Raw genomic sequence first — 111525 nt, 5'->3', positions numbered from 1 at the left:
CTGCGATGTTCGTGGCACTGGGTCTATCTACTGCCAATCCGGATATCCAAATTCCACCGCTGGTCTATCAATTCGGTCTGGCTATCTTCGTCTACGCCATTGGCCTTAGCTTCGGGCCGTCCTTTGTCCGCGAGTTCAAAACCCGCGGTTGGAAGCTCACCGTCTTCATGCTGGGCATGCTGGTTATTTTGGTCGCGGTCGGCTATGGCCTTATCCGCGCCTTTGACCTGAGCGCGCCAGAAGCTACCGGTATGTTTGCCGGTTCGCTTTCCTCCACGCCGGGCATGGCCGCCGTGGTGGAAATGGTGGGCGATTCCACCCCGGTCGTCGGTTACTCCTTGGCTTACCCGGGCGCAGTGATCGGCGCGATCCTCGTCGCCGCCATCGGCGCCAAGGTTGTCAAAGCCAACCATGAGGAAGATGCCCGCGAAGAGGGCATGATTCCCGCCGAGCTTGTGGCCAAGGGCGTGCGTTTGACCAAGAACTTTAATGACACCGCTGGCCACATCTACCGCGTTACCGGTCAGACTGTCGTTGCTACCCGTATCATCTCGGACGAGGAGCGCCACCGCCTGGCTGTTCCGGAAATGCCGTTGTGCGAGGGCGAGGCTTATCTGCTCAACGGCTCAGAAGAGGCCGTCGATAAGGCTATTGAGATTTTGGGTGAAGAATACCCGGTGGAGCTGACCGAGGAAGCCGGTTTGAAGTACGCCCGTATTACCGTGTCCAACCCGGATATTGCTGGCAAGTCGGTCCGCGAGATCAAGGCTCTTGATCACGGCTTTATCATCGCTCGTGTCCGCAAGGGCGATAAAGACCTCGTCCCGCACCCGGACACGGTGCTTAACTACTCGGACCGTGTTCGCGTAGTAACCAGCCCGAGCCGCCTGCCGTACGTGCGCAAGTACCTCGGTGACTCTGAGGCCGCTTTGGGCAACGCGGACCTGCGGTCCATGTCTATCGGCCTGTCGCTGGGTATGTTGCTCGGCCTCATTCCGATTCCGATGCCGGGCGGTTCCACCTTGCAGCTGGGCTTTGGTGGCGGCCCCGTGGTTGTCGGTCTGCTGCTGGGCTACCTCAACCGTACCGGCCCGTTGAACTGGCAGATGCCATTTCACACGCGCGAAACCATTTCTAATATGGGCCTTACCTTGTTCCTGGCCGGCGTGGGCACCTCGGCCGGCGCCTCTTTCCGCGATGCCCTGACGGATCCGTCCTCCCTGACCATCATGGGCGTGGGCCTTATTATCACCTTGACCTCCGCCATCCTGATCGGCGTCATCGGCATGCTGGTCCTGAAGCTGAAGTGGGACGAGGCCATGGGCTGTGCGGCCGGCATGACCACCAACCCTGCAGTCTTTGCCTATATTCGTGATCAAACCGGCACCGAGCTGGCCGGCCGCGGATGGGCCACGGTCTATCCCACCACAATTATCGGCAAGATCATTGCCTCGCAGGTGCTGCTCCTGCTGTTGCTATAGCGCAATATCTCGCGTTAATTACTCACCCACAGGGTCGCCCGCCTACACTGGCAGGCACTACCCTGTGGGTTTTGTGTTGCGGTTAACCAGGTAGCATCGATTGCCAGAATCACCGCCGCCCGCCTGAAACTTAAACATCTTTTCAAGGAGCCATACTCACCCCATGACTAAATTCGCTCGCAACCTCACCGCCGCCATCATCGCCATCTTTATCGTTGTCATGATGGTTCTTCTTGCCTCCTCCACGCTGCGCGAGGATGACCACTTGGAGGGAAACCTCTCCTCCACGCTGGACAAGACGCCAAATAACTTGGAGTTTATGACCCTCATGCCCACCGATGTTTATGGTGAGGAATACCCCGCCATCGGTTTCATTTGCCCGGGCATGCGCGAAGACAAGGTTAAAGAGGCACAGATAGATACCGAGAACATCACCTTTGAAGATGGTGCGGTGCCTGAAGGCAAGAGCTACGCGGTAGCTATTTCCCAGAGCGCTAAGCCCTTCATCGAAGAGCTGGATCCGGAAAAGGTCGAGGTGTGCGAGATGATCGACATGCAGGTCAAGGCCATGGAGCAGCAGGGCCAGAGCCTTGATGGCGGCGTGCCCATGATCCAGGGCACCCAGCCGCTGGGCTTCCAGCGCGAGGATGGCACCTGGAAGATGGTCGCCTAATGCGCGTCCTCGCGATCGATACGGCTACCACCGCCCTGGTTACCGGGGTAGTGGATACCGCAACTGGGCAGAGCACCGAGCGCGTGTTGGAGGATACCCGCGCGCATAATGAGCTGCTCATTCCTACCATCACTGAGATCCTCGCAGAGGCGGGCATGGAGTATTCCGACCTCGAAGCGGTGGTCACCGGCGTGGGCCCGGGTCCATTTACCGGGTTGCGCGTGGGTATGGCGACTGCCTCCGCGCTTGCCGACGCCCTTTCTATCCCCCTCCACGGCATCTGCACGCACGATGCCATCGCGGCCGCCGCCGAGCTCCACCTAGATCCTGCCGACGCGGCCGACGAGGCGACCGCCTTGGTGGCCACCGACGCCCGCCGCAAAGAGATCTACTGGGCCACTTACCGCGCCACCGACTCCGGTGTGCAGCGCATTTCTGGCCCCGCGGTGACGAAACCGGCCGAACTCGAGGTGGAACTTGCCTCCACCGCGCAGGTCATTATTCCCGACCGCCTTGCTGAGCAGCTCCCCGAGAAGCTCGTCGCCCTGCCGCACTGCGCGGCCCATCCAACCGCAGTGGCCCTCGTTGCCGCGGCCGACCTAGAGGCAGAACCGGCTCCTGTCGTGCCGCTGTACCTACGCCGCCCAGATGCGGTCCCGCCAAAGCAGCAGCAGCTTTCTGCCGCCATCCCCAAGGTCGAACTGTGAAGCTGCGCGAGCTAACCCCGGCCGATGCACCTCGGTGCGCCGAGCTGGAAGAGGTCCTTTTCCCAGGCGAAACTCCGTGGTCCAGCCGGATTTTCCGGGAAGAAATGGCCCAGCCCTTCAACTTCTATTTCGGGGTGGAAGGTGCGATCGAGGAACCGGAACCCTTGGAACTCCTAGGCTATGCGGGCATCGGCATGATGGGGCCGGCCGCGGACCCGGAGTTTGAAATCCACACCATCGGCGTCGATCCCGCCGCGCAGCGCCGCGGCATCGCGCGGATGATGATGGACAATATCTGCCATATCGCGGATCTCAAGGATGCCCCGGTCTTCCTCGAGGTTCGTGTGGGCAACGATCCTGCTATTGGCCTGTATGAGCGCTACGGCTTTACCAAGCAGGGGATTCGCAAGAACTATTACCAACCCTCCGGGGCGGATGCGCACGTGATGGTGCGCCCGCGTCAGTCCGAGCGCCCAGAAGATAGCCAAGAAGATTAAGGAGCAGTCATGAAGATCATGGGCATCGAGTCCTCCTGCGATGAAACCGGCGTGGGCATCGTCGAGCTTCGCGCGGATGGCCACATGGAAATCATCGCCAATGCCGTTGCTTCCTCCATGGAGCAGCATGCGCGCTTCGGTGGCGTCGTCCCGGAAATCGCCTCCCGCGCCCACCTTGAGGCCATGCCGCAGGTCATGCAGGCGGCGCTTAATGAGGCGGGCATCGCCAAGCCGGATGCCATCGCCGCTACCGTAGGGCCCGGCCTGGCCGGTGCTTTGCTGGTGGGTGCCTCGGCCGCCAAGGCCTATGCCGCGGCTTGGGGCGTGCCCTTCTACGGCGTTAACCACCTAGGCGGCCACGTTGCCGTGGCCAACCTGGAAGGCGAAGAGCTGCCGCACTCGGTGGCCCTCTTGGTCTCGGGCGGGCATACGCAGCTGTTGGAGGTTGAGGCCGTCGGCAAGCCCATGCGAGAGTTGGGCTCTACGCTTGACGACGCCGCCGGTGAAGCCTACGACAAAGTCTCCCGCCTCCTCGGGCTGGGCTACCCGGGCGGCCCGGTGATTGATAAGCTCGCCGCCCGCGGCGAAGCTACCATCGATTTCCCGCGTGGCATGTCCCGCGCCGAGGATCTGCGCGGCCCGCACCGCCACGATTTTTCCTTCTCTGGGCTTAAGACCTCCGTGGCCCGCTACGTGGAGCGCGCCGAAAAGGCAGGGGAGACCATCAGCGTGGAAGATGTCTGCGCCAGCTTCCAGGAAGCCGTGGCCGATGTCCTGACCGCCAAGGCCGTGCGTGCCTGCGCGGATACCGGTGCGCGCGTGTTGCTGCTGGGAGGCGGCGTGGCCGCTAATTCCCGCCTGCGCGAGCTGGCCGCCGAGCGCTGTGCCGCGGCCGGGGTGGAGCTGCGTGTGCCGCGCTTTTGCCTGTGCACCGATAACGGCGTGATGATCGCGGCCATCGGTGCGCAGCTCATCCACGAAGGTGCCCAGCCCTCTGGCCTCGGCGTAGGCACCGATACCCAGATGGACGTGGAAGAGCCGCAGTTAACCTAAAGTTCTTCTCGCTCGCGCTGCAGGTGGGGCGCGGGGCCGGTACTCTAAAGGCGTTCATGCCCTCTTGGCTTTCTGAAGGAGCTTTCTCTCATGACCGTCGGTTTCCTTGTCAACCCTGATCTCACCCGCCGCAAGCTGGAGTTCGAGCTGGAGGATGCCAACCAGTTCCTGGGCGGCACCACCGAGGATCGCGTCTCCGTTGTTTTCCAAGAAGATGGCACCACCTACGCCGCGCTCTACAACCCCGAAGCCAAGGCCGAAGGCGCCGAGCCGAACCCGGTAGCCTCTCTGGCGCGCAACGCGGCTGCCACCGGCAACGCCGCTTTCCTGCAGGACCCCATCCGCTCCATCTGTGGCCCCGTCATTTTTGTCGATGCTGAGGGCGAAGATACCACCATCGATGCCGTTATCGAGTCCGTGGAGCAGGGCATTCGTGCAGTGAAGAATTACCGCGAAGATAACCCGGAGGAATACACCCTCTGGCGCGCGGCCGTTATCAACTCCGATAAGACCCTCTAAATCCCAGCCCCTCACAGGTAGGGTTCAAGCGCTTTTCGCACGCCCGTAATACGGTGTTCACATTCTTATGGTGTTCTAGGGAGCCGTACCGCTTCTTCTAAGACCCAAAAGGTGAAAACTGTATGCTCCGTTCATCGCGCTTCGTCGCCTCCTTCGCCACCGCCCTCGCCGTGGGTGGCGCCACCGCCTTCGTGCCCGCCACCCCAGCGTTGGCCGCTGATTCTCCCATCTACCGCACCATCCTGCAGCCGGGCGAGGATGAATCCCAGGTCATGGTCACCTGGCGCACGAAGTCCAAGGCAGACGAGGTCCTCGAGGTTACCGGCCCAGAAGGCACCAAGACCTTCCGCGCCGACGAGCGCGATTACGGCGCCCTGCTGTATAAGTCCCAGTTTGCCACCGCTAGCGATCTGCAGCCGGATACCGAGTACTCCTACCGCGTTGGCTCCGAGGAAGGTGGTTGGTCCGAGCCAGAGACCTTCAACACCGGCTCCAATGGCGATGACTGGTCCTTCCTTACCGTCGCAGACCCACAGATCGGCGTAGATCTCAAGGTGGATGACCAAGCCGAACAGTGGCGCAAGACCATCGGTCACGCGGCTTCCCATGTACCGAATGCCAGCATGATCTGGTCCCTGGGTGACCAGGTTGAGGGCTGGGGCGCGCAGGTGCCGCAGTACGATGCGTACTTCTCCGCCCCGGAGATTCGCCACATCCCTACCAATACGGTCCCGGGCAACCACGAGACCTATAACCTCACCATGAAGCACCATGATGAGCACTTCTCCAACCCGCACCAGGCGGACGATATCCGCGACCACTACTTCGAGCGCAATAACGTGCTCTTCATCGGTTTGGACTCCAATGCTTCTTCCGACGCCGATATCGCCCGCCACGAGCAGTTCTTGCGCGAGGCTATCGAATCCCGTGGCGCGGATAATGACTGGATCGTCGTCGGCATGCACCACGGCCCATACTCCCAGGGCACCCATTATTTTGATAAGGACGTCACCAACCTGCGCGAGAAGCTCACCCCGGTACTCTCTGAGCTCAACGTCGATGCCGTGCTCTCCGGCCACGACCACATCTACACCCGCAGCCACCTGATGAAGAACAATAAGCCGGTCCTGCCGGAAGAAAAGCCGCAGCGCGGCGATGTTCTCGAGCCCAAAAATGGCGAGGCGCTGTACCTGACCACCACCACCGCAGGTGGCGGCAAGTATTACGACTTCACCGATGTCAATAATAAGAAGCACAAGGGCGCGCGAATGGAGACCATCGATCCGAAGCTTGCCCACGAGTCCACCGCCATGTGGCGCCAGGACTACACCGAGGACTACATGCGCGTGGACGTCTCCGATGACACGCTCACCTTCACCACCTTCAACGAAGCCGATAACACGCTGGTGGATAAGGTTTCGCTCAAGAAGAAGGACCGCGGCGCTGCGCCTGCCGACGACGCCACCGACCCCGCCAATTCCACCGATCCGGATACCCCAGAGGCGCCCAAGGATCCGGAAGGTAGCAGCTCCCTGAGCTCCAGCGATATTTTCGGTGGGCTCAGCTCGAAGAAGTAACTAGCGTCGGCCCGCTGGCTAGCGCTCGGTATGGCGCAGCCACGTCAATACGGCCTTGACCCGCCGGTTGGAGTCCTCGGGCCGAAATCCGAGCTTTATAAACACATTGGAGACATGCTTGCTTACCGCTCCGGCGGTAAGAACGAGCGTGTCTTTAATTTCTTTATTGCTCAATCCTTGGGCCATAAGCCCCAGTACCTCCCGCTCGCGGGCGGTGAGCTGGGCTAAACCAGTACGCCGCGCTGACAGCAGTGCAGTGACCACCTCGGGATCTACCACGGTGCCCCCGCGCGCGACCTCGTCTAGCGTGCGCACGAATTCTTCCACAGCAGAAACACGCTCTTTAAGCAGGTATCCGAATCCGCCGTGCTCCAAGAGTCGGTCGAGGTAGCTTGCCGCTACGTATTGGCTGAGCACCACCACCGGCTGGGTGGGATTGGCCGCTCGCAGGTCGTGCACGGCGCGCAGGCCATCGTCGGTCATGGTCGGTGGCATGCGTACATCGGTGATAATCAGGTCAAAATCTTCCTGCCCGGCAATAGCGCGCAGTTCTCCGGCATTCGTGGCCACCGTAACGCTATGCCCCAGAGCGCCGAGTAGCTGCTCGAGTCCCGCGCGCAGCAGCGCGGAATCTTCTGCCAGTAGTAGTTTCATTCCGCCTCCTTCAGCGGCAATTCGACCTGCAGCCGGCCACCGCGTTCACCCGCAGCCGCGTCATGAGCCGCGTCAAAGTTTACCGTGCCGCCCAGGGCGGCGGCGCGCTCGCGCAGACCGGCGAGACCAGTGCCTGTCTCAGCTGGCTCCTTGGCCGTGGGGCCGAGGTCAGCTCCGGGGCCGGAGCCGGGGCTGGGGTTAGGTCCGGTTCCATTATCAACGATGTCTAGGTGCAGCGTGTCCCCGAAAGTAACTATTACCGTTGCCTCGGTGGCTGCGCCGTGCTTGGACGCATTGGTGAGCGCCTCGGCCACCGCGTGGTAAGCCAGCAGGGCAGTGGTCTCATCCACCGAGCGCTCGGCACCTTCGACGTGTAGTTCGGTCTCCAGTCCGGAGTGGGCGAGGAGTTCGTCGAGGGCGGGGATTAATCCGGCGTCGAAAAGCACCTGTGGGGCAATGCCACGCACCGTCGCCCGCAGGGAGGCCAAGGCCAATGAGGCATTATGTTCCGCATCGGCCAAGGCAGGTTGCGCCTCGGGAGGGGCCTGCAATTTCGCCGCGGCCAAATTGAGCTTGAGCGCGGTGAGGTACTGCTGTGGGCCATCGTGCAGCTCGCGCTCGATGCGGCGGCGCTCGCCGGAGAAGGCATCGATAAGCGTGGCGCGCGAGGCCGCCAACTCCTCGGCCGAGGGGCTCAATGCCAGCCGAGTCAGCGAGGTCGATGCCAAGACCAGCAGGCGGTTGAGCCCCACCAATAAAGCCACCAGCAACGCCGCGGTCAGCCAGCAGGTAGAGAAAATGAGCGGCCGGTTGGTGGTAGACCACTCGCCAAAGGAGAATTCGGTCTTTGGCACGAACGGTGCGATGACCAGCACGCCCGCTGTAAAGCCCAAGGCTGTCCACGTGGCAAAGCAGGCAGCCGAAATCAATAGCTGCACAATAAGGTGATAAAACTGCTGCCAATCAAACCAGCGGCCCGCACGCCGGGGTGGGATCTCCACGCCCATCCACTGCGCACCCAGCCGGCCGACAAATTCCGCGGCGCGTCCCACCAGCGGAACCCACGGCAGCATCAGCACCGAAACCACCAACGCCGGGATAAATAGCGCGCCGAGGACCAGGCTCCACGCGCAGGCTTTGAGGGTTCGCATAACCCTTGAGCCTAGCCGCCTTAGCCAGGGTGGGGCAGTAGAGCTAGCTCTACCATTTTCCGGGCGGCCAGCTCCATGTATTTCTTTTGTGCGGCCGAGTGGAATCAAAGGCATGTTAAAAGCAGACAACCTCAGCAAGCGCTACGGCCGCCACACTGTGCTCAATCGCGTCACTGTGTCCATCGCCCCAAGCGAATTCGTCGCCATCATGGGGCCTTCCGGCAGCGGTAAAACCACGCTGCTGAACCTGCTATCCGGGCTAGATAAGCCCACTTCCGGCCGAGTCAATGCGCCGGGGCGCACGCAGCGGGCATTTGTATTCCAAGACTATAACCTCCTGGAATCCCTCAACGCCATGCGCAATGCCACCTTGACCGCGCGCTTTTCCGGCCGGCGCCCTACACGCGGCAAGGTGGCGGAGGTCTTTGATTCGCTTGGCCTTGCTGGATTGGAGCGCCGCCTGCCCGGGCAGCTTTCCGGCGGGCAGCAGCAACGCGTGGCCGTCGCCCGGGCACTGCTGGCCCAGGCGCCCTATATATTCGCTGACGAGCCTACGGGCGCGCTTGACGACGCCACCGCATCCACCGTCCTTTCCCACCTGCGCGCCGCCGCCCGCGATGGCGCCAGCGTGGTCATGGTGACTCACTCGCACCTCGCCGCCGAAGCGGCCGACCGGATCATTTCCTTAGAGGAGGTGGCCCATGCTGGTGTGGCTTAAGGACTTACAATCCAATTGGTTATCGTGGTTGGCCGTGGCGCTGACACTGGTGGTGTCTTCCACCTCGTGCACCCTGGCGCTAGCCATGCTGGTGACTTCCTCCGGAACCGAAGGAGACCCCGCCGGCCCGCTGGGTGGCACGGTGCTGGGCATGGCCCTGTGCGTGGTGGTGCTGGTGACGCTATCGCAGATGCGCCTTATCATTGCCGAGCGCGAGCCGGTCTACCGGTCCTGGCGCATGGTGGGCATGCCCGGGTGGATGATCCTCGCTTTCATCCTGGGCCACGTCGCCGTGGTCAGCGCGGCCGCCGGGCTGCTCGGTGTGCTGCCTGCCCGCCCGCTGCTTGCCCCGTCCGTGCGCGCCCTGCGCAGCGATGGCATCCCCATGCCGGACATTGCCATCACCGGCCAGGTCGTTGTCATTGCGGTAGCCGTCTGCACGTCCGCGGCCCTGGTTGGCGCGCTCCCTCCACTGCGCCGCGTATTCCGGCCGCGCGGCGCCGCGCACCCGGCCTGGCTTCTGGTGAAATTCCTGCTTGCGGCCGCAGCTATCGGCGGCACGGCATACGGGTGCCTACAGATAGATGACTCGGGCGACCTCCTTTCGGCCGAGATGGGCCTTGTCATACTCGTCGCGCTCTTTTTGCCCTGGCTTATGCCTGCCCTGGATCAATGGGCCCGCGCGGCCGGCATCGCTGGGGCCAACGTGCGCGTGCGCCGCAACTTTTCCACCCCGCACATCGTGCCGTGGGTGCTCATCGGCGGCTTTATTGTCGCCGTCGGCTCGGGCCTGCGCTTTGCAAACGACGCAGGCGCCGGCGGCACCTTGTCCTCGTGGCAGGTCTTCGTCGCCCTTTTAGGGCCGGTCTTTGCACCCAGCATCGTGGGCGCTGTGCTTACCTCGCTGCTCATGCGCGGGCGCATCGCCTCCGATATCCGCGGCCTCACCCTGGCCGGCGCCACCCCTTCGGCTTGGGCCCGCGTGCAAGTGGGGGAGGCGGCGTGCCTCACCCTGACTGCGGCCGGCGTGGTCTGGGCGCTGTGCTTGGCGACGCTCCTCCCACTCCACCACCTGCTCACCCCACAGGCTTCCTTCGGCCGAACGCTGGTGGAGGAGCTGTGGTGGTCGGCCTTCGCCGTGATTTTTGGTGCCATGTTTATCGCCCTGGGCGTCGTCAAGCTGGCGCTGGCCGGCTTTGTACGCGCCGGGCAACGAGAGCGCTGAAGGGATCGCTGAGGGCGTAGGAATGTGGGCCGGGTCATTGTTGAGGGTTAGCAGTCACGAGGGTAGAGTGCTAATCAGGTTGTTTGACCCACAGTTGTTCACCCGCGACGACGGCTGTGCTGGACATCCACAACCGGCACGCGCGCGCCATACCGGCGCGCATACGAACACTACGGAGGAAACATCATGGCAAACATTAAGCCTCTCGAGGACCGCGTCCTCGTACAGATCGTAGAAGCTGAAACCACCACCGCTTCCGGCCTGGTTATTCCGGATTCCGCCAAGGAAAAGCCGCAGGAAGCTACCGTCGTTGCCGTAGGCCCAGGCCGCACCAACGACAAGGGTGAGGTCACCCCGGTAGGTGTCAACGAGGGCGATACCGTGGTCTTTTCCAAGTACGGCGGCACCGAGCTGAAGTACAACGGTGAGGAGTACCTGCTGCTGTCCTCCCGTGACCTGCTCGCCGTCATCGAGAAGTAGGCCCACTTATGGCAAAGCTCATTGCATTCGACCAAGAAGCCCGCGAGGGAATCCAGCGCGGCGTCGATACGCTGGCTGATGCCGTCAAGGTCACCCTCGGCCCGCGCGGCCGCAACGTCGTGCTGTCCAAAGCCTTCGGTGGCCCCACCGTCACCAATGACGGCGTGACCATCGCCCGCGATATCGACATCGAGGAGCCCTTCGAAAACCTCGGCGCGCAGCTGGTCAAGTCCGTTGCTGTCAAGACCAATGACACCGCAGGTGACGGCACCACCACCGCTACCTTGCTGGCCCAGGCGCTCATCTTCGAGGGCCTGCGCAACGTCGCGGCCGGAGCCAACCCAGTCGAGCTCAACCGCGGCATCGCAGCGGCGGCCGAAAAGGCCGTCGAGGAGCTCAAGGCCCGCGCCACCGCGGTCAACTCCTCCTCTGAAATCGCCCAGGTAGCCACCGTCTCCTCCCGTGACCCGGAGGTTGGCGAGATGGTTGCCGGCGCCATGGACAAGGTGGGCAAGGACGGTGTGGTCACCGTCGAGGAATCCCAGACCATCGACTCCGCCGTCGACGTCACCGAGGGCATTTCCTTTGATAAGGGCTACCTTTCCCCGTACTTCGCTACGGAGGAAGAGACCTACCACGCCGTGCTGGACGACGCCGCAGTATTGCTCGTCCGCAACAAGATCTCCTCCCTGCCGGACTTCCTGCCGCTGCTGGAGAAGATCGCCGAGACCAATCGCCCGACCCTCATCGTCGCGGAGGACGTCGAGGGCGAGCCGCTGCAGGCGCTCGTCGTCAACTCCATCCGCAAGGTGCTCAAGGTCGCGGCCGTTAAGGCCCCGTACTTTGGCGAGCGCCGCAAGGGATTCATGGATGACCTGGCCGTCGTTACCGGCGCCACCGTCATCGACCCAGAGGTCGGCGTCAACCTCAACGAGGCTGGCCTCGACGTGCTCGGTTCTGCCCGCCGCGTGACCATCACCAAGGATGACACGGTCATCGTCGATGGCGGCGGCACCGCTGAAGCAGTAGAGGAGCGCCGCGAGCACATTCGCCGCGACATCGAGCGCACCGATTCCACCTGGGATAAGGAAAAGCTCGAGGAGCGTCTGGCTAAGCTCTCCGGCGGCGTGGCCGTCATCCGCGTTGGTGCGGCTACCGAGACCGAGGTCAACGAGCGTAAGCTGCGCGTCGAAGACGCCATCAACGCGGCCCGCGCGGCCGTCGAAGAGGGCGTCATCGCCGGCGGCGGCTCCGTGCTGGTCCAGATTTCCAAGGAACTCGAGTCCTTCGCCGAGGGCTTCGAGGGTGAGGCGAAGGTCGGCGTCCTCGCCGTCGCCCGTGCCTTGACTCGCCCGGCCTACTGGATCGCTGAAAACGCTGGCCTCGACGGTGCTGTCGTCGTCTCCCGCGTTGCCGAGATGTCCAACGGTGAAGGCTTCAACGCCAATACCCTCGAGTACGGCAACCTCATCGATAACGGCATTATCGATCCGGTGAAGGTCACCCACTCCGCCGTGGTCAACGCCACCTCCGTGGCCCGCATGGTTCTTACCACCGAGGCCTCCGTGGTGGAAAAGCCACAGGAACAACAGCCTGCTGACGCCGGTCACGGCCACCAGCACTAAACGGCTACCAACATCACCCGCCCCGCTTCCCGCGTGGCGGGTTTTGTTGTACCTAGCTAGGGCCGTGGAATACATCAAGGTCACCGCTGATACCGGCCCCATTCGCAAGGCCTTCGCCAAGGCCAATGGCGTCAAACCCGCACTCTTTTCCGCGCATTCCGGGGGCGCCTGCCCCAAGCGCAGCGGTGCGGGTGTGGTCTACGTGGAGCAGGGCGTGATGAGCGGGTGGACTCCGGTCACACCGTCATCTGCATCGATCACACCTTGGCCGTACTCGCGCATGCGGATCACGCCATCGACTTGGGCCCTGGCCCCGGTTCAGCCGGTGGCCAGCTGGTCTATGGCAGCTCACCAGCTGACTTGGCACAGCAGCGTTATTCGGTGACGGGGCGCTTTCTTGCCGACGCCCTCGTCTCCCCCTAGTTTCCCGTCCTAAGCGTTGACAGGGGCAGTGGCGCGGCGGCGCTGGCGAAGCTCTACGACGCGTTCGGATTCGCTCATTCCGCCCCATACACCATAGGGCTCGGCGGATTGCAAGGCATGCTCGCGGCACAAATCAATGACCGGGCAAGAATTGCAGATGGCTTTGGCGCGATTCTCGCGCTGGGCGCGGGCGCGGCCGCGCTCGCCATCTGGGTGATAAAACACATCTGAGTTTTCTCCGCGGCAGGCGCCTTGTAGCTGCCAATCCCACAAGTCAGCGGTGGGACCGGGAAGCAAATGAGGCTGAGACACGTTACTAAGCTCCTTTGTAAGGGCGAGAATTCTTGTGTGGCTTCCGCAGTGTTGCGGAAAGCAACCTCACGTAGTGTTTCGCGCGTGGGTAAACGGTGGGTTACCGATTTTTGACTTTTAAGTATTGTCCTCGCCATTCCTCCTCCTACACCACGGTTTACCAGCGCAAACGTCGAAGGTTAACGGTTTGTGAATTTTCTGTCTCTCGGCTTGCATAGGTAAAGGGGCTGCGCGTTGCCTTTGCATAAACTTCCTGTGTGCCAATATGGTTAGTTACCGGTCGAAAACATCTCAGAGGGTGCATACGTGAGTGATAAAGAACAGGAGCTAGCGGATCTCGTCCCGCATGCCGTCGACGGCAGCCGTCGAGCGCTGCAAAAAGTCCTGCGGATCATTCACCCGCAGGTGCTGCGCTACTGCCGCGCCCGCATCGGTGGCGGCCGTCAACCCACCGCGGAGGATGTAGCCCAAGAGATCTGTCTTGCAGTGGCTACCTCTATTGGCTCCTACGAGGACAAAGGCCGCCCGTTTATGGCCTACGTCTATGGCATTGCGTTCAACAAGGTCACCGATGCCCACCGCGCCATGGGGCGCGATAAGTCCACCCCTACCGAAGAAATTCCAGAAGACTCCGCGCGTGACGCCACCCCTGAAGAGTGGGCATTGGAGGCCGACAGTAGTAACAGAACGCGCGCCTTGCTCGATACGTTAAGTGACAAGGCGAAAAACATCGTTATTCTGCGCGTGTTTAACGGTTTGTCGGCAGAAGAGACCGCGGAAATTGTGGGTTCTACCCCAGGCGCGGTTCGTGTCGCACAACACCGAGCACTCGCTCAATTGCGAAAGACCCTCCAAGCCGCCCAGGAAACTGCGCGCTAAGGGCCTAGCGGCCGACTCTTACAGCAGATATTTCATAATAGAAAGGAAGGGGGAGAGACACCATCATGGCACCGAAGCACCACGGCGATAACGACGACCTAGCGGAACAGCTCCAGCCCTTGGTCGATGATGATGCATTCCTCACCGAGCTTTCGAAGGGAACTAACCCTTCCGATGGCCAGGATGACCTGGCGGAGCTGCTGCTGGAGTTAAAGGGGGACGTCGATAAGCAGATGCCTCCAGCTCCGCTGGTAGAAGGCGCCGACGCTGAGCCTGAGGTCATCGACTTAGGCCAGGCCCGCAAGCGCCGCCGCGGCGGCCCATTCGTACATGGACTCATCGGCGCTGCCGCCGCAACCCTAGTTATCGCTGGAGCCGGTGGTGCGATGTTGCACGCTGGAACCTTTGATAAGGGCGATAGGACTCGCAACGTAGAGCTGGCCGGGACGCTGGAAGAGATGGAATCTCGCGCGGCCGAAGGCGATATTGAAGGCGCTCGGGAACTGATGAAGGACGCCCGCGCCAAGCTGGACGAGGCCGAAGGCAAAGAAGAAAAGGCCATCGCTGCCAACCGCGAGGCGGAACAAAAGCGCTCTGCGCACCCGAAGCCTACCCCGCACACGGTGACGGAGACCGCCACCGAAACCGTGGCGGAAGAGGCTTCGCAACCGGAACAGCAGCCGGAGCAGGTCACCGTGACCGAAACTCAATACGCTACCGAAACCGTGGTGGTCACGGAACAAGGGCAGCCAAACCCGCAGCCCAACCCCAACGTTGAGGATGGGCCGACGACCACCATCGAGTTGGGCCAGCAGCAGTAGAAGCTAGCGGCCCTCTAGGCCATCCAAGTAACCCAAGGCGTAGTCCCAAGGCACGTAGCGGGAGGGATCTGGCTCGGCGCTTGGCTCATGCACCGGTGCTAGCTCGCCTTCAAGGGTGGCGCGCATATTGGCGGCCATAATGTCCCACTCATAAAAGTGGTTTTCCTGGCAATCCTCGCACAAGAAGAAGATGCCATCGATGCCGCGCGGGCCGAGGATGGACGCAAATTTCTGCACCAGCGCGAGGTCGTGAATGATGGCGATCCGGTCGTCGTCGGTAAGCGGCATGACCTGCTCGTCTTCCTCCAAGAAGGAGGCGGGGTCATTCGGATCATCGGCGAAAGGATCGCGGGGCATATTGGCGAAGAAGTTCACGCCTGCGAGCCTATTGAACTTACCCTCCCGAGGCAATTTACCCCCTGCCCAAATGGTGTCTTCGGCCGGCAACGCACTACAGTTAGGTTAGCCGCTAAACCTGTTAAGGAGAGACCTCGATGAGCGAGAACCGTATTCATACTGGTGGAGATGACCCGAACAAGGTAGCCCTGCGCGGCCTGACCTTTGATGATGTGCTCCTTTTGCCCGCCGAATCCAATATCGTGCCCTCCGAGGTCGATACTGGCGCGCAATTTACCCGCAATATCCGCCTCGGCGTTCCGCTTGCCTCGGCCGCCATGGATACCGTGACCGAGGCCCGCATGGCCATTGCCATGGCCCGCCAGGGTGGTATCGGTGTGCTGCACCGCAACCTGTCCACCGAGGACCAGGCCGAGCAGGTAGAGATTGTGAAGCGCTCCGAGTCCGGCATGGTCACCGACCCCATCACTGCCCGCCCGGATATGACCATCGGGGAAGTAGATGCGTTGTGCGCCCGCTTCCGCATCTCCGGCCTGCCGGTGGTAGACGAGGACGGCACCCTGGTGGGCATTTGCACCAACCGCGATATGCGCTTCGAACCTGACTTTGACCGCAAGGTCAGCGAGGTCATGACGGCCATGCCTCTCGTCGTTGCGCGCGAGGGCGTATCTAAGAAGGAAGCCCTCGAACTGCTCTCGGCCAATAAGGTGGAAAAGCTGCCCATCGTCGATGCGGATAATAAGCTCACCGGTCTGATTACCGTCAAGGACTTTGTCAAGACCGAGCAGTACCCTAACGCGTCCAAGGACTCGGCCGGCCGACTGTTGGTTGCGGCCGGCATCGGTACCGGCGAAGAGTCCTACCAGCGCGCCGCCGCGCTTGTCGACGCCGGCGTGGACGCCCTCGTCGTCGACTCCGCCCACGCACACAACAACCGCGTGCTGGAGATGGTCTCCCGCGTGCAGAAGGATTTCGGTTCCAAGGTTGATGTCATCGGCGGTAACCTCGCCACCCGCGAGGCCGCCCAGGCGATGATCGATGCCGGCGCCGACGCCATCAAGGTTGGTATTGGCCCGGGCTCCATTTGCACCACCCGCGTCGTCGCCGGCGTGGGCGCGCCGCAGATTACGGCCCTGATGGAGGCCGCCGCAGTAGCTGGCCCGGCCGGTGTGCCGGTTATCGGCGATGGTGGCATGCAGTACTCCGGCGACGTCGCCAAGGCCCTGGCGGCCGGCGCCGATACCGTCATGCTGGGCTCCATGTTTGCCGGCACCACCGAAGCCCCCGGTGACATCGTGGTTTACCAGGGCAAGCAGTACAAGCGCTACCGCGGCATGGGCTCCATGGGCGCCATGCAGGGCCGTGGCCTCTCTGGTGAGAAGCGCTCCTATTCCAAGGACCGCTACTTCCAGGCCGATGTCCGCAGCGAAGACAAGCTGGTTCCGGAAGGCGTCGAGGGTCGCGTGCCCTTCCGCGGCGATATCGATGCCATCGTGCACCAGATTATTGGCGGTCTGCGCGCCTCCATGGGCTATACCGGATCCGCCACCCTGGCCGAGCTAAAGACCAAGCGCTTCGTCCAAATCACCGCCGCGGGCCTGAAGGAATCCCACCCGCACCACCTGCAGCAAATCGCAGAAGCACCAAACTACCGCTAGGAATATCATGCGTGAATACGCCGAAATCGGCATCGGCCGCGAGGCCCGCCGCACCTTCGATCTAGAGCAACTATCCATCGTGCCGCAGCGCCGCACCCGTTCCTCCAAGGACGTGGACACCACCTGGCACATCGACGCCTATACCTTCGACATCCCCTTCGTATCCCACCCCACCGATGCGCTCGCTACCCCTGAGTTCATCATCGAGATGGGCAAGCAAGGTGGCCTCGGCGTCATCAATGCCGAGGGCCTGTGGGGCCGCCACAAGGACCTCGAGGGAGCTTTAGCCCGCATTTACTCGCAGCCGGGTGATAACTCCATCATCCAAGAGTTGCACGCTGCACCGCTTGACGACGCCCTCCTTACCGAACGCATCTCCCAAGTCCGCGACTCCGGAGTTACCGTCGCTGTGCGCGTTTCTCCGCAGAATGCGCGAGAGATGGCCCCAAAGGTCATCGCGGCCGGTGCCGAATTGCTATTTATCCAGGGCACCTTGGTGTCGGCCGAGCACGTGGCTACCGGCGGTGAGCCGCTGAACCTCAAGGAGTTCATTGGCTCCCTTGACGTTCCGGTCATCGCCGGCGGAGTCACCGACTACACCACTGCGCTACACCTGATGCGCACCGGTGCGGCCGGCGTCATCGTTGGCGCAGGCGTGACCACTAACGCCGAGACCGTAGGCATCGACTCGGCCATGGGCACCGCGATTGCCGACGCCGCCGCAGCCCGCCGCGACTACCTCGACGAGACCGGCGGCCGCTACGTACACATCATCGCCGATACCGAGTTTGAAAACTCCGGCAATATTGCCAAGGCCTTTGCCTGCGGCGCTGACGGTGTCGCTCTCGGACCACTGCTGGCTCAGGCCCGCGAGGCCGGCGGCAAGGGCTGGTACTGGCCTGCCACGGCCGGCCACCCGCGTTTCCCACGCGGTTTCGTTCAGTTCTCTGGGGCCGATACCGACTTGGACGTCGATTTCCTCACCACCGGTACCCCGGCCGAAGCCACAGAAGAGTCGGCCACCCCGTCGCTGGAAACCGTGCTGCATGGCCCCTCCAGCGAGCCTTTCGGCCGCACCAACTTGGTCGGCGCGCTGCGCCGTTCCATGGCCAAGTGTGGCTACACCGACCTGAAGTCCTTCCAGAAGGTCGAACTCGCCGTTCGCTACTAATCCGTGCGAGAGCCCCCGACGCGGCTGGGCCTTCTTGGCGCAGCCGCGTTTCTTTGCCCTATTACTTCCTTCGCCGCTGAACAGATGCCAGGTGGCGAGGTAGGAGAGTGATTAGGAAACCAATTGCCAGCCGCCTTCGCGCCTCCACGTGGTCTTGCCCGCCGTTGGCCGCCATTGCCCTGCGTTGTGGATTGGGCACACGCGTACTCCCGAGGGATTGAGCTCTACAACCTTCTCTTCGCCGCTCGCGCGTAGAACCACCGAATTTTGCGCTACTTCTGGATGCCCCGCGCGCTCTGCCTGCTGCGTGCCGCACAATGGAACCCACTCATCCCACTCGCTTCCAAAGACTTCCGCGGCCGGAAGTGTCACCTGTTGCGGGCCTTGTTCATCCAGCGTAGACGCCACCTCCGCCGTAGTTGGGGTGGCGTCACAACCGCACAACAACAGGCTCGCGGCGAGCACAATAGCCAAGCGCTTCATAAGCTATCAGTTTAGTGGGTTAGACTATGGGACGTGACTAAGCCAAATACTACCCCGCGCCCCGTCCTCGTTGTGGACTTTGGCGCTCAGTACGCGCAGCTTATTGCCCGCCGCGTGCGCGAGGCCAAGATTTACTCCGAGGTTGTCCCTCACTCCGCGTCTGTGGAGGAAATCAAAGCTAAAGACCCCGCCGCGCTTATTCTGACGGGCGGTCCGTCCTCTGTCTATGCTGACGGCGCCCCGGCTCTGAAGCCGGAGCTGCTTGAGCTCGGAATCCCAGTCTTCGGCATCTGCTATGGCTTCCAGGCCATGAACCATGCGCTTGGTGGCACAGTGTCGTCGACTGGCGAGCGTGAATACGGCCGTACCGATATAAATGTCAAGGGCGGTGTACTTCATGAAGGCCTGGAGGCTACCCACAAGGTGTGGATGTCTCACGGTGATGCCGTATCTGCCGCTCCCGAAGGCTTTGAGGTTACGGCCACGTCGGCCGGTGCTCCGGTTGCAGCAATGGAGTGCCTAGACAAGAAGATGGCCGGCGTGCAGTACCACCCTGAGGTACAGCACTCGCCGCACGGTCAGGAGGTGCTTACCCGCTTCCTTACTGAGGTTGCTGGCCTAGAGCAGAACTGGACGGCCGATAATATCGCCGAGCAGCTCATTGCCGATGTCCGCGCCCAGGTGGGCGAGGAAGGCCGCGCTATTTGCGGCCTGTCCGGCGGTGTGGACTCCGCTGTAGCGGCCGCGCTGGTGCAGCGTGCTATCGGTGATCGTCTCACCTGTGTCTTCGTTGACCATGGCCTGCTGCGTGCCGGCGAGCGCGAGCAGGTAGAAAAGGACTTTGTCGCCTCCACCGGCGCGAAGCTGGTGACTGCCGATGAGCGCGCCGCCTTCCTGGATAAGCTGGCAGGCGTTAGCGACCCAGAAGCCAAGCGTAAGGCTATCGGCGCGGAGTTTATCCGTTCCTTTGAGCGGGCGGTTGCAGGCGTGCTTGACGACGCCCCTGCTGGCTCCACCGTCGACTACCTCGTCCAGGGCACGCTGTACCCGGACGTTGTCGAGTCTGGCGGCGGCGATGGCACGGCGAATATTAAGTCTCACCACAATGTCGGCGGTTTGCCGGATGACGTGGAGTTCGAACTGGTCGAGCCGTTACGCCTGCTGTTTAAGGACGAGGTTCGCGCCGTCGGCCGTGAGCTGGGTCTGCCGGAAGAGATCGTTAGCCGTCAGCCATTCCCCGGCCCGGGCTTAGGTATCCGCATTATCGGTGAGGTGACCGAGGAGCGCTTGGAGACGCTGCGCGAGGCAGACCTCATTGCCCGCACCGAGCTGACCAATGCCGGCCTGGATGACCAGATTTGGCAGTGCCCGGTAGTACTGCTGGCCGATGTCCGCTCCGTTGGCGTGCAGGGCGACGGCCGCACCTATGGCCACCCGATTGTGCTGCGCCCGGTGTCCTCGGAGGACGCCATGACCGCGGACTGGACCCGTTTGCCTTACGAGGTGCTGGAGAAGATTTCTACCCGCATCACCAACGAGGTAAAGGACGTCAACCGTGTGGTCTTGGATTGCACCTCCAAGCCACCGGGAACTATCGAGTGGGAGTAAAACGGCATGCGTAGAAGGCGCTCAGTCTAGTGCTGAGCGCCTTTTCGCTCGTTTTAGCGGCGGCGCTTACTCGCGCGGGGTAAACGGTGGTCGCCACACAATGCGCCCGCCCACCCGCTCGAGGCGGCCGCGCCGAGGTGGGGCGTTGGGGTCATCGTCGTTGACGCCATTATGGTAGGCGCAGCACATGACCAGGTTTTTCATATTCGTCTCCCCGCCGTTGCTCCACGCTTTAAGGTGGTGGACTTGGGAGAGGTCGGCCGGTTGGTTGCAGCCCGGCCAGGCACAGCGTGGATTTTCTGCAGCGGCCATAATGCGCTGCTTGTCATTGGCCACACGTGCGGTCCGGTACAAGTTGACTGGGCCTTCTTCGGGGTGCACGAGCGTGACGTAGCCGGTTTCTTTATCGCCAGAAAAGCCGACGTCGTTGAGCACACGCCGCAAATAATCTGTGCCGGTGATGGTGGCGCCGTTGGTCAGATCGAGCTCGATATCATCGCCGCGGCCATCGCGGATGCGGATGAATTTGTCCAAGGGCACGATGGCATTAGTGACCACTTCTGCCCGCGCGGCTGCAGCTTGGTCAAAGAAGATCTTTTCCACCGCCTCGAGCGATTGCTTTCCGGTCGCGGCCAGCGCGGCGTTGAGATCTGCGATGAAACTAGAGGTTCCGGTGATGGCCAGCGTCCAGTAGTCATTGGGGCGTCGGTAAGTGCGCACGCCTGGGGTTACGGTGTTGTCTTTCATCTCGCGCAGGCGCCGTCGGGCGTGTTTAAGGATATGGCTCATCGAGCCGGTCATCGCGCAACATTCCGCGCGCAGCTGCCAGGCCTGCTTCTTGCTGGGCGCGCGGTTAACTATGCGCTCTAGGGCGGTAAGCGTGGCGATGGAATGGGTGTTGCGGCGGGCGTCGGCAATAGCGCGGCGCTGCAGGCGCGTAAATTTGGTGCGGCCGAAGTAGCTTTTGCACAAAAGAAGCAGATCGGCGGCGATGGCATCGGGCGCGCCGCGGTCCATAAGCTCGGACCCAGGCATGCCCTGGCACCCAGCGATGATGTCCATGCCGGGGCCCAAGGCGGTGAGGTAGGTCTCGAGTGCGTTCATGCCTGCAACGCTACGGCGCGCACCTACACCGGTGCACGGCCGGCGCAACCGCTACAGCGAATTCTGTGGATAACCCGCCCCACCCCCGGCACTAGGGCCGGAAAAGCTGTGGATAACCCCGAAAAGTGTCGTATAGATTAGGCAAACGCGAGCCGGCGCGTGCCATCCACGTGGGGGAAGACGAAAAAGCTCAGCCCAAAGACCGCCAGCCACACCAGACCGGCGCCCCAGGCGGGCAGGGCCACGATGGGCGCGAGCATCACCATAAGCCACAGGATCATAAGCGGCACGAGCTGTGCGACGGTGGGAACCAGAGCGACATTGCGCTTGTCGGCATAAGCGCGCATCGCGCGGCGGTAGGGGTGGGCAAAGACGAGAACGAAGGCCGCCACAAGGCATACGAGTGCCCCAACCAGTGCGGCAAAGATATGCGCGCGGCTAGCCAAGAGTGCCACGGCCGCACCGATGAGGATGGACGAGCCCAAGCGCACCCATGGCGGAGTGGGGATGGGGGTGGTGTGCTCGCGCATGGCGCTGTAGGCAGCGTTGAAGTTCATGCCGTTAAGGCTACCATTCGAACATACACTTGCATGTGTCTGGGTGAGGGTTCATACTATTTGGGTGAGTCAAACGAGCGTTCGCCTAGAAAAAGCGGTGGCCGGGCTAAGCAGGTCAGACCGTGTGGCGATGCTGCGTACCCGCATGCGCGCTATGGAGCGTGGCCCGGAAGAAGAGCTGGTAGATACGCTCCCCGGGCTAGCGCGCTTGCTTCCTGCAGGTGGGCTGGCGCGCCGGCGGGTGGTGCACTGTGCAAATTGCCCAGCGCTTATTGTGGAGCTTATCTGTCACCTCACTGCCCGTGGTGGGCATGTGGGAGTGGTGGGGTGGCCAGATCTCCTCCTCGCACAAGTGGCCGATAAAGGTGATATTGAACGTGTGGTAACCGTGCCGGATCCGGGCCTGGAATCTTGGATGGTGACGGGAGTATTGGCGGAAGGGTTGGACCTTGTTGTCCACCATGGGCCGCCCGGCGAGGTGAGCCCCACCAAAGCTCGGCCGGTGTTGGCGAAGGTGCGCGGCGGGCGCGCGGCGGTACTTACGGTGGGCACCCGGCTGCCGGGCACGGCAGTGGGGATAGGGGCGCGGGTGAGTGCTTACCGGGGCGTCGGCAAGGGCAGTGGGCGCATTCGCGGCGTGGACATGGACGTGGAGGTGACCTCGAAGCAGGGGGCCTCGCGCGGGGTGCTTACGGTGGGTGAGCGCCGCCGGTTGGAGGCCGTATGAGGGTAGCGGCCGTGTGGTTTCCGGATTGGCCCGTCCAGGCCGCCGGCGGGCAGGGCCCTATGGTTATTGCGCGCAACCACGCGGTGGCGGTGTGCGATAGGAAGGCGCGCCGGGCGGGTGTGCGGCGCGGGATGCGTCTGCGCCAGGCCCAAGCTCTGTGCCCCGAAGCTGCGGTGGTGGAGGCCAATCCGGACCGGGATGGCGCGGCGTTTGCAGAGGTTGCGGCCGGCTTGGATGCGGTGGCGTCCTCTGTGGAGGTGCTGCGCCCCGGCCTGGCAATTGTGGACGCGGGCGCGGCGCTGCGCTACCACGGGGAGAAAGCACTAGAGATGCTTGTCGACGCCTCTTCGTACGCCGGCTTCGACTCCACCCTCGGCGTCGCCGACGAGATTGCCACGGCCGTCATCGCAGCCCGGCATCGTGGTGTGGGCACGGTGGTGCCAGAGGGCGGCTCGCGGGAGTTTTTGGCCACCCAGCCCATAGGGGTACTGGCGGCCGATGAGGCCTTGGGCTTTGAGGCTGGGTTTATCGCACAACTGGATAAGCTGGGTGTGCGGCGCTTGGGTGACTTAGCGGCGCTGCCGTGTAAGCAGGTAGCCACCCGGTTTGGCGAGCCGGGCCGGCGGGCCCACGAGTTGGCCCAAGCCCGTGCGGATAGGCGCGTGGCACCAGAGCTGGCGCGCCCAGACCTAGCCGTAGAAATGGAAGAGCGCATCGAGCGCGTGGATGCGGCGGCGTTCGCGGCTCGCCAGCTCGCGGCCCGGTTGCATGCCCGCTTGGAGGAGGCCGGCAAGGTATGCCTGCGGCTGCGCGTGGTGGCGGAGTTTGGCACCGGCGAGGAGCTGGCGCGGGTATGGCGCACGCAGGAAGCGCTGACGGAGCAGGCCACCGCGGACCGGGTGCGCTGGCAGCTCGATGGCTGGCTCACGCGCGCTACTGGTGAGGGCGCGGCCATTCGCCGCCTAGCGCTGGAGCCAGTGGAGGTTGCCGCCCCAGCCGCTGCTGGCCTCTGGGGCGGGGAGGGTTCGCAGGAGCAGGTCAAGCGCGTGATCGCCCGCGTGCAATCGCAGCTGGGGGTGGATCGTGTGCTGCAGCCGCGGGCGGTGGGCGGCCGTGGGGTGGCTGAGCGCATCGAGTATGTGCCCTATGGCGAGCAGCGCGACGCCCCGCCGCAGGGCGAGTGGCCCGGCCGCATTCCCGCACCCTTGCCTGCGCGGCTGGGCGGTGGGCCGAATCACCCGGCCGCGCGCATTCGGCTTATCGACGCCGCCGGGCGCCCCGTCTTCGTTACCGCCGAGGCCCTCTTGTCCGGGGTGCCGGTGGCCTTGGGCTGGGGTGCGCATCGTTTCCGCGTGCTGGGCTGGGCCGGGCCCTGGCCGGTGGATACGCAGTGGTGGACCGATACCCCGCAGCGCGTGGCGCGCCTGCAGGTGGTGGGCCAAGCCGACCACGAAGAGCATCAGCGGGCCTGGCTGTTGGTATGGTCCGGCGGCCGCTGGCGGGTTGAGGCGACCTATTAATCGCGAATATCGACCACGAGGCGGGTGGGGTTATCGAGCACCTGCACGGAATAAGGCTTGCGAGAGGTCATACCGATGACGAACTGGCGGCGGCCTTCAAAGGTACCGCCGTTGACCACTTGGGTGACAATTCCCTCCGTGGGGGCATCCACCACGCCGATGTGAGGATCATCCTTGCCGGCTTCGAACGGGTAGACCACGCCGTCGATATTGACATTGAGCGCGGTATCGCCGGAGTGGGCGATAGTTTTACCAGAGCCCTGCTGCGTAGGCGTGTCAGCGTAGTCCACAAACCAACCGGGTGTGCCGCCGCCGTCGAGCTCGAAGACGACGCGCTCAAAGCCCTCGTGTCGGCCGATGCGCACGTCGGTCACCGTGAGTTCGGAGGGCGCCTGCGGCCGGAGGGTCTTCATCTCCATATTGGCCTGGCCCAGCGGATTGAGCTGGGAGCTATCCACAGACGCGGCCATGGTGGTGCGGTCCGTCTCGTGGGCGGCGCAGCCGCTGAGAGAAGCAGCGACGAGAAGCGTTGCGGCGAGACGGACTTTCAACATGTCCCCTAGGTTATATTTTCGGCCGTGAACTGTATAGCTGAGGGGGTACTTCGTGGCCGAATTGTTGCCAAGGGTGTGAGCTGAAAAGCAGAAAGGTTAGGCTTAGATATATGACCGAGTTCTGTTCAGATATCCAGGTAGAGCCGCTGCCAGGCACGGCGAAGAAGGAATCCGTCTATGTGCTTTTCGAGTGGCCGGGCGGATGGTCGCGAGACGTGCTCGACGGCGATACCTTTGGGCCGGAGCTCACGGCGCAGCTCAAGACCAAGCTGAAGGGCGTGGCGGGGCTGCAGCTTATCCGCCGGCCGGGCCGCGACGGCCGCCAGGTAGGCAAGATGCACCGCTGCTACCTGGTGTGGGCCGAGCAGGGCGTGATGGAACTCGTGCTGCTGACGGGCCCGGAGAAGATCCTCGATCTGGACCTGACCGGGCCTGGCCGCAATGGGGGCGGCGCTTTGGACACGCCGCTGGTGCTGGTGTGCACGCATGCCAAGCGCGATACGTGCTGTGCGGTCAAGGGCCGGCCGCTGGCCGCGGAGCTGGTGGCGGATTACCCAGAGATGGTGTGGGAGACCTCGCACACGAAGGGGCACCGGTTCGCGCCGTCGGTCATGCTCATGCCGTGGGGCTATTCCTTTGGCCGTATGAATAAAGAAGCCGCCGCGCAGATGATTGCGGCGGCGGCGAAGGGGAAATATTTCTACCCGGTAAATCGCGGGCGCGGTATTTTCGGCCCGCGCGGCCAGGTGGCGGAGTTGGCGGTGGCCCGCTCGCTTATCGACGCCGGCGAGGACCTCTCCTATGGCCAGCTCACCGCCACCGACAGCGGCGAGGTCAGCCACGCTGACGGCCGGCGCTGGCGCGTGGCGCTCGAGGAGCGCGAGGTAGAAGGTGTGGTCTCCTCGTGCGGCGATGCACCGAAGAAAGGCCAAGCCATCGTAGCGACCGGCGTGGAGCCGGTCGCGGGGTAGGCTGCGCGAAGGCGGCGTCGGCAAGCGGGGGGGGGGGGCTAGCGGCGCATGACCTTAGAAGAAAGCCAGTTGCCGAAGAACTGGGCGGCCTGCACCAGCACGATGATGATGAGTGTGGCCACGACGGTGACTTCCCACTCGAAGGCGCGGTAGCCGTAGACGATGGCAAAGTCGCCCAAGCCGCCGCCGCCGACGTAACCGGCCATGGCGGACATATCCACAATGGCGATGAACAGGAAGGTGTAGCCCAGAATCAGCGGGCCGAGGGCCTCCGGGACGATAACGGAGGTAATGATCTTCCACGGCGAGGCACCCATGGAGCGGGCGGCCTCGATAACTCCGGGATCGATGGACACGAGGTTTTGTTCCACCACGCGGGCTACGGAGAAGGTCGCGGCGATGACCATGACGAAGGTGGCCGGTCCGCGGCCGATGGAACCGCCCATCACCATGACGGTCAGTGGCTGGGCAAAAGCCAGCAAGATGATGAACGGGATGGGGCGGACGAAGTTTACCAGCAGGTTGACTATGAAATAGACAAACCGGTTTTGCAGGATGCCGCCCGTGCGGGTGGTATAGAGCAGCATGCCCAGGCCAAGGCCGAGGATGCCGGAGATGATGAGGGTGGTCGAGACCATGATGAGGGTATCGACGATGGCCTCGGCTAGTGAAGGGCCGAGGCGGTCCCAGTTGGCTTGGGCGAGGGTGGTGACGGTCATCGTGCAATCTCCTCAATCTGGGTGGTGGTAGAAAGCGTGCGGTAGAACTCTTCGATGGCGTTATTATCGCCGCTGAGTCGCACGGTCAGCTTGCCAAAGGAATGCTGCTGCAGCGTGGTGATACCGCCGTGGACAACGGCGATGGACACGCCGGCTTCCTTGAGCCGGGCGGCGGCGGTGAAGAAGCCGGATTCCTCGGTGAGGTTGATGGTAAACAGGCGGCCTTCGTGCGCAAGCAGATCGTCGGTTTCGACGACGTCGGGTTCGTTGCGCAGCGAGGTGGCCACGAACTTGGCGGCCACGGAGGTCTGCGGGTTGGAGAAGACCTCATAGACACTGCCTTGTTCCACTACGCGGCCGCTTTCCATCACGGCGACCTTATCGGCGATGGAGCGTACGACTTCCATCTCGTGGGTAATAACCACGATGGTGATGCCGAATTCCTTGTTCACCCGCCGCAGTAGGTCGAGGACTTCCTGCGTGGTGGTGGGGTCGAGGGCGGAAGTGGCTTCGTCGGCAAGCAGCAGCGAAGGGTTGGTGGCCAGCGCACGGGCGATGCCGACGCGCTGCTTCTGGCCGCCGGAGAGCTGCTCCGGGTAGCTCTTGCCTTTGTCTCCCAGGCCGACGAAGTCCAGCAGCTCTTGCACGCGCTTGGCGCGCTCCTGCTTGCCGACGCCCTGCAGCTGCAGCGGGTATTCAATATTGCCGGCCGCGGTGCGCGAGTTCATCAGGTTGAACTGCTGGAAAATCATGCCGATATTGCGGCGAATGCCGCGCAGCTTTTTCTCGGACATGCCGACGATATTGGTGTCATCAAGCAGTAGCTCGCCCGCAGACGGGGTGTCCAAACCGTTGATCATGCGCACGAGGGTGGACTTGCCGGCGCCGGAATAGCCAATGATGCCGACGATTTCGCCGGGCTCGATGGTCATGGAGACATTGTCGAGCGCCTTAATTCGCGCCTTTTTCTGTTTAAAGACCTTGGTGATCTCGCGGAACTCGATGCGGGTGCCGCGTTGAGTGGAATCTGCCACGTGTTTGCGTCCTTAGCTAGGAAAGTGCCAAACCCCGCCGGGGGCTCCGGCGGGGTAAAAGCAAGGGTGATTAGTCCAGATCTGCTTCGAGCTTATCCAGGATCTTCTGCAGATCCTCCTGGCTGCGCTCCACCTCGACGGAGGTACCGGCGGAGTCTTCGTCGACGCCCTCCTGGACGGCGTCGCTGTGCCATAGCTCGGCGAGCTTCTTGATGTCCTCGTTATCGGCGTCTTCCTCGCGGACGGCGAAGACATTGATGTACGGCTCTGCCTCTTCAGAGTTCGGGTCGTCCTGGAAGATGGCGGTGGCTGGGTCGATGCCGGCGCGCTCCAGGAAGGAGTTATTGATAATCGCCGGGGTGCCCTCTCCGTGTGCGGACGTGGTCTGTGCCGCATCTACCGGGGTGACCTTGACCTTGGACTTCGCCTCGTCAATATCCAGCGGGGTGGGCTCCAGGTTGTCCTTGTCCTTCAGAGTGAGAAGGTCGGCCTGAACCAGCACGTTGATGGCGCGAGCCTGGTTGGTGGAGTCATTCGGGATGGCGACCTCTTCGCCCTCGATGCCGTCGAGGGAGTCGTGGTCCTTCCAGAACAGTGCCAGCGGCACGATCTCGGTAGCCACGATAGGCACCAGGTTGGTGCCGTTGCCGTGGTTATACTCCGCCAAGAACTTCAGGTGCTGGAAGTTATTGGTATCCAGCTCGCCTTGGTCCAGAGCCTGGTTCGGGGTGTTGTAATCCGCGAAAGGCTGGATATCGATGTCATAGCCTGCGTTCTTTGCTTCCTGCTCGAACGCTACCCACGCCTTCTTGGCGTCATCGGTGGTGCCGACTGTGATGGTCTTGGAGTCATCGGAGTCGGAAGAGCATGCCACCAGGCTGGTGGCAGCGATGGTTACGGCGGCGGTAGCAGCCACTACGCGACGGATCTGCATGGGGAATCCCCTTCTTGTAGGAGTTGAAATAATTTGTCTGTTTAGCAACTTAGCAATCAGCGAACCGCTTTGTCTATTGCGGGCATCACGTCCCACCGGCTTGTCTAGAACAATGATTCGATATTACGCTGTCTGGAGTGGAATTTAATGGCGGAAAGGCACTGTCCTGGTCGCGGGTAGAGCGCATTCTCTCTGGTCGCGAATCTGCTGCGCCCGTGTCGGTTAATCACCTTCATGGGCCAGCGGATTCTGCTCGGCGCGGTCACTCCGCCGTCCCCTTTGCGGAGCTGCACGCGGTAAGTTCATATAGCTTTCTCGACGGCGCCGCCGAGCCGGAGGAGCTGGTAGCCCGAGCCGTAGAGCTGGGCCTTGAGGGGTTGGCCATCGTGGATCGCGATGGTTTTTATGGCCTGATGAAATTTGCTGAAGCCGCAGCTAAAGCAGATTTTCCGGCCGTATATGGTGCGGAGCTATCGCTCACGGAGGCCCCGGTGACCGTGCTGGCACGCACCCCGGAGGGCTATCGCCGCCTGTCGCGCCTCATCGCGCGTGCCCGGATGGAAGCCGGGGAGAAGGATCGCGTGGCTTATCCGCCTTTAGATGAGGTGGCACGCGAACTGGAAGGGGAGTGCTTCTTTCTGGTGGGGCCGGAGGCGCTAGCAGAAATCGATAACCTGCTCGAAAGAATAAAAATAGACAGCATAGTTCTCGAATATTCGTGCAGCATGTCCCCCGAGGATGCGGATCGGCACCGTTTCCTGGATAAATACAATAACCTGCGGGCCATCGCAACCGCACGGCCGGCGGCGGCGACCCGCGACCAAGCACGGCTCGCCGCAGCCAAGCGTGCCCTAGCCCGGCGCGAATCCCTCGCGGCTGCCGCGCCGCACGCCCACCCCATGGGTGCTGGCTGGCTGCGATCCGGCGAGCAGATGGCGCAACTCTTGCCGGATCGGCCGGAGCTCATCGCCGAAACTGTGGCGTTGGCTCGCGAGTGCTCCTTTACCTGGGATGCCCTCGCGCCCAACCTGCCGCATTTTCTGGTGCCGGAGGGGTATACCGAAATGAGCTGGCTGGAGCACGAGGTCTGGCGCCGCGCCAAGGGCCGCTATGCTTCGCGCCCGGCCGAGATCCGGCAGGCAGCAAGGAAACAGATTCGGCATGAACTGGGCGTCATCAAGCAGCTGGGCTTTCCCGGCTACTTCCTGATTGTGTGCGACCTGGTGGATTTTTGCCGCCGCGAGAATATTCTGTGCCAAGGCCGTGGCTCGGCCGCCAACTCCGCGGTGTGCTTTGCGCTGGGTATTACCAACGCCGAGCCCATCTCCGCGCAGCTGCTTTTCGAGCGCTTTCTCTCCCCGGACCGCGATGGTCCGCCCGATATTGATATCGATATCGAGTCTGGTCGCCGCGAGGAAGTCATCCAGTATGTCTACCGCACCCACGGCCGTGATCGCGCCGCGCAGGTGGCCAATGTCATTACCTATCGCCGCAAGGGAGCAACCCGAGATGCCGCCCGCGCGTTGGGCTATCCGCAGGGCTCGGCCGATGCGTGGTCGAAAGGTACCTCCGAGCCGCCTGCCGATGTCTCCTTATTGGCCGAGCAATTCCTCGGCCAGCCCCGCCACCTAGGAATCCACTCCGGCGGCATGGTGCTATGTGACCGGCCCATTGCGGACGTCGTGCCCATGGAATGGGCGCGCATGGAAAATCGCTCCGTATTGCAATGGGATAAGGACGATTGCGCGGCCGCCGGCCTGGTGAAATTCGATCTCTTGGGCCTGGGCATGCTGGAGGCGCTGCATCACATGATCGACGCCGTGTGCGCCACCACCGGCCGCGAGGTGCACCTGTGGGAGCTCGACCTCGCCGAACCGGAAGTCTATGACATGCTCTGCCGCGCTGATGCGGTGGGCGTCTTCCAAGTGGAATCTCGTGCGCAGCTAGCCACGCTGCCGCGCTTGAAGCCGCGCCGCTTCTTTGACCTGGTGGTCGAAGTCGCGCTCATTCGTCCCGGCCCCATCCAGGGCGGGTCCGTGCACCCTTACCTGCGTCGTCGCGATGGCCTAGAGGAGATCACCTATGACCATCCCGTGCTGGAAAAGTCCCTGGGTAAGACCCTGGGCATCCCGCTCTTCCAGGAGCAGTTGATGCAGATCGCGGTCGACGCCGCCGGGTTCTCCGGTGCTGAGGCTGATGATCTGCGCCGCGCCATGGGCTCGAAGCGCTCCCCGGAAAAGATGGCCGCGCTGCGCAGTCGTTTCTATGCCGGTCTGCGCGAAACCAATGGCATCGAGGGCGAGGTGGCCGATAAGCTCTGGACTAAAATCGTGGCCTTCGCCGCCTATGGCTTCCCGGAGTCGCACTCGCAGTCCTTTGCCTCGCTGGTGTATTTTTCCGCGTGGTTTAAATATCACTACCCGGCGGAATTTTGTGTGGGCCTGCTGCGCGCACAGCCGATGGGTTTCTATTCCCCGCAGTCACTCATCCAGGATGCCCGGCGCCACGGCGTGCGGGTGCTGCCGGTAAGTATTAATGACTCCGGCGCCCAGGCCCGCGCGACGGGACCTGCCGAGATTCGCTTGGGCCTTAACCTCATCAAAGGGCTGGGGGAGTCCGCCGCCGAGCGTGTGGAGGCGGCCGCGCCTTTTGCTAGCGTGTCCGATCTTTCGCGCCGGGCGGACCTCAGCGTGGAGCAGGTGGAGGCGCTGGCCACGGCCGGGGCGTTGGAGTGCCTTGGGCTGGACCGTCGCCAAGCGTTGTGGCAGGCCGGAGTTGCCGCCACCGAGCGCGAGGGCATGCTGCCCGGCACCTCCGCCCTGGCCTCGCCGCACCTGCCCGGCATGTCTGCTTTTGAGCTTATGGCTACCGACGTCGCCGCCACCGGCGTGACCCATAACCAGCAGCCGATGGAGCTGGTGCGTGCCTCGCTTGCCGACGTCCTCCCTGCCTCCCAGCTCCCCCATATCCCCGATGGCACCCGCGTGCGCATCGCCGGCATTATCACTCACCGCCAGCGCCCGCGCACCGCGTCTGGCCTGACCTTTTTGGGTGTGGAGGATGAAACCGGCCTGATGAACGTGATGGTTTCACCCGGATTGTGGTCGCGGCATAAGGTGCTGGCCCGCACCGCCCGTGCGATGATCATCCGCGGCATCGTGCAGAATGCCACCGGCGCGGTCAGCGTGGTCGCGGATAAGCTCGAGCCGCTGGACTTTGGTGAATTCCTCTCCCGCGGCTCCCGCGACTTCCGCTAGTTGCCGCCGCTGCGCAGCTCGTCCGCGTTAAGTTTATTGGCCAATTCCTTGGCTACCGCAAATGGGATCCACAGTAGCTGGATGTAGATGAGCTTGGCAAAGAAGATGGCGATATTAGCCCCGGAGGTTGCCTGCTCCACCGCAACCTGCTCCGCGCCTAAGAAGCGCAGCCCAAATGCGGTGGCGCCGGCGACGAGGAAGAGCACTATGGCCGTGGCCAAGGCAGTTTTAAGGCCTTGGTCGCGGGCGTCGGTATGCAGGCGCAGCTCGTACTCGTCCATCTCCGTGGTGGGAACGTCGAGGTGCCGAATGGACTGGCGCAGCCACGTGGTGCAGATAGTCGCCGCAATGCCAGCTATCGGCCACAGCAGATTAGACAAGCCAAGCGCGAAGAAGTGCAGGGCCGCCGCCATGATGGCCAGGCCGAGAAAAATGTCGCCGGCCAAGACAAGGCGCTTGCGGCGAGAAACGGAGGCGGGAATCGTGTTAGCCATTAGGAATTCTTCCTGTAGATTTCAGTGGACATGGGGGAAAATTCCTGGCGGGAAAAAATAGCCTCCACGGGGAGGTCAAAGACCTCACAGACGCGGAAGGCTAAGTCCAGGCTGGGGGAGTGGTCGCCGCGCTCAAGTGCACCGACGGTCTGGGGGTTGACGTCGATGGCCTCGGCCAACTGTGCGCGCGACATGTCCCGCTCGGCGCGCAGCACACGAACCCGGTTATAAATGGGTGCGGAGGGCTTCTTCTTTGGGGACATAAATCAAAGTATTGCATAAACCCAACACGCTGGCAAGGGTTGTTACTCGACGCCGAAGATATCTCCCGGCTGGCAGTCCAGTGCCGTGCACAGCGCTGCCAGGGTGCTAAAGCGTACGGCCTTGGCGCGATTATTCTTCAGGACGGAGAGGTTAACTGGGGTGATTCCTACTTCTTTAGCGAGCGCCGTGCCGGTAATGTCGCGCTCTTGCATAATCCGGTCGAGGTGGCAGATTACTTGGGGTTCATGTATCTCAGACAAGGCCTTCGACCTCCTCTTCTAGCTTGCATCCGCGCTTGATGGCGGCCGAGAAGAGCTGCAAGGTGCAGACGAAGAGGTAGGGCAGGGCGAGCTCGCCAAGGGACGTTCCGTCCTGGCTGGCCCACCAGTCGATTCCAAGCTGTGAGGAGGCCCAGTTATTGCCCAGGCCTTCGAGTACGAACCGTCCGATAAACCAGACGAGGATGCCGGCGGTCATTCCGTTCAGGAGGCGGATATTTTTCGTATTAAAAACCTGCCCGCGAAGCATCGGCTTAACCAGGCGATAGGCAAAGAACGCGATAATTAAGATGGCCGCTATCTTGACGGCGAGCGCTGTGGCGAGCATCCAGAATGGCCCGCCGTCGAGGTTGTGTTTGCCTAGGCCTTCCGGAATGGCCGCGCTCAGTGCGGTGGAAAAGTGGCCGGTGGCAAGGTCGTGCAGGTAGGAGGGGCCGAGGATGATGATGGTGAGGAGGGCGAGACCGGCTGCTGCATTAATTTCGCGGCGCTCGGCCTTAGGGGTGGGTTGTGGGGTGGTCATGACAATCCTTTCCGTCGATAATTTATCGACTTTCGATGTTGTCGTAATTCGATAATATCGAGTAACGATAAGTTGCGCAAGGGGTGAACCCGATTGATACTGTCAATAGCTATGAGCGAAGAAATGAATCCCGTCTCACAGCGACTGGTGACCTCGCGCTATATCCACCACCTGAGCTGGATGTTTCTGCTCGCCGCGGCCGCCGCTGCTGCAGGCTTTTGGTGGACCCCGTGGTTCTATTGGGCGGCCGGAATTTTCGTCGCACTTTTCTTCTGGCTGCTCTGGCTCATCCCCGCCCAAGTGCGCAATATGGGCTGGCTCGAAACCGACGACGAGCTACTTATCACCCGCGGCAAGCTCTGGCATTCCTTCACCGTCGTGCCCTATGGCCGCATCCAGTTCGTCGACGTGACCTCCGGGCCCATCGACCGTGCCCTAGGCTTGAAAAAGCTGCAGCTCCATACGGCCTCGGCCAGCACGGATGCCACCATCAAAGGCTTGGAAGCCCCGCTTGCCGACGCCCTCCGTACCCGCCTTGCCCATCAAGCCCGCGAACGGATGAGCGGCCTATGAGCGATCAGCTCAGCTTCCGGCGCGTCCACCGCCTCACCCCGCTGCTGCGCCTGTGGTCCGTAAACCTAGCCCTCATCGCGGCCTTCGCCCTCAACGTCAACATGGCGGGCCTGCGCGATATCTTCGCTTTTATTACCGGCGAACACCGCGGCGAGGCCCTGCGCGATACCGCCCTCGCCCTCGTCGGTTTCATCGCGGTCTGCGCGGTGGTGTGGCTCGTCTCCGGCTTATGGTGGCGCCGCATGGGCTATCGGCTCGGCGCAGAAGAGCTTTCTCTGCGCCGCGGCCTATTATCTGTCCAGCTGCGCACCGCACGCTATGATCGCACGCAGGCCGTTGACGTCGTCGAACCCGTCATCGCCCGACTCTTTCGCCTCGCGGCCGTGCGCGTGGAAACCGCAGGCGGTCAATCTTCTGTCATCGAAATCGCCTACCTGAAGAAGGCCGACGCCGAGGCCCTACGCGATGACATCCTCGCCCGCGTTCACGGAGTTCCCATCTCCCAAACCGAGACACCGGCTGCAGAACTGGCCGAGGAACCAGCTCTCGTGCCTGAAATCCCCATCGCCCGCTCCCTGATTGCGGCCGCGTTGCGTACGTCCACGCTTTTCCTCGCCGGCTTCCTCATCCTCGTGGTGGTTACGCGGTTGCCGCTCTCGACCGCGCTGCCCATTCTCGTCGGCGTGCTTCCCAACGCCTGGAACGTGCTCGATTCTTCCTGGCGCTATACCGCCCGCACCGACGGCGAGGTACTCAATATCACCTATGGCCTGGCCGATCGTCGCCGCCAAAGCATTCGCCTCGACCGCATTCACGCCGTGCAAATTACCCAGCCCTTCCTCTGGCGGCCGTTGGGCTGGTACGAGGTACGGGTTTCGGTAGCGGGGTATGGGGCGTCGGCAAGCGGCAAGGCTTCTGGCTCCACCCGCATCCTGCCGGTGGGCACCCTCGCCCAAGCCCGGCAATTCCTCCCGGCCGACGCCGCACCCACCTACGCCTCGCCGGCCCGCGCCAAGTGGGTCTCCCCGCTGGACTACCGCCAGCAAACCGTCGCGCTTAACGGCGACTACATCATCGTGCGCAACGGCCGGCTCAACCGCCGCGTCAAGGCCATCCACACCTCTCATATCCAGGAGCTAACCTACCGCCGCGGGCCGATTTCCCAGGCACTCGGCCTAGCCACAGTCGACCTCGACCTTGTCCAGGGGCCCGTGCGCATGGCCGCGCGCAACCTCACGCTTGCCGACGCCACCGCACTCCTTACCCAGCTACGCTCCCGCCAACTGCCGGATTTTAAACCGCCCCGTTAAAGCCCAGCTGGCGCCACGCCTCGAATACGGCCGTCGACGCCGAATTCGACAGGTTCATCGAGCGCCTAGCCGGCACCATTGGAATGCGCACGCGGTCCGTCACGCGCGAATGGTTAATATGCTCCTCCGGCAGGCCGGTCGGCTCCGTGCCGAAGAGCAGAACATCGCCTTCCTGGTATTCGATATCCGTAAACCACTTATCCGTATGCGTGGTAAACGCGAATACGCGCGCGCCCGGCAGCGCATCCATGCAGGCCTGAAAATCCTTGTGAATCTGCACATCGGCCAGATCGTGATAATCCAGCCCGGCGCGCTTTAAGTGCTTATCGTCGAAATTGAAACCCAGCGGCTCAATTAGGTGCAGGCTCGCGCCCGTCACCGCGGCCGTGCGGATGGCGTTGCCCGTATTAGTAGGAATGACCGGGTTATCAAAGACAATGTGCAGCTGGCTCATGCCTTCAGTCTAGGATGGTGGCTATGAGCGCTACCAAACTAGATGGCACACTGTACCGCGACGAGATTTTTGCTGACCTTGCCCAACGCGTGGCCGCGCTGAAGGACAAGGGGATTACCCCCGGCCTCGCCACCGTCCTGGTCGGCGAAGACCCCGGCTCCCAGTCCTATGTGAAGATGAAGCACCGCGACTGCGAAAAGCTCGGTATCAACTCCATCCGCAAGGACCTGCCGGCCGACATCACGCAGGAAGAGCTCGAGGCCGTCATCGATGAGCTCAACGCCGATGACGCCTGCACCGGCTACATCGTCCAGCTGCCGCTGCCCAAGCACCTGGATGAAAACGCCATCCTCGAGCGAATCGACCCCGCCAAGGATGCCGATGGCCTGCACCCGGTCAATCTGGGCAAGCTTGTGCTCAACGAGGAGGCGCCCCTGCCGTGCACCCCGAATGGCTGCCTGCATCTTTTGCGACGCTTCGGCGTTGAGCTCAACGGCGCCAAGACCGTGGTCATCGGCCGCGGCGTTACCGTGGGCCGCCCTATTGGCCTGATGCTTACCCGCCGCAGCGAGAACTCCACCGTCACCCTGTGCCATACCGGCACCAAAGACCTGGCCGCCGAGACCCGCGAGGCCGATATCGTCATCGCCGCTGCCGGCCAGCCCCACATGCTCACCGCCGACATGATTAAGGAAGGCGCCGCGCTTCTCGACGTCGGAGTCTCCCGCGTCGACGGCAAGCTCACCGGCGACATCCACCCAGATTGTTGGGACAAGGCCGGATTCGTCTCGCCGAACCCGGGCGGTGTCGGCCCGCTGACTCGTGCCTTCTTGGTGCGCAATATCGTCGAGCGCGCGGAAAAGTTGGCGTGAATCTAGATAACCCGCACGACGCCGGCCTCGCGCCCTCCTCGCTGCCGCCCGCCGCGCAGTGGGCAGCAATCGGCCTCTTCGTGGCGGGCGTGGTTGTCTCCGGTGGCTACGCCGTCTTCGAGTACTGGCGGCGAGCCACATTCCTCCTCGGACTGGCTTTGCTGTGGCTCACCGTGGTCCGACTGACGTGTGATTCTAGTCGTGTCGGCGTGCTAGCCGTGCGCTCGCGCCGCTTCGATGCTTGTTTCACCGGCCTGCTCGGCGCCACGATGGCCTTTCTGGCCTTTTCCGTGGACTCGCTCGGCAGCTAGTTATCCACAGGCTTTTGTAGAACCATCACCCATCTCGGTCCTACAAGGTGTAGTTCCGGCGGTTATCCACAGGCTATTGCCCGCCACCGCGCGCTGGGTTGCGCGGCCCACTTAGGCTCGGAGCCATGATTTCGACCTACCTGACAGCCGTGAACTCCCCGATGGTGCTCATCGAGGAGTGTGCTGGGCTGTCGGTAGAAGAGCTCGTCGATAAGGGCTTTAGCGACTGCGAGGCCGCTGAGTTTGCCCGCCTTGCCGATACTTACTTCGGTCGCACCTCCTTTCGCGCCAAGCAGCGCGCCGCCCGCCGCACGACGCTGCCGCTCGATGCGCTAAAAATCATCGAGCACTACGCCCAGAAGATGAAAACCCAGCGTGCGGCCTGGGCGCTGCGCGAGGAACTCTGCGCTCTGCGCGTTGCTACCAGCGAGATTGAAAAGCGCGCCCGCCGCCTTGTGCGCGAGGAGCGCACCACCAAGCGCTCTGAGGGCGTGCGCCTAACCCGCCGCCGCGATGACCTGTGGACGCTGACCATTACCGCTGAGTCCGAACTGGTGGCAGAGATTAATAACCATGTCTCCACTGTCGACGATGCTCGCCGCGTCTTTTCCCAGGGTGCCGCCGCTTCCACAATCACCACCAACGTGGTCCTCACCCTCAATGAGATGGTCAAGGTCACCCACGGCGAGGACGTGACGCTGCAGCTGACCAATGGCGCGCAGATTTCCGGTGCGGACCTTGCCCGCCGTGCGCTTGCCGACGTCGGCCTTATCACCCTCATCCATCCCGTCACCGGCCCCGTAAACCTTTACCAATCGCGGCGCCGGGCTACGTGGAAGCAACGGCAGATGGCGATGGCGGAAAATCCAGTGTGCCCGTGGCCCGACTGCCACACGCCAGCGGATGAATGCCAAGTCCACCATCTCACCCCGTGGCTGCTCGGTGGGGACACCAATCCCGAAAACCTCACCATGGCCTGCAAGTATCACAACGGGGTCAATGATGATGACCCCAATGCGCCGCCGCGCCGCGGCCGGCTCGAGCGCCGCCCCGGCGAAGGCATCGTCTGGCGCCCGCCCTGGGCTACACCGCCCGAAGATCGCTGAGCCGCGTCCCGCCTCTGCTCGCTCCGTCAATCCATAGTCCCAGCGCAGCGTGCCGCACCGCTTACCGCTAGTGCGCGCTGCGCGGCTTTGGCGATCCCAGACTTGGCGGGCTTTTAATTGGCGGGTTCTTAAATCGTGTACTCAGTCGGATCGCCGGCCGCAGAATCGATGCGCGGGTCCGGTTGGGAAAGGGTGAGAAAGTTTCGCAAGATGCGATCCATCTGGCGTGATTCGGTAAGAAAAGCGTCGTGGCCCACTGGGGAGACAACCTTCGCCATCGCCAACAGATTTCCCAGATTGCGCGAGATGTGTTCCTGCTGGTGATACGGGTACAAGATATCCGTGTCCACGCCGACGACCATCGTTGGCACCTCGGACGAGCCCAGCGCGCGGTTGAGGCCGCCGCGGCCGCGGCCGATATCGTGGCGGTTCAGCGCCTCGGTAAGGGTGACATAGGAACCGGCATCGAAGCGATCGGCCAGCTTGGTGCCCTGGTAATCTAGGTAGGAGTTGACGGCAAAGCGATTATCGCGGCGGCGGTAAGGCCCGAGCGGGTTCTCGCCGGTCTGGGCCTGGACGCCGAAGCGCTCGTCGATTTCCTGCTCGCCGCGATACGTCAGGTGTGCAATGCGACGCGCGGCCGCCAGCCCCTCGCGTGGGCGCTGCGCGGAGGCGTAGTAGTCGCCGCCATGCCAGAAAGAATCTTGCTCGATGGCCGCGATCTGTGCCGATTGGATACCAATCTGCCAGGCGGAAGCGCGGGCCGATACGGCAATGACGCAGGCCGCATCAACGGCCTCGGGGTGCATCAGCGTCCACTCCAGCGTGCGCGCGCCGCCCATCGAACCGCCAATGATGGCGTGGACGTGGGTGATGCCGAGCTCGCGGAGCGCGGCGCGCTCGGCCGAGACGAGGTCGCGCACCGAAAGCGCGGGGAAGCGCGAGCCCCAGGCGCGGCCGTCGTCTGGTTGCGGGGAGGCGGGGCCGGTGGAGCCGCCGCATCCGCCCAGTGCGTTGGTGGCGATAACGCACCACTTCGTCGTATCTAGCGCCTTGCCAGGGCCGACTAGATCGGCCCACCACTCGGCCACATTCGAATCACCGGTCAGGGCGTGTTCAACCACAATGACGTTATTGCGGCCGTGGGGATCGCCGAGGAGGTGGCCGAAGCGGTGGTAGGCAATGTGGGCGTCGGCAAGCGTGGCGCCGGCTTCGGTGTGGAAGTCGCCGATGCTAACTAGCTTCATGCCAGCGCGTTAAAGCCCAGCTCGAGGTCCGCGATGATGTCATCGATGTGCTCGATGCCCACGGACAGACGGATGGTGGACTGGGTGATGCCGGCAGCAGCAAGCGCAGGCTCGTCGGACTGGGAGTGCGTGGTGGTTGCTGGGTGTACGGCCAGGGAGCGGGTGTCACCGATATTAGCGAGGTTGGAGTGGAGCTTGAGGGCGTCGATAAACGCCCAGGCTTCCTCGCGGCCGCCGTCGATGTCGAAGGAGAGGACGGAGCCGGTGTAGGCGTAGCCGAGCTTTTCCTTGGTGGCCTTGTATGGCGAAGAATCCAGGCCGGCGTAGTTGACCTTGGTGACCTTGGCGTGGCCTTCCAAGTACTCGGCAACGGCCTGGGCGTTGGCATTGTGCTTTTCGACGCGCAGCCCCACCGTCTCAATTCCATTCAGCGTCAGCCAGGCGTTGAAGGGGGAGATGGCGGCGCCGGTATCGCGTAGCAGGCCGGCGCGGGCCTTGAGCGCGAAGGCTGGGGCGCCGAGATCAGCGTACTTCAGGCCGTGGTAGGCCTCATCTGGAGTGACGAAGTAGGGAAAGACGGGCTCGCCGTTGCGGGTGACGGTCCAGTCGAAGGAGCCGCCGTCGATAATCGCGCCGCCGATGGCCGAGCCATTGCCGGTGTAGAACTTGGTGGTGGACACAACGACGATGTCCGCGCCGAGGTCCAGCGGACGGGCGAGGGCAGCGGTGGCGATGGTGTTATCCACGATGAGCGGGACTTGGTTATTGTGGGCGACCTCGGCGATGGCCGGGATATCGAGGACATCGGCCACGGGATTGCCGAAGGTCTCGCCGTAGAAGGCCTTCGTATTCGGCTGGACGGCGTCCTGCCAGGACTGCGGGTCATCCGGGTTCTCGACGAGGGTGACGTCGATGCCTAGGCGCTTGAGCGTGACGGTGAAGAGTGTTGAGGTGCCGCCGTAGAGGCGCGGGGAGGTCACGATGTGGTCGCCGGCCGAGGCGAGGTTCAAAATGGCCGCGGTTTCGGCGGCCTGGCCGGAGGCGAAGGCAACGGCCGCGACGCCGCCCTCGAGGGAGGCGAGGCGTTCTTCCAGCGCGTCCTGGGTGGGGTTGGTCAGGCGGGTGTAGATGGGGCCGGCATCGGAAAGGTTGAAGCGGTTGGCCGCGTGCTCGGCGTCGTTAAAAACGTAGGAAGTGGTCTGGTAAATCGGCACGTTGCGGGCGTTGTGGTGCCCGTCGAGGTTTTGGCCCGCGTGTACGGAGCGGGTAGCGAAGGACCAGTTGGAATTGGAGTTATCGTATTTCGTCGTCATGCTTGGCAAGACTAGACCAAGCGGTATATCTGGCGAACAGATTTGGAAAAACGTGCTGGCAGGACCGAGAATAAAAATAGACCAAGCGGTCGGTGTGTGCTTGGTCTGGTGGGGTGCCTTGCTTAGCGGTGGCGGTCTTGTTTCTCGAGCTGATCAGCAATGCGGCGGGTGTTAGTGCGAGTTTCGTTGCTATTGCGTACGAGCTTGACCACGATGGCGATGATTCCGGCGAGGATAAGAAACGGAATGAGTATGAGTAGGAATTCAAGCGGGCCGAGGGACATGCATTACCTTATCTTTTATGATCCTTGGGATTACGGTATCACTCGCGTAGGGCGGCCGCGACTGCGGAGAGGCTCGTGTGCAGCTCGCTGTCGCTAAGGTGGCCGAAGCCGAGGACGACGCCGTCTTCGGCGTCGGCGCCTCCCCAATAATCGCGCAGCGGGGTGAGCTTGATGCCGCGGGCGGCGGCGCGGGGGACCACGGCTGGATCGCACAGCAGAACCGCGTGGAGACCACCGTGGATGGGCAGGAGCTGGACGCCATCGATGGCGCCCAGCGTTTCGGCCACTAGGTTGCGGCGGCGTTTATAGGTGCGGCGCATGCGGCCGGTGTGGCGTCGTAAAGCGCCGCTGGCAAGGTAGTGGGCGAGCGCCGCCTGGGGGATGGCGCCGACGGGTTGGCCGAAGACCTCGCGCACGCGGTCAACGGGCGGGCGCAGGAGCGGTGGGACGACGAGGTAGCCACAGGCAATGGAGGGGGAGATGACTGAAGAGAAGGTGCCCAGCAGCACGGTATGTTCCGGGGCGAGCGCGGCCAGGGCCGGCAGTGGCTGACCGACGTAGCGCAGTTCGGAATCAAAGTCATCCTCGATGAGGAGAGCGTCGTGTGCGCGGGTCCATTCGACGAGTTCGGCGCGCCGGGCTGCAGGAAGCGAGCCGCCGTAGGGGTATTGGTGGCTGGGGGTGACGATGAGGGCGTCGAGATCGGCCGTGGGAACGGTGACGCCGTGGGGGTCGGTGGGGATTTCCACCAACGTATGGCCGAGGGCATGAGGCACGCGGCGCAGGCTGGGGTAGCCGGGGGATTCCACGCCTACGCGCAACTGGCGGCCGAGGGCGCGTAGGAGTACGGAGAGGCCGTCGCGGGCGCCGGCCGTGATGAGGATGCAGGTTGGGTCGACGTTAAGCCCGCGCATGTGGCGCAGGTGGGCGGCGACCTCGCGGGGCAGATTGCCGGAGGGGTCGACAGCCGCGGCGCGCCACGCGGCCCTCCATTCAGGGGTGAGGATTCCGGCGGTGTCGGGCAGGCCGGGGGTCAGTGACACCAGTTCGGGCTCGGCGGCCGGTGCGGGGGCCGGCTCCGGCCGTGGGGCCCGCGCGTGGGGGAGCAGCGGGTTGATGACGGTGCCGGAGCCAACCTCGGCGGTGAGGTAGCCCTCGGCCGTGAGTTGCTCGTAGGCGGTGATCACGCTGCCTCGGGAAACGCTGAGCTGCGAAGCCAAGTTGCGGGTCGAGGGAACGCGCTCGCCGGGCAGGAGGACGCCGGCGGCAACCTGGGTGCGGAGGGCCGCGGCGATTTGCACGGGTAGCGGCCGTGTATCAGAGGGATCGAGGCGAAGAGGCACGGGCCCATCATAAGTGGTCTAATCCAACACGCTAAAAATGGCTCTTGTCTTGTACCAATTGTGTGGGCCACTATGTGACCTATGACTGAACAGGTAAATGAACAAGGACGCGCTACCACGCGCGTGAAGCGAGGACTAGCCGATATGTTGAAGGGCGGCGTCATTATGGACGTCGTCACGCCGGAACAGGCGCGCATTGCAGAGGACGCGGGCGCATCGGCCGTGATGGCGCTGGAGCGCGTGCCGGCCGATATCCGCGCGCAGGGCGGCGTGGCCCGCATGTCGGACCCGGAGCTTATCGAGGGCATCGTCGAGGCCGTGGATATCCCGGTCATGGCCAAAGCCCGTATCGGCCACTTTGTGGAGGCGCAAATCCTGGACGAGCTCGGCGTGGACTTCATCGATGAGTCCGAGGTGCTCAGCCCGGCCGATTACGTCAACCACATCAATAAGTGGGACTTCGACGTGCCGTTCGTGTGCGGCGCCACCAACCTGGGTGAGGCGCTGCGCCGCATCACCGAGGGCGCGGCCATGATTCGTTCCAAGGGCGAGGCCGGCACGGGCGATGTCTCCGAGGCAGTGAAGCACTTGCGCACCATTAAGGCCGAGATTGCCCGCCTGCGCCACCTGGATCGAGACGAGCTTTATGTCGCGGCCAAGGAGCTGCGGGCCCCGTATGACCTGGTCGCCGAGGTTGCGGAGACCGGCAACCTCCCAGTCGTGCTCTTTGTTGCCGGTGGCGTGGCCACGCCTGCCGACGCCGCCCTTGTCCGCCAGATGGGCGCCGAAGGCGTCTTCGTTGGCTCCGGCATCTTTAAGTCTGGAAACCCGGCGGCGCGTGCGGAGGCCATCGTCAAGGCGGCGACCCTCTACGACCAGCCGGCCGAACTAGCTAAGCTTTCTCGTGGCTTGGGCGAGGCCATGGTGGGCATCAATGTCAACGATGTGCCTGCGCCGCACCGCCTGGCTGAGCGCGGATGGTAGCTACCGTCGGGGTGCTGGCGCTGCAGGGCGGCGTCGAGGAGCACCTGCGCATTCTGGACGGGCTCGGTGTGGCTACGCGCCGGGTGCGGGTGCTGCGCGACGTGGACGGGCTCGACGGGCTGGTGATTCCGGGCGGCGAGTCGAGCGTCATCGATAAGCTGGCGCGCAGCTTCGGGCTGGCCGAGCCACTTCGCGACGCCGCAGCTGCAGGATTGCCGGTGCTCGCGACCTGCGCGGGGCTCATCTACTGCGCCCGCGAGCTGGAGAATCCCGCGCCGGGGCAGCAAACCCTGGGGCTGCTGGACGTGACTGTACGCCGCAATGCCTTCGGTAACCAGCGCTTTTCCGAGGAACGTACCGTGCCCGTCGCGATGGGGGAGGAAACGCTCGACATTGAGGCAAGCTTCATTCGCGCGCCACTGGTTACCCGCGTGGGCGACGGCGTTGAGATCATCGCGACGGTGCCGGGCGAGAACGGCGACGCGGTGGTCGGCGTGCGCCAGGGCCGCGTGACGGCGCTGAGCTTCCACCCAGAAGAAAACGGCGACGCCCGCGTGCACGCCGCTTGGCTCGAAAGCTTCTAAGTACGCAGATACACCAAAGCCGCCCCGCAGCGTTCATTGCTTCGCTGCGGGGCGGCTTTCGCCTGGGAAGATTTACTTCTTCAGGCCGTCGATGATCTCGTTGAACTGAGCAACTGGGCGCATGACGGCAGAGGTCTTATCGTCATTCGGCCAGTAGTAGCCGCCGAGGTCGGCGGGGTTGCCTTGGGCGTCGACAAGCGCCTGGGCAATCTTGTCTGCCTGGGAGGACAGCTGGGAAGCGACGTCCTTGAACGCAGCGGCGAGGTCGGCATCATCGCTCTGGTTAGCCAGCTCTTCGGCCCAGTAGGTGGCCAGGAAGAAGTGGGAACCGCGGTTGTCGATTTCGCCAGCCTTGCGGGACGGGGATTTGCCCTCATTGAGCAGGCGCTCGGTGGCCTTGTCTAGGGTGGCGGCTAGGACGCCGGCCTTCTCGTTGCCGTTGGTCTGCTTTTCGTGGCGGAAGGACTCTGCCAGGGCCAGGAACTCGCCGAGGGAATCCCAGCGCAGGTGGTTTTCTTCCTCTACCTGCTGGACGTGCTTCGGGGCGGAGCCGCCGGCACCGGTCTCGAAGAGGCCGCCGCCTGCCATGAGTGGAACCACAGACAGCATCTTGGCGGAGGTACCCAGCTCGAGGATGGGGAAGAGGTCCGTGTTGTAGTCACGCAGCACGTTGCCGGTAACGGAGATGGTGTCTTCGCCGCGGCGGATGCGCTCGATGGAGGTCTTGGTAGCGGTTACGGGATCCTCGATGGAGATATCCAGGCCCTCGGTGTCGTGGTCCTTAAGGTACTTTTCCACCAGGGACTTGATATTGCGGTCGTGGCCGCGCTCCGGGTCGAGCCAGAAGATGGTCTTCATGCCGGACAGGCGAGCGCGGTTGACGGCGAGCTTGACCCAGTCCTGGATTGGAGCGTCCTTGGTCTGGCAGGCGCGCCAGATATCGCCTTCCTCTACGTCGTGGGAGATGAGGACCTCGCCCTGGGAATTGCGGACCTCAACGGTGCCCGCGGCCGGAATCTTGAAGGTCTTGTTGTGGGAGCCGTACTCCTCGGCCTTCTGCGCCATGAGGCCCACGTTCGGCACGGTACCCATGGTGGTCGGGTCGAAGGCGCCGTTTTCCTTGCAGTCCTCGATAACGGCCTGGTAGACGCCGGCGTAGGAGGAATCCGGGATGACGGCGAGGGTGTCCTGCTCCTCGTCGTTCTTATTCCACATGTGGCCGGAGGTGCGGATCATGGCGGGCATGGAGGCGTCAATAATGACGTCGGAAGGCACGTGCAGGTTGGTGATGCCCTTGTGGGAGTTGACCATGGCGAGGTCGGGGCCGTCGGAAAGCGCAGCATCGAAAGCAGCCTTGATTTCCTCGCCCTTATCCAGGTTCTTCAGGCCCTCGTAAATAGCGCCCAGGCCGTTCTCGCCATTGAGGCCGGCAGCCAGCAGCTCCTCGCCGTACTTGTCATATACATCGGAGAAGAAGGCGCGGACGACGTGGCCGAAGAGGATGGGGTCAGAGACCTTCATCATGGTGGCCTTCAGGTGGGTGGAGAAGAGCACGCCTTCTTCCTTGGCGCGCTTGACCTGTGCGATGAGGAACTCATCCAGGGCCTTGGCGGACATGAAGGTGCCGTCGATGACCTCACCCTTGAGAACCGGCAGCTCCGGCAGCAGGGTCTGCTCGCCATCGGCGGTCTTCAGGACGATGGACAGGGTGTCCTCGTTGTCCAGGATGACGGACTTTTCATTGTGGCGGAAGTCGTTGTCCGCCATGGTGGCAACGTTGGTCTTGGAGTCCTTGGACCACTCGCCCATGCGGTGCGGGTGCTTCTTGACAAAGTTCTTCACGGCCTCCGGTGCGCGGCGGTCGGAGTTGCCCTCACGCAGCACTGGGTTAACAGCGGAGCCCTTGACGGAATCGTAGCGGGCGGCGATGTCCTTTTCTTCCTCGGTGGAAGGATTGTCTGGGTAATCAGGCAGGTCGTAGCCGGCAGCCTGCAGCTCGGCGATGGCCTTCTTCAGCTGCACCAGGGAAGCGGAAATATTCGGCAGCTTGATGATATTTGCTTCCGGGGTCTTGGCCATCTTGCCCAGCTCTGCCAGGGCGTCTTCGACCTTCTGCTCCTCGGTCAGGCGCTCTGGGAACTGCGCGGCGATGCGGGCGGCCAGAGAAATATCGCGGGTTTCCACGTCGATGCCCGCGGTGGAAGCGAAGGCCTCCACGATGGGCTTGAGGGAGTAGGTCGCCAGCAGCGGCGCCTCATCGGTACGGGTCCACGTAATCTTTGCCATGATTCTCCTATATAACGTTGGAAAATTGTTCAAGTGCCCAGATTACCGATTTTGTGGGCGGCATGTGGGCCAGTTTGCTGATAGTGATCCCCCATTTGCCGCCCCTTGAAAAGGGTTGCGTGGTAATTATCACCCATGCGCAGGTGGGGTGGAGATATTCACGCCCGCCCGCTGCGGGCATGCTACAGCTAAACGTGGGGTGTACCCTCACTCTTCATGAAAATCATCGACGAGCTCAGCCCGCGCAGCGCACACGAACACCGCATTCGCCGCCGTCCGCTGCCGTTGCAAACGGAGATTACCGCCCGCCGCCGTGCCATCGTCATGGTGGCCATGGCCTTGGGCGCGTTTGCCATCGGCACGACGGAGTTTGTGTCCATGGGCCTGCTGCCGCTTATTGCAGATGATTTTGGCATTTCGGAAGAAAACGCCTCCACTCTCATCACCATCTATGCGTTGGGCGTGGTGGTCGGCGCCCCGCTGATTGCGGCCTTTACCGGCAAGCTGCCGCGCCGCCGCCTGATCTTGCTGCTCATCGGGTTCCTCGTGGTGGGTAATCTACTATCGGTCTTGGCGCCGAATTACGCCATCCTCATGGTGGCGCGCTTTATTGCGGGCATGCCGCACGGCGCTTATTTCTCCGTGGCTAACCTTTCCGCCGCATCCATGGCGCCCCCAGGCGGCCGCGGCAAGGCCATGGCTTATGTGGGCATGGGCCTGGCCATCGCCACGGTCATTGGTGTGCCTGCTGCCCAAGCCCTCGGCTCCGCGCTGGGCTGGCAGGCGGCTTACCTAGTGGTCGTAGCCTTGGGCGTCATTACCGCCATTGCGTTGTTCTTCCTGATGCCGCACATGACGGAGATGAAGCAGACCGATATCCGCACCGAATTTGGGGCGTTCAAAAACAGCCAGGTGTGGTTTACCGTCATCATGGGCGTGGTCGGCTTTGGCGGCATGTTCTCCGTCTATACCTATATTTCTTGGACCATGACCGAGGTCGCTGGCATGGACCAGAACCTCATCTGGGTGGTGCTCATGGCCTATGGAATCGGCATGACCATCGGCAATGCCTTCGGCGGCTGGTTGGCGGACCGCAACTTGGAGTTTGGCATCATCTTTGCCTTGGCCTGCCTCATCGTTATCCTTACGGCCTTCTACTTCCTCTCCGGCCATGCCATCCCCGCTACCTTGTGCTTTGGCTGCGTAGCGTTTATGGGCTCCACCTTGGTTCCTTCGCTGCAGCTGCGTTTGGTGCATGTGGCTGGCGACGCCCAGACTTTGGCCGCCGCTCTCAACCAGTCCGCGCTGAACATCGCAAACGCGGCCGGTGCGACAATTGGTGGTGCCGTCGTGGGGGCTGGACTGGGCTACTCCGCTCCGGCGCTGGCGGGTGCTGGACTGGCGGCTGCAGGTTGCCTGGTGTGGGCTGCGACGATGTGGGATAAAAAGCGCCTTGCTCGCCGCGCCTAGGCGGACCGATATGCTGTTGGCATGACCCTTACCATCGCGAGCGTAAACGTCAATGGAATCCGCGCTGCGTGCAAGCAGCGCAATGAAAATAACCCTGGAATGAATGCCTGGCTAGAGGAGACTCCGGCCGAAATCGTGCTCATGCAGGAGGTGCGCGCAACCCCGGAGCAGGCCGAAAAGGCCTTGGCCCCAGCACTAGAGGCGGGATGGCACTTAGCGCTTGCCGACGCCGCCGCAAAGGGCCGCGCCGGCGTGGGTATCTTGTCTCGCACCCCGCTTGCCGACGTCGAAGTGGGCTTCGGCTCCTTTACCGACGCCGGCCGCTGGATTGCGGCTACCACCCGCGATATTCGCGTCGCCTCTCTGTACCTGCCTTCCGGCGATACCGGTTCGCCGAAGTTGGATGAAAAGTACCGCTTCTTGGACGAGTTCCAAGAGGTGCTAGCGGAGAACGCCGCGCGGACGAACTCCGATGGCAGCCCGGCCGACATGGTGATCGGCGGCGATTGGAATATCTGCCACCGCGCCCAGGACCTGAAAAATAATAAGGCCAACGAAAAGAAGGCCGGCCACCTGCCGGAGGAGCGCGCCTTCATGGACCACGTCTTTGGTGCGTTCCCGGATGACAAGCCGCAGGAAAAGAAGAACCTGGGGCAGTGGCAGGGCGTGGTGGAGTACGCCGGCGGCGAGCCGTGGTCCCCGGCCGCAGATCCGCAGTGGTTTGATGTAGCCCGTCGCCTCCATCCGGATGAAGACGGTCCGTATACCTGGTGGACCTACCGCGGCCAGGCCTTTAATAACAACGCCGGGTGGCGCATCGATTACCAGGCGGCTACCCGCCCGATGCTGGAGCGCGCGCAGCGTACCTGGGTGGATAAGGCTCCCACCGTGGAGCAGCGCTGGTCCGATCATTCCCCACTATTGGTGGAGTACAGCTGATGACGCCACTATTTAGCGTCCTTTACGTAGTCGGCATTACGGCCGAGTCCATGACTGCCGCATTATCCGCTGGACGCCAAAAGCTTGACCTTTTTGGTGTCACCATGATCGCCTCCATGACGGCGCTGGGCGGCGGCACGGTGCGCGATATGATCCTCGATGATCCGCCCTTTACCTGGGTTGAGCACCCCATCTATTTGGTGATCGTCATCGTGGCGGCCGTGGTGACGGTGGGCATGTCCTTCCTCATGCACTATTTCCGCCACCTCTTCCTCATCTTGGATGCCCTAGGGCTTGCGGTCTTTTCGGTGCTGGGCACCCAAATCGCGGTCCACCTGGGACATGGGTTCATTATTGCCTCGGTGTCTGCGGTGATTTCCGGCGTCTTTGGTGGCGTGCTGCGTGACCTGCTTTCAGATCGCATTCCGCTGGTCTTTTCCGGCGAGTATTATGCCGCCATCTCGCTGTTGGCCGCGGCACTATTTATGGCGCTCTACCACGGCGGCTTGGATGAGGAACCGACCGCGATTATCACCGCCTCAGTGTGTTTCATCGCCCGCTTGGCCGCGATCTACTTCAAGAAAGGCCTGCCCGTCTTCGAATATCGTGATGCCGAACAGCAGATGGACCCGCGCCTGCGTTTGTCCGCGCGCATCGTGCGCGATGGCGCCCGCAAAGCCAAGCGCAAGGCAGGCGCGGCCACGCGCTATGCCAGCCCCATCACGCGCCCGCTAACCCGACCACTAAGCCGGCCACTGGGTCGCCCGTTTAAGAACAAGACACGAGCTTTTTCTACTGCGGCAGAGGGGGCGGACTACGACGATATTTCGAGCAACCGCATTGCGCGCCGGCCGAAGCAACAATCGATTACGCGGCCGAGTGGCCGGCACTCGCCAGGGGCAAGGGGAGTAAACGTGGAGCAGCAGTGGAGCTTTAATAAGGGGGACGTCGGCAAGCGCAAGGCGCCCAAGCACAAGCAGTAGTGCTACTATGGGTAGGTCAAAAAAATCAGTAATCTGCAACGGAGAAAGTTCATGGCTCGCGCAATTATTTCTTTCGTCCTCGGCGCTGTAATCCTCGGCCTGAGCATCTGGTGGTGGACCGTTGTTGGTCCGTCCTTCGCTTTCCTCGGCCCCATCGTGCTCATGGGCGTGGGCGGCGCGCTGATGGTTGCGGGCTTTGCCATCTTTATGGATGTTGTTAGCCCCACCTCCCGCAAGATTTAAGTTCTTGCGCCGCTTCCCCTGCCCTACGGGTAGGGGATTTTTCGATCCGAAAGTGCGGCGCCTAAGGCAAGGAGATCAGCCGCGCACCGAGCCTAGGGGGTAGGATAAGGCACCATGACTGCAGACAATTCCACCGTTTCCCGCGTCCTGTCCGGTATCCAACCCACCGCTGATTCCTATCACCTGGGTAATTACCTGGGAGCGCTCAAGCAGTGGATTGACCTGCAAGACGGCTATGATGCCTTCTACTTCATTCCTGACCTGCACGCGATCACCGTGGAGCAAAACCCGGAGGAGCTGCGCAACCGCACCATCGCAGGTGCCGCACAGCTCATCGCCTTGGGCATTGATCCGGAAAAGTCCACGCTTTTCGTGCAGTCGCACGTGCCCGCCCACGCGGAGCTGACCTGGGTTTTGCAGTGCCTGACCGGCTTTGGCGAGGCCTCCCGTATGACCCAATTTAAGGATAAGTCCGCCAAGCAGGGCACGGATCGCACCTCGGTGGGCCTATTTACCTACCCGATCCTCATGGCCTCCGATATCTTGCTCTACTCGCCGGATTATGTACCGGTGGGCGAGGACCAGCGCCAGCATCTGGAGCTGACCCGCAACCTGGCCGAGCGCTTCAACAATAAGTACGGCGAGACCTTCAAGGTACCGGAGCCGTTCATCCCGGAGGGTGCGGCCAAGATTTATGACCTGCAAGAGCCGACCTCCAAGATGTCTAAGTCCGGCGCTAACCCCAAGGGTTTGGTCAATCTCTTGGACGCACCGAAGACCTCAGCCAAGCGCATTAAATCCGCCGTGACGGATGACTTGGGTTCGGTAGCTTTTGACCGCGAAAATCAGCCGGGCGTGTCCAACCTATTGGTCATCCAGTCCACGCTGACCGGTGAATCTATCGATTCCCTAGTGGAGAAGTACGCCGGCCAAGGCTATGGCCACCTCAAGGTCGATACCGCAGATGCGCTGCAGGAATTTACCACTCCGCTCAAGGCACGCTATGACGAGTTGATGGCGGACCGCGGCGAGCTCGAGCGCATCCTGGCCAAGGGCGCAGAGACAGCGCAAGAGATTGCCCAGCCGCTTGTCGATGCCGTATATGAAAAGGTCGGCTTTCTTCCTCGCCTGCGCAAGTAGTCGGCGGCTGCTTCCCCCGTGCACCACCCCACAAAGGGACAAGTGGGCATTTGCCAGTTACTCTAGGTGGGATAAAAACTGTGCGAGCAAGAAGGGAAGCACGTGCCAGCCACCACGCAATCCTCCTCGAAGAAGACGGACCACTACGGCATCGAACGCGCCAATGCCGACGATCCTGGTGCGGTAGATAAGATTCGCTCCAAGTCCGGATTCGTTGACCACCTCATGCGCATGAACGAGCGCTACGGTGCCGAAGGCGGCAACCAGTTTGCCGCCGGCATCACCTATTATTCGGTACTCTCCATCTTCCCGCTTGCCATGCTGATCGTGGCCACCATCGCCGCCGTCTTGGCTAACCGCGAGGACTTGCTCAATGATTTGCAGTCCCAGATCACCAGTTCTATCGATGGCGATATGGGAGATACGGTCAATGAGATCTTGGATACCGCCATTGACCAACGCGGCGCCATGTTCGGCATCGGTGGTTTGACCACCCTGTGGTCCGGCCTGGGCTGGATGAATAACCTGCGTATCGGTATCTCGGCCATGTGGGGCATCGATGCCAACGAAGGCGGTTCCTTCCTGAAGAAGAAACTCTCTGACTTGGTAGGCCTCATTGGCCTCATCCTGGCGTTCCTCATCGCCTTTGGCGTCACCGCTGCCGGTTCTTCCGGACTTACCCAGAAGATTTTCGAGCGGGTCGGCATCGAGTCCTTCCCGGGTATGGACTTTGTGATTTTCTTTGTCGGCTTGGCAGTGGGCCTATTGGCCAACTTCATCGTCATGTGGTGGATGATTATGATCCTGCCGCGCACCAAGGTGCCGAAGAAGTCCGGTCTCATCGGTGCCGCCATCGGCGCCGTTGCTTTCGAGCTGCTCAAGCAGCTGTCTACGGTCATCATGTCCTCTGCTACCGGCAGCCCGGCCGGTGCGGTCTTCGGCCCGGTCATCGTGCTCATGGTGGTCATGTACCTGATTTGGCGCGTGGTGCTGTATATCTCCGCGTGGACCGCCACCACCGCCGAGTCCCTGAAGTTTGCTCACCCGCCCGTCCCGGAGCCAGCCGTTATTCGCGTTCGCAACGAGGTCAAGGAAGGCGCGCCTGCAGGTGCGACCTTTGGCATTGGTGCCGCATTAGGCGCCGCGGCCGTGGGTGCATGGAGCCTATTGCGTCGGAAGTAAATCTCCTCCTTAGGGGTGAGGACGCAGCGGTCCTTTGGCTTTAAGATGAGTAATTATGAACGCCAATGACATCGCACCGAATCTTTATGAAGAATGGGGACTAGACCGCCGCGATGGCGAGCGGGAACTCTTAGTCTTGCTGGAGTCCAAGGATTTATTGCTAGAGCAGCAAGGTCAGGACATCGAGGACCCGCGGCGCGCGCAGCTGCGCATCGCCGCCAGCGTTGTGGGTTCTGCCGCGAAGAGGGCGGAATACGACAAGGCGTGTGGGGCAGGGCTTCGCCCCACGTGGGGCGACCTGGGACAGCTGGGCGCGGTAGGCCAGTGGAGCCCGCGGCCTCAGCAGCCGCAGCAAGCTCAGTTCTTCCAGCCGGGTCAGGCGGCAGGGCCGGGACATCACGCGCACCAAGAACCACGATTTGCGCAGACTGCTAGCCCTTATGGGTCACCGTATTCACGCAATCCCTTTGCCCCGCAGCACAATCCTTTCCCTCCGGCGGCGACCGCGTCCGTACCCGCACCGCAAATACAGCACCCAACGCCTGAAATCAGTCAGCGCGCCGGTCAAGATGCGCGCATCGGAATGGCCATTTTGGACCTATTCTTTTTCTCACTCATCAGCGGTAGCTTCGGCGGTGCGCTGCTTTCTGGTGGCGCGGATGAACTCTCGACGTTTATCGGTGGTGCCATCATTTTGCTGCTCTATGTTTTGGGCACCGAGTGTTGGCTCGGCGCCAGCCCGGCCAAGCTGCTGATGGGCTACACAGTGCGCGATGTCGATACCAAAGAGCGGCTTAGCCTCACCCAGTCCGCAAAGCGTCAGTGGTGGCGCTTAGCCAATATTGTGCCGGGCCCCGGTACCTTCGCCAGCTGGGTGGGCGCCGGCGTGCACACCTTCACCATTTCGGAGAAGAATAACCGCCGCGGCTCCCACGATGAGTGGGCTAACGCCGAAGTAGTGAAAAAGCACCCACGCAAATAGCCAGCAAAGCTACAGCGCCAGCGATGACCCAGCCGAGCCACCCCTGCACCCCAGCTAAAGAGGAGCTCGCAGATTGCGCCCGGGAATCGGGTTCCGGCGTTGCTGCAGGGGACGCGGGGGAGTCGGCGTCGGAATGGGCTTCGGCAAGCAGCTGGCCTACGCCATCACCAGGGGAAACCTTATAAGCCTCGTGCAAAAGCTTTTGAGCCTGCTCCCACGCGCGCGGGCCGTGCTCCACGGTGGTATCGAGTAAGACCGCCTGCAAGCGCCGACCATGGCGGTCAAGCGCGCCGACGAAGGTATGGTGCGCATCATCGGTAAAACCCGTCTTGCCACCAATACCGTCCGGATCGTTGAGGAAAAGCCCGTTATCGTTTCCTAGTTGGTAGCCTTCATAATCTCCCCAGCCCGGAAAATCTACGGACTCCGTATCGACAATTCGTGCAAAGGTCGGGTTATGGAAGGCCGCGCGGTAAATGCGGGAAATATCCTCGGCTGAGGTAGACATGCCTGGGGCATCGAGCCCGGAGTAGCTGGCCGCGTAAGTGGAATTCGTGCCGATCTCGGCCGCCTTGTCATTGACCTTGCGCAAAGTGACCTCGTCGCCACCCAATTCCTGTGCCAGCGCGTGCGCGGCATCATTGCCCGAGGCCATGAGTAAGCCCTGCAAAAGCTGTTCCACCGTGTAATCGCCGCCGGGGCCGATGCCCACTGCGGAACCATCGATTTGCGCCGATTCTTCGCTTACATCCACCTTCTTGTGCAGGTCCAACTCGTCGATGACCACGAGCGCTAGCAGCGCCTTAATGATGGAGGCCGGCCGGTACCGGCCGTTAGGGTCCTTCATCGCGACGATCTCGCCGGAATCGATATCGGAGACCATCCATGCTGCGGCCACCACATCCTTATCCACCTTGAATCCTTCAGGCAGGGTGGTGCCGCAGGGCTCATCGCTGTCCACCGGTGGCAGCGGGGTGGGGGAGGCTTGCCCAGGAGCGAGGCGTTCCGAGGTGGTGGTGGCCTTTTCCGGGCGCTCGGCGTGCGGGCATTTATCGGTATCCGGCGCGGCGGTACGCGTGGTGGTTGGAGCGGTCGGCGTTTCCGCCAGTGCTAGCGGCGGGCCGCTCGCCAGCACGGCGGCGAGAGAACAAGCGAGAATTCTTTTCATGACATGACACATCTTAGGCCCGTGCCTACGATGGGACGCATGCATGACGCGCCTTTGATTAGCCCAGAAAATAAGGATTCCGCCGCCGACGTGGTGGCCAAGCTTCCTAAGGTCTCCCTTTTTGAAACCATCACCTCCTCGGCCGCCACGCCGGAAGAGCTCACCGCCGCTCTCCGCGAGCGTTACGAAGCTCTGGCTGCCGACGGCGTGGTCTACGCGGAACTGCACTTAGATCCGGCGGAGTTTGGCGTGGACGCCGCCACGCTTGCTGACGCCGCCGCAGCCGCCCGCATTCCTTCCCTTGACGCCCGCATCGTCCTCGCTGGTACTGCTCCCGAGACCGCTGTTTCCGATGACGCCTCAGTGGTGGGCTATAGCCTGCCGCAGGACCAAGCGAGCGCGGCCGCAGATTTCCGCGCGAATTTCCTGCCCACCCAGATCCTGGTGGGAGAGGACTTCACAGAAGTAGAACGTGCCGCCCAGGCTGGGGTGAATCGCCTCATCCACCCAATCAATATGATCGATGATTTCACTGCAAATATCGATGGCATCCTGCCGGGCAAGGCTTCTGGATACATCCGCGATCGCCACATCCCACTTGTCTTTACTCCGCTGGAGGAGTCCGAGGACCTCAATGACCATCCGCTGCCGCTGCTGCAGCAGCTGGGCTTTACCTGTGCCATTTCTTCGGGTGAGATCACGTTGAGCAAGCAATTCCTCGCCCTGAGCGAGACCTTTGGCTATGGGCTGGAGGAGTTTTTCGATCTCACCGTCAAGGCGGTAGAAAATTCCTTTGCTGACCAGGAATCACGGCAGCATCTGCTAGAAACGGTTATCCTGCCAGCATACGAGGAACTATCAGACCCCGAGCTGGCAGGCCCAGACACTGAAGAGTCTTTGGCAGACACCGCTGAAGAAACTACTGACTAAAGGAGAATTATATGCCTTCTGTACTTTTTGTTGTTACCGCTGCTGAGGAATGGACACTGGCCGATGGCACTAAGCGCCCTACCGGCTATTGGGCCGAGGAGCTTATTGCCCCGCACCGCGTCTTCCAGGGCGCAGGCTGGGATATCCACTTTGCTACTCCGGGCGCGAAGGCTCCCGTGGCAGATGAGTACAGCCTTGAGGTTCTGCCCGATAACGTGCGCATGGCGCAGGAAAATTACTTGGCAGAGTTGGGCGTGGCACTAGAGAACCCGATGAACTTGGCTGAGGTCGATGAAGCAGATTATGACCTCATCTTCTACCCGGGAGGCCACGGCCCGATGGAGGATCTTGCCTACGATCAGGATTCTGCAAAGCTTATTCAGGCGCGTATGGATTCCGGCCGCGCGCTCGGCCTCGTTTGCCACGCCCCGGCCGCGCTATTGGCCTTGGATAACGAGAATTGGCCGTTCAAGGGCTACAAGATGACCGCCTTTAGCAATGCAGAGGAAGGCGAGGAGATGGTTGCCGCCGCTAAGTGGGCCTTGGAGACTCGCCTGCGCGAGCTCGGCGCGGATTACCAGGAGACCGATCCGATGTCCCCGAACGTCATTGTGGACCGCAACCTGTACACCGGCCAGAACCCGGCTTCCTCTGAGCCGCTGGCACAGCGGATTCTGCGCGATTTCTAAATGCGTGTTTCGCAAGTTCTCAAAGCCGGGGCTGCCCTGACCGGTGTGGTTGGGGTCGCGGGCATGGCGGCGTATGCGCTCAGCCGCCGGCCGTACCTGCGCGAGGTGGCACCGGGGTTGCGCAGCCCGGTTCTGTACCTGCCAATGCATCTGCTTGCCGACGCCACCTTTGCCCGCGCCAGCCGCTTTTTTGCCAGCATTGACTTTTCCCGCCCGATGCGGCACGCGGTGGACGTCACGGAGTTTTCCGCGTCTTTCGATGGCCATGCTTTTAGCGCTCGCGTGCTTACCCCACGCGACGATGCCCAGGGCGTAGCCAATGCTGGGCCGCGCCCCGTGGTGGTGTGGACGCACGGCGGCGGCCATCTTATCGGTGGCCCGGCAATGTATGACCCGCAAAATGCTCGCATGGCGGCCGAACTCGGTGCCATCGTGGTGGCTCCGCGTTACCACAAATCCACCCAGGAGCCATTCCCCGCGGACCACGATGAGTGCTACGCCGCGCTACGCTGGGTGCAAGAACACGGCGATAAGCTGGGCGGGGATACCTCGCGCATCGCGGTCGCCGGCGATAGCGCCGGCGGCGGCCTTGCCGCGGGCTTGGTTCAGCGGGCCTTTGATGAGGGCCATCCGGTCCGCGCGCTCGGCTTGGTCTATCCCATGTTGGATCACCGCACCACGGATAAGTCCGGTGCGGTGGGCCAATTCATCTGGACGGCGGGCCCGAACCGCGGCGCGTGGTCCATGTACCTGGGAGATGACCACCTGGATGTTGACCTGCCGCCCTATGCTTCGCCGGCCACGCGCAGTGATCTTTCCGGCCTGCCGCCAACGTGGATCGGGGTAGGCGGCATCGACCTTTTCTGCGATGAATCCGTGGCCTTTGCCCAAGCCCTCGATGCGGCCGGCGTGGATACGACCCTCGACGTGTGGGCCGGTGCCTACCACGGCTTCGACCAGATTAAGCCCACGGCTCCGCAATCGCGCGAGCTTATCGACGCCCTCATTGACCACCTTCGCCGCCACCTTGAAAGCCACGTACTCAGGGAGGTCAAGCGATGAAGTACAACACGCACGTGTCGTGGGTCGTAACTTTCGCCAGCATGATTGTTCTCGGCCTGATTCTGGGCGGGGTCTTTGGGATAGGTACCCTGGGCCGATCCATTGTTGGCCTCAGCGTCTTTGTCGTGTGGCTGATTTTCGATAAATACATGCGCGACCGGAGCCGACGTCAAGAAACAGAAGTACGGGGCCACTAAACGCAGAAAGCCGCCCCCTTCTCTTCCCACCTGCTGTGAGTGGGGAGGAAAGGCGAGGCGGCTGATGCTACGCGCAGCCGAGGCCGTGCGAATCGTGCGGGTTTAGAACTTGGAGAAGCGCTTGATGAGCATGTCTTCCAAGCCCTTCCAGGACTCGGCGTGCTCGTTGTACGGCTTGGAAGGCACATAGCCGGCGTGTTCGGTGGAGCCGAGCATGTAGCCCAAGTAGTCCTGCAGGCGAGGGTGAGCCAGCATATAGGAGTTAATGGAATCGTCTCCGGCCCAGTCGGCGGCATCGGCGCATACCTCGTAGCAGCGCGCCATCTGATCGGAATCGACGGCCTCTGGGCCCTTTTCGATATCGCGCACAATGCCATTGAAGGAGTACTGGTTATCCGGGTGGACCTGAATTTCTAGCTCGCCGGCATTAGCGGCGGCAACAACCTCTTCCCAGGTGGATACGCGGGCTAGGTCGTGGTCATCGTTGTCTATAATCCAGCGCACGAGGGTCTTCGGAGAATCGAAGGTGAAGATTTCGCCCCACTTGCCCAAGAAGATGGGCTTGCCGTCCAAGTAGGTGCGCAGGGTGTAGACGGACTTGGACTGCGCGGTGATCTTGATGGGATCGATGCCAGCGGCAGCCCACGGGGAGTTATCGTACGGGTCAGCGGCCTCGGCGGCAGCCTTGCGCTTTTCCTCGGCTTCCTTGGCTGCTGCAGCGGAGGCGGCGGCAGCAGAAGAGATGCGCTCCTTGGCATCGGAAACCTTGGCCGCATCAAAGTCATCGCTGGAGACCACGCGGACGTGCTCATCCAGGTCCTCGATGACCTTCTTCCAGTTGCCAGCGATGACGTGGCCCACGCCGGACCACTCGCTCATGCCCTGCTCGCCGGAGTAGTGGTCGGCGCCGCGGGAGACATTGCGCAGGATGGAGTGGGAAGCGAAGAAGATGGTGGTGTGCTCTGCACCGGCGACGTCGGCAAGTGCGGAGGCCATCTCCAGGTTGCGGGCCACCGTGGATACGTTCTGGTGGCTCGGGCGACCAGCCAGTGCCTCCGGCATGCCGATGAGGTCATACTCATCGCGCTTCGCCGGGGTAACGCGGTCCGCATCGCGGCCGGCAAACTGGTCCCACTGCGGGTGGTCCAGCAAATCGTGCTTGGTGCCAGACTCCACGAAGCACAGCAGCTCGGCGGGCGAGTTAAAGGCTAGGATGGCCTCGTCGTCGCCCAAAAAGGCCTGCCACTCGGAGCCATTTTGGCGCCACTTGGGTGCCCAGAGGGTATAAAAATCGCCCTCGGTCAGCGAGAGCTTTACAGGTACAATTGCGCGGGTGCTCATGACGTTTTAGTCTACCCAACGCCCTAAGCAGCGCGCGAGAGCGCACCGGCCTTAGGCCGTCGGGCGCCAAAAGCCTTTGAATTGCATGCCCATATTCGTGGTGCGCAGCGGGTTGGTTTGCACCGGATCACCGGCCTCCACGATTTCGCTATTGCCGGAATACATTGCCACGTGCCCGTCCCATACCACCAGGTCACCGGGCTGCAATTGATCCGCACTGACCTGCTGACCAACCGTCTGCTGGTCCGCCGTGCGCGGCAAGTCCACTCCGGCCTGTGAATATGCCCATTGGGTAAGGCCCGAGCAATCGAAGCCACCGTTTCCGGTGCCACCCCATACGTAGGGCTGGCCCACTTGGCTCTTCGCCGCGGCGACCGCAGCCTGCCCGGCGGCCGAACCACCCTCGGCAGAGGGCTCTGGTGCCAGCGGGGGAGAAAGCGCGTCCTGTGCGGCAGCATCGGCGCCGGCCCCCTCGCCCGCCGCAGATTGTGCAGGAAGAGCGGTGGCTTGCTGGGCGCCGGTGGGGCTTACGGGGGCGTCGGCAAGCGCGGAGTGTACCGGCCGCTGCGCTACCGGCTGCAAGGACTGAGCGGCCGCGCTGAGATCACCCATCAGGCGCTGCACGCGGGCAGAGGCCATTCCCAGGTGCTGGGAGATAAGCGCGCGCAGCTGAGCCAGAGCGGCGGCACGCGCCGACGGATCCAGCGACAGGATACCCAGCGCGGTGGGCAGGGCCTGGCGCACCAGCTGCGTGGCGATGCCCACCAGATCCCGGATGGTGCCTGCTATCAAGGTGCGGGCCTGGCCGAGCGCGGCAGAGATGGTCTCATTATCGAGATCGATATTTTTCGCCGACTCGAGTAGGGGAGCGGGATTGCCGTGGGCGATGGCGGCTAAAGGCTCGGCGGCGGAAAGATCCGGCACGCGAGGAAGCTCAACCTCCGGAAGCTGCGCCGGTTGCATGGTGGCAATCTGCTTAAGCGCGGTATCGAGCATCTACATCGCCGCCCCAAGGTGCTGGCCTAGCGAGGCATCGGTGTCTTCTGCCTCGCGCGACATCTGGAAACCGGACTGGGCAAGCTGCCCCATATCGTTGCGCAGCACGCTCATGCGCGCGCCTACATTATCGAGCGCGGCATGCACCGCCTCATTGAAAGCGGTGAATGCGGAATCTTCAGGCAAAACGGGGTGGGGAGGATTCTCCCCTTGGGACTGGGCGTGCAGGTCGCGGGCGAGGTGGCGGGCATAGTCAGTATCGATCGTGAAAGGTCTCATGCCCTATTGGACTGCCCGATGGCCCATTTGGTTCCCAAAAGTTTAAAGTGGTGGTCATGGACATCCACGTAGTAGACCACCCGCTTGCCGCCTCCCGTCTTACCCTCATGCGCGATGCGCGCAGCGATAACTCCGCTTTCCGCGCCGCCCTGAAAGACTTGGGCGCCATGCTTGTATACGAAGCATCCCGCGGTCTTGCCGTGGAGAACTTCGACTGCGCCACCCCGGTTTCTACCGCACAGGGCACCCGCCTACAGGACCCGCCTATCATCGTGCCGATCATCCGCGCCGGGCTCGGCATGGTGGACCCGGCCCTGTCCATGATTCCGGATGCACAGGTCGGCTTCATAGGCATGGCGCGCAACGAAGAGACGCACGAGCCAGTGCCGTACCTGGAGGCATTGCCGGAGGACCTGACCGGCCGCACGGTGTTTGTGGTGGATCCGATGCTGGCCACCGGTGGTTCCCTGCTGCACGCTTTGCGCCTGCTCGCCGGCCGCGGCGCCACCGATATCACCGCCATTTGCATGGTCTCGGCGCAGCCGGGTGTGGATGCGCTGGCAGAATCCGATCTGTCGGTGCGCCTAGTCACCGCCGCTATCGATCCTTCGCTCAACGAGGATGCTTATATCGTGCCGGGCTTGGGCGATGCCGGCGACCGCCTTTACGGTCCGCGCAATATCGACCTTTAAGGTAATCTTCTCCCTGGAAAGGCGACCGCGCTTTCCAGGGGGAGAATATGAGTTTCATTCATCTAATCTGGTCGAGCTACGGCCACGGATTTTCGCAACAATTGCGGCGGGTGCGAAAGCGTCGGGGGATTTCGCAGCAGGCGCTGGCGGAGATTTCTGGGGTTTCCCGCAGCCAAATTTCCAATCTGGAGCGCAACGAGAATGGCGTGCACGCCATGGCCGATCCGCAGCTGTCTACGGTATATAAGCTGGCCTTGGCCCTAGAAATCCCGCCGGCGGTGCTACTGCCGGCCGGCGGGGACGTGGTGGAGGGGCATTTGACCGATTCCGCGGTGGCCGCCGCCGAGGACGTCGCGCCCTTCCCACAAGGCTATGTGGACCGGCGTCGGTTTGCCGCCACGTGGAATGGCGCCTTGAGCTAGAGCACCCCGCATCACCACCTGAGTTACTGAACCGCATGGTCTAGTTGTAGACTTTGCACCCAGACGTATTTCAACGATAGGGAAGGCACGCGGATGATCTCGGAATTCATCAACGAGTGGTTCAATGCCCACCGTGCGGAGGTCATCGCGTGGCGGCGCCATATCCACCGCCACCCGGAAACCGCGAACCAAGAGGTAGAAACCACCAACTTTCTCGCCTCTATCCTGCAGGACTATGGTCTGGAGCCACAGCGCTTTCCACAGACTGGGCTCATGGTCGACATCGGCCCCGATACGGAGCTAGGCCGGCTGGCCTTCCGCGCGGATATTGATGCCCTGCCAGTCACCGAGGTCACTGGCCTGGAATATACCTCTGAGGTGCCCGGCAAGATGCATGCTTGCGGCCACGATGTGCATACGACCGTGGCGCTCGGCCTGGCCTGCGCATTGGCGGATTTTCAGCGTGTCCACGCCCTGCCATTAGGTATTCGAGTCATCTTCCAACCGGCCGAGGAAGTATGGGTCGGCGGTGCGACCGACGTTATTGAATGGGGTGCGCTGGAAGGTGTGCATTCTATTTTTGCCATCCACGCCGAGCCCAAGCTGCGCGTGGGGCGAATTGGTATTCGCGCTGGGGCGATTACCTCCGCCACTGACGTCGTGGAGCTCAATATCAAGGGCCCGGGTGGGCATACCTCCCGGCCACATCTTTCCGCCGATGTCGTCTATGCCCTAGGCAAGGTCATCACTGAACTGCCCGCGCTGCTCTCACGCCGCGTTGACCCACGCACCGGCACCGTTTTGGTCTTTGGCCAGGTCAACTCCGGCTATGCGCCCAATGCCATTCCGGAGACCGGCAGCTTGACCGGCACCATGCGCACGGCGGATATTGGCATCTGGCGCGATATGCAAAGCCTCTTTACCGAGCTAGTGGATCAAATCCTTGCGCCGGTAGGCGTAGAACATGAGCTGACCTATAACCGCGGCGTTCCGCCGGTGCTTAACGATGACGTCGCAACCGCCCTGCTTGCCTCCGCAGCCCAATCCATCGATCCGCAGGCCGTGGTTCAAGCCCCGCAGTCCTCCGGCGGCGAAGACTTTTCTTGGTACCTGGAAAAGGTCCCTGGTTCCATGGCGCGGCTGGGCTGCTGGTCCGGCGAAGGCGAGCAGCATGACTTGCACATGGGCGATCTTATCGTCGACGAGAGGGCCATCGGCGTGGGCATCAAACTCTTTGGCGCCGTGGTTGAGCAGTTCATAGGGGAGAATGCGGAGACAGACTAACGCGCTTTAAGGTCCTACACGTTAGACTCGTAAGCGACTTTTAAAGTGGAGCCGATAAAGGAGCATGTGCGTGTTGAACCAGACCAAGCGAATCGTCATCATCGGCGGCGGCCCAGCCGGCTATGAGGCAGCGTTGGCAGGTGCTAAATATGGTGCAGAAATCACCATTATTGAAGACCAAGGCATGGGCGGCAACAGCGTTATCTTGGACTGTGTTCCTTCTAAGTCCTTCATCGCTGGTGCCAATATTAAAACCGACCTGCGCCGTGCCGAGGATATGAAGCTCAACGAAGGCATTGGCCAAGCCGACCTATCCCTAACCGCGCTGAATAAGCGTGTGCAGGACCTAGCAAGCAAGCAGTCCTCCGATATCCGTGCCACCGTGGAATCCCTAGGAGCCCGCGTTATCGATGGCCGCGGTTACTTCCCAGAGGATCAGGAAGCCGATGCCTTCGGCGGCCACAAGGTCACTGCCGTATTCAACGAGGACGGCCACGAGGAAACCATTAACGCAGATCTCGTCTTGGTAGCCACCGGCGCCACCCCTCGCATTCTCCCCGGCGCTCAGCCGGATGGCGAGCACATCCTTACCTGGCAGCAGGTCTACAACCTCACCGAGCTGCCGGAGCACCTCATCGTCGTCGGTTCGGGCGTCACCGGTGCCGAATTCGTCTCCGCCTTTGCAGAGCTGGGCGTGAAGGTCACCATGGTTGCCTCCCGTGACCGAATCTTGCCGCATGACGACGCCGACGCAGCCGACGTCCTCGAGACCGTGCTGAGCGAGCGCGGCGTGGAACTGGAAAAGAACTGCCGCGTGGAAACCGTCAACCGCACCGAGGACGGCAACGTCCTGGTCACCACGCAGGACGGCCGCGAAATCACCGGCTCCCACGTCATCATGTCCATCGGCTCCATCCCGAATACCCAGGACCTCAAGCTGGAGAACGTTGGCGTGGAAACCGCAAAGTCCGGCCACATTCAAGTCGACCGTGTCTCCCGCACCAATATCGCCGGCATCTATGCCGCTGGTGACTGCTCTGACCTCTTCCCGCTGGCTTCCGTCGCCGCAATGCAGGGCCGCGTGGCTATGTACCACGCCTTGGGAGAGGGCGTTTCCCCGCTGCGCCTGAAGACCGTGGCCAATGCCGTCTTCACCCGCCCAGAGATCGCAGCCGTAGGCTTTACCCAGGCCGAAATCGAGGCCGGTGAGGTCGCCGCGCGCACCATTACCATGCCGCTCAATACCAACCCACGCGCCAAGATGCGCTCGCTACAGCACGGCTTTGTCAAGCTCTTCTGCCGCGCGACCTCCGGCCGCGTTATCGGCGGCGTCATCGTCGCGCCGACCGCCTCCGAGCTCATCCTGCCCATCGCTATGGCCGTGACCAACCAGCTCACCGTAAACCAGCTAGCTGATTCCTTCGCCGTGTACCCGTCTCTGTCTGGCACCATCACCGAGGCTGCGCGACGCCTCGTGGCTCACGACGACCTGGAGTAAGCGACCTTTTTCTTTCTTTTGCGCCCGCCTTTGGTAACCAGCTTAGGATGGGCGCTTTTGCATGCGTTGCTAAAAGGTGGAGTAGGAATGCTCGGCGGTGCGATTGAGCGAAACCTGGATGGGGCGATCTGCTTGAGGAAGAGCACGCTGGGGACAATGCTCGCGCGGGCAAGCGGTACAACCAGGGCCGATAGGAGTCGCGGCGGATATGTCTAGATTAAGAGCATCGGCGTAGACAATGCGGTCGGCCTCAGAGATATCGCAGCCTAAGCCCACGGCGAATTCCTTGCGAGGGGTTCCCCAAGATTTTGCGCTCCCTTGCACAAAGCGACCTATCCACAGGTAGGCGTGACCGTCTGGCATGGCGGCTACCTGGCGGGTGATGCGGTTGGGCGTTTCAAAGGCGCGGTGAACTACCCACAGCGGGCAAGAACCACCCGAGCGGGCGAAGTGGAAGGCGGTGGAGGATTGGCGCTTGGAGATATTTCCGGCGCGGTCGGTGCGGATGAAGGAAAAGGGCACGCCGTTAAGGCCCGGGCGCTGGAGGGTAGCCAAGCGTTGCGCGGTGGTTTCGAAACCGGTTCCAAAGTAGTTGCACAAAAGGTCGATATCGTAGCGGGTTTCCTCAGCCATCGATAGGAACGGTTGGTAGGGCATGGTGACCGCGGCGGCGAAGTATTGCGCGAGCCCTAAAGTAGCTAATTCTTGGGCCTCGCCCGCCGGAAGTTCAGATACGAGGTTATCGCAGACATCGCGGTAGGCAAGCAGGCAATATTGGAGCGCCATTTCAAAGACTAGCTGGGCTTCGGAGAGGCCGTCGCGAAGCGCAAGCTCACGGGTATCAGGGTTGAAACTGCGGCGTGGGCCCGGCCGGGAAAAGCGGACACTAACGCCGAGATCCTCGTGCATGCGGGAAGCTAAGCGGCCGCGGCGTAATACCCGGTCACCGAGCTGGCCGGCGAGCTCTTCTGCCAGCACATCGAGCTCGTGAATGTAGTTATGGGCGTCGTAGAAAAAATCTCGCACGAGCTCAAAGGGGGAGCGCTCGCGCGCCGGAGCGCGGGTGGCGACATCGACGAAGCGGGGCATGAGCTCCGGAAAGCGCGAGGCGAGGTCGATCAAGGAGTCTTCGGTGGCCTCGGGAAAGATCCGGCGCAGGTCGGTAATGGTGTGCGCATCGCGGTCGTCCGCAAAATAGCCGGGGTCCAGGTTAAAGCGCTGGGCTAGTTGCATAAGCACGGTGACGGTAAGCGGGCGCTGATCGTTTTCGAGCTGGTTGAGGTAGCTGGTGGAAAGCCCCAATTGCTTGGCCATCGCTACCTGTGTGAGTCCCCGTTGCTTACGCAGTGCATGGATTCGTGCCCCCGCATAATGCTTGGTCATTGCTAGTTCGGTCACCTTTCACCGCCGTGAACAGTAGAAACCACAAACTTTGCAGATTTCACTGACTCATTCCGCTAGATTACACACACCCTACTTATAGCGCAGGGCACATTCAAGCATTTAGTGTGATTTAAAACGCACCTCAGAGTGAAGGAGGATCCATCTAGTGAAGAAGCACGAGGTACGCACCCATAAATCCGCCGAGGAATTTCCCTATGAGGAACACTTGGCATACAAGGTGGCAGAAGTAGCCGCGGATCCCGTAGAGGTTCCCGCCGAGACCACCGACATGATCATCAACCGCATCATTGATAATGCGGCCGTGGCCATGGCTTCCGTGGCACGCGGTCCCGTAACCTCCGCCCGCGTCATGGCCCAGGCGCACCCAGTAAGTAAGGGAGGCTCCACGGTATTTGGCGTGGATGGTACCTACTCGGCCGAATGGGCCGCGCTTGCCAATGGCACCGCAGTCCGCGAGCTGGATTATCACGATACTTTCCTGGCTGCCGAATACTCGCACCCCGGGGATAATATCCCACCGCTGCTTGCTACCGCCCAGCACAAGGGCCTTAGCGGCCGTGATCTTATCCGGGGCATCGCTACCGGCTATGAAATCCAGGTCAACCTGGTGAAAGGCATGTGCCTGCACGAGCACAAGATTGACCACGTGGCACACCTCGGTCCCTCCGTGGCCGCCGGTATCGGCACCATGCTCGGACTAGATAAGGACACCATCTACCAGGCGGTGGGTCAGGCGCTGCACACCACTACCGCCACACGGCAATCCCGTAAGGGGCTGATTTCTTCTTGGAAGGCCTATGCCCCAGCCTTCGCGGGAAAGATGGCCATTGAAGCCGTTGACAGGACGATGCGCGGCGAAGGTGCACCGGCGCCCATTTGGGAAGGCGAGGATGGATTCATCGCGTGGATGCTGCATTCACCGGAGCGCACCTACTCCGTCCCGCTGCCCGGGCACGGAGAGCCCAAACGAGCCATCTTGGATACCTATACCAAGGAACACTCGGCCGAATACCAGGCCCAAGCGCCCATCGATATGGCATTTGCGCTAAAGAAAACCTTGGCAGAAAAGGGCCTGCAGACTGCGGACATCGAGTCCATTGTTCTGCACACCTCGCACCACACGCACTATGTCATCGGTACCGGTGCCAATGATCCGCAAAAGATGGATCCCTCCGCGTCCCGCGAGACGCTGGATCACTCCATCATGTACATCTTTGCCGTAGCCCTCGAAGATGGCGAATGGGACCACGAGGCTTCCTACGCGCCCGAGCGAGCCAACCGCCCAGAAACCATCGAACTATGGCACAAGATTTCCACTGTCGAAGACCCCGAGTGGACCCGCCGCTATCACTCTAATGACCTGTCTGAAAAGGCCTTCGGCGGCAAGGCGGTTATCACCTTCAAAGACGGCACCGTGGTAGAAGATGAACGCGCAGTTGCTGATGCCCACCCGCTTGGTGCCCGCCCCTTTGCGCGCGAGCAATACATAGAGAAGTTCAGAAAACTCGCAAACGGCATCGTGGACGAAGCCGAACAAGAGCGTTTCCTCAACGCCGTCCAAAACTTGGAAAATCTCACTGACCTTACCGAGCTAAACGTGCGGGTGACCGATGCTCACCTCGCCGCCGCACCCCAGAAACCGGAAGGAATCTTCTAATGGCTGGACTATTTGGCTCTTTGAAAACTCCCGCGGAAAAGCGCCAGCAATTCCGCGCCGACCTTGAATCCGGCACCATTACCCGATTGCCGGGCGCGTTCAATCCCCTGACCGCGCGCCTAATCCAGGATATCGGCGGTTTCGGCGGTGTTTATGTCTCCGGCGCGGTGCTGGCTAATGATCTGGGCCTTCCCGATATTGGCCTGACCACTTTGACTGAGGTGGCACAGCGCTCTGGCCAGATTGCTCGTGCGACAGATTTGCCCGTGCTTGTCGACGCCGACACTGGCTTCGGCGAACCCATGTCCGCCGCCCGCACCATCGCCGCACTCGAGGACGCTGGACTTGCCGGCTGCCACCTAGAGGATCAGGTCAACCCGAAGCGCTGTGGGCACCTCGATGGCAAAGAAGTAGTGGACAAGGACATCATGGTCCGCCGCATTAGCGCCGCGGTTAACGAGCGGCGCGACCCGAACTTCATTATCTGTGCCCGTACTGATGCCGCAGGAGTAAACGGCATCGACGATGCTATCGACCGTGCAAAGGCTTACGCCGATGCTGGTGCGGACCTTATTTTCACTGAGGCGTTGTACCAGCCGGCAGACTTTGAAAAATTCCGCGCCGCTGTCGACACACCGTTGCTGGCAAATATGACCGAATTCGGCAAAACCGAGCTGCTCTCGGCGCAACAGCTAGAAGACCTTGGCTATAACGCAGTCATCTGGCCTGTCTCCACCTTCCGCGTGGCTATGGGCGCCACCGAGGATTTCCTGCGGGATATGCATGAAACCGGCTTACAAACTGACTGGCTCGAGCGCATGCAACACCGTTCCCGCCTTTATGAACTGGTGCGCTACGAGGAATACAACGACTTCGATAAATCCGTATTCACCTACTCCAAAGACACCTACCAGCCCACATTCGAAAGCTAAGGAGACTTCCCACCATGTCTGATAAGAACCACACCCCCGAAATCCGCAAGGGCCTATACGGCGTCGTCGTCGATGAGACTGCCGTGTCCAAGGTCGTTCCTGAGACCAACTCGCTGACCTACCGCGGCTATCCCGTCCAAGAGCTTGCCCGGTACTGCTCCTTTGAGGAAGTGGCCTATCTGCTGTGGAACGGCAAACTGCCAGGCCAAGAATCGCTTATCCGATTCTCCGCTCGCGAGAAGGCCCTGCGCCACCTAGAGCGCCACGTCATCGACCTCATCATGTCCATGCCGCTATCGTGCCACCCAATGGATGTACTGCGTACCGCTATTTCCTATATCGGTTCCCAAGACCCAGAGGAATACACCAAGGATTCCGAGCACATCCGTCGCACCGCGCTAGAGCTAATGGCCAAGATTCCGACGATCATTGCTCTCGATATTCGACGCCGCCGCGGTGAAGGCTACATCCAGCCTTCTCGCAAGAAGGGCTTTGCGGAGAACTTCCTCTGGATGGTCTTCGGTGATGAGGAAGGCTCCCCAGCTACCAACCGCGCTGATATCGAGGCCTTTGATAAGTCCCTCATCCTCTATGCCGAGCATTCCTTTAACGCCTCCACCTTCGCTGCCCGCGTCGTGACCTCGACCATGTCCGATACTTATTCCGCCATCGTCGCGGCCATCGGCGCGCTCAAAGGGCCTCTGCATGGTGGTGCCAACGAGGCTGTGATGAAAAACTTCCTGGAGGTTGCCGATCCTGCCAAGGCAGAAGAGTGGACCAAGAAGAAGCTGGCTAACAAGGAATTGGTCATGGGATTCGGTCACCGCGTCTACAAAAACGGTGACTCCCGCGTGCCAACAATGGAGGCAGCGTTTAAGGAGCTGGCCGAACAGCACGACCAGACCCAGTGGGTTGACATGTATGACATCATGGCCAGGACGATGGAGGAAAACACCTCCATCAAGATCAAGCCCAACCTCGACTTCCCGGCCGGCCCTGCCTATCACATTCTGGGCTTTGACATTGAATTTTTCACGCCAATCTTTGTCATGGCCCGCATTACCGGTTGGACTGCGCACATCGTAGAGCAGAACGAGAATAACTCGCTTATCCGCCCGCTTTCCGCCTATAACGGCGAGGAGCAGCGTCCGGTTCCACCGAAGTCCTTCTAAAATGTGTCAGCTCCCCCAAATTCCAGCACCGTCAAGTTGGCCGGAGCGGGGGAGCCGACATTTCTGTCGTGGCTTTTCTGCGGGCGGGTTATGGCTGGATACGTCGCGCCAGTAGGTAAGCGACTATGGAGCAGACAATAATGCTGAGTCCTGTAAAAAAGAACAATCCCGGCCACGGGGCATCAATTTCTGGGGCGCCGACGTACTGGAAAATTAGAGTGAGTGCGAAGTCTACTAGAACAATGCCCGCGATGATTCCAGCAATTATGAGCAGGCGTGAAGCCCAGGAATGAGAAGAAGCAGAGCCGAATATGAGGCCTATGAGCGTACCGATATAACCGGTCATGAGGTGACCACAAGTGAAGCTGCCGAAGGTCGCGATGCGGGCGAAAATGGGAGCGGCATCAATATTTCCAGGGGCAATGACCCACGAAGAGTACATGTCCACGCCGGCGCGTAGGGCAGCATAGTAAGTCAGCCAAGCAATAGCTCCGAAAACCAGTGCAGCTACCCAAAGCGTTGCGTGCATACTGGTTAGCCACTTTGCTGAGGGAAGCCCTAAGCCACGAAGCGGGCGGTACTCAGTAGCTGCAAAGGCGCAATAAATTCCCCAAATGAATACGGCGAAGAAACCCCAACCCGCAGGGTTGATGATTGTCTCGGGATCAGCCGGTAGAAAATACGGAACAGTCCAGAGCAATACAATGATAATGCTCACGGAGATTAGCGATTTTTTAGCATTGAGGTTGAAGGTCTTAAGTAGCTTCATGACTAGGACTCCTCATGTGGGGTGCGGGTGGATTCATGGGCGCGGGAGACAAGGGAATCGATGAGCTGGCCGTCGTCAAGGTAGGAGACGGTGATTTGAGCGGCGTTCACGGTATCGTCCGGAAACGGTACCGGCGACCAAGCATTAACTTTGGTGGTCGAGCCAAGCGAGGATTGGTGGAGTGGGAGGGCGTCGGCAAGCGCGAGTGCTTGCTCGACGTCTTTGGTGCTGCCCGTGAGCACGGGGTAGTGCGGCCGTTGGGATTCAAGATCGGTGGGCTTATTGACTGTGCCGTCGTGCACGGTAATGACCTGGTCAATTAAACCCACGAGATCTTCCGCCCGGTGCGAAGAGAGCACGAGTAGCCAATCCGGGGTGGCCGCGGCATGGGCGATGATGAGCTCACGCAGGCGCGTGCGCGTCGGCGCATCCAAGCCATTGAAGGGCTCATCGAGGAGGGTGACCGGTGTGCGCGCCGCCAGGGCAGTGGCACAGGCAACCAATTGGCGCTGGCCGGTGCTTAAAGAGCGGTTCTTGCTGCGCTTATCGACGCCCATCTTATCCAACAGTTCCTCCGCATACCGAATGTCGAATCCCTCACGTACGTGCTCTGCGGCGCGCAGGTGCTGGCGCACGGTGGAACCGGAAAGCAAGATATCGGCTCCGGTGCGCGCGATCGCCACCTGTGGGGTATCGATGCTGCCTTTGATGGGCAGGAACCCCGCTACCGCGCGCAAGAGTGTGGTCTTGCCAGCACCATTGGGGCCGATCAGCCCGTACATGCCGGCGTTGAGATCGAGATGCGGCACATGCAGGCGGTGCTTGCAGGTAACGTTCTGCAACTTAAGGTGCGTCATGATGGTCTCCTTCGGCTTCGATGAGGTCGGCGATGTCGCTGGCGCTTAAGCCCAGCGCGGCTCCTTCTTTTAGGAGGGGAACGATAAAATCTTCCCGGAGTGATTCTTGGCGTTGATGGCGAACCTTCTCGCGCGCGCCTTCGCGCACAAACATGCCCAAGCCGCGACGTTTTTCTAGCAGCCCTTCCTCGAAGAGAACGGTGAGCGCCTTGGCAGAAGTGGTCGGGTTGACGGAGTGGAAAGCCGAAAGCTCATTGGTGCTAGGGGCGCGTTCGCCCTCTGGGAGTTCGCCGGAAATAATCATGTCCCTGATTCCTCCTGCCAGTTGCTGGTAAATAGGCCGGGTGTCACTCATGCTGCGGCCTCTCTAATTCGTGGCATATGACTCCCTTTCTGGTGTATGGGTTAACCACCTATGTGGGTAACCATATAACGGAAGGTACCAGCGGTCAACGGTGAGGGTAATGCGGGATGGGGTTGCGGTGTAATAGCGGGTGTCCCCGTTGCGTAAGTTGTTGAATTAAAAGTTTGCAATATTTACAGAATCGCTAATCTCGTTATTACTGGTCGCCCTGCAGAAATCGCCACGCGGTGGCTCCGCTGCTGGTAAGTGTGGCGAATTCGGCGCAGAAAAGGGCAGACATTTGAGGGGTAGCCCTCTAAACTGAGATGCGGATCACCCAACAGGAGGCGTTGCACTGCGGCGTCTTCCGAGCTGAAAGGAACACAGAAGTGGCTAATCCCGCGCTTCCATCGTTCAAAAAGATTCTGGTAGCCAACCGTGGCGAAATCGCCGTGCGTGCATTCCGCGCTGCCTTTGAGACCGGGGCAAAGACCGTCGCGGTCTATCCTCGCGAAGACCGAAACTCCTTCCACCGCGCTTTTGCAGATGAAGCCGTGCGCATCGGCACTGAAGGTCAACCGGTTAAGGCTTACCTGAGCATCGATGAGGTCATTCGCGCAGCAAAGAAGTCCGGTGCAGATGCTATTTATCCTGGTTATGGCTTTTTGTCTGAGCGCGCGGATCTCGCTAGGGCTTGTGAAGACAATGGCATCAAGTTCATTGGCCCTACCCCTAGCACCCTTGACTTGACCGGCGATAAGGCTGCCGCGGTGAACGCCGCAAAGGAGGCCGGGCTGCCGACGCTGAAAGACTCGGAGCCATCGACGGACGTCGATAAGCTGGTGGAATACTCCAAGGATTTCAACTTCCCGGTATTCGTTAAGGCCGTTGCCGGTGGTGGCGGACGCGGCATGCGCTTCGTCGAATCCGAAGATCAATTGCGCGAGAAGGCTGCCGAGGCTTCCCGTGAGGCAGAGGCAGCCTTCGGTGATGGCAGTGTGTATCTCGAGACCGCGGTCATTAAGCCACAACACATTGAGGTCCAGATTCTGGGTGATAGCCAGGGCAACGTCATTCACCTCTTTGAGCGTGATTGCTCCGTTCAGCGCCGCCACCAGAAGGTAGTGGAGATAGCCCCAGCGCCGACGCTAGACCCAGAGCTGCGTGACCGCATCTGTGCTGACGCAGTGAAGTTCTGTGAGCACATCAACTACGAGGGCGCGGGTACCGTGGAATTCCTCGTCGATGAGCGCGGCAACCACGTCTTCATCGAGATGAACCCGCGTGTGCAGGTGGAGCACACCGTGACCGAGGAAATCACCGGCGTAGACATCGTCAAGGCCCAGATGAATATCGCGGCCGGCGCATCGCTGGAAGATATTCACCTCGCCCAAGGCAAGATTTCCATCACCGGTTCTGCTCTGCAGTGCCGCATCACCACCGAGGACCCGAATAACGGCTTCCGCCCGGATACCGGCACGCTGACCGCGTATCGTTCGCCGGGCGGCGCCGGCGTGCGCCTGGACGGTGCAACGTCTGTGGGCGCAGAGGTTTCGCCGAACTTCGACTCCCTGTTGGTGAAGATGACCTGCCGCGGCGTCAACTTTGAGCAGGCCGTGCAGCGCGCCCAGCGTGCGCTGAACGAGTTCCATGTCTCTGGCGTAGCCACCAATATTGGATTCCTGCGTGCCTTGCTGCGCGAGCCGGACTTCACCAAGACGCGCGTGAACACGGGCTTCATTAGTGATCATCCGGACCTGCTCAAGGCTCCACCGGCAGTCGACGAATCTGGTCGCATCCTCGAGTACATCGCGGAGACCACCGTCAATAAGCCCAACGGTACGCGCCCAACGGCGCTGCGCCCCTTTGATAAGCTCCCCGAGCTGGACCTTTCCGAGCCGCTACCACGCGGTTCGCGTGATGATCTGCTCGAGTTTGGACCACAGAAGTGGGCAGAAAAGATCCGCCAGCAGAATGCGCTGATGGTTACGGATACCACCTTCCGCGACGCCCACCAGTCCCTGCTGGCCACCCGCGTGCGTAGTACCGCCCTGGTTTCTGCGGCCGAGGCTGTTGCGCGCATGACCCCGAACCTGTTCTCGGTCGAGGCATGGGGTGGTGCGACTTATGACGTCGCCATGCGCTTCCTCCACGAGGACCCTTGGGTCCGCCTAGACATGCTGCGCGAGGCTATGCCAAACCAGAACATCCAGATGCTCCTGCGCGGACGCAATACTGTGGGTTATACCCCGTACCCGGATTCGGTCTGCCGCGGCTTTGTCCAGGAAGCAGCCAAGTCCGGCGTCGATGTCTTCCGTATCTTTGATGCTCTTAACGACGTCTCCCAGATGCGCCCCGCCATCGATGCCGTCCTCGAAACCAATACCACGGTCGCCGAGGTGGCCATGGCGTACTCCGGTGACCTTTCGTCGCCGAAGGAGAACCTGTACACGCTGGACTACTACCTCAAGCTGGCCGAGCAGATTGTAGAGTCGGGAGCCCATATCCTTGCCATCAAGGATATGGCCGGTCTGCTACGCCCTGAGGCCGCCTCCAAGCTGGTTATGGCGCTGCGCAAGGAATTCGACCTGCCGGTGCACGTGCACACGCACGATACCGCCGGTGGCCAGATGGCTACTTACTATGCGGCTGCGCTCTCCGGCGCCGATATTGTCGACGGCGCCTCCGCGCCGCTGGCCGGTACCACCTCGCAGCCGTCGCTGTCCGCCCTTATTGCAGCGTTCTCCCAGTCCAAGCGCGATACCGGTATCGACCTGCAGGCCGTATCGGATCTCGAGCCCTACTGGGAGGCCGTGCGCCAGCTCTACGCTCCGTTTGAGAACGGTATCCCTGGCCCGACCGGTCGCGTGTACAAGCACGAAATTCCGGGCGGTCAGCTGTCTAACCTGCGTGCCCAAGCCGCTGCCCTTGGCTTGGCGGACCGCTTCGAGGTCATCGAGGACACCTATGCTGCGGTCAACGAGATGCTGGGCCGTCCGACCAAGGTCACCCCGTCCTCCAAGGTTGTGGGCGATCTTGCCCTGCACCTTGTTGGCGCCGGCGTCGATCCTGCAGACTTCGCCGCTAATCCGACGAAGTTCGATATTCCGGACTCGGTCAACCAGTTCCTCCGCGGCCAGCTCGGTACTCCTCCGGGCGGTTGGCCGGAGCTGCGCGATAAGGTGCTCGATGGCCGCGAGGAAACCGGCGCCAAGGTGAGCGAGGTTCCTGCGGAAGAACAGTCGCATCTGGAATCCGATAACTCGGATGAGCGCCGCGCCAGCCTGAACCGTCTGCTATTCCCGAAGCAGTTCGAGGAGTTCAACGAGTTCCGTCGTAAGTACGGCAACACTGAGGCACTGACGGATACCACCTTCTTCTACGGTCTTACCGAAGGCGAAGAAAAGGTCGTCCACTACTTCCCAGAAGGCTCTACCGATCGCGCCGACCTCAAGCAGATCGTGGTGCGTCTCGACGCCGTGGGTGAGCCGGACGAAAAGGGTATGCGCAACGTGGTTCTTAACGTCAACGGCCAGATTCGCCCGATGAAGGTCCGCGATGAGAACGCCGAATCTACGGTCGCTACCGTAGAAAAGGCTGACCCCTCCAACGAGGGCCATGTCGCCGCACCATTCGCCGGCGTGGTTAACCCGACCGCCAAGCCCGGCGACGAGGTTAAGGCCGGCGACCAAATCGCCGTCATCGAGGCGATGAAGATGGAAGCATCCATCTCCGCCACCAAGGATGGCGTGGTCGAACGCGTGGCCATCGGCCAGGCCACCAAGGTCGAAGGCGGAGATCTCATCGCCGTGATCAACTAACTTCTGCACACCAGCGCCCCGTTTCCTTCGAGTAATCCTCTAGGAAGCGGGGCGCTGTGGTGTGTAGCTGTGGTAAAAATCAACTACTTCGCCCATCCAAATGACCAAAACCGTCGACGAAATCGTTGGTTTAGATGGACGAAATCGTTGATTGGCGATGATAGCGGAGGTTCGCCTTAACCAAGGATGACGGGTAATGCTAACGAGCCGACCAGGATGAGTATCACGAGGCCGAAAAAGACTTTGGCCTGCCACCGGGCATAATTAAACGACATTCCCGTACCGAAGCGCTTATCTACCAGTACCGCCGGATCATCCGGGTTGTAATACATTACGCCCCATTTATAGAGGTGGTCATTGTCCGGTGATTCTTTGTCTTCATCAGCGAAGTGAATACCGCGCAATTGCTCGGATAACCGGGATTGTTTGTAGAGAATAAATACAACTAGGCCGATGCTGCCACCGATGGCGAGAATCAGCATTGTGATGATCGCGGCGCTGTTAAAGCGTTGATAGTGCGGGATAGGGCCGGTTACCTGCAAGAAGGCCATCCCGGCGCTGATGAGCAGAGTGAGTACTCCCATTCCGGTGTTTGTTAGGGCGAGGTTTGCTTCGTTGCGCACACGAGCTTTAATGTTGCGCTCACAGCGTGGGGATACCTCACTATATGCGATAAAAGAGCAGATAACCGCAAATAGGCCCAGCAATGCTAAAGCGACGAATGAGGAGAAAAACACGCTCCCAATTGATTTGTCGCTCCAATTGTCCGCCTCCATGGAGCCATTCCAGTGCACGGGAACGGGGTCCGGAATGGCGGACCAGTGGGAAGCGACGATGATGGCACCGGCGGCGATGCACAACAGGGAGGCGAGCATTGTTACCCACGGAAAAGTCGGCGTTGGGATGCCTTCGAATTCGGGTGAATCACACGCGTTGGTGGAAACACGAGCAGCGATGGTGGTTTCCACGTCGTCGAACCAGCCGCCGGCGTTTTTCGCGGCGATGATGCGGCGACGTTGGGAGATATAGGCCCACATGCCACCGAGCGCTACCACGAGGGAAGGTACGGCGGCGAGGAGTGGTAATTTCCAGGCAAAGAGGGACAGAATTGTTGCCGCGATGCCGCAGCCCCAAGCACGGACCTTGTATCCAGCAAGGGCAGAGGTAACTGCACTATCGGAAAGGTAGGCCTTTGGCACGCGCACACCGAGCGGTGTGCCGGGCGAGGCAAGGGAGGGCGTTTGGGCCATAATCCAAGTAATTGCGAGAGTTGTGACGGCCATTAAGAGGGCGAAAATCATGACGATACTTCCAAGTGTTTAAGAGTGGAGCTGAGGTGGGTGTGGAGCTCATCTGGGCTAAAGCCTTGGGCACGAGCGAGCGCGACTACGCGGCCTAATTGCTCAGCTAGTTGTCTTTCTTGAGCCTCGGTGTGAGCGCCGGGTCTGACGATGGAGCCGGAGCGGCCGGCGGTTTCTACGAGGCCGTCAGAAACCAAGAGGTCGTACGCCTTCTTCACGGTGGCCGGGTTGATGCCTATGTCTTTGGCGACGCGGCGGACGGGGTCTAGCTTGTCACCATCAGAGAGCTGGCCGCGAGCTATGGCCAGTACTAATTCATCGTGGATTTGTTGGAAGACAGGGACATCCGAATCGGGGTTGAGGTTAATAAACATCTGTCACCTCCTATCTTTGTTCTGTATTACTTATAGTAACACAAACTGTGTTATGTGAAGTAATACAGAATAATGTCAAAAAGAAATCCCCAGGTATGTGCATGTAATGCAGTGACGTACCTGGGGAAAGTGCAGGGTGACTAGATGAAGAGGGCCACAGCTATGGCCGCAATGCCGTAGCCACCGCGCAGGAAGTAACCGAAGACTTCGGGGGAGAATGAAGCGCCGAAGCCACCGGTGTCGATGATATTCATCGTGGTTACGCGCGCTGGGCGGGAGCGCTTAAAAGCGGCGTAGGTAAGTCCTAAACAGCACGCGGCGAGTACGAGTACAGGCAGCTTCCACACGGCGGCGATGAAGGCGGTACCGAGAACGGCGGCACCGGCTGTCGCGGTCAGGGGAAGTCCCCAGTCGGGCCAGGCTCCGTCGATGATGCGGCCGAAGGATGCGGCGCGGCCGGTGGCGGCGCCGACGATGGTCCATGCGCCAGAGAATCCAATGAGCGCAAGGCTGCCAAGCTGTGGTGCTAGTCCTAGGGTTAGGCCCACCACGGCGACCGCGCCGAGCGGGATGTACCAGCGGCGGTACAGGCGCCGGATAAAGAGATGGCTGGGCGACGCTGTGGCGCGCGAGCTGGGGCGCAGGCGGGCCGATTGGGAGGCGATGGCATCGGCAGAAACCTCAGAATCCAAAAGCCCAAAGGAGGACGAGCCGACGGCACGGGTGCGGCCCGCGCGAAGAAGCGAGGCGAGGTTGAAAGAACGCCAGCCGAGCGCTAGGCGCAGCAAGGGGAGGGCCATCGCCGCATAGAGCGGAAGGTGCAGCGACGTGCACAGGGCTAGGCCGAGGAGGCTCACGCCGGCGAGCTGGGCAATGGACAGCTTATCGACGCCCCGCATACGCCCCCGCGGCCTATCCACATAGACCCACCGGCTCAGGGAAAGGCTGCGCAGCGGATAGAGCGCCTCGAGGAGAACGATGAGGGCGAGGGAGCCGAACGCAGCGCCGATGGTCGCGGTGGCGGGCAGGGACGCGGCGGTGCGCTGCGCGAGCGAGGGTAAAACCTCGGCGGCATTCTGCCAAGCGTAGACACTGACGCTCGCGATGAGCGCCGCGATGAAGGCGTAATAGATAGCTGAAGAGGCGTGGGATAAAAGCTTCATGAAATCTCCACCACTTCATCACAGGCATCGAAGATGGCCGGGGAGTGGGAGGCCAGCACTACACAACGGCCCTCGTCGGCGAGGTGGCGCAGCTCCTCGGCCAAGAAGGCGGTCCAGGTGTGGTCAAGGTGGCGCTCGGGTTCGTCGATAAGCAGGGCCTTGGCCGGCTGATAGAGCTGGGCGGCGAGGTAGACGCGTTGGCGCTGACCAGAAGAAAGGTCGCTGACTGCGGAGTTCCGGATGTCGTCGTCGATGGCCCAGAGCTCATGGACCTCGGCAAAGTCTACGCCGGAGCGGCGCGAAAGCAGGGTGAAGTGCTCTCCGACGGTGAGGTCGGGCAAGAAGACCGGGTCCGCGACTGCGATGACGGATCCGGCGGCCTCAGCGCTGCCGGGTGCGGCACCGTCGATGGAGACGGTGCCTTTCAGTGGGGAAATTTCGCCGCTCAAGGTCTGCAGCAGCGTAGATTTACCCGCACCATTGGGACCCTTCAAGCCGTATACGCGCCCGGCGTCGAAGGTGCGATTCAGGTGCCCCAAAGCGGTGGAATGTCCGTAAGTTGCATCTATTTTCAGCATCGTAGCTAGGTTAGCAGGAGGGCGGACGGACCTAGGGGCGAGCTAGAAGCGGCGGAAGAACTTGCCGGGTGCGAGTTCCTCGAATCCGGGCAGGGCCGTGGCAGAAGAGATGCCGGGGGCAGTCTGCTCGGCCGCGAGGTCGATGGCGTTGGCAATAAGCAATTCGCGGGCGGCGGGGTCATCGCTGGAGACGATGAGCTCGGGAATGTCTTCGGGATCGAAGGGGGTGAGCCAGGTGGCGTCGTCAAGCGGGTGCGCCGAGGGATCGCCTAAGAAAGCTGGGCCTTTGTCGGCGGCGGGGTAGTAGCGCAGGAGCGCGGCGCCGCGGGGAGCAACGGTAGGGTCCTCGTTGGCGGCCATGGGCAGGGCGATGACCCCGCCGTCCACAATGGGGGACCAGTCCGCGATAGAAGAAGGGAAGAGGCCCGCAAGATAATCGCGGTCCTCTTCCTTGGCCAAGCGCACGCCGAGGGAAGAATCAGTCATTCTTCCAAGGCTAGCGGGGCAGGCTACTTGATTTCCAGCAGTACGCTGCCCTTAGTGGTAGAAGCGCCTGCTTCCACGGCAAGACCGGTTACGGTTCCGGCCTTATGTGCCTTGACGGGGTTTTCCATCTTCATGGCTTCGAGCACGAGGAGAACCTCGCCTTCGGCGACCTCTTGGCCTTCTTCGACGTTGACCTTGATGACCGTGCCTTGCATTGGGGAGGTCACGGCATCGCCGGATACGGCGGCCTTGGCACCAGAGCCCTTACGCTTCTTCTTTTTGCGTGGGGTGCCGTTGGCGCCGAAGGAGGCGGGGAGGGCAACCTCGATGCGGCGGCCGTCGATTTCCACGGTGTGCACCTGGGAAGGCTCTGCCTCGGCGGCTTCGGCATCGGTGGACTCATCGTGGGCGGGCAGCTGGTTATCCCATTCCTCTTCGATCCACTTGGTGTAGACGCCGAAGTTGCCGTCTTCTGCAGCGAAGGCGGGGTCAGCAACGACAGCCTGGTCAAACGGGATGACGGTGGGCAGGCCCTCCACCGTGTACTCGGACAGGGCGCGGGCGGAGCGACGCAGCGCGGTCTCGCGGTCTGGGCCCCAGACGATGAGCTTGGCCAGCATGGAATCGAATTGGCCGCCAATGACGGAGCCCTGGACGACGCCGGAATCAACGCGCACGCCCGGACCCGCTGGCTCGGAGTACTTCACGATGGTGCCAGGGGCCGGCATGAAGTTTGCCGCGGCATCCTCGCCGTTGATGCGGAACTCGAAGGCGTGGCCACGCGGGGTGGGGTCTTCCTTCAACGAGAGCTCGTGGCCCTCAGCAATACGGAACTGCTCGCGTACGAGATCGAGGCCGGTGGTTTCCTCGGAAACTGGGTGCTCCACCTGCAGGCGGGTATTGACCTCTAGGAAGGAAATGAGGCCATCGGCGCCTACCAGGTATTCCACGGTGCCGGCGCCGTAGTAGCCGGCCTCGCGGCAGATGCGCTTGGCGGATTCGTGGATGGAGGCGCGCTGCTCCTCAGTGAGGAAAGGAGCCGGGGCTTCTTCGACCAGCTTTTGGAAGCGGCGCTGCAAGGAGCAATCGCGCGTGCCGACGACCACTACGTTGCCGTGCTTATCCGCCAGTACCTGGGCCTCGACGTGGCGCGCCCGATCCAGGTAGCGCTCTACGAAGCACTCGCCGCGGCCGAAGGCGGAGGTGGCCTCGCGGGTAGCGGATTCAAAAAGCTCGGGGATTTCCTCTGCGGAATAGGCCACCTTCATGCCGCGGCCGCCGCCGCCAAAGGCAGCCTTGATGGCTACGGGCAGGCCGTATTCCATGGCGAAGGACTGCACCTCATCGGCGCCGGCTACCGGATCCTTGGTGCCTGGGGCCATGGGGGCTTCGGCGCGCTCGGCGATGTGCCGCGCGGTGACCTTATCGCCCAAATCACGGATGGACTCGGGGGAGGGGCCGATCCAGGTCAGGCCGGCGTCGATGACGGCCTGGGCAAAGTCGGCGTTTTCAGACAAGAAGCCATAGCCGGGGTGGATGGCATCGGCGCCGGACTTTTCTGCGGCGTCCAGAATCTTGTCAAAGACGAGGTAGGACTCGGCAGAAGTGGTGCCGCCGAGGGCAAAGGCTTCGTCGGCAAGCGAGGCAAAAGGTGCCTGGGCGTCTGGCTCGGCGTAGACGGCGACGGAGGCAATGCCAGCGTCGCGGGCCGCGCGGATCACGCGAACGGCGATCTCACCGCGGTTCGCCACGAGAACCTTAGAGATCTTTTTGGTTTCTACTGCCACGGCAGCAACCTCCTGAACACATTAGGTTGAATACGCAATCTATTCTTGCACACAAAAGCATGAGTTAATTTTCACGCACGCGAGTGGGGATATTTTTGAACAAAAATAAACCCACATCCATGCCGGATATGGGTTTATGTGGCGAAACCGAAAAAGTTAACGCTCAATCGGCATTTTCACCATATTGCCCCACTCAGACCACGAACCATCGTAGACCTGCGTCTTTGTGAATCCCAAAAGATGCGTCAACACAAACCAGGTGTGCGCGGCCTGCGCGCCTACGTGGGAGTAGAGAATCGTTGCAGATTCAGGCTCCAGCATTCCGTAATTAACCTTGAGCTCCTCGGCCGAGCGGAAGCAGGAGTTGGGATAGTTGGAACGGTCCCACTCGAGGTTAATGGCGCCCGGGATGTGGCCGTGGCGCATGGTGGTGCCGTAGGCGGAATCGCCATTGGGATCGTGCTCGGTGGCCTCGCCCGCAAACTCCTCTGGGGAGCGGGTATCCACGAGCGCTCCTTCGGACTCTCGCACCTGGTCTACGAAGGCACGCAGGACGGAATCATCGCGGCTTACCTCGGGGTATTCGGATTCGGGGAAGTCCGGCACCATGAAGGAAGTATCGCGTTCCTCGGCCATCCAGGCATTGCGGCCACCATCGAGCAGGCGAACATCCTTGTGGCCAAAGAGGGTAAATACCCACAGGGCGTAGGCGGCCCACCAGTTGGACTTATCGCCATAAAGGACAATCGTATCGTCGGCATTGATGCCCTTGTCCCGCATCAAGGCAGTGAACTCTTTGCCATCGATGAAATCGCGAGTAAGTGGGCTCAGTAGCTCCGTGCGGAAGTTGATGCGGGTGGCGGTGGGGATATGGCCAATGTCATAGAGGAGCGAGTCTTCATCGACCTCAATGACGCGCAGGCCCTTGATGCCTAGGCGTGCGGACAGCCACGGTGCAGACACGAGGCGCTCGGGGTGTGCGTATTCCTGAAATGGGGGATAGGGATCAACGTCAGCCACTGTCCGCCTGCCTTTCCTATAAGGGTTAGTAATTTGCTCCCACCACTTTAACCCGAATTTTCCCGTGGTGATCACTCGGGGATCATTCCTGTGGTGTGCGATACAGGGCTCGGCCGGGGAAATAGGGGCGCCGGCCGACGGGGTTAGGCAGAGGGGGCAGTTGGCCGCGCGGGGGAGGAAAAGCTGGGATAAACTCAGGATATGGTGCGACAACGTGCTATGAACACCACCTAAGAAGGGAACTGCTAGTGCACAAGGCAATCGTTGTATTTGAGGTAGAGGGCGGCTCCGATAAAGGCGCAGATGGTCACCGTAAGGACACCATGCCGATCGTCAACGCGATCAAGGAACAGGGCTGGGATGCGGAGGTTATCTACTTCCACCCAGATAACGCGGAAGAGATCTACGCCCAGGTTTCTGAAAACTTTGATGCTTATATCTCTCGCGTGAACCCAGGCAATATCCCCGGTGGAGAGAAGGGCTATTTCGAATTGCTCACCAAGTTGGCCGATGCCGGCCTGGTAGGCATGTCCACTCCGGCGGACATGATGGCCTACGGTGCCAAAGATGCACTGGTCAAGCTCAATGACACCCCGCTGGTGCCGGACGATACCGCCGCGTACTACGAGGTAGAAGAGCTGCATAATACTTTCCCTACCTCGCTGTCTTATGGTGAGCGGGTGCTCAAGCAAAACCGCGGTTCCACCGGTGAGGGCATCTGGCGCGTGCGCCTCGCGGACCAGGAGCTTGCCCAGTCCGTAGAACCGGGCACCGCGCTCCCGCTCGACACCGCCCTGAAGTGCACCGAGGCAGTAGATAACCAGACCCATGACTACAAGCTGGGCGCCTTCATGGATTTCTGTGATCAGTACATTGAGGGCGATAACGGCATGCTGGTGGACATGCGCTTTATGCCGCGCATTGTGGAGGGCGAAATCCGTATTCTCCTCGTGGGAGATGAGCCGGTATTCATCGTGCACAAGAAGCCGGCGGAAGGCGGCGACAACTTCTCTGCCACGCTCTTCTCCGGCGCAAAGTACACCTACGATAAGCCGGAATCTTGGCCGGAGTTGCTCGAGATGTTTAAGAAGGCTCGCCCCGTTATCGCAGAGAAGCTCGGCGATACCAAGGATGTTCCTTTGATCTGGACCGCGGACTTCATGCTTGACGATGCCCCCGATGGCACCGACACTTACGTTCTCGGCGAAATCAACTGCTCCTGCGTTGGCTTTACCTCCGAGCTGGACATGGGTATCCAAGAAAAGGTCGCCGCCGAGGCGATTCGTCGCGTTCAGGACGCGAACGCCTAGCGCACGCTGTATTCTGCCAAGTGGCCCCACGGGTGACCGTGGGGCCTTTTCCTACCATCCCCTAAAGCATTTTCTAAGGACCAGATTATGGCTGATAATGATTTCGACTCCGACGGCTTCCCGAAGGATTTTTCTCCGCGCGATTTTTCCGAGACCCCGCAGCACCGGGTCGAGGACGCTGCGAAAAACGCCGAAGACGCCGGCGCCTCCGAGGTGAATGAAACCAAGGAATTCGGCTCTACTAATACCAAGGAGACGAAGTCTTTCGGCCACACCGATAAGCCTGGTGAGTCTGGGCATTCGAGTGCTCTTTCCTCCCCGCAGCCGAGCGCGGAGGGCAAGTCCTCTGACTTTTGGGCCTCCTCGAAGTCCTCCACTCCAGGCGAGGGAGCTGCCTCCCGTGCGCATAATCCATTCACGGATTCGGCATCGTCGGATGCTGCTGCGAACGGCAACCAATTCGGTTCCGCCCAGTCCGCTAGCGATCAGCCGGTTTTCGGCGGCTACACCCAGCAGCAGGGCACGAGCCAGGGATTCGGACAGTTCCCGCAAGCAGGCGATGCCACTGCCGATTCCGGCCAGAAGCTTGGCGATAAGAAGAGCCAGATGAGTGACACCCTCAAGGGCTTGGGCAAGAAAGACGGCCTATTGGGCGGGCTCTTTGAGTTCGAGTTTAAGCACTTCCTGACCCTCACCCATGTGAAGGAAATCTACAAGGTCGCCATGATTCTTGGCGGCATCATGTGGATCCTTCACCTCCTGGGTGCCTTCTTATTCGCCACCGGCATGGGCATTTATGGCATTCAGGAAGATTCCGCGTCCGCCATCTTCGGAAGCATTTTTGCCTTCATCTTCCTAGCGGTACTGAGCACTGTCATCTACTACGCAATCATGGTTGCCATCAGGCTATTCCTGGAAGCCATGGTGGCTAACGTGCGCATTGCGCAAAACACCGGCGACATCCTGGACAAGATGGACTAGCACTGTAATGAGCTGATTGCTCAATTAAACGAGCAACGACGAGCGCCCCAGCGAAATTCCGCTGGGGCGCATTGTATTGCAGGCCCAGGCGATTGAATGCCGGCCTAAAAGTTAGTCGTAGGTGCCCAGCTGGTAGCTGGGCAGGTCAACCCACATTTTGTTGAATTCCTCGACTTCGCCGGATACCGGTTCAAGGGAATCGCCCTGTGCCCGCAGGCGCACGGTGTGGTGGGCGGTAATGCCCTCCGCGGTGGTGCGGCTGCGTTCTCCCCACGTGAAATCGACCTCGTTGTCTGAGACTGGGGTGATGCTCTCTACCTTGTGGAAGATGGACATGTCCTTGGCCGGAGCACCATTGACGTAGAAGGCTATGCCATCAGTAATCGAGGCGCCAGTGCCTGCCGGACCGTTCAAATCACCCATTGAGCCGCGGAAGATGATCCAGCTAATCGTCGAGCACGGGTCATAGGAGTTGTCGATATCGGCGATCCAGTAATTGAAATCGCTGCCATCATCGGCGGGCATGCGCCCAGGTGCCGTGCCAGAGGCGTAGACCTTGCGTGGGTCGTTGGGCAGCTCCATGCACTCGCTGTCCTTGCCCTTTTCCTGCTGCTGCGTGGTTGCCTCCTCGCCTCCGTCGGTGGACTCAGACGGGGAGGGCGCTGCTGCGGAAGCCGTGTCGTCCCCGCCGGAGGGTTCATCCTCGGCAGGTGCTTGGCTGGAAAAGACCGGCTCTTGGGAGGAAGAAGAATCCTCCTGAGTACCGCAGGCACTCAGCGCGAGCGGCACGGAAACAGTGAGCAATACGGCGGCGGAGAAGCGGCGTAGGTAGCGCGGTATCACGGCAGGCATACGGGAACTCCAGGATTAGTCGAGGAGGGTGGCGACGGACTCCGGGTCGGCGTCGGAAAGCATCTGGCGAATGCGGTCGTATTCGTCGTCCTCGCCGATGGTCTTGGCGGCGTGGCCGAGTGCGGCGATGGCGCGCAGGACACCCTGGTTCGGCTCATGGGAGAAGGGGACAGGGCCCCAACCCTTCCAACCATTACCACGCAGGCGATCGAGGCTGCGGTGGTAGCCCGTGCGCGCGTAGGCATAGGCGGTGATGAAAGCGGATGGCTCAGAGCCCTCTTGCTGGTTGAGTTCTTGCTCTGCTAGGAGCGCCCACAGCAGCGGGGAATCGGGATGGGCAACAATGCCAGCGGCCAGATCCGAGGTGGACTCTGCGCCGGGATCGGCCGGCAGCTCAATGGGTTTCGGGGCAAGCATGTCTTTCATTTCCATGCCACCCCACTGTAGCGACGCCGGCGCTCTGCTACCAGAAATCGGAGACGTTCAGTTCAAAGGCATAGAGCGCGCGGCGCACCACCGGCAGCGATAACCCGATAACGGAGGAAGGATCGCCTTCGATGCGGTCAATGAACCAGCCGCCCATTGCTTCCAAGGTGAAGGCACCGGCGCAGTGGAGAGGCTCGCCGGAGTGGGCATATGCTGCGATATCGGCCTCGCTGGCCTGGGCAAAGTGCACCGTGGTGGTGGATGTTTCCACATGGCGCTTTTCACCAAAGATGAGGCAGTGGCCGGTAAGCAGCTCGGCTGTGCGGCCGGCTTGTTGGTGCCAGCGCTCGATGGTGGCTTCCTCGGTATGGGGCTTGCCTTGTAGCTCGCCGTCGAGCAGCAGCATGGAATCGCCGCCGATGACGGGCTCGGTGGGGTAGCGCTCGGCCACCTTTTCGGCCTTGGCGGTGGCTAAGGCCGCCACGATATCGGCCGGTGGGTGGCCCACGAGCGAGGCTTCGAGGGAGCGCTCGTCTATATCGGCCGGCTCTAAAACGGGCTCCACACCCGCGCCGCGCAGGATAGACGCGCGCGAGGGTGATTGGGAGGCAAGGATAAGCCGCATTAGAAGTACCGCACGGTATGGAAGGCGGAGGGGTTGTAGACGCGCTGCGCGCCAAAGGGCTCGAAGCGCTCGGCAGGGTTGCCCCATTCATTGCGCTCGCCGGTAGCGCCCGAGTGCTTTGCACTCATCTGGGCCAATACGGTGCGCAGGGCCGCGAGTTCGTCCTCGGTGGGATTGCCCTTGACTACCTTGATTTCAGGTGCAGACATGTACCCTCCTAAACGGTTCCGTGCTTCTTCGGTACCTGGGCTACGGCCTTGCGCTCTAGCAGGCGCAGGCCTTCTACCAGGTAGTGGCGGGTTGCCGTTGGCTCGATAACATTATCGGCCAGCCCGCGCTCCGCTGCGGCATATGGGTGTAAGAAGAGCTCGTCCATCTCCTCTTCTCTGTCCTCCGAGCCATAGATGGCCAGGGAAGCTTGGGAGGCCTGGGTGACGGCAATTTCCGCGGTAGGCCACGCGTAGACCAAATCCGCGCCGAGGTCTTTGGCACCCATAAATACGTAAGCCGGGCCAATGGCCTTGCGGGTGATCACAGTGAGCTTGCCGACGCTCGCTTCAGCCTGCGCATAGGCAAACTTCGACGCCCTGCGCAGGAGGCCGGCCTTTTCTTCTTCCGGGGTAGGCACAAAGCCTGGGGAGTCCACGAATTCCACGATGGGGGTATTGAAGGCATCGCAGGTACGTACGAAACGTGCGGCCTTTTCTGCGGCGGCGGAATCTAGGGCGCCGGCCAGCGCCAGCGGCTGATTGGCAACGATGCCGACGGCGCGGCCATCGATGTAGGCAAAGCCGGTAAGGATGTTTTGTGCGGCCTCGGCGGATAACTCGAAGAAGGAGCCTTCATCGACGACAGCCTTGATGACATCGCTCATGTCATAGGCCTGCGCGGCAGTATCCGGAATGACGGCGTTCAAATCAAAGTCTGCGACGCTACCGGCTTCCACTCGCGGCGCCTCGGCGCGGTTATTGGCGGGGAAGTAAGCCAAAACGTCGCGCACGAGGGACAGAGCCTGCTTGTCGTCGCTGGCCACCAGGTGAGCGGTGCCGGACTCTGCGTGGGCTGCGGCGCCGCCAAAGGTCTCTGGCTCCGCACCGGCCACGTGGCTGGCGGCCTGGTGGAGAGCGGTGCCTTGGGTGACTACGAGGACATCGGCAAACGTGGGTGCGAAAGCAGCGATACCGCTGGTATTGCCCGCGACAACGGAAATCTGCGGGATGAGACCCGAAGCCTGGGAGACACGCGCCATGAGGCGGGCGTATCCGGCCATGGTGGCGATGCCCTCTTGCACACGCGGGCCGGTGGATTCATAGATGCCGATGATGGGCACGCCGGTCTTGATGGCGAGGTCATATACCTTGGTGAGCTTTTCGGCATAAACCTCACCCATCGTGCCATCGAAGATTTCGCCGTCCTGGCTAAAGACGCACACGCGGCGGCCGTCGATAGAGCCGTAACCGGTGACCACGCCATCGGTATAAGGGCGGTCATGCTCGCGACCGAAATCGGTCGAGCGGTGGCGGGCTAGCGCGTCCGTTTCTACGAAGGAGCCCTCATCGAGCAGCTGCGTCACGCGGGTGCGGGCGGCCGGCTCGCCTTCTCCCAGCGGCGCGCGGGACTCGGCGAGCTTGGCGTCCAGGTCCTCGATCTTGCCGGCGGTGGTTTTCAGGTCAGTCATAGGCCCCCACACTACTAGCGCACCCCGCTCAATGCGGAATGGAACGCTGCGGGGACGCGGTGAAGAAAACGATTGTGTGGCAAATGCCACCACAGTGTGGGTGGTGCATAAAACCTGGGAATTCCTTGAATGCACCAGGCCAAGGGGCCCTAATCTGGGGGTGAGTCCTACTGTAAACATTTAACGGTGCTGGGCAGGTGAGCGCCCATTATCGCACCTCAAGGTAGGTAAAAGCATTAGAAAGATTTTCATTCAACTATTGATGCGTGTCCTGTAATCCCTTATGATTACCTGAGTCTTCATGAATGTTTCCCCTGATTTTTAACGATCTATTAAGGACGGTCTTCTGGTGATTAAAAAGAGACTGCGCTTGCTCGCACCGCTCGCCGTAGCGGCTCTCTTCACGCCAGTGGCACACGCGGGAGATATTCCCCCGATGCCGCAGGCATATCCCATTTCCAACCTCTACAAGAGCTGCAGCGCTGCCGGCGATAATGCTGAGCGTGAATGGCGCTTTGCCGAAACCGGCCGCCGCTACATGAGCGACGGCACCCTGCAGTTCAAAAACACCACCAACCAAGAAGTGCCCTACACCGCCGAGGTAGAAACTGGTACCAATCACGAGATTGAAGCCAATTCCAAGGCCAAGCTGCCTTCCGGTTGGGACACCACCGCCAAATCCGATATCGGTCTGAAGATGACCAACGGCTGGCGCGATAAAGAAACCTTCGGTCCAGTGAAGCTGAAGCCGGGTGAGTCCTTCCGCGTCGAGTACGGCGTCATCGAAAAGGACTTCATCTCTATGTTTGTAGGCTGCAATGATGACCGCCTAGAAAACATCCCAGGTGCCAACGTCATCCGCGGTAAGGGCCCGGCCGAGCGCTACGCCTTTGCTTATATCATCAAGGCGGATGGCTCAGTATCCGATCTGGCCATGGAAATTCCTTCCCGCTCTCCGGGAGCAAACTCCAAGCCGATCGAGGGTAACTACACCTCCGTATCCGGCCCGAGCCTAGAGAAGATCGCCGATCCGAAGAAGGATGAGATCATGCAGCCGGCCGCGGATCTGCAGCGCGATCCATCCTGGCCAAAGGAAGGCGATAAGTGTGAAGCTGGCGATACCTCCTGGTACCCGCTGGACATCACCGCTGTAAAGCCGACCTACCGCAAGGCTGGCTACTCCACCGACTTCCTTAACTGGTCTAAGGGCGATTACGAATTCGCCCCAGTGACTGACTTTGTCGTTGGCGCCGAGCACGCCCCGTACACCAACTGGCAAGGCAACCGCGGCGATATTCCGAAGGGCTGGCTGGAGTCCGTCGGTGCCGTAAAGCGCGCCTACATGCCGGTCGGCACCGAGCTCAAGCACGTAGATCTCAAGCCGGGCGAGCGCGTGCGCGTGGAGTATGGCACCACCATGACCCGCATCAACTACCGCGAGGTTCACTGCGGAAAGAGCGGAAACTACGACCTCACCTCTAACTACAAGCAGACCTCCGCCCCGAGTGGGTTCTGGGCAGAGGCCAAGATCACCGACAAAGCCGGCAATACCCGCACCGAGGACGTCACTCCGGACGAATTCCGCGACCTGCCGGTTCCGACCCAGACCATCTACTAAACCCCACCACACCTACACAAGGAGAAAGTTCCATGTTCAAGTCCAAGATTGCTTCTACCACCGCGGCTCTCGCCGTTGCTTCCGGTCTCGTCTTCGCTCCGGCCGCTAACGCCCTGCCACAGCGCGACCTCGGCCCGGCTAACCCGACCACCATTGGTGAGCGTTGCTCCAACCCAGGTGACACCGGCCAGACCGTTGACATCAAGCGCACCTATTTTGATGGCTCCGCCGGCTCCTGGACCGTGTCCAACTACAACGATGAGCCGCTGCCCGTTACCCGTTCCATCACCGAGACCAAGACCAAGACCTGGAACGTTTCCGCTGGCATCGACTTCAAGCTGATGGATCTCATCAACTTCACCTTCTCCTCCAGCTACACCGATAGCCAGTCCTACGAGGTAGGCGAGCAGGTTGGCCCGTACAACATTGCTCCGGGCAAGACCGCCGTCCTGCGCGCCGGCTGGGTTGTCTCTGACTTCGAGGGCCAGAAGACCGTGTGCGGCTCCGACCACAAGTGGCAGGCTAACGGCGGCACCTTCACCGCTACCCTGCCGAAGGAGCGCCACATCGAGGTCTCCACCCGCGATAACAACGATTGGGGCTAAACGTGAGCAAGACGTCCATCGCTAGCGCCCTCGCGGCGCTGAGCCTGGTGGCCGCTCCTGTTGCCCACGCCGCTGATTTCGGTGGGGACTTTGAGCTGCCCCAGCGCTGGAACGACGATTATAAGCCGGGCACGCATTGCTCGACGCCGGGTGAAAACGGCACCTACGTCACTGCAAAGCGCCGCTGGTTCAAGCAGACCGACGCCACCAGCGTGGCCAACCGCAACGCCGAGGAGGTGCCGGTCAAGCACACCGTCACCCAGGCTCGCACCCAGACCATCGAGGTCTCCGGATCCGTTGAGGGCACCGGCGAGCTGGCCAAGGTGCTGACCAAGACCTATGGCTTCAACTACGTCAGCGAGCAGCACTGGAAGCTAAACCAGGTGGTTGGCCCGTACACCTTGCCTGCGAACTCACAGGGCAAGCTGGTGTGGGGCTTTACCATGCTCGACACTGACGGTCAGGACGTGCGCTGCAACTCTGACCAGCAGTGGGAAGCCCAGGGCAAGCCATACTCGGCTTCTGTGCCAGAAGCGCGCTACTCCGAGCTGCGCCTCGAAGACGCGCCTGAGTGGAACTAGGCCACCACAACTATTAAGCGCCCTCTCGGTCCATAAGGACCGACGGGGCGCTTTTCTCTGTGGGTTGCGTAGTGCGCCGGTAGGAGAGGGGGCTGCGGCTGCGCGCTAAGGGTTAGGCCGGCAGCCAGGCGTAGCCATAAGGGCCAAGCTCCACCGGTCCGAGGTCGATGGAGCGATCGCTGAAGTTGTGCAGGCACAGCAGATCGCCGCGTTGGTAGCCAAGGACGGCTTCCTCGCCTGTCTCTACTGGTTCGCATGGAGCGGTGCCGAGATCCGGATGGGCATGGCGCTCGGCAATCATGGCGCGGACGGTGTTGAGCAACGAGGTGGCGTCATCAAGCTGGGCGGCCACGGAGGTACCTCCCACAACCGGAAGGCGGGAAGGCGCGTTGGTGCTGAAACCAGAGTGCTCGGAATCGTCCCACTGCATTGGGGTACGCACCGCATAGCGGTCCGGAAGTCTGGTGTCATCGAGCATGCCAATCTCATCGCCGTAGTAGATAAACGGTGCGCCCGGCAGGGTCATCAGCAGCGAGAACATGAGCTCCACCTTGCGGCGATCGCCGTTCATCAGCGGCATCAGCCGGCGGGCAATGCCCACATGGGCGCGCATTTCATCATCGGGGAGGAAAGCTTCATACATCAGCTCGCGCACGTCATCGTCCACCATCTCCAGAGTGAGCTCATCGTGGTTGCGCAGGAAGGTGCCCCATTGGCAGCCTTCCGGAAGCTGGGGCAGTTCGTCGAGGATGGAGTAGACCGGGGTGGCGTCGCCAAGCGCCAATGCTTGGTACAACCGCGGCATAACCGGGAAGTTGAAGACCATGTGGAAGCGCTCGCCTTGGCCATAGAATTGCATGGTTTCGGCCGGCGGTTGGTTGGCCTCCGCGATGAGCACGGCATCCGGATAGTGGGCGTCCATGAAGGAACGAATCTTTTCGACAAACTCAATTGTTTCCGGCAGGGACTCGCCGCCCAAATCATCGCGTTCAAAGAGATAAGCAATGGCATCGAGGCGCAAGCCGTCCAAGCCCTTGTCCATCCAGAAGGACAAAATTTTGAATACTTCCTCCTGCACGGCTGGGTTATCGTAGTTCAAATCTGGCTGGTGGGAGTAAAAGCGGTGGAAGTAGTACTGGCCGCGTTTTTCGTCCCAAGTCCAGTTGGAAGTCTCCACGTCAGTGAAAATGACGCGGATTTCGGGGTAGCGCTTCGGGTCATCGCCCCAGACATAGAAATCGCCATAAGGGCCAGTGGGATCCGTGCGAGAGGCCTGGAACCATGGGTGATCGGAGCTGGTGTGGTTGAGCGCCAAGTCCGTCATAATGCGCATGCCGCGGCGGTGCAGCTGCGCAATGAGCTCTTCAAAGTCTTCCATCGTGCCGTAATCCGGATGGATGGAGTAGTAGTCCGCGATATCGTAGCCATCATCGCGCAAGGGGCTGGCATAAAACGGCGAGAGCCACAGGCAGTCCACGCCGAGCCACTGGAGGTAATCCAGCTTATCGATGACCCCGCGCAGCGTCCCTACCTCTTTATCGCCATCGGCCTTAAACGAGCCGACGAGGGCCTGGTAGAAGACAGCATTGTGGTACCAGCTCATGAAAGGTCCTTTCTTTTAACCCGCCAGGTCAGATAGGTAAGGAGGCACAGGGTGCCGGCTAGGAGACCGGGCCAGATGGCGGGGGAGTCTTGAAAGAGGTTGATGATGGCCTGGATAACCGCGAGGACGCTAAAGAAACCAAGGAAGCCCAGCGCGGTATCCCACAGTATGGCCCTGCGCATTAGGCCTTGACACCACCAGCAGTCAGGCCGGCGACGATGCGGTGCTGGAAGATGAGCACCATCATGACCAGTGGGATGGTCACCAATGCGCCGGCGGCCATGGTCGCGGCATAGGGGTACTCAAAGGCCGAGGGGCCGGAGAAGCGCGCAATGGCCACGGTCACCGGCTCGGTATCGGTGGTGGAAAGCTGCTTGGCCAGCATGAACTCATTCCACGTGGTGATAAAAGCGATGATCGCGGTGGTAAATAGCGCCGGCGCCGCCAACGGCAATAGCACCAAGCGGAAAGCCTGGGAGCGCGAGGCACCATCCACCCGGGCTGCTTCTTCCAGTTCCCAGGGCAGCTGGCGGAAAAAGCTCAGCAGTGTATAAACCGTGAGCGGAAGCGCGAAGGAAATATTGGGGATGATCATCGCGCGGTAGGTACCAATCCACTCCAGGTTGCCAAAGAGCTGGAAGAGTGGGGTGACCAAGGCAATGGCCGGGAACATGGAGGCGGCCAGGATAATGCCGGTGACGATTCCCTTACCAGGGAAGTCATAACGGGAGAGCGCATAGGCGGTAAAGACGCCGATGAGCACGGCCACAGCGGTGGTAATCAGTGAGATGAGCAGTGAGTTACCGAGTGCGGCAAGGAAGTCATTTCCCTTATCGGTAGCCAAGGCATCGCGGAAATTATCCAGCGTGACGTGGGTGGGCCACGGGGTGGTATCGAAGGTGAATCGCTGATCCCGCAGCGCGGTTACCAACATCCAGTAAAAGGGCGCCAGTCCCCAGAACATGATGAAAATGATGCCGGCGTAGTGTCCGAATTTACGCATTATTTAGCTGCCTTCCTGCCGGAGACATCCGCGCCAAGGAAGCGGATGAGGATAAAGGCGACGACGAAGATGAGGAGGAATATAAGGGTGGAAAGCGCGGAGGCGGAGTTGAAATTACCTTGGCGCATATCCTCTACCACCAGCTGAGAAATGGTCGCGGTGGGGGAGTTGGAGGAGCTAGAAATCATGATGACCGGGAGGTCATACATGCGCAGCGCATCCAGGGTACGGAAGAGCACGGCCACCATGAGCGCTGGGCGCACCAGCGGGAGGGTGATGCGGAAGAAAGTCTGGATACGGTTGGCGCCGTCCACGCGGGCGGCATCGTAGACGTCTTTCGGAATCATCTGCAGGCCAGCCAGGATGAGCAGCGCCATGAATGGTGCGGTCTTCCATACGTCCGCGATGATGACAGCCAGACGAGCATAGAAGGGGTCCGTGGTCCAAGCAATGTTCGCACCAAGCAGCGAGTTGATGATGCCCTCCGGGGCGAACATGAACTGCCATAGCTTGGCCGTGACGGCCGTAGGAATGGCCCAGGGAATAAGTACCGCAGCGCGCACCAGGCCGCGGCCGCGGTACTCACCATTCATAATGAGCGCCATCAGCATGCCCAGGATGGTCTCCAGTAGCACGGTAACGATGGTGAAAAAGAGCGTGATCTTAACCGCCGGCCAAAAGTCCGTGGCGATAACGCCCGGCGGGCAGGTAGAAATCTGACCAGTGCCGGAAACGCACCGGTTGTTAATCCAGTACAGGTAATTTTCCAGCCCGGCAAAGCCGCCCTCCTCAAAAAGCCCCGTTTGCGGGTTGAGCTGTCTATTGCCTTGGAAGGACAGGACAATGGCGCGGATGATGGGGTAGCCGATGATGACGGCGAGCACGATGAGCGCCGGAGAAATCAGCCCGGCCACGCGCCCATAATTCTTGCGCTGGGGCTTCGGCGCGCTTGCCGACGCCCCCTTTGGCGCCCCCTTGGACGCAGTCGGCGAAGCTATAGCCACGCTGGACCGCCTTTCTGTTCAAGAAATGCTAAGTATTGGCTCGATTCTATCCCCATTAGGGGAGTGAAAACCACAAAGGGTGAGGCGACGGTGTGCCCGCCTACCTCACCCGGATTGGGCGTCTAGCCCTGGGAAGCCGATTCGATGGCCGCCTTCATATCGGCGGTGGCATCATCCACCGACTTGCCATCCGTCAATGCGGCGTAGGCATTGTCTTGGATGGCCTTAGAAATCGCCGAGTAGAACGGGGAAACCGGGCGCGGTGCCGCGTTCTCCAGAGATTCCTTGAGTGCTGGCAGGTACGGGAATTCCTGCTGCAGCTGCGGGTCATCGTAGATGGAAGCCAAGACCGGCGGGAAGGACTGCTCCGCGAAGGACTTCTGGTTGTCCTCGTTGATGATGAACTTCATGAAGTCGAGCGCAGTGCCTTTATTCTTGGAGTTGATATTGATGCCGTTGTTATAGCCACCCAGCGTGGACACGCCTACGCCGTCTTTGCCCAGCGGGGCCTGAACCTCGACGTCGATGCCGGCGTCAACCGCATTGGAGTACATGTATGGCCAGTTCATGGCGAAGGCGGTCTTGCCTTCAGTAAAGGCCATATTGGTTTCTTCCTCGGTAGCGGCGGTAGAGTCCTTGGAAATGGTCTCCTCCTTGTAGGCATCCACCATGGCCTGCAGGCCGTCCTTGGCCTCCTGGGAATCCACGGTCACGTTGCCGTCCTTATCCAGGACGGAGCCGCCCCAGCCTTCCATAAAGTCAGCGGTGTTGAGCGCTAGGCCCTCGTACTGCTTGAACTGGGTGGTCAGGCAGTCTTTGCCCTTGTCCAGTGCCTCGCACGCGGACTTAAGATCCGCAAACTTCTCTGGTGCCTTATCTGCGAGCTCGGTATTGCGGAAAAGTAGCTGACCGTTAGTGTTTTGCGGCAGCGCGTAGAGCACGTCGTTATAGGTGGCAGACTCCACGGTTGCCGGCAAGAGCTCATCCGTATTGGTTTCAAAGTCACCATTGAGCGGCTGGAGCCACTGATTGGCGGCGAACTCCGCGGTCCACACCACGTCCAGCGCCATGACATCGTAGTCATCGCTGCCCGCCTGCAGGGACTGCACCAGGGTTTCGCGCTGGGCGTCGGCCTCACCGGCCAGCTCCTTGAGGGTGACCTTCTCGTCTGGGTGTTGCTCGTTCCACTTTTCGATGATGGGGGTCACCTTGTCCGTGTCATTTTTGCCCATGGCAAAGGTGATGGGGCCGCGCGCATCCGCGCCGCCCTCGGAGGAACCGCCCGCAGCGGAATCGGAGGAGGAAGAAGAGCAGCCGGCCAGTGCCAAAACTGCGGTTGTCGCAACGGTGGTGCGAAGCAGGAATTTCTTCATGGAATTCACCTTTCGGAAAACTTTCGGTTCTTTAAACCTAAAATACGGAAACCAAAAGGTGGATGAATTTGGCCTATTTAACTCTAAACGGGGGTAGAAAAGGGGTTGTGGGTGGCGGGGACGCGTACCTGCGTCCCCGAGCCCAGCTTTCTCCGCGGCTTAGCCTCCGCTAGAACTAGTCCTGCGCGATGCGGCGGCCCGTTTCTGGATCGAAGCGGTGCGCCTCGCGTGGGTCGAAGGTCAGCACGACCTCCTCGCCGCGCTGCGGTGGGGTGCCTTCGGACCTGGCGACTAGGCGATTCTCGCCCACAGTGACGTAAACATAAGACTCGGCGCCCAGCTCTTCCACAATATCCACCACGCCTTGGAAGCCCACCGGCCCCTTATTGATAAACATCTTTTCTGGGCGCACGCCTAGGCGGGAACCGTTGTAGTCAAAGATATTCATGGCTGGCGAGCCGATGAAGCCGGCGACGAATTCATTTGCGGGGGCGTCGTAAAGCTCGCGCGGTGGAGCTACCTGCTGCAGCTCGCCGTCCTTGAGCACCGCCACGCGGTCACCCATGGTCATAGCCTCCACCTGGTCGTGGGTGACATACACCGTCGTCGTACCCAGGCGCTGCTGCAGGCTGGCCAACTCCGCGCGGGTCTGCACGCGCAACTTGGCATCCAGGTTGGACAGCGGCTCGTCCATAAGGAAGGCCTTCGGCTCGCGCACAATGGCCCGACCCATGGCCACGCGCTGGCGCTGGCCGCCCGAAAGATCTTTCGGCTTGCGCCTGAGGTACTCGGTCAGGCCGAGCGTTTCCGCCGCCTCGTGCACCTTGGCTTTAATCTCGGACTTGGGGAGCTTCGCGAGCTTCAATGCAAAGCCCATGTTTTCCTCCACCGTCAGGTGCGGATAGAGGGCGTAGTTCTGGAAAACCATGGCGATATCGCGATCGCCCGGTTCCAGGTTGGTCACATCCTTGTCATCGATGGTGATGCGGCCGCTCGACGTCGGCTCTAATCCCGCCAGCGCGCGCAGCGTTGTGGACTTGCCGCAGCCCGAAGGGCCAACGAGTACCAGAAATTCGCCGTCCGCGATATCGAGGTTCAAGTCCTTTACCGTGGGCGCGCTCGCACCGGGGTAGGTGATGTTGACCTTTTCAAAAGTGACCTTTGCCATGCGCAACACACTAGCACCATTGGTGGCCGGTATCCTTGAAGCTTATGACTGCTCTTGATTTGGAACGCATTCGCACCGCGCTGGCGGACGATTTCACCACCATCGATTTCGTGGAAAAGACCGGCTCCACCAATACCGATTTGATGCAGGCCACCAACGTTGCGGATGGCACCGTGCTGCTTGCCGACGAGCAACTTTCCGGCAAGGGTCGTCTTGGTCGCTCTTGGACCGCGCCGGCCGGCTCCCAGGTAATCTTTTCCGTGCTCTTGCTGCCTGAATCCCTCGAGCACTTGGGCACCTTGCCGCTGGCCGCGGGCCTTGCGGTGACCGATTCGATTGAGGGCACCGTGCTCAAATGGCCAAACGACGTGCACATCGACGGCAATAAACTGTGCGGCATCCTCGCCGAGGCCGGTCCCGTGGGCCAAGCCTTCAAGGCCGCGCCAAAGACCGAGCTCACCAAGCTGGAGGTAGGCAAAGCCGAAGTCAACAAGGCAGAGGTCAATAAGGCCGTAGGTAGTGCCGCGCCATCCGCGCGCGTCGTCGTGGGCATGGGCATCAATGTCACCCTGACTCGTGAGGACCTACCGATTGAAAAGGCCACCTCGCTCGCGCTCGAAGGCCGCGATACCGACCGCACCGAGCTGACCATTACCGTGCTGAAGAACCTGCGCCGCCGCATCGCGCAGTGGGAGAACCAAGATCCGCAGCTCCTGCGCGACTACCGTGCGGTCTGCTCCTCGCTTGGCCAGGAGGTGCGCCTAGAGACCCCGTCCGGCGATGTCACCGGGCACGTCGATGAAATCGGCGAGGACGGCCGCATCATGGTCGCCGGCGAATACTACTCCGCAGGCGATGTCACGCACCTGCGCCCACAGCAGTAAACCACCACAGTAGACACGCGAGGTAGCATCCATAGCTATGGGACTAATGAAGATGGGCCAAGGTGAGGTCAAGCGCGCGGATGTCTCCGCGCCGTTTCGCGCGCTGATTTTCCCCTTCCTCGAGCTCATCCTCATCACCGGCCTGCTGTGGATTGCCATCGGCTGGTGCGATGTCCAAGCGGTAGATCCGATGCTGCGCAATGGCCTCGTCGCGGTATGGGCGCTGCTGGGGATCTGGCGCTTTCTCATTCCCCTTTATAAGGCTCGCCGCAAGCGCTTCATCGTGACTAATAGGCGCGTCATCGCGCGCGAGGGCCGCAATATCGATTCGATTCCGCTGCAGGATATCCGCGGCGCCCGCAAGCGCCGGGGCGGGGTGTCCCTAGCGATTCACGGCTGGGACCGGGCGATGTATTTTCCCAATGTAGCCAAGCCCAAGCGCGTGGCAGAGATTATCAATGATCGCCCTTGGTTTTAACCTCGGTGGTGTGCAGCTGGCTATCCAGATCCTCGGGGGAGAGGTTGGCGCGGCTGAATTCCTGCGTCAGCGGCAGGCGCAGTTCTAGGTCGGAGGCGGGGCAGAGCTCAACCGTTGCCTTATCCACTACGTAGTCCAGCACGTGGCCGCCGGAGGTACGGGCGGCGTCGATAAAGTGCACGTGGCAGCCTGGTACCGAGATTCCCTTTTCATACACGGGGGTGCGGAAGCCGCCGATGATGCCCTCGACGTCCTTAAAATGCAGCTCCTTGTCGCCGCCAACGGCTTCAGACATCGGCGGGTAAGGCTTTTCTTGCTTGACCACCGTGCGGGTGGTCACCTCCTTGAACGCGCCCGCGATGCGCACCGCGTACATGTAGTTAGCGGAGGGCTCGAGCTTATCGATAAACTCGGAAAGTTGATCGCGGCGCAGGCCCGCGGGGGCGTCGGCAGTAATGCGCGGGACAAAGTTCGTGGCCACCGCGTAGGGAGTGCGCTGATCCAAGTCCGCAATCTGCGCGGAGCCATCGCCACGCAGCTGGTAGCAGGTGCCGTCCAAGATGATCATCTCCCCGTCCAAGCCATCAAAGGTGCCTAGGCCGAAATTGCCCTTACCTAGCAGTTCCGAAATGGTCATTTCGCCGTCATAAATGCCGTCTAGCAAGGCGGTCATGAGTGAGTTTTGGAAGATGGTATGACGAGTGAACATAGTATCCAGGCTAGTATTGGGGGACGTGAGTGACTTAAAGCCTATTGTAACTGTTTGTGGCGACGGCCAGCTGGCCCGCATGATGCAGCCGGCCGCCGCGGAACTCGATATTCACCTGCGGATTCTGGCTAGCAAGCCGGATTCCTCCGCCACGCAGGTCACCCCAGATGTGGTGCTGGGGGATTACACCTCCTTGGAGGAGCTGCGCGGCGTGGCGGAGGGCGCGGATGCCATCACCTTCGAGCATGAGCATGTGCCCAACGAGCACTCCGCCGCGCTTATCGACGCCGGATTTAACGTCCAGCCCCAGCCCACCGCTCTTATCTACGCGCAGGATAAGCTCAAGATGCGCGAAAAGCTTGCCGCGCTTGGCGCTCCCGTGCCGCGCTTTGCCGCCATTGACTCGGTGGCCGATGCCCGCGCCTTCTTCGACGCCGTCGATGGCCGCGTATGCCTCAAGGCCCGCCGCGGTGGATATGACGGCAAAGGCGTATGGTTCCCCACCGCCGATAATTGCTTTGAGCTGGTCTCCGAGCTACTCGACGCCGGAACCCCGCTGATGGCAGAGGAAAAGGTAGAACTTACCCGCGAGCTTTCCATCCTCGTTGCCCGTCGCCCTTCCGGCGAGGCTAAGGTGTGGCCGATTACCCAGTCCCGCCAGGAAAACGGCATTTGTGCCGAGGCTATCGCTCCCGCGCCCGGCCTCGCACCGGAACTCGCCCAGCGCGCTTCCGAGTTGGGTCTCACCATCGCCGAGTCCCTCGGCGTGACCGGCGTGCTGGCCGTCGAACTCTTTGCCTTCGACGACCCCGAGGGCGAGGATATCTCCGTCAACGAACTGGCCATGCGCCCGCATAACACCGGCCACTGGACCCAGGATGGCTGCGTCACCTCCCAGTTTGAGCAGCACCTACGCGCGGTGCTCGACCTTCCGTTGGGTGCAGTCGACACGCTGGCGCCTGTGACCGTGATGGTCAATGTCCTAGGTGCCGACGAGGACCCTGAAATGTCCATGCCCGATCGCGTCCGCGAGGTCATGCAGCGCTACCCGCAGGCCAAGATTCACCTCTACGGCAAGGACCACCGCCCTGGCCGCAAGATTGGCCACGTCAACGTCACCGGTGGCTCCACCGATGAAACCCTTTCCATTGCCCGCCAGGCCGCGCACTTCCTCGTGCACGCCACATGGGCTTAATTTCCTGCTTTAAGAAAGGACACTATGCAACCGCACGTAGGCATGATCATGGGCTCCGATTCCGATTGGCCCACCGTTGAACCCGCCGCCCAGGTCCTCGCGGACTTCGGCATCCCCTTCGAGGTCGGCGTGGTCAGCGCCCACCGCACCCCGGAAAAGATGCTGGCTTATGCGAAAGAAGCCCATACCCGCGGGCTGAAGGCGATTATCGCCTGCGCCGGCGGTGCTGCGCATCTTCCAGGAATGGTCGCCGCGGCCACGCCGCTGCCGGTCATCGGCATCCCCCGCGCACTGAAGGATCTCGATGGCCTCGATTCCCTTCTTTCCATCGTGCAGATGCCTAGTGGCGTGCCGGTAGCCACCGTCTCCATCGGCGGTGCGAAGAACGCCGGCCTGCTCGCCGCCCGTATCCTCGGCGCTGGCGATCCCGCCATCCAAGACAAGATGGTGGACTATCAAAAGCGCATGGCCGAGGAAGTTGAGCAGAAGGACAAGAACCTGCGCGACAAGCTGCTGGGAGAGTAGCTTTCCGGTCTAAAGCCGAACAAAACAAGCACGTTTTAGCCATAGCCATGTAGTTTTTCGGCAAAACGTGCTTGTTCTGTCTCCTAAGCTCTAGCGAAGTTCTCGTTGCCCCCTGCCAACATGCAAAACAAGCACGATTAGGCAAAATTCGAGGAGGAAAAGGGTAAAACGTGCTTGCTTTGCATCGCTGTAGCCTGCGGCGTGAGGAAGCGTGCTTTAAGCTTTCGGGCAGGGGGGGATAATGCTCAAGGGGGGAAGCATGGAAGAAGTACTGGTTTCAGGCCTAAGCAGGGGAGAACTGCAAACTCATGTAGCGAATGGAAAGATAATCCGAATCGGCCGCGGGATCTATACGTGGCGGGAACCGACTCCCATGGAGGTAGCTCGCATCCTACACAAGCGGTGGCCTGGAATCATGCTCGCAGGAAGCTCTGCGGTGCAGCTGTACTCCAAGAAGGCGATGACCTTTCCTCTGAAATTTGCCTACAGGCATGTCGTGAGTGGTTCGCAGTGGTTTGAAGTCGAGAGAACTCGGCAGAAAACGAGATTTACGTTTGAAGGTATCCCTGTGCAAAATCCCCTGCTAGCAGCGGCTGCGGTGGATGACGATCAAGCAGTAACAATGCTTGAAACGCGATATCAAAACAGGCGCGGTAAGCAAGCCTTAGAAAAAGACCTGGGATGTATCGCGCGGGTACCTGCTCGGGTTCGGGAAGTAGTGAACAAATCTGCGGTAGGTGCAGATAGTGAAGCAGAAAGGAAAGTAGTCCGCGCGTTTCAGCGTCGTGGGAAGAAGGTTCAGGTGAACCACCAGATAGGTCCCTATCTATGGGACATCGTTGTAGGGAAGGTCGCCGTTGAAATCGATGGCTATGACTTCCATAAGGCGGAGGATTTGGGGACCTTCGTTAAAGACCGCTGGAAGGGAAATGATGCGGCGCTAAGAGGGTATACCGTTCTTCGCTATTCAGGAAGCTGCGTTAAGCATCACTTGGTGGATGTGGTTCAGCAGATTACTGAGGCTCATGAGGGGCGAACGAATTTCGGCTCTCATGCTCACGAATCCGTGTGGCGTTGGCATTGGCTTTTAGCCGGGTATGAAGCCGAGCCAATTTACGGCTAGCGCCCTTCGATTTCTTTCGTGACCTGCTCAAAAGAGAAGCGTTCGCCGGTATCGGCGGCGCGGGCTTGGCGGAGAGCTTCAGCATCTGCAGCGGCTTCGAGGCGGTCAAGGAAAGCTAGTTCCTGAGGTGAAATGATAACTGCGGCTTCCTTACCGTTGCGGGTGACAACGGTGCGGGTGCCTGCGTAGTGGGCTTGGTCAATGACCTGGCCTAGGCGGGTGCGGAGTTCGGAAAGTGGCAAAGACAATGTAAAGCTCCTAAAACATCAAAGTACTACTAGTACTAAGTTAGCAAAGAGTACAATTTTTTAAGAGGTCATGGGATACAACATCACGTTTACGCGGCAGGCCAAGCGGGAGTTACAAAAATCCATCAGGGAAACCGAAAGCAATATCAACGGATTAAGCGTGCGATCGGTGGACTGGCCCAAGACCCATATCCACCAGGATCTATCGCTTTGTCGGGCAGGAGTGGCCGAAGAATAAGGGTGGGAAATTACCGCGTGCTGTACTCCGTAGAGGAGCAAGAAGTGCTGGTGGAAGTGTTTACAGTAGGGGCACGCGGAAACGTCTATAAGCGCTAGAAGGGCACGCCGGAGCGCAAGATGATATTGGCAAACGGCGTCGTGGAACCGGTGCGCACGACGAAGGAGGCACGGGCGACCTCGCGCTTGAGGTCAGCGTGGGAGACCTCGGTAAGCGGTACCGCGGGAAGCAGGGAGCGCACCTCGGGCGGGGTGGTATCGGCGATGGTCCCGGCTTCGACCACGACCTCCTCAAGGAGGGCGGCCAGGGTATCGGCAAAGGTGGGGATGCCGAAGGTAAGCGTGAGGTCGATGACGGGAACATCGTGGGGGATGGGAAGGCCGCAATCAGCGATGACAAAGGTATCGGTGTGCCCGAGGCGTGCGACGGCGCTGGTGAGCGCGGGATTGAGGAGGCCGGACTTACGCATCGGTGACCTCCGGCAGGGCGGATTCGGTGGTGGGGTAGGACGGTTGCGCGCCGCTGCCGGTGGCGGCGAAGGCGCCGACGCGGGCGGCGAAAGTGGCGGCATCGACAAGCGAGGCACCGGTGAGGAGCTGGGCGCAGAAGGCACCTGCGAAGGCATCGCCGGCGCCGGTGGTATCCACGGCGGTCACGCGCGGGGTGGGGATGTCTGTGCCGCTATCTGGGGTGGCTACGTAGGCGCCGTGGGCGCCGAGGGTCAGCACGACGGACCGGAAGCCGGCCTCTACTAGGCGGTGGGCGAGCTCGCGCGGGGCGCCTTCAGATGGCAGCCCGAGCTGGTCCAAGATGAGCCCGGCCTCGTGTTCATTGGCTAGTAGGGGATCGGCCTGCAGAAGCGAGTCACGGTCGACCTTGACCACGGGCGCGAGGTTAACCACCACTCGGCCTTGGGCCGCCTCGACCGCGGCCTGGAAACCGGAGGCGGGGATTTCGCCCTGGAGGAGGACTACATCGGCATCGGCGATGGTGGAGGCGCGGGAGGAGACAAAGGGGGCGTCGACAAGCGCGTTGGCACCGGGGGAGATGACGATGGTGTTCTCGCCATCGGCCGAGACAGTAATGACGGCGAGGCCGGTATTGGTATCGGCCTGCTCCACAGCGCCGAGATCGATGCCGGAGGTGCGCATATAGTGCATGGCAGGCTCGGCATAAGGATCGGAGCCGACCGCGCCCACGAAGGCCACAGTGGCGCCCAGCTGTGCGGCCGCGACAGCCTGGTTAGCGCCTTTGCCCCCGGCCAAGATGTCGCCGCCAGAGCCCAGTAGGGTCTCGCCGGGTTGCGGGTGGCGCTCGGCGTGCACGATGAGATCGGCATTGATGGAACCGACGACGGTTAGCTTGCTCATTGGAAATCCTCCACATTGTCGCGGGTGACGGTGATGACCTCGACGGGGACGTTCTTCGCCGCTGCGCCACCGTGCAGGAGCGCTGCGGCTTGTTCGATGGCGCGGGCACCGAGCTCTGCGGGCTGTTGGGCGATGGTAGCTTCTAGCTTGCCATCTTTGACCGCCTTGAGGCCATCGAAGGTGCCATCAAAAGCCACCACCTTGACCTCAGAGCCGGCCCGCGCCCCCAAAGCTTCGACCGCGCCGAGCGCCATTTCATCGTTCTCTGCAAAGATGGCCTTGATATCCGGGTTGGCCTGCAGCAGGTTGGTGGCGACGTTGAGGCCTTCCGTGCGGTCGAAATTCGCTGATTGCTTGCCGACGACCCGAATGTCCCCATACTTCGCAATCTGCTCTTCAAAGCCCTTACCGCGCTCGCGCGAGGCGGAGGTACCAGCGGTGCCTTGGAGGATGAGGATATCGCCCTTTTCCCCGATGGCCTCGGCGAGCTTATCCGCCGCCTGCGCGCCGCCGGCGACGTTATCGGAGGCCACCATGGAATCCAGCTCTACGCCGTTGACGTCGCGGTCCACGCCGATGACGGGCACGCCGTCATTTTTGATGCCGCGCACGGCCGGAGCCACGGCATCGGAATCGGTGGGGTTGACCACGACGACCTTGGCGCCCATCGAGGTAGCATTGCCCAGCTGATTGACCTGCTGGGCGGGGTCATCGGAGGCGTCTTGGATATCGAGCGGAACGCCGAGTTCCTTGGCCTTATCCTGCGCGCCGTGGCGCAGTTCGACGAAGAAGGGGTTGGTCTGCGTGGACAGCGCTAGAGTGATGCGGTTGCGGTCTTCTTCCGAGCGATTGCACGAGGCAAGGCCCAGCGCGAGGGCTGGTACGAGGAGGGTGGCGATGAGCTTTTTCATGGCGGGTGCTCCTTAGTTGGCCGTCTTATTGCGGATGACGTCGAAGCCGACGGCCAGTGCGATGACCAGGCCGATGACGATCTGTTGCCAGAAGGAGGAGACGTTGAGCAGGTTCAAGCCATTGCGGATGACCGCTAGCAAGATCGCGCCGACCAGAGTGCCAGTAGCCTTGCCCTGCCCGCCGGAGAGCGAGGCGCCGCCGATGACGACGGCCGCAATAGCATCGAGCTCGTAGCCGGTGCCGGCCTGCGGCTGTGCGGATTCGAGGCGACCGGCCATAACCATGCCGGCCCAGGCGGCGAAGAAACCGGAGAGTGCAAAGACGGCGATCTGGATGCGCTTGACCGGCAAGCCCGAGAGCCGGGCGGCCTCCAGGTTGCCGCCGATGGCATACATGGAACGGCCGAGTACCGTGCGCTCAAGGATGAACCAGCAGATGAGTCCAGCGATCACCATCATGATGATGGGCACGGGGAAGCCTGCGATATCGCCGCCAAAGGCGTTAACGGCTGGCGCGGTTTCAATCGGTGAGCCTTGCGAGATGACCAGGGTGAGCCCGCGGGCGATAGACATCATGGCCAGCGTCGCGATGAAAGAGGGGATCTTGCCCCACGCAGTGGCCATGCCGCAGATGGCGCCGGCCAGCGCACCTACGATCAGGCCGAGAAGCAGGGTGAGCCAGCCAGACAGTCCCGCAGTGGAGAACATATAGGCAGAGACCATGGCGCCGAGCGCGGCGACCGAGCCCACTGAGAGGTCGATGCCGGCGGTGACGATGACAAAGGTCATGCCGAAGGCCAAGATGGCCACCGTAGCGGCCTGGATGCCGATATTGAGCAGGTTCGGCACGGTAAGGAAGTATGGCGTAGCGATAAACAGCGCGATGCACAGGGCAATGAGGCCGACGAGCGCGCCATTATTCATGGCCCAGTTAACTACTCGATTCTTGGTCATGCTTCATCCTTGGGGTTGGTGCCGGCAGGTGCGGCAGCAGAGGCAGAGGTAGCGGAGGTCACGTTGGATACGGCAAAGGCCATGACCTCGTCTTGAGTGGAGTCCTTGGGGAGCTGGCCGGCGAGTTGGCCGCCGGACATGACGAGGATGCGGTCGGACATACCGAGCACCTCGGGCAGATCAGAAGAGGCCATGAGAACGGCGCCGCCGGCCGCGGTGACCTCATTGATGATGTTGTAAATCTCTACCTTGGCGCCGACGTCGACGCCGCGGGTGGGCTCATCGAGGAGGAGGACCTTGGAGCCGGCCAGTACCCAGCGGCCGAAAACCGCCTTTTGTTGGTTGCCGCCGGATAGGTTCCGAATGGGCTGGGAGAGATCGGCCATGCGGATGCGCAGCTTCTCTGCTACGTCACCGGCGCGGCGGCGTTGGCCGCTGCGGTCTGCCAGCCCTGCCTTAGCGGTGGGGTAGAGGGTGGCGAAGCCGAGGTTATCGCCCACGGAGGCATCTAGAACTAGCGCTTGGGACTTGCGGTCTTCGGGGATATGACCCACGCCGGCGCGGATGGCGGCACGGATATCGCCGCTGCGCAGCTGCGTGCCGTCGACGCGGATGGTGCCGGAATCGTATGGGTCAGCGCCCGCGATGGCGCGGATGATTTCGGTGCGGCCGGCGCCTACGAGCCCGGCGAGGCCGACGACTTCGCCGGCGTGGACGGTGAAGGTGACGTCGTGAAAGGCGCCTGCGGAAGTCAGCTCGGAGACTTCCAGCAGGGCCTCACCGCGCTCAGGCGGAACCTCGCGCGGGTACTGATTGTCAATCTCGCGGCCGACCATGAGCCGCACCAGCTCGTCTTCGTCCGTATCGGCTGGGACCTCGGCGATGAAAGAGCCATCGCGCAGCACGCTGATGGTCTCTGCAATGCGCGCCAGCTCCTCCAAGTGGTGGCTAATAAAGACCATGGCCACGCCCTTAGCCTTGAGCTCCTCGAGCACGGCAAAGAGCGCATCGACCTCCTTGCCGGTGAGCGCGGCTGTGGGCTCGTCCAGGATGAGAATGCGCGCGTTCATAGATAGCGCCTTGGCGATTTCCACGAGCTGCTGCTTGGCCACACCCAGCTCACCCACCGGCATGTCTAGGTCCACGTCCAAGCCGATAAGGTGCAGTGCCGCTTGGGCTTGTGCCTTGAGGTGCTTGCGATTGATCAACCCAAAGCGGCGTGGGGTGCGCCCGAGCATGATGTTCTCGGCCACGGACATGGTAGGCACAAGGTTGAGCTCTTGGTGAATGGTGGCGATGCCCAGCGCCTCAGATGCCTTGGTATCTGGGATTTTCACCTCTGCGCCATCTACCAGGATGTGGCCGGAATCTGGTTCGTGCACGCCGGCAATCATCTTGATGAGGGTGGATTTTCCCGCGCCGTTTTCACCCAACAAGGCCTGCACCTGGCCGCGGCGGACGGTGAGGTCTACCCCCTTAATAACCTCCACCGGTCCGAAGGACTTGGTGACATTGTCCAGGCGCAAAACGCAGTCACTCATGGCGTGACTCCATCGAGTTGGTGGGCGGTGGACATACGCGGGATGTAGCGGGTTTCTAGCACCTCGCCTTCCGGTTGGTGCTTATCATTGATGGCCGCGATGAGCTTGGCCGTGGCGGTCTCGCCCATTCTGGCCACATCCTGGTCTACCACTGAGATAGGGGAGGGTTGGAAGCGCAGGTAGATGAAGTCATCGAAGCCGACGAGCGCGATTTCTTCTCCGATGCGCTTGCCCGCATTATGACAGGCCTCCAGCGCGCCGGCCGTCATCATGGAATCTCCGGCAATGAGCGCGGTGACGCCTTCCTGCAAGAGTGCGATAGCACCCTTATAGCCCTCGCGGTGGCGGTAGCTGCCGTGGTGGATATGGGTAGGCATACCGCGGGTGGCTGTTCTGAATGCTTGGAGGCGCTGGCGGCCGGTGGAGGTTTCCTGCGGCCCGGACAGGTAGCCGATGTGCGTGTGCCCCTTCTCTTTGAGCTGTTCCACGGCTTGTTTCATGCCCGAGTGGGGGTCTGAGAGCACTGCAGGAATTTGGCCCAGGGCGCGGTCAATGAGCACGAGCGGACGGTAGTTGCGCGCCTGCTCGAGTGCTTCTTCGGCGCCTTCGAGCGGTACGGCGATAATGCCGTCCACCTGGCGTTCCATGAGGGCATCGAGCGCCTTGACCAGCCGCTGTGGATCCTCGCCGCAACTGGTGATCATCGTGGCGAGTCCCTGCTTATCGGCGGCTTCTTCGATGGCTGCGGCCATCGCGGCGAAGTAGGCATTGTCCAGGCTGGGGATAACCAGGCCGATGGCATTGGAGCGGGAGCTGCGCAATGCCCGGGCTTGAGCATTGGGCCTATAGTTGAGCTTGATGGCCGTATCCTTGACGCGCTGGCGCGTGGACTCCGAGATGGCTGGGTTGCCCGAGAGCGAACGGGACGCGGTGGAAATGGATACTCCGGCAGCAGCGGCCACGTCCTTTAGGGTGGTTCCGGCCATGCTGTCCTCCTTGGTTTAGGCGTGTGAGCCGGTTTCCGGCCCTCCTGAGTGCAATCGATTGCACATTTGGGTTAAAGGTACGGCTATTTCCATCTTCCTGTCAAGAGCTGGCAAGTCTATGCTGGTATCCATGTCTGACCCGCTTCTCGTCTTGGGTTCCCGCGTAACCCATGGCTATCCCGGTGCTATGCTGCGCTCGCGCCTTGATAAGGCGTTGGCGCTTTATAGCGGTCAGCGCATCATTGTCTCCGGCCGTGGTGAGGCGGGACCAATGGCTACATACCTCATCGAACGTGGCGTGCCGGCCGAGCGCATTGTGGTGGAACTGGAAGCCACGAGCACTAATGAAAATCTAGAGAATGCCCACCGCTTGGTCCCGGATGCCGTATTGCACGTGGTGACCAATGATTTTCATATCCTGCGCACAGCGTTGTGGGCTTGGCACTTGGGCATTGCCGTGCACCTGCATTCCGCGCGCACCCCGTGGCGGTTGATGCCGCGCAATTACCTGCGCGAAGTCTTGGCTACGCCACACTCCGCGGCGCGAATAGTGTGGCGGTGGATGCAGGGGTAAGGTTCCCGCCCGGTGTGGCGGCCCGCTGTCCACCGGCGCTTCCAACCCCGAAAGAGGTTAACTGGAGGTTAACTCAAGGGCGGTGAGCTGCTGAAACTGTGGGTTTGAGCCGGCAGTTATGCAAACGATTGACCGACGCTTCGCAGTACTCCTAGGCTAAATCCAACGAAAGTTATAGCCAGAAAGGTCTTTGTTATGACCAGTGGAGGAGCGGCTGGCCCTGACGCTGACTACCCCAGCGTCGCACTTGCCCATGGCGATTATGCGGCCGAGATTGGTCTATTCGGCGGTGCACTCAAGGCGCTGACCTATCGCGGCGCGCCCTTGGTAGAAAGCTACGGGGGCAAGCCGCCGCTGATGGCCGGAGTGGTGCTGGCGCCGTGGCCGAATCGCACCGAAGATGGCTGGTTTGAATGGCAGGGGACCGGACACCAGTTGGAGATCGACGAGCCGGAGCGCAATAACGCCATCCATGGATTCGCGGTGGATTGGTGGCGCATCAAGGAACGCTCGGACAACCGAGTGGCTCTCGCCTTTGATATTGAGCCGCGCCAGGGCTGGCCGTGGGCGATTCAACTAGAGGCCACCTACGCCCTCGATGAGCAGGGATTGCACCACCAGCTGACCGCACGCACCACGGAGCCCGGCGAGGTTCCCTTCGCCTATGGGCTGCACCTCTACCTCTCCCCACAAGGGGCAGGGGAGGAGGAAGCGGTGCTCAGTGTGGACGTCGGCAAGCGCCACCTGCTCAACGCCCGCAACCTGCCTACGGGAAAGACGGAGCAGGTGCGCATCGCTAATCAGCCCATCGCCGAGGTGGATTGGGACGATTGCTTCCACGGCGAAGGCCCACTGACGGCTGTGTATTCGGCCGGTGGAAAGGGCGTGCGCTTGGAGATGGGCGAAGGCCTCAACTGGGTGCAGATGTTTACCCCGGCCGATTTCCCGCGGGCAGGCGGCCCCGGCAAGGCATTAGCCGTGGAGCCCATGAGCGCGCCACCGAATGCGCTGCGCAGCGGTCAAGACCTCGTGCGCCTGAGAGCTCAGAAACCGCAGAGATTCACGCTGCGCCTTGCAGCAGAGAACAATAACTAGAAAGGTCAGCCATGGAGACTGCTGAATCCGTATTGAGGCTCGATGCCTCCTGGGTGGACTACTTCTTGGTAGCCATCTACTTCCTCTTCGTGCTAGGCATCGGTTGGGCCGCCAAGGCCCGAGTGTCTAGCTCCATCGACTTCTTCCTCTCCGGCCGGGGATTGCCCGCCTGGGTGACCGGCCTGGCCTTCGTCTCGGCCAACCTGGGCGCGGTGGAAATCATCGGTATGTCCGCCAATGGCGTGGAGTATGGCTTCCAAACCATGCACTACTTCTGGATCGGCGCCATCCCGGCCATGGTCTTTTTGGGCATTGTGATGATGCCGTTCTACTACGGCTCCAAGGTGCGTTCGGTGCCGGAGTTTATGCGCAAGCGCTTTGGCAACGCCGCGCACCTGGTCAACGCGATTTCTTTCGCCGTGGCCCAGCTGCTTATTGCCGGCGTGAACCTGTACTTGCTGGCTACCATCGTGGAGGCCCTGCTGGGCTGGCAGATGTGGGTATCGCTCCTCGTGGCCGGACTCATCGTGCTGTCCTATATCACCCTGGGCGGCCTTTCGGCTGCCATTTATAACGAGGTCCTCCAGTTCTTCGTCATCATCGCCGCACTCGCCCCGCTGACCATCATTGGTTTGAACCGCGTTGGTGGTTGGAGCGGGCTGAAGGACGCGGTGGCCCAGGAATCGCACTTCCACACCTGGCCGGGCACGGACATCTCCGGTTTTGAGAACCCGGTGTGGTCCGTCATCGGCATCGTGCTGGGCCTCGGCTTCGTGCTCTCCTTTGGCTATTGGACCACCAACTTCGTGGAAGTTCAGCGCGCCATGGCCTCGGATTCCATTTCGGCTGCCCGCAAGACGCCGATCATCGGCGCCTTCCCTAAGATGTTCGTGCCCTTCCTCGTGGTCATTCCGGGCATGGTCGCCTCCGTTTCGGTGGCCGATTTGATGGAAGAGCGCGCGGAGCCGAATGACGCCATCCTGCTGCTCATGCGCGACCTTTTGCCTAATGGCCTGCTAGGCGTGGCGATCGCCGGCCTGCTCGCTTCCTTCATGGCCGGCATGGCCGCGAATATCTCGGCCTTTAATACCGTCATCTCCTATGACATCTGGCAGACCTACGTGGTCAAGGACCGCGAGGATGACTACTACCTGAAGTTCGGCCGCATCGCCACGGTTATCGCCACCGCTATTGCCATCTTTACCGCGCTGCTCGCGCAAAACTTTGGCAATATCATGGACTACCTGCAAACCCTGTTTGGATTCTTTAATGCGCCGCTGTTTGCCACCTTCATTCTGGGCATGTTCTGGAAGCGCATGACCCCGCACGCCGGTTGGTCCGGACTCGTAGCCGGTACCGGTTCTGCTATCGCTTTCTGGTACGTCGCATCCTTCACGGACATGATCAACCTGCCCGGCCAAGGCACAGCCTTTGTGGCGGCCGGTGTCGCCTTCGTGGTGGATATCTTGGTTTCCATCGTGGTTACCCTGTTCACCCAGCCCAAGCCGGATAGCGAGCTGGTTGGCTTTGTTTCTTCCGTGACCCCCAAGGATCACTTTGAGGACTATACCGAAAAGTCCTTGCCGTGGTACCAGCAGACCGTCCCGCTGGGCATCATTTGCCTGGTGATGGCCGTAGCCCTCAACGTCATCTTTGCCTAAGGAGCCCAACATGTCTGAGAAAAAGCGCGCGGGAGCATTTGACCTGCGCAACGTCATCGCCGCACTCCTCGGCCTCTACGGCCTAATTTTGCTCGGCTGCTATTTCTTCCTTGACCCAGGCATCAACCCGGATACCGGGCAGGCTAAGAACGCCAGCGATAACCTATGGGCAAGCCTTGCTTTGCTGGCCGTGGCCGCCGCCTTTGTGCTGTGGGCGCGCCTGAAGCCCATCACCATCCCAGGAGAAAACTAATGGTTGAGATTACCTCTGCCGCGCTTGCCGACGGCCGCGAGATCCTCTACTTCGACGACCAGCCCCACCCCGACCGCGTGCTTGCCGACGCCCGCGACATCCCCACCGTCGCCCCCGCCTCCGAGATGCGCCAGGATCCCCTTACCGGGGATTGGGTGGCCTTTGCCGCCCACCGTATGAACCGCACCTTCTTGCCACCAGCCAACGAGAACCCGCTGGCGCCCACGCGCGAAGGCCAGCTGCCCACGGAGATCCCCAGCCCCAGCTATGACGTGGTGGTCTTTGAAAACCGCTTCCCGTCCTTTGCCACCACCGCGGACATCGAGCATCCGGAGGACGATAACCTGCTTGGCATGGTGCCGCGCCTTCCTGCCCGCGCACGCTGTGAGGTGGTGTGCTTTACCGAGGACCCAGCTTTGTCCTTCAAGGACTTGCCGGAATCGCGCATCCGCACCGTGATCGAGGCCTGGGCACATCGCACCGCTGCACTATCGCAGATTGCCGGCGTGCAGCAGGTCTTCCCCTTTGAAAACCGCGGCGAAGAAATCGGCGTGACCCTCCAACACCCGCACGGCCAGATCTACTCCTATCCGTTCCTTTCACCGCGCCTGCGCTCCATCGTGGATTCCGCCCGGGCCTACGACGGCGACCTCTTCCAGGATCTCCTCGATCGTGAGCGCGCCGCCGGCACCCGCATCATCGCCGAAACCGAGCACTTCACCGTCTTTGTCCCCGCCGCCGCCAAATGGCCGCTGGAAGCCATGGTCATGCCCAATGAGGAGGTCCCCGATTTCGCCGCGCTTTCCGGCGCCCAACGTGCCGACCTCGCGCCCCTGCTCAAAAAGCTGTACTCCGCGGTGGACCGCTTCTTCGATGGTGTGGAGAAGACCCCGTATATCGCCGGCTGGACCCAAGCCCCGGTTGACCCAGCACTGCGCCCTGGTATCCGCATGCACCTGCAGCTCTTTTCGCTGATGCGCTCGCCCGGCCGCATGAAGTACCTCGCCGGTTCCGAGTCCTCGCAGGCCGTGTGGATCAATGACACCACCCCGGAGCGCATCGCCGCCCGCTTTAAGGAGATCTGGGATGCTTAACTGGATTGACACCCGCAGCGATG

The 111525-nt window shown here is 61.4% G+C and carries 116 protein-coding genes and 2 pseudogenes (2 of these 118 only partly in view); 63 read left to right on the top strand and 55 right to left on the bottom strand.

What is annotated here, in order from left to right:
- The 7 genes from RAE04_RS03075 to RAE04_RS03045 form a co-directional block, all read left to right on the top strand.
- On the top strand, positions 1–1481 hold the 3' portion of the coding sequence (locus RAE04_RS03075; RefSeq protein WP_317026398.1) for an aspartate:alanine exchanger family transporter. The gene continues 109 nt to the left of window position 1, outside the view; only the last 1481 of its 1590 coding nucleotides appear in the window; its start codon lies beyond the left edge, outside the window; its stop codon occupies positions 1479–1481.
- 163 nt (positions 1482–1644) lie between these two features.
- A complete protein-coding gene (locus RAE04_RS03070; RefSeq protein WP_317026397.1) occupies positions 1645–2154 on the top strand; it encodes a hypothetical protein in 510 nt (169 codons plus the stop codon).
- Entirely contained in the window at positions 2154–2861 is a 708-nt protein-coding gene (gene tsaB, locus RAE04_RS03065) for a tRNA (adenosine(37)-N6)-threonylcarbamoyltransferase complex dimerization subunit type 1 TsaB (RefSeq protein WP_317026396.1), read from the top strand. Before RAE04_RS03070 ends, tsaB begins: the two co-directional genes overlap by 1 nt.
- The gene (gene rimI / locus RAE04_RS03060; RefSeq protein WP_317026395.1) at positions 2858–3358 is read left to right on the top strand and encodes a ribosomal protein S18-alanine N-acetyltransferase; all 501 of its coding nucleotides are present in this window, start codon (positions 2858–2860) and stop codon (positions 3356–3358) included. The genes tsaB and rimI overlap by 4 nt, the downstream gene beginning before the upstream one ends.
- A 9-nt stretch (positions 3359–3367) precedes the next feature.
- Positions 3368–4411: a tRNA (adenosine(37)-N6)-threonylcarbamoyltransferase complex transferase subunit TsaD gene (gene tsaD, locus RAE04_RS03055; RefSeq protein WP_317026394.1), complete on the top strand. Its 1044-nt coding sequence runs from the start codon at positions 3368–3370 to the stop codon at positions 4409–4411.
- Positions 4412–4501: 90 nt separating this feature from the next.
- The gene (locus RAE04_RS03050) at positions 4502–4930 is read left to right on the top strand and encodes a hypothetical protein (protein ID WP_317026393.1); all 429 of its coding nucleotides are present in this window, start codon (positions 4502–4504) and stop codon (positions 4928–4930) included.
- A gap of 122 nt (positions 4931–5052) precedes the next feature.
- Complete coding sequence (locus tag RAE04_RS03045) at positions 5053–6507, top strand: metallophosphoesterase family protein (protein WP_317026392.1); 1455 nt, start codon at positions 5053–5055, stop codon at positions 6505–6507.
- Between the two features lie 18 nt (positions 6508–6525).
- Here RAE04_RS03045 and RAE04_RS03040 read toward each other — a convergent pair whose 3' ends face one another.
- Complete coding sequence (locus RAE04_RS03040; protein ID WP_317026391.1) at positions 6526–7161, bottom strand: response regulator transcription factor; 636 nt, start codon at positions 7159–7161, stop codon at positions 6526–6528.
- Positions 7158–8312: a sensor histidine kinase gene (locus RAE04_RS03035; RefSeq protein ID WP_317026390.1), complete on the bottom strand. Its 1155-nt coding sequence runs from the start codon at positions 8310–8312 to the stop codon at positions 7158–7160. The genes RAE04_RS03040 and RAE04_RS03035 overlap by 4 nt, the downstream gene beginning before the upstream one ends.
- Positions 8313–8424: 112 nt before the next feature.
- On the opposite strand from RAE04_RS03035, the gene RAE04_RS03030 reads away from it, so the two are divergent.
- The 5 genes and pseudogenes from RAE04_RS03030 to RAE04_RS03010 all read left to right on the top strand — a co-directional run.
- Positions 8425–9030 (top strand): ABC transporter ATP-binding protein, encoded by a 606-nt coding sequence (locus tag RAE04_RS03030; RefSeq protein ID WP_317026389.1) that lies wholly within the window; start codon positions 8425–8427, stop codon positions 9028–9030.
- A complete protein-coding gene (locus RAE04_RS03025) occupies positions 9014–10255 on the top strand; it encodes an FtsX-like permease family protein (protein WP_317026388.1) in 1242 nt (413 codons plus the stop codon). Before RAE04_RS03030 ends, RAE04_RS03025 begins: the two co-directional genes overlap by 17 nt.
- Before the next feature lie 186 nt (positions 10256–10441).
- On the top strand, positions 10442–10735 hold the full coding sequence (gene groES / locus RAE04_RS03020; protein ID WP_005322702.1) for a co-chaperone GroES: 294 nt from the start codon (positions 10442–10444) through the stop codon (positions 10733–10735).
- Between the two features lie 8 nt (positions 10736–10743).
- Positions 10744–12360 carry a chaperonin GroEL gene (gene groL / locus RAE04_RS03015; RefSeq protein WP_317026387.1) on the top strand — a complete coding sequence of 539 codons (1617 nt, stop codon included), beginning with the start codon at positions 10744–10746 and terminating at the stop codon, positions 12358–12360.
- Between the two features lie 97 nt (positions 12361–12457).
- Positions 12458–12783: pseudogene (locus RAE04_RS03010) on the top strand (hypothetical protein); the annotation flags it as partial.
- Positions 12784–12792: 9 nt separating this feature from the next.
- On the opposite strand, the gene RAE04_RS03005 reads toward RAE04_RS03010, so the two are convergent.
- Positions 12793–13095, bottom strand: coding sequence for a WhiB family transcriptional regulator (locus RAE04_RS03005; protein ID WP_198492550.1), 303 nt, complete (start codon positions 13093–13095; stop codon positions 12793–12795).
- A gap of 306 nt (positions 13096–13401) precedes the next feature.
- On the opposite strand from RAE04_RS03005, the gene RAE04_RS03000 reads away from it, so the two are divergent.
- Together RAE04_RS03000 and RAE04_RS02995 are read left to right on the top strand one after the other, a co-directional pair.
- Positions 13402–13974 (top strand): sigma-70 family RNA polymerase sigma factor, encoded by a 573-nt coding sequence (locus RAE04_RS03000; protein ID WP_317026386.1) that lies wholly within the window; start codon positions 13402–13404, stop codon positions 13972–13974.
- A gap of 65 nt (positions 13975–14039) precedes the next feature.
- Entirely contained in the window at positions 14040–14795 is a 756-nt protein-coding gene (locus RAE04_RS02995) for a hypothetical protein (RefSeq protein ID WP_317026385.1), read from the top strand.
- Between the two features lie 3 nt (positions 14796–14798).
- Here the strand turns inward: RAE04_RS02995 and RAE04_RS02990 are convergent, their stop codons facing one another.
- Positions 14799–15170: a DUF5319 domain-containing protein gene (locus RAE04_RS02990; protein WP_269946397.1), complete on the bottom strand. Its 372-nt coding sequence runs from the start codon at positions 15168–15170 to the stop codon at positions 14799–14801.
- A gap of 119 nt (positions 15171–15289) precedes the next feature.
- On the opposite strand from RAE04_RS02990, the gene guaB reads away from it, so the two are divergent.
- On the top strand, positions 15290–16810 hold the full coding sequence (gene guaB, locus RAE04_RS02985) for an IMP dehydrogenase (RefSeq protein ID WP_049378915.1): 1521 nt from the start codon (positions 15290–15292) through the stop codon (positions 16808–16810).
- Positions 16811–16817: 7 nt separating this feature from the next.
- Positions 16818–17981: a GuaB3 family IMP dehydrogenase-related protein gene (locus RAE04_RS02980; protein ID WP_317026384.1), complete on the top strand. Its 1164-nt coding sequence runs from the start codon at positions 16818–16820 to the stop codon at positions 17979–17981.
- A gap of 111 nt (positions 17982–18092) precedes the next feature.
- Here the strand turns inward: RAE04_RS02980 and RAE04_RS02975 are convergent, their stop codons facing one another.
- Positions 18093–18464: a hypothetical protein gene (locus RAE04_RS02975; protein WP_198492553.1), complete on the bottom strand. Its 372-nt coding sequence runs from the start codon at positions 18462–18464 to the stop codon at positions 18093–18095.
- A gap of 33 nt (positions 18465–18497) precedes the next feature.
- Here RAE04_RS02975 and guaA point away from each other — a divergent pair, with 33 nt between their 5' ends.
- On the top strand, positions 18498–20072 hold the full coding sequence (guaA, locus tag RAE04_RS02970; RefSeq protein WP_198492554.1) for a glutamine-hydrolyzing GMP synthase: 1575 nt from the start codon (positions 18498–18500) through the stop codon (positions 20070–20072).
- Positions 20073–20138: 66 nt separating this feature from the next.
- Here the strand turns inward: guaA and RAE04_RS02965 are convergent, their stop codons facing one another.
- Together RAE04_RS02965 and RAE04_RS02960 are read right to left on the bottom strand one after the other, a co-directional pair.
- Positions 20139–21176 (bottom strand): HNH endonuclease signature motif containing protein, encoded by a 1038-nt coding sequence (locus RAE04_RS02965; protein ID WP_317026383.1) that lies wholly within the window; start codon positions 21174–21176, stop codon positions 20139–20141.
- Positions 21177–21313: 137 nt separating this feature from the next.
- The gene (locus RAE04_RS02960) at positions 21314–21733 is read right to left on the bottom strand and encodes a membrane protein (RefSeq protein ID WP_049378919.1); all 420 of its coding nucleotides are present in this window, start codon (positions 21731–21733) and stop codon (positions 21314–21316) included.
- Positions 21734–21863: 130 nt separating this feature from the next.
- On the opposite strand from RAE04_RS02960, the gene RAE04_RS02955 reads away from it, so the two are divergent.
- A complete protein-coding gene (locus RAE04_RS02955; RefSeq protein ID WP_317026466.1) occupies positions 21864–22460 on the top strand; it encodes a hypothetical protein in 597 nt (198 codons plus the stop codon).
- Entirely contained in the window at positions 22457–23980 is a 1524-nt protein-coding gene (locus tag RAE04_RS02950) for a DNA polymerase Y family protein (RefSeq protein ID WP_317026382.1), read from the top strand. Before RAE04_RS02955 ends, RAE04_RS02950 begins: the two co-directional genes overlap by 4 nt.
- Here the strand turns inward: RAE04_RS02950 and RAE04_RS02945 are convergent.
- The gene (locus RAE04_RS02945; RefSeq protein WP_317026381.1) at positions 23977–24534 is read right to left on the bottom strand and encodes a hypothetical protein; all 558 of its coding nucleotides are present in this window, start codon (positions 24532–24534) and stop codon (positions 23977–23979) included. The two genes, RAE04_RS02950 and RAE04_RS02945, sit on opposite strands and share 4 nt — an antisense overlap.
- Before the next feature lie 110 nt (positions 24535–24644).
- Between RAE04_RS02945 and RAE04_RS02940 the strand changes: the two genes are divergently transcribed.
- Positions 24645–25505 (top strand): sucrase ferredoxin, encoded by an 861-nt coding sequence (locus RAE04_RS02940; protein WP_317026380.1) that lies wholly within the window; start codon positions 24645–24647, stop codon positions 25503–25505.
- A 38-nt stretch (positions 25506–25543) separates the two neighbouring features.
- Here RAE04_RS02940 and RAE04_RS02935 read toward each other — a convergent pair whose 3' ends face one another.
- The 3 genes from RAE04_RS02935 to RAE04_RS02925 form a co-directional block, all read right to left on the bottom strand.
- A complete protein-coding gene (locus RAE04_RS02935; protein WP_049378924.1) occupies positions 25544–26224 on the bottom strand; it encodes a methionine ABC transporter permease in 681 nt (226 codons plus the stop codon).
- Positions 26221–27258 (bottom strand): methionine ABC transporter ATP-binding protein, encoded by a 1038-nt coding sequence (locus RAE04_RS02930; RefSeq protein ID WP_269954174.1) that lies wholly within the window; start codon positions 27256–27258, stop codon positions 26221–26223. Before RAE04_RS02930 ends, RAE04_RS02935 begins: the two co-directional genes overlap by 4 nt.
- A gap of 70 nt (positions 27259–27328) precedes the next feature.
- Positions 27329–28192, bottom strand: coding sequence for a MetQ/NlpA family ABC transporter substrate-binding protein (locus RAE04_RS02925; RefSeq protein WP_284792242.1), 864 nt, complete (start codon positions 28190–28192; stop codon positions 27329–27331).
- Between the two features lie 137 nt (positions 28193–28329).
- Here RAE04_RS02925 and RAE04_RS02920 point away from each other — a divergent pair, with 137 nt between their 5' ends.
- Positions 28330–31449: an error-prone DNA polymerase gene (locus tag RAE04_RS02920; RefSeq protein ID WP_317026379.1), complete on the top strand. Its 3120-nt coding sequence runs from the start codon at positions 28330–28332 to the stop codon at positions 31447–31449.
- Here RAE04_RS02920 and RAE04_RS02915 read toward each other — a convergent pair.
- Genes RAE04_RS02915 through RAE04_RS02900 form a run of 4 tightly spaced genes read right to left on the bottom strand, consistent with a single transcriptional unit; the run spans position 31446 to position 33008 of the window.
- Positions 31446–31943, bottom strand: a complete 498-nt coding sequence (locus RAE04_RS02915; RefSeq protein ID WP_317026378.1) for a hypothetical protein — start codon at positions 31941–31943, stop codon at positions 31446–31448. The genes RAE04_RS02920 and RAE04_RS02915 overlap by 4 nt on opposite strands.
- Positions 31943–32206, bottom strand: coding sequence for a helix-turn-helix transcriptional regulator (locus RAE04_RS02910; RefSeq protein WP_023020645.1), 264 nt, complete (start codon positions 32204–32206; stop codon positions 31943–31945). Before RAE04_RS02910 ends, RAE04_RS02915 begins: the two co-directional genes overlap by 1 nt.
- A 42-nt stretch (positions 32207–32248) precedes the next feature.
- Entirely contained in the window at positions 32249–32458 is a 210-nt protein-coding gene (locus tag RAE04_RS02905; protein WP_408933215.1) for a helix-turn-helix domain-containing protein, read from the bottom strand.
- Position 32459: 1 nt separating this feature from the next.
- Positions 32460–33008, bottom strand: coding sequence for a hypothetical protein (locus tag RAE04_RS02900; protein WP_317026376.1), 549 nt, complete (start codon positions 33006–33008; stop codon positions 32460–32462).
- Between the two features lie 111 nt (positions 33009–33119).
- On the opposite strand from RAE04_RS02900, the gene RAE04_RS02895 reads away from it, so the two are divergent.
- Positions 33120–33581 (top strand): PH domain-containing protein, encoded by a 462-nt coding sequence (locus RAE04_RS02895; protein WP_317026375.1) that lies wholly within the window; start codon positions 33120–33122, stop codon positions 33579–33581.
- The gene (locus tag RAE04_RS02890) at positions 33578–34891 is read left to right on the top strand and encodes a PH domain-containing protein (RefSeq protein WP_317026374.1); all 1314 of its coding nucleotides are present in this window, start codon (positions 33578–33580) and stop codon (positions 34889–34891) included. Before RAE04_RS02895 ends, RAE04_RS02890 begins: the two co-directional genes overlap by 4 nt.
- Here the strand turns inward: RAE04_RS02890 and RAE04_RS02885 are convergent.
- A complete protein-coding gene (locus RAE04_RS02885) occupies positions 34875–35345 on the bottom strand; it encodes a tRNA (cytidine(34)-2'-O)-methyltransferase (RefSeq protein ID WP_269954168.1) in 471 nt (156 codons plus the stop codon). The two genes, RAE04_RS02890 and RAE04_RS02885, sit on opposite strands and share 17 nt — an antisense overlap.
- A gap of 23 nt (positions 35346–35368) precedes the next feature.
- Here RAE04_RS02885 and RAE04_RS02880 point away from each other — a divergent pair, with 23 nt between their 5' ends.
- The 3 genes from RAE04_RS02880 to RAE04_RS02870 all read left to right on the top strand — a co-directional run bounded on the left by RAE04_RS02880 (position 35369) and on the right by RAE04_RS02870 (position 37634).
- Positions 35369–36217: a bifunctional methylenetetrahydrofolate dehydrogenase/methenyltetrahydrofolate cyclohydrolase gene (locus RAE04_RS02880; protein ID WP_049378933.1), complete on the top strand. Its 849-nt coding sequence runs from the start codon at positions 35369–35371 to the stop codon at positions 36215–36217.
- Positions 36214–36528 carry a DUF3017 domain-containing protein gene (locus RAE04_RS02875; protein WP_317026373.1) on the top strand — a complete coding sequence of 105 codons (315 nt, stop codon included), beginning with the start codon at positions 36214–36216 and terminating at the stop codon, positions 36526–36528. The genes RAE04_RS02880 and RAE04_RS02875 overlap by 4 nt, the downstream gene beginning before the upstream one ends.
- Before the next feature lie 125 nt (positions 36529–36653).
- Positions 36654–37634 (top strand): HNH endonuclease signature motif containing protein, encoded by a 981-nt coding sequence (locus RAE04_RS02870; protein ID WP_317026372.1) that lies wholly within the window; start codon positions 36654–36656, stop codon positions 37632–37634.
- A 128-nt stretch (positions 37635–37762) separates the two neighbouring features.
- Here the strand turns inward: RAE04_RS02870 and RAE04_RS02865 are convergent, their stop codons facing one another.
- From RAE04_RS02865 to RAE04_RS02850, 4 genes are all read right to left on the bottom strand, one after another.
- Positions 37763–38881, bottom strand: a complete 1119-nt coding sequence (locus RAE04_RS02865) for a homoserine O-acetyltransferase MetX (protein ID WP_317026371.1) — start codon at positions 38879–38881, stop codon at positions 37763–37765.
- The gene (locus RAE04_RS02860; protein ID WP_317026370.1) at positions 38878–40194 is read right to left on the bottom strand and encodes an O-acetylhomoserine/O-acetylserine sulfhydrylase; all 1317 of its coding nucleotides are present in this window, start codon (positions 40192–40194) and stop codon (positions 38878–38880) included. The genes RAE04_RS02865 and RAE04_RS02860 overlap by 4 nt, the downstream gene beginning before the upstream one ends.
- A 122-nt stretch (positions 40195–40316) precedes the next feature.
- Positions 40317–40478, bottom strand: coding sequence for a hypothetical protein (locus tag RAE04_RS02855; RefSeq protein WP_162837285.1), 162 nt, complete (start codon positions 40476–40478; stop codon positions 40317–40319).
- Positions 40479–40516: 38 nt separating this feature from the next.
- Positions 40517–41821 (bottom strand): PLP-dependent aminotransferase family protein, encoded by a 1305-nt coding sequence (locus tag RAE04_RS02850; protein WP_317026369.1) that lies wholly within the window; start codon positions 41819–41821, stop codon positions 40517–40519.
- A gap of 81 nt (positions 41822–41902) precedes the next feature.
- Between RAE04_RS02850 and pdxS the strand changes: the two genes are divergently transcribed.
- A complete protein-coding gene (gene pdxS / locus RAE04_RS02845) occupies positions 41903–42805 on the top strand; it encodes a pyridoxal 5'-phosphate synthase lyase subunit PdxS (protein ID WP_049378939.1) in 903 nt (300 codons plus the stop codon).
- Positions 42799–43389, top strand: coding sequence for a pyridoxal 5'-phosphate synthase glutaminase subunit PdxT (pdxT, locus tag RAE04_RS02840; protein ID WP_317026368.1), 591 nt, complete (start codon positions 42799–42801; stop codon positions 43387–43389). Before pdxS ends, pdxT begins: the two co-directional genes overlap by 7 nt.
- A gap of 72 nt (positions 43390–43461) precedes the next feature.
- Here pdxT and RAE04_RS02835 read toward each other — a convergent pair whose 3' ends face one another.
- Positions 43462–45675, bottom strand: a complete 2214-nt coding sequence (locus RAE04_RS02835) for an NADP-dependent isocitrate dehydrogenase (protein WP_317026367.1) — start codon at positions 45673–45675, stop codon at positions 43462–43464.
- Positions 45676–45891: 216 nt separating this feature from the next.
- Between RAE04_RS02835 and RAE04_RS02830 the strand changes: the two genes are divergently transcribed.
- From RAE04_RS02830 to RAE04_RS02800, 7 genes are all read left to right on the top strand, one after another.
- Positions 45892–47145 carry an MFS transporter gene (locus RAE04_RS02830; protein ID WP_317026366.1) on the top strand — a complete coding sequence of 418 codons (1254 nt, stop codon included), beginning with the start codon at positions 45892–45894 and terminating at the stop codon, positions 47143–47145.
- A 21-nt stretch (positions 47146–47166) separates the two neighbouring features.
- Positions 47167–48084, top strand: coding sequence for an exodeoxyribonuclease III (locus RAE04_RS02825; RefSeq protein WP_317026365.1), 918 nt, complete (start codon positions 47167–47169; stop codon positions 48082–48084).
- Positions 48084–49067: a trimeric intracellular cation channel family protein gene (locus RAE04_RS02820; RefSeq protein ID WP_225745911.1), complete on the top strand. Its 984-nt coding sequence runs from the start codon at positions 48084–48086 to the stop codon at positions 49065–49067. Before RAE04_RS02825 ends, RAE04_RS02820 begins: the two co-directional genes overlap by 1 nt.
- 51 nt (positions 49068–49118) lie before the next feature.
- Positions 49119–49310 (top strand): hypothetical protein, encoded by a 192-nt coding sequence (locus RAE04_RS02815; protein ID WP_049378073.1) that lies wholly within the window; start codon positions 49119–49121, stop codon positions 49308–49310.
- 114 nt (positions 49311–49424) lie between these two features.
- Positions 49425–50450, top strand: a complete 1026-nt coding sequence (gene trpS / locus RAE04_RS02810; RefSeq protein ID WP_317026364.1) for a tryptophan--tRNA ligase — start codon at positions 49425–49427, stop codon at positions 50448–50450.
- Between the two features lie 102 nt (positions 50451–50552).
- Positions 50553–51632: a YhjD/YihY/BrkB family envelope integrity protein gene (locus RAE04_RS02805; RefSeq protein ID WP_317026363.1), complete on the top strand. Its 1080-nt coding sequence runs from the start codon at positions 50553–50555 to the stop codon at positions 51630–51632.
- Positions 51633–51687: 55 nt separating this feature from the next.
- Positions 51688–52614, top strand: coding sequence for an RDD family protein (locus RAE04_RS02800; RefSeq protein ID WP_317026362.1), 927 nt, complete (start codon positions 51688–51690; stop codon positions 52612–52614).
- Here the strand turns inward: RAE04_RS02800 and RAE04_RS02795 are convergent.
- Positions 52577–53782, bottom strand: a complete 1206-nt coding sequence (locus tag RAE04_RS02795; protein ID WP_317026361.1) for a D-alanyl-D-alanine carboxypeptidase family protein — start codon at positions 53780–53782, stop codon at positions 52577–52579. The two genes, RAE04_RS02800 and RAE04_RS02795, sit on opposite strands and share 38 nt — an antisense overlap.
- 39 nt (positions 53783–53821) lie before the next feature.
- Between RAE04_RS02795 and RAE04_RS02790 the strand changes: the two genes are divergently transcribed.
- Genes RAE04_RS02790 through RAE04_RS02780 form a run of 3 tightly spaced genes read left to right on the top strand, consistent with a single transcriptional unit; the run spans position 53822 to position 56463 of the window.
- Positions 53822–54712, top strand: coding sequence for an adenosine deaminase (locus RAE04_RS02790; protein WP_317026360.1), 891 nt, complete (start codon positions 53822–53824; stop codon positions 54710–54712).
- A gap of 11 nt (positions 54713–54723) precedes the next feature.
- Positions 54724–55401 (top strand): type 1 glutamine amidotransferase domain-containing protein, encoded by a 678-nt coding sequence (locus RAE04_RS02785; protein ID WP_317026359.1) that lies wholly within the window; start codon positions 54724–54726, stop codon positions 55399–55401.
- A complete protein-coding gene (locus tag RAE04_RS02780; RefSeq protein ID WP_317026358.1) occupies positions 55402–56463 on the top strand; it encodes an alpha/beta hydrolase in 1062 nt (353 codons plus the stop codon). It abuts the gene before it with no gap.
- A gap of 299 nt (positions 56464–56762) precedes the next feature.
- Here RAE04_RS02780 and RAE04_RS02775 read toward each other — a convergent pair whose 3' ends face one another.
- From RAE04_RS02775 to RAE04_RS02765, 3 genes are read right to left on the bottom strand one after another with little or no spacing between them, the layout of a single operon-like run.
- Positions 56763–58001, bottom strand: a complete 1239-nt coding sequence (locus tag RAE04_RS02775; protein ID WP_317026357.1) for a hypothetical protein — start codon at positions 57999–58001, stop codon at positions 56763–56765.
- A gap of 51 nt (positions 58002–58052) precedes the next feature.
- Positions 58053–58997 carry a C40 family peptidase gene (locus tag RAE04_RS02770; RefSeq protein ID WP_317026356.1) on the bottom strand — a complete coding sequence of 315 codons (945 nt, stop codon included), beginning with the start codon at positions 58995–58997 and terminating at the stop codon, positions 58053–58055.
- Positions 58998–59276: a chemotaxis protein gene (locus RAE04_RS02765; protein WP_317026355.1), complete on the bottom strand. Its 279-nt coding sequence runs from the start codon at positions 59274–59276 to the stop codon at positions 58998–59000.
- 56 nt (positions 59277–59332) lie between these two features.
- Between RAE04_RS02765 and upp the strand changes: the two genes are divergently transcribed.
- The 4 genes from upp to RAE04_RS02745 all read left to right on the top strand — a co-directional run bounded on the left by upp (position 59333) and on the right by RAE04_RS02745 (position 63172).
- Positions 59333–59968, top strand: coding sequence for a uracil phosphoribosyltransferase (gene upp / locus RAE04_RS02760; protein WP_239274395.1), 636 nt, complete (start codon positions 59333–59335; stop codon positions 59966–59968).
- A gap of 47 nt (positions 59969–60015) precedes the next feature.
- Entirely contained in the window at positions 60016–60390 is a 375-nt protein-coding gene (locus RAE04_RS02755; protein ID WP_317026354.1) for a helix-turn-helix transcriptional regulator, read from the top strand.
- Between the two features lie 93 nt (positions 60391–60483).
- On the top strand, positions 60484–61674 hold the full coding sequence (locus RAE04_RS02750; protein ID WP_049378010.1) for a M20 family metallopeptidase: 1191 nt from the start codon (positions 60484–60486) through the stop codon (positions 61672–61674).
- Between the two features lie 70 nt (positions 61675–61744).
- The gene (locus tag RAE04_RS02745) at positions 61745–63172 is read left to right on the top strand and encodes an NAD(P)H-quinone dehydrogenase (protein WP_317026353.1); all 1428 of its coding nucleotides are present in this window, start codon (positions 61745–61747) and stop codon (positions 63170–63172) included.
- A 69-nt stretch (positions 63173–63241) separates the two neighbouring features.
- Here the strand turns inward: RAE04_RS02745 and RAE04_RS02740 are convergent, their stop codons facing one another.
- Positions 63242–64555: a short-chain fatty acyl-CoA regulator family protein gene (locus RAE04_RS02740; protein WP_317026352.1), complete on the bottom strand. Its 1314-nt coding sequence runs from the start codon at positions 64553–64555 to the stop codon at positions 63242–63244.
- A 166-nt stretch (positions 64556–64721) separates the two neighbouring features.
- Between RAE04_RS02740 and prpD the strand changes: the two genes are divergently transcribed.
- From prpD to RAE04_RS02725, 3 genes are read left to right on the top strand one after another with little or no spacing between them, the layout of a single operon-like run.
- On the top strand, positions 64722–66233 hold the full coding sequence (gene prpD / locus RAE04_RS02735; RefSeq protein WP_317026351.1) for a 2-methylcitrate dehydratase PrpD: 1512 nt from the start codon (positions 64722–64724) through the stop codon (positions 66231–66233).
- On the top strand, positions 66233–67165 hold the full coding sequence (gene prpB / locus RAE04_RS02730; protein ID WP_317026350.1) for a methylisocitrate lyase: 933 nt from the start codon (positions 66233–66235) through the stop codon (positions 67163–67165). Before prpD ends, prpB begins: the two co-directional genes overlap by 1 nt.
- A gap of 14 nt (positions 67166–67179) precedes the next feature.
- Positions 67180–68337, top strand: coding sequence for a bifunctional 2-methylcitrate synthase/citrate synthase (locus RAE04_RS02725; protein ID WP_284836570.1), 1158 nt, complete (start codon positions 67180–67182; stop codon positions 68335–68337).
- 88 nt (positions 68338–68425) lie between these two features.
- On the opposite strand, the gene RAE04_RS02720 is transcribed toward RAE04_RS02725, so the two are convergent.
- From RAE04_RS02720 to RAE04_RS02710, 3 genes are read right to left on the bottom strand one after another with little or no spacing between them, the layout of a single operon-like run.
- Positions 68426–69106 (bottom strand): transglycosylase, encoded by a 681-nt coding sequence (locus RAE04_RS02720; protein ID WP_284836569.1) that lies wholly within the window; start codon positions 69104–69106, stop codon positions 68426–68428.
- A gap of 2 nt (positions 69107–69108) precedes the next feature.
- A complete protein-coding gene (locus RAE04_RS02715; protein WP_284836568.1) occupies positions 69109–69963 on the bottom strand; it encodes an ATP-binding cassette domain-containing protein in 855 nt (284 codons plus the stop codon).
- Positions 69950–70318 (bottom strand): GntR family transcriptional regulator, encoded by a 369-nt coding sequence (locus RAE04_RS02710; protein ID WP_049359605.1) that lies wholly within the window; start codon positions 70316–70318, stop codon positions 69950–69952. Before RAE04_RS02710 ends, RAE04_RS02715 begins: the two co-directional genes overlap by 14 nt.
- 377 nt (positions 70319–70695) lie before the next feature.
- Between RAE04_RS02710 and RAE04_RS02705 the strand changes: the two genes are divergently transcribed.
- Positions 70696–74127, top strand: coding sequence for a pyruvate carboxylase (locus tag RAE04_RS02705; protein ID WP_317026349.1), 3432 nt, complete (start codon positions 70696–70698; stop codon positions 74125–74127).
- 254 nt (positions 74128–74381) lie between these two features.
- On the opposite strand, the pseudogene RAE04_RS11715 reads toward RAE04_RS02705, so the two are convergent.
- The 7 genes and pseudogenes from RAE04_RS11715 to RAE04_RS02670 form a co-directional block, all read right to left on the bottom strand.
- Positions 74382–75002, bottom strand: a pseudogene (locus tag RAE04_RS11715) (DUF1648 domain-containing protein); the annotation flags it as partial.
- A 422-nt stretch (positions 75003–75424) separates the two neighbouring features.
- Positions 75425–75802 (bottom strand): GntR family transcriptional regulator, encoded by a 378-nt coding sequence (locus RAE04_RS02695; RefSeq protein ID WP_179387448.1) that lies wholly within the window; start codon positions 75800–75802, stop codon positions 75425–75427.
- Between the two features lie 140 nt (positions 75803–75942).
- Positions 75943–76965, bottom strand: a complete 1023-nt coding sequence (locus RAE04_RS02690; protein ID WP_239278889.1) for an ABC transporter permease — start codon at positions 76963–76965, stop codon at positions 75943–75945.
- Complete coding sequence (locus RAE04_RS02685) at positions 76962–77543, bottom strand: ATP-binding cassette domain-containing protein (protein ID WP_317026347.1); 582 nt, start codon at positions 77541–77543, stop codon at positions 76962–76964. The genes RAE04_RS02690 and RAE04_RS02685 overlap by 4 nt, the downstream gene beginning before the upstream one ends.
- A gap of 42 nt (positions 77544–77585) precedes the next feature.
- Entirely contained in the window at positions 77586–78029 is a 444-nt protein-coding gene (locus RAE04_RS02680; RefSeq protein WP_225745886.1) for a hypothetical protein, read from the bottom strand.
- A 23-nt stretch (positions 78030–78052) separates the two neighbouring features.
- Complete coding sequence (locus RAE04_RS02675; RefSeq protein WP_317026346.1) at positions 78053–79816, bottom strand: acetyl/propionyl/methylcrotonyl-CoA carboxylase subunit alpha; 1764 nt, start codon at positions 79814–79816, stop codon at positions 78053–78055.
- A 156-nt stretch (positions 79817–79972) separates the two neighbouring features.
- Complete coding sequence (locus RAE04_RS02670) at positions 79973–80836, bottom strand: sulfurtransferase (RefSeq protein ID WP_150850515.1); 864 nt, start codon at positions 80834–80836, stop codon at positions 79973–79975.
- A 248-nt stretch (positions 80837–81084) separates the two neighbouring features.
- Between RAE04_RS02670 and RAE04_RS02665 the strand changes: the two genes are divergently transcribed.
- Together RAE04_RS02665 and RAE04_RS02660 are read left to right on the top strand one after the other, a co-directional pair.
- Positions 81085–82146: a Cj0069 family protein gene (locus tag RAE04_RS02665; protein ID WP_317026345.1), complete on the top strand. Its 1062-nt coding sequence runs from the start codon at positions 81085–81087 to the stop codon at positions 82144–82146.
- A gap of 87 nt (positions 82147–82233) precedes the next feature.
- Positions 82234–83127 carry a DUF4282 domain-containing protein gene (locus tag RAE04_RS02660; protein ID WP_317026344.1) on the top strand — a complete coding sequence of 298 codons (894 nt, stop codon included), beginning with the start codon at positions 82234–82236 and terminating at the stop codon, positions 83125–83127.
- Between the two features lie 111 nt (positions 83128–83238).
- Here the strand turns inward: RAE04_RS02660 and RAE04_RS02655 are convergent, their stop codons facing one another.
- The 5 genes from RAE04_RS02655 to RAE04_RS02635 are packed head-to-tail and all read right to left on the bottom strand — an operon-like array spanning position 83239 to position 86708.
- Positions 83239–83979, bottom strand: a complete 741-nt coding sequence (locus RAE04_RS02655; RefSeq protein WP_317026343.1) for a hypothetical protein — start codon at positions 83977–83979, stop codon at positions 83239–83241.
- 15 nt (positions 83980–83994) lie between these two features.
- Entirely contained in the window at positions 83995–84411 is a 417-nt protein-coding gene (locus RAE04_RS02650) for a DUF3151 domain-containing protein (RefSeq protein WP_284836556.1), read from the bottom strand.
- A gap of 31 nt (positions 84412–84442) precedes the next feature.
- Complete coding sequence (locus RAE04_RS02645; RefSeq protein ID WP_284836555.1) at positions 84443–85030, bottom strand: Maf family protein; 588 nt, start codon at positions 85028–85030, stop codon at positions 84443–84445.
- Positions 85030–85239 carry an acyl-CoA carboxylase subunit epsilon gene (locus tag RAE04_RS02640; RefSeq protein WP_284836554.1) on the bottom strand — a complete coding sequence of 70 codons (210 nt, stop codon included), beginning with the start codon at positions 85237–85239 and terminating at the stop codon, positions 85030–85032. Before RAE04_RS02640 ends, RAE04_RS02645 begins: the two co-directional genes overlap by 1 nt.
- 8 nt (positions 85240–85247) lie before the next feature.
- The gene (locus tag RAE04_RS02635) at positions 85248–86708 is read right to left on the bottom strand and encodes an acyl-CoA carboxylase subunit beta (RefSeq protein WP_317026342.1); all 1461 of its coding nucleotides are present in this window, start codon (positions 86706–86708) and stop codon (positions 85248–85250) included.
- 349 nt (positions 86709–87057) lie between these two features.
- On the opposite strand from RAE04_RS02635, the gene RAE04_RS02630 reads away from it, so the two are divergent.
- The 3 genes from RAE04_RS02630 to RAE04_RS02620 are packed head-to-tail and all read left to right on the top strand — an operon-like array spanning position 87058 to position 89512.
- Entirely contained in the window at positions 87058–88326 is a 1269-nt protein-coding gene (locus RAE04_RS02630) for a hypothetical protein (RefSeq protein WP_317026341.1), read from the top strand.
- A gap of 32 nt (positions 88327–88358) precedes the next feature.
- Complete coding sequence (locus tag RAE04_RS02625; RefSeq protein WP_259885401.1) at positions 88359–88931, top strand: hypothetical protein; 573 nt, start codon at positions 88359–88361, stop codon at positions 88929–88931.
- A 2-nt stretch (positions 88932–88933) separates the two neighbouring features.
- Positions 88934–89512: a hypothetical protein gene (locus RAE04_RS02620; RefSeq protein WP_005326721.1), complete on the top strand. Its 579-nt coding sequence runs from the start codon at positions 88934–88936 to the stop codon at positions 89510–89512.
- 112 nt (positions 89513–89624) lie between these two features.
- Here the strand turns inward: RAE04_RS02620 and RAE04_RS02615 are convergent, their stop codons facing one another.
- The 6 genes from RAE04_RS02615 to RAE04_RS02590 all read right to left on the bottom strand — a co-directional run bounded on the left by RAE04_RS02615 (position 89625) and on the right by RAE04_RS02590 (position 95663).
- On the bottom strand, positions 89625–91115 hold the full coding sequence (locus RAE04_RS02615; RefSeq protein ID WP_317026340.1) for an alpha-amylase family protein: 1491 nt from the start codon (positions 91113–91115) through the stop codon (positions 89625–89627).
- Positions 91112–91297 (bottom strand): hypothetical protein, encoded by a 186-nt coding sequence (locus tag RAE04_RS02610; protein ID WP_317026339.1) that lies wholly within the window; start codon positions 91295–91297, stop codon positions 91112–91114. Before RAE04_RS02610 ends, RAE04_RS02615 begins: the two co-directional genes overlap by 4 nt.
- Positions 91297–92118: a carbohydrate ABC transporter permease gene (locus RAE04_RS02605; protein WP_284836549.1), complete on the bottom strand. Its 822-nt coding sequence runs from the start codon at positions 92116–92118 to the stop codon at positions 91297–91299. The genes RAE04_RS02610 and RAE04_RS02605 overlap by 1 nt, the downstream gene beginning before the upstream one ends.
- Entirely contained in the window at positions 92118–93122 is a 1005-nt protein-coding gene (locus tag RAE04_RS02600) for a carbohydrate ABC transporter permease (protein ID WP_408933204.1), read from the bottom strand. The genes RAE04_RS02605 and RAE04_RS02600 overlap by 1 nt, the downstream gene beginning before the upstream one ends.
- A gap of 122 nt (positions 93123–93244) precedes the next feature.
- A complete protein-coding gene (locus RAE04_RS02595; protein ID WP_284788050.1) occupies positions 93245–94495 on the bottom strand; it encodes an ABC transporter substrate-binding protein in 1251 nt (416 codons plus the stop codon).
- Between the two features lie 175 nt (positions 94496–94670).
- The gene (locus tag RAE04_RS02590) at positions 94671–95663 is read right to left on the bottom strand and encodes an ABC transporter ATP-binding protein (RefSeq protein ID WP_317026338.1); all 993 of its coding nucleotides are present in this window, start codon (positions 95661–95663) and stop codon (positions 94671–94673) included.
- A gap of 44 nt (positions 95664–95707) precedes the next feature.
- On the opposite strand from RAE04_RS02590, the gene RAE04_RS02585 reads away from it, so the two are divergent.
- A complete protein-coding gene (locus tag RAE04_RS02585; RefSeq protein ID WP_317026337.1) occupies positions 95708–96547 on the top strand; it encodes a biotin--[acetyl-CoA-carboxylase] ligase in 840 nt (279 codons plus the stop codon).
- Between the two features lie 37 nt (positions 96548–96584).
- A complete protein-coding gene (locus RAE04_RS02580; RefSeq protein ID WP_049378610.1) occupies positions 96585–97025 on the top strand; it encodes a hypothetical protein in 441 nt (146 codons plus the stop codon).
- Here RAE04_RS02580 and budA read toward each other — a convergent pair.
- Complete coding sequence (gene budA / locus RAE04_RS02575) at positions 97003–97734, bottom strand: acetolactate decarboxylase (protein ID WP_317026336.1); 732 nt, start codon at positions 97732–97734, stop codon at positions 97003–97005. The genes RAE04_RS02580 and budA overlap by 23 nt on opposite strands.
- A gap of 79 nt (positions 97735–97813) precedes the next feature.
- Here budA and RAE04_RS02570 point away from each other — a divergent pair, with 79 nt between their 5' ends.
- The 3 genes from RAE04_RS02570 (at position 97814) to RAE04_RS02560 (ending at position 100577) form a co-directional block, all read left to right on the top strand.
- Positions 97814–98929, top strand: coding sequence for a 5-(carboxyamino)imidazole ribonucleotide synthase (locus RAE04_RS02570; protein WP_317026464.1), 1116 nt, complete (start codon positions 97814–97816; stop codon positions 98927–98929).
- Between the two features lie 24 nt (positions 98930–98953).
- A complete protein-coding gene (gene purE / locus RAE04_RS02565; RefSeq protein ID WP_317026335.1) occupies positions 98954–99454 on the top strand; it encodes a 5-(carboxyamino)imidazole ribonucleotide mutase in 501 nt (166 codons plus the stop codon).
- A 259-nt stretch (positions 99455–99713) separates the two neighbouring features.
- Positions 99714–100577, top strand: a complete 864-nt coding sequence (locus tag RAE04_RS02560; protein WP_317026334.1) for an endonuclease domain-containing protein — start codon at positions 99714–99716, stop codon at positions 100575–100577.
- Here the strand turns inward: RAE04_RS02560 and RAE04_RS02555 are convergent.
- Entirely contained in the window at positions 100574–100825 is a 252-nt protein-coding gene (locus tag RAE04_RS02555) for a type II toxin-antitoxin system Phd/YefM family antitoxin (RefSeq protein ID WP_080970441.1), read from the bottom strand. The genes RAE04_RS02560 and RAE04_RS02555 overlap by 4 nt on opposite strands.
- Before the next feature lie 75 nt (positions 100826–100900).
- Here RAE04_RS02555 and RAE04_RS02550 point away from each other — a divergent pair, with 75 nt between their 5' ends.
- Entirely contained in the window at positions 100901–101161 is a 261-nt protein-coding gene (locus RAE04_RS02550; protein WP_317026463.1) for a type II toxin-antitoxin system RelE family toxin, read from the top strand.
- Here RAE04_RS02550 and rbsD read toward each other — a convergent pair.
- Genes rbsD through RAE04_RS02520 form a run of 6 tightly spaced genes read right to left on the bottom strand, consistent with a single transcriptional unit; the run spans position 101158 to position 106825 of the window.
- On the bottom strand, positions 101158–101532 hold the full coding sequence (gene rbsD, locus RAE04_RS02545) for a D-ribose pyranase (protein ID WP_317026333.1): 375 nt from the start codon (positions 101530–101532) through the stop codon (positions 101158–101160). The genes RAE04_RS02550 and rbsD overlap by 4 nt on opposite strands.
- Positions 101525–102433 carry a ribokinase gene (locus RAE04_RS02540; protein ID WP_317026332.1) on the bottom strand — a complete coding sequence of 303 codons (909 nt, stop codon included), beginning with the start codon at positions 102431–102433 and terminating at the stop codon, positions 101525–101527. The genes rbsD and RAE04_RS02540 overlap by 8 nt, the downstream gene beginning before the upstream one ends.
- A complete protein-coding gene (locus RAE04_RS02535; protein WP_317026331.1) occupies positions 102430–103344 on the bottom strand; it encodes a substrate-binding domain-containing protein in 915 nt (304 codons plus the stop codon). The genes RAE04_RS02540 and RAE04_RS02535 overlap by 4 nt, the downstream gene beginning before the upstream one ends.
- Positions 103345–103356: 12 nt before the next feature.
- Entirely contained in the window at positions 103357–104298 is a 942-nt protein-coding gene (locus RAE04_RS02530; RefSeq protein ID WP_317026330.1) for an ABC transporter permease, read from the bottom strand.
- Positions 104295–105839 (bottom strand): sugar ABC transporter ATP-binding protein, encoded by a 1545-nt coding sequence (locus RAE04_RS02525; protein WP_317026329.1) that lies wholly within the window; start codon positions 105837–105839, stop codon positions 104295–104297. Before RAE04_RS02525 ends, RAE04_RS02530 begins: the two co-directional genes overlap by 4 nt.
- Positions 105836–106825 (bottom strand): LacI family DNA-binding transcriptional regulator, encoded by a 990-nt coding sequence (locus tag RAE04_RS02520; RefSeq protein ID WP_317026328.1) that lies wholly within the window; start codon positions 106823–106825, stop codon positions 105836–105838. The genes RAE04_RS02525 and RAE04_RS02520 overlap by 4 nt, the downstream gene beginning before the upstream one ends.
- A gap of 130 nt (positions 106826–106955) precedes the next feature.
- Here RAE04_RS02520 and RAE04_RS02515 point away from each other — a divergent pair, with 130 nt between their 5' ends.
- The 6 genes from RAE04_RS02515 to galK all read left to right on the top strand — a co-directional run.
- Entirely contained in the window at positions 106956–107399 is a 444-nt protein-coding gene (locus tag RAE04_RS02515) for a YdcF family protein (protein ID WP_317026327.1), read from the top strand.
- A 195-nt stretch (positions 107400–107594) separates the two neighbouring features.
- Positions 107595–108494 carry an aldose epimerase gene (locus RAE04_RS02510; protein WP_317026326.1) on the top strand — a complete coding sequence of 300 codons (900 nt, stop codon included), beginning with the start codon at positions 107595–107597 and terminating at the stop codon, positions 108492–108494.
- An 11-nt stretch (positions 108495–108505) separates the two neighbouring features.
- Entirely contained in the window at positions 108506–110155 is a 1650-nt protein-coding gene (locus RAE04_RS02505; protein WP_317026325.1) for a sodium:solute symporter family protein, read from the top strand.
- 10 nt (positions 110156–110165) lie between these two features.
- On the top strand, positions 110166–110408 hold the full coding sequence (locus RAE04_RS02500; protein WP_005322508.1) for a hypothetical protein: 243 nt from the start codon (positions 110166–110168) through the stop codon (positions 110406–110408).
- Positions 110408–111502, top strand: a complete 1095-nt coding sequence (gene galT, locus RAE04_RS02495; protein WP_317026324.1) for a galactose-1-phosphate uridylyltransferase — start codon at positions 110408–110410, stop codon at positions 111500–111502. The genes RAE04_RS02500 and galT overlap by 1 nt, the downstream gene beginning before the upstream one ends.
- Positions 111495–111525 carry the start of a galactokinase gene (gene galK / locus RAE04_RS02490; RefSeq protein ID WP_317026323.1) on the top strand. 1169 nt of this gene lie beyond the right edge of the window, so the window shows 31 of its 1200 coding nt (coding positions 1–31); its start codon is at positions 111495–111497; its stop codon lies off the right edge, out of view. Before galT ends, galK begins: the two co-directional genes overlap by 8 nt.

Origin of the sequence: Corynebacterium sp. CTNIH16 (genome assembly GCF_032821655.1) — a bacterium.
GTDB classification, from domain to species: domain Bacteria; phylum Actinomycetota; class Actinomycetes; order Mycobacteriales; family Mycobacteriaceae; genus Corynebacterium; species Corynebacterium marquesiae.
This window is presented reverse-complemented; position numbering and strand designations above follow the sequence as displayed.

Bases quoted from the DNA above. Each gene is read 5' to 3' on its own strand.
- RAE04_RS02780 (WP_317026358.1), top strand. From the start codon at position 55,402: ATGCGTGTTTCGCAAGTTCTCAAAGCCGGGGCTGCCCTGACCGGTGTG.
- RAE04_RS02715 (WP_284836568.1), bottom strand. From the start codon at position 69,963: ATGACGCACCTTAAGTTGCAGAACGTTACCTGCAAGCACCGCCTGCAT.
- pdxT (WP_317026368.1), top strand. From the start codon at position 42,799: ATGGTAGCTACCGTCGGGGTGCTGGCGCTGCAGGGCGGCGTCGAGGAG.
- RAE04_RS02500 (WP_005322508.1), top strand. From the start codon at position 110,166: ATGTCTGAGAAAAAGCGCGCGGGAGCATTTGACCTGCGCAACGTCATC.
- purE (WP_317026335.1), top strand. From the start codon at position 98,954: ATGCAACCGCACGTAGGCATGATCATGGGCTCCGATTCCGATTGGCCC.
- RAE04_RS02900 (WP_317026376.1), bottom strand. From the start codon at position 33,008: ATGACCACCCCACAACCCACCCCTAAGGCCGAGCGCCGCGAAATTAAT.
- RAE04_RS02870 (WP_317026372.1), top strand. From the start codon at position 36,654: ATGATTTCGACCTACCTGACAGCCGTGAACTCCCCGATGGTGCTCATC.
- RAE04_RS02645 (WP_284836555.1), bottom strand. From the start codon at position 85,030: ATGCGGCTTATCCTTGCCTCCCAATCACCCTCGCGCGCGTCTATCCTG.
- RAE04_RS03050 (WP_317026393.1), top strand. From the start codon at position 4,502: ATGACCGTCGGTTTCCTTGTCAACCCTGATCTCACCCGCCGCAAGCTG.
- RAE04_RS02610 (WP_317026339.1), bottom strand. From the start codon at position 91,297: ATGCGCAGGGCCATACTGTGGGATACCGCGCTGGGCTTCCTTGGTTTC.
- RAE04_RS02720 (WP_284836569.1), bottom strand. From the start codon at position 69,106: ATGAAGCTACTTAAGACCTTCAACCTCAATGCTAAAAAATCGCTAATC.
- RAE04_RS03030 (WP_317026389.1), top strand. From the start codon at position 8,425: ATGTTAAAAGCAGACAACCTCAGCAAGCGCTACGGCCGCCACACTGTG.
- RAE04_RS02710 (WP_049359605.1), bottom strand. From the start codon at position 70,318: ATGAGTGACACCCGGCCTATTTACCAGCAACTGGCAGGAGGAATCAGG.
- galT (WP_317026324.1), top strand. From the start codon at position 110,408: ATGGTTGAGATTACCTCTGCCGCGCTTGCCGACGGCCGCGAGATCCTC.
- RAE04_RS02740 (WP_317026352.1), bottom strand. From the start codon at position 64,555: ATGACCAAGCATTATGCGGGGGCACGAATCCATGCACTGCGTAAGCAA.
- RAE04_RS02795 (WP_317026361.1), bottom strand. From the start codon at position 53,782: ATGAAAAGAATTCTCGCTTGTTCTCTCGCCGCCGTGCTGGCGAGCGGC.
- RAE04_RS02535 (WP_317026331.1), bottom strand. From the start codon at position 103,344: ATGAAAAAGCTCATCGCCACCCTCCTCGTACCAGCCCTCGCGCTGGGC.
- RAE04_RS02515 (WP_317026327.1), top strand. From the start codon at position 106,956: ATGTCTGACCCGCTTCTCGTCTTGGGTTCCCGCGTAACCCATGGCTAT.
- RAE04_RS02885 (WP_269954168.1), bottom strand. From the start codon at position 35,345: ATGAGCCAGCTGCACATTGTCTTTGATAACCCGGTCATTCCTACTAAT.
- rbsD (WP_317026333.1), bottom strand. From the start codon at position 101,532: ATGCGTAAGTCCGGCCTCCTCAATCCCGCGCTCACCAGCGCCGTCGCA.
- RAE04_RS02945 (WP_317026381.1), bottom strand. From the start codon at position 24,534: ATGTTGAAAGTCCGTCTCGCCGCAACGCTTCTCGTCGCTGCTTCTCTC.
- tsaD (WP_317026394.1), top strand. From the start codon at position 3,368: ATGAAGATCATGGGCATCGAGTCCTCCTGCGATGAAACCGGCGTGGGC.
- RAE04_RS03070 (WP_317026397.1), top strand. From the start codon at position 1,645: ATGACTAAATTCGCTCGCAACCTCACCGCCGCCATCATCGCCATCTTT.
- trpS (WP_317026364.1), top strand. From the start codon at position 49,425: ATGACTGCAGACAATTCCACCGTTTCCCGCGTCCTGTCCGGTATCCAA.
- RAE04_RS02755 (WP_317026354.1), top strand. From the start codon at position 60,016: ATGAGTTTCATTCATCTAATCTGGTCGAGCTACGGCCACGGATTTTCG.
- RAE04_RS02625 (WP_259885401.1), top strand. From the start codon at position 88,359: ATGTTCAAGTCCAAGATTGCTTCTACCACCGCGGCTCTCGCCGTTGCT.
- RAE04_RS02580 (WP_049378610.1), top strand. From the start codon at position 96,585: ATGGGACTAATGAAGATGGGCCAAGGTGAGGTCAAGCGCGCGGATGTC.
- RAE04_RS02660 (WP_317026344.1), top strand. From the start codon at position 82,234: ATGGCTGATAATGATTTCGACTCCGACGGCTTCCCGAAGGATTTTTCT.
- RAE04_RS02915 (WP_317026378.1), bottom strand. From the start codon at position 31,943: ATGGCTAACACGATTCCCGCCTCCGTTTCTCGCCGCAAGCGCCTTGTC.
- tsaB (WP_317026396.1), top strand. From the start codon at position 2,154: ATGCGCGTCCTCGCGATCGATACGGCTACCACCGCCCTGGTTACCGGG.
- RAE04_RS03045 (WP_317026392.1), top strand. From the start codon at position 5,053: ATGCTCCGTTCATCGCGCTTCGTCGCCTCCTTCGCCACCGCCCTCGCC.
- RAE04_RS03025 (WP_317026388.1), top strand. From the start codon at position 9,014: ATGCTGGTGTGGCTTAAGGACTTACAATCCAATTGGTTATCGTGGTTG.
- RAE04_RS02880 (WP_049378933.1), top strand. From the start codon at position 35,369: ATGAGCGCTACCAAACTAGATGGCACACTGTACCGCGACGAGATTTTT.
- RAE04_RS02895 (WP_317026375.1), top strand. From the start codon at position 33,120: ATGAGCGAAGAAATGAATCCCGTCTCACAGCGACTGGTGACCTCGCGC.
- budA (WP_317026336.1), bottom strand. From the start codon at position 97,734: ATGTTCACTCGTCATACCATCTTCCAAAACTCACTCATGACCGCCTTG.
- RAE04_RS02765 (WP_317026355.1), bottom strand. From the start codon at position 59,276: ATGAGACCTTTCACGATCGATACTGACTATGCCCGCCACCTCGCCCGC.
- guaB (WP_049378915.1), top strand. From the start codon at position 15,290: ATGAGCGAGAACCGTATTCATACTGGTGGAGATGACCCGAACAAGGTA.
- upp (WP_239274395.1), top strand. From the start codon at position 59,333: ATGGACATCCACGTAGTAGACCACCCGCTTGCCGCCTCCCGTCTTACC.
- groES (WP_005322702.1), top strand. From the start codon at position 10,442: ATGGCAAACATTAAGCCTCTCGAGGACCGCGTCCTCGTACAGATCGTA.
- RAE04_RS02995 (WP_317026385.1), top strand. From the start codon at position 14,040: ATGGCACCGAAGCACCACGGCGATAACGACGACCTAGCGGAACAGCTC.
- prpB (WP_317026350.1), top strand. From the start codon at position 66,233: ATGGCTGGACTATTTGGCTCTTTGAAAACTCCCGCGGAAAAGCGCCAG.
- RAE04_RS02650 (WP_284836556.1), bottom strand. From the start codon at position 84,411: ATGGAAATGAAAGACATGCTTGCCCCGAAACCCATTGAGCTGCCGGCC.
- RAE04_RS02540 (WP_317026332.1), bottom strand. From the start codon at position 102,433: ATGAGCAAGCTAACCGTCGTCGGTTCCATCAATGCCGATCTCATCGTG.
- RAE04_RS02635 (WP_317026342.1), bottom strand. From the start codon at position 86,708: ATGACTGACCTGAAAACCACCGCCGGCAAGATCGAGGACCTGGACGCC.
- RAE04_RS02820 (WP_225745911.1), top strand. From the start codon at position 48,084: ATGACGCCACTATTTAGCGTCCTTTACGTAGTCGGCATTACGGCCGAG.
- pdxS (WP_049378939.1), top strand. From the start codon at position 41,903: ATGACTGAACAGGTAAATGAACAAGGACGCGCTACCACGCGCGTGAAG.
- RAE04_RS02605 (WP_284836549.1), bottom strand. From the start codon at position 92,118: ATGCGTAAATTCGGACACTACGCCGGCATCATTTTCATCATGTTCTGG.
- RAE04_RS02790 (WP_317026360.1), top strand. From the start codon at position 53,822: ATGCATGACGCGCCTTTGATTAGCCCAGAAAATAAGGATTCCGCCGCC.
- RAE04_RS02595 (WP_284788050.1), bottom strand. From the start codon at position 94,495: ATGAAGAAATTCCTGCTTCGCACCACCGTTGCGACAACCGCAGTTTTG.
- RAE04_RS02750 (WP_049378010.1), top strand. From the start codon at position 60,484: ATGATCTCGGAATTCATCAACGAGTGGTTCAATGCCCACCGTGCGGAG.
- RAE04_RS02725 (WP_284836570.1), top strand. From the start codon at position 67,180: ATGTCTGATAAGAACCACACCCCCGAAATCCGCAAGGGCCTATACGGC.
- RAE04_RS02980 (WP_317026384.1), top strand. From the start codon at position 16,818: ATGCGTGAATACGCCGAAATCGGCATCGGCCGCGAGGCCCGCCGCACC.
- RAE04_RS02935 (WP_049378924.1), bottom strand. From the start codon at position 26,224: ATGACCGTCACCACCCTCGCCCAAGCCAACTGGGACCGCCTCGGCCCT.
- groL (WP_317026387.1), top strand. From the start codon at position 10,744: ATGGCAAAGCTCATTGCATTCGACCAAGAAGCCCGCGAGGGAATCCAG.
- RAE04_RS02860 (WP_317026370.1), bottom strand. From the start codon at position 40,194: ATGACGACGAAATACGATAACTCCAATTCCAACTGGTCCTTCGCTACC.
- RAE04_RS02570 (WP_317026464.1), top strand. From the start codon at position 97,814: ATGATGCAGCCGGCCGCCGCGGAACTCGATATTCACCTGCGGATTCTG.
- RAE04_RS02965 (WP_317026383.1), bottom strand. From the start codon at position 21,176: ATGAACGCACTCGAGACCTACCTCACCGCCTTGGGCCCCGGCATGGAC.
- RAE04_RS02655 (WP_317026343.1), bottom strand. From the start codon at position 83,979: ATGCCTGCCGTGATACCGCGCTACCTACGCCGCTTCTCCGCCGCCGTA.
- RAE04_RS02940 (WP_317026380.1), top strand. From the start codon at position 24,645: ATGACCGAGTTCTGTTCAGATATCCAGGTAGAGCCGCTGCCAGGCACG.
- RAE04_RS02865 (WP_317026371.1), bottom strand. From the start codon at position 38,881: ATGAAGCTAGTTAGCATCGGCGACTTCCACACCGAAGCCGGCGCCACG.
- RAE04_RS02960 (WP_049378919.1), bottom strand. From the start codon at position 21,733: ATGAACTTCAACGCTGCCTACAGCGCCATGCGCGAGCACACCACCCCC.
- RAE04_RS02615 (WP_317026340.1), bottom strand. From the start codon at position 91,115: ATGAGCTGGTACCACAATGCTGTCTTCTACCAGGCCCTCGTCGGCTCG.
- RAE04_RS02910 (WP_023020645.1), bottom strand. From the start codon at position 32,206: ATGTCCCCAAAGAAGAAGCCCTCCGCACCCATTTATAACCGGGTTCGT.
- RAE04_RS02525 (WP_317026329.1), bottom strand. From the start codon at position 105,839: ATGAGTGACTGCGTTTTGCGCCTGGACAATGTCACCAAGTCCTTCGGA.
- RAE04_RS02640 (WP_284836554.1), bottom strand. From the start codon at position 85,239: ATGTCTGCACCTGAAATCAAGGTAGTCAAGGGCAATCCCACCGAGGAC.
- RAE04_RS02695 (WP_179387448.1), bottom strand. From the start codon at position 75,802: ATGTTTATTAACCTCAACCCCGATTCGGATGTCCCTGTCTTCCAACAA.
- RAE04_RS02770 (WP_317026356.1), bottom strand. From the start codon at position 58,997: ATGCTCGATACCGCGCTTAAGCAGATTGCCACCATGCAACCGGCGCAG.
- RAE04_RS02925 (WP_284792242.1), bottom strand. From the start codon at position 28,192: ATGCAGATCCGTCGCGTAGTGGCTGCTACCGCCGCCGTAACCATCGCT.
- RAE04_RS02690 (WP_239278889.1), bottom strand. From the start codon at position 76,965: ATGAAGCTTTTATCCCACGCCTCTTCAGCTATCTATTACGCCTTCATC.
- RAE04_RS02975 (WP_198492553.1), bottom strand. From the start codon at position 18,464: ATGAAGCGCTTGGCTATTGTGCTCGCCGCGAGCCTGTTGTTGTGCGGT.
- RAE04_RS02950 (WP_317026382.1), top strand. From the start codon at position 22,457: ATGAGGGTAGCGGCCGTGTGGTTTCCGGATTGGCCCGTCCAGGCCGCC.
- RAE04_RS02855 (WP_162837285.1), bottom strand. From the start codon at position 40,478: ATGTCCCTCGGCCCGCTTGAATTCCTACTCATACTCATTCCGTTTCTT.
- RAE04_RS02590 (WP_317026338.1), bottom strand. From the start codon at position 95,663: ATGGCAAAGGTCACTTTTGAAAAGGTCAACATCACCTACCCCGGTGCG.
- RAE04_RS02775 (WP_317026357.1), bottom strand. From the start codon at position 58,001: ATGAGCACCCGCGCAATTGTACCTGTAAAGCTCTCGCTGACCGAGGGC.
- RAE04_RS02955 (WP_317026466.1), top strand. From the start codon at position 21,864: ATGCTGCGTACCCGCATGCGCGCTATGGAGCGTGGCCCGGAAGAAGAG.
- RAE04_RS02560 (WP_317026334.1), top strand. From the start codon at position 99,714: ATGGAAGAAGTACTGGTTTCAGGCCTAAGCAGGGGAGAACTGCAAACT.
- RAE04_RS02800 (WP_317026362.1), top strand. From the start codon at position 51,688: ATGAACGCCAATGACATCGCACCGAATCTTTATGAAGAATGGGGACTA.
- RAE04_RS02830 (WP_317026366.1), top strand. From the start codon at position 45,892: ATGAAAATCATCGACGAGCTCAGCCCGCGCAGCGCACACGAACACCGC.
- RAE04_RS02520 (WP_317026328.1), bottom strand. From the start codon at position 106,825: ATGGCCGGAACCACCCTAAAGGACGTGGCCGCTGCTGCCGGAGTATCC.
- RAE04_RS02530 (WP_317026330.1), bottom strand. From the start codon at position 104,298: ATGACCAAGAATCGAGTAGTTAACTGGGCCATGAATAATGGCGCGCTC.
- RAE04_RS02890 (WP_317026374.1), top strand. From the start codon at position 33,578: ATGAGCGATCAGCTCAGCTTCCGGCGCGTCCACCGCCTCACCCCGCTG.
- RAE04_RS02785 (WP_317026359.1), top strand. From the start codon at position 54,724: ATGCCTTCTGTACTTTTTGTTGTTACCGCTGCTGAGGAATGGACACTG.
- RAE04_RS02685 (WP_317026347.1), bottom strand. From the start codon at position 77,543: ATGCTGAAAATAGATGCAACTTACGGACATTCCACCGCTTTGGGGCAC.
- RAE04_RS03035 (WP_317026390.1), bottom strand. From the start codon at position 8,312: ATGCGAACCCTCAAAGCCTGCGCGTGGAGCCTGGTCCTCGGCGCGCTA.
- RAE04_RS02680 (WP_225745886.1), bottom strand. From the start codon at position 78,029: ATGACTGATTCTTCCCTCGGCGTGCGCTTGGCCAAGGAAGAGGACCGC.
- RAE04_RS02835 (WP_317026367.1), bottom strand. From the start codon at position 45,675: ATGGCAAAGATTACGTGGACCCGTACCGATGAGGCGCCGCTGCTGGCG.
- RAE04_RS02825 (WP_317026365.1), top strand. From the start codon at position 47,167: ATGACCCTTACCATCGCGAGCGTAAACGTCAATGGAATCCGCGCTGCG.
- RAE04_RS02815 (WP_049378073.1), top strand. From the start codon at position 49,119: ATGGCTCGCGCAATTATTTCTTTCGTCCTCGGCGCTGTAATCCTCGGC.
- RAE04_RS02510 (WP_317026326.1), top strand. From the start codon at position 107,595: ATGACCAGTGGAGGAGCGGCTGGCCCTGACGCTGACTACCCCAGCGTC.
- RAE04_RS02585 (WP_317026337.1), top strand. From the start codon at position 95,708: ATGACTGCTCTTGATTTGGAACGCATTCGCACCGCGCTGGCGGACGAT.
- RAE04_RS02505 (WP_317026325.1), top strand. From the start codon at position 108,506: ATGGAGACTGCTGAATCCGTATTGAGGCTCGATGCCTCCTGGGTGGAC.
- RAE04_RS03040 (WP_317026391.1), bottom strand. From the start codon at position 7,161: ATGAAACTACTACTGGCAGAAGATTCCGCGCTGCTGCGCGCGGGACTC.